This window comes from Arthrobacter sp. KNU-44, from assembly GCF_051843155.1.
In the GTDB taxonomy this organism is placed as follows: Bacteria; Actinomycetota; Actinomycetes; order Actinomycetales; family Micrococcaceae; genus Arthrobacter.
Genome location: NZ_JBPXNG010000002.1, coordinates 2,773,991 through 2,888,687 on the forward strand (window position 1 = coordinate 2,773,991; position 114,697 = coordinate 2,888,687).

Below are 114,697 nucleotides of genomic sequence, written 5' to 3' on the forward strand. Positions count from 1 at the left end.
CGCGGGCCAGCTTGGAAGCGTGCCCTGAGGGGGTTGCGCCGGTCCCTGACAAGACGCGCTCCGCACTCTCAAACAGGGCTTCATCGCCGTGGACCAGCTCTATTTCCCATTCCCGCCATTTCCTCTCCATCTGCACTGGGTGCAAGGTCTCGGCTGTCACGTGGTCATCCGCGAAGTCGGCAAGGGTGACGTCCTCGCTTCCGTGCAGCCGGTGCACAGTGCGGCGGGTATGGATCCGCGCCACGGGCCTGAGTTCATCGCCGCGGGTGAACACGAGGACCTTCTCTGCCAGTTCCTCTGGAACGGACTCAGGCTGCCCCAGCGGCGCCTGTATCTCCACGCGTGTGCCCCGGTCTGCCGGTAGTTTCAGATGCCAGCCTGAATCGGTGCCGCCGGTTCGGCGCCGCAAGGTGATGCGGTGTTTGGCAAGGATGAGGCCGTCCGTGTCGAAGTAGACGGCCTCGAGTTGATGATCTGCTGGGTCAGCGACTTGATCGACGCCGGCAATGTCCCCGAACGCGGGAAGGGGTGTTTCCAAGTCAGCGTCATACTTGCGTTCTGTTTCCACGGATTCCTGGGTCGACATGTCGTTTCCCGTCCTTCTCGTAGCTTGACCGCACCTATAGGCATCCTCCCACCAGGCCTCCGGCAGGGAAAGACCGGGCCAAGGTATCTCCAGCGGCTCCCTTGCGGGCGCGGGGATGTGGGGAAGAATGTGGGCATGACTTCGACGCCGAGCCTTGGTCCGTTTGTTGATGATTTCTCCGGGGATGCCTCGTGAACTCGTTCGTGCTGGTGCCCGGAGCAGGTGGCTCAGCCTGGTATTGGAGCCGCGTCGTCCCCCTCTTGCAGGAGGCAGGCCATGATGCCGTAGCCGTTGATCTGCCGGGAGACGACGAAAGTGCGGGCCTGCCCGAGTACGCATGCTTGGTTGGGGCGGCAATCAGTGGCCGAACCGACGTCGTGCTTGTTGCGCAATCGCTTGGCGGTTTCACGGCGCCCATGGTGGGCACCCGGCCCGGCGTCGCGGAGATCGTGTTCGTCAACGCGATGATTCCCAACCCGGGTGAGACCCCTGGTGCATGGTGGGACAACACGGGCTGGGAGGACGCACGCAAGAGCGCTGCCGCGGCCGGCGGCTACAGCGAAGAGTTCGATGTGAACGAGTACTTCCTTCATGACGTTCCGCCGGAGGTGGCGGCCGAGGGGGAACCGCACCAGCGGCCCGAGGCGAACGCAGTCTTCGCGTCGCGCTGCGAATTCATGGAGTGGCCTGCCGTGCCCATCAGAGTGCTCAGCGGCGAGGGGGACCGGTTCTTCCCGCTTGGGTTCCAACGCAGGGTAGCCCGCGATCGCCTCGGGCTTGAACCGGATGTCCTCCCCGGCGGGCATCTCCTTGGGCTGTCGAATCCGGCTGGGGTTGCGGACTACCTCTTGGGTCGATGAACTTTTGCGATCCCGGGCGTCCGATTCCCTAGACCGGAATCGGCCCAGGCCCTAAGATCACTCTGACGGCACCAGCCCTGCGCTGATCGATGTCCGTCGCGGTCTCACCCTTAAGCGTGAGCGCCGGGTCCGTTCCGCGACTCTTGGGTCTTCGAACGGGCCCGGTCGACCTCCGCCTAACCACCTATCTGGAGGAGGCCTTCCTATGAGTGAAGCCAACAAGGACCTGGTGCGGCGCCACTTCGAGGAAATCTGGAACCAGAGGCAACTGGACGTTTGTGGCCAGATCATGGCCGATTCATACATCGAACACGCCCGGGCTCCCTTCGGGACTACAGAGCCGGGCGCCGTCGTCGGACCCCAAGCGATGCGCGAAACCGTGCAGTGGCTACTTGCCCAGTTTCCCGACATCACCATGACGATCGAGGCGATTGCCGCGGACGGCGACACGGTGGCCGTCCGCGTCTTGTCGGAAGGCACCAACCTCGGGCGCCTTAATGGGCGCGGTCCTGCCACCGGCAAACGCATGTCCGCGCGTCAATCGCACTGGTTCAGGATCGAGGACGGCAAGCTCGCTGAGCATTGGGCCACTCGTGATGACCTCACGGCGATGCTTCAGCTTGGGGTCATCAAGCAGCCCGGTCCGCCGAAAATCGTGGCGATGATCCGGCGACTGGCAGGCCGCGGAATCGGAACATGACCCCAGCGCCCTCGCCGCCCCGACTCAATTCCCGATAGTTAGAGAGTAATTACTCGTAGATGGTGACTGCGGCCCGCCAACGGAGGATGCTTGATTGTTGGGAGGGAAAATCATGACACGAGATGTGACTCATTTCGAGCGCCTTTCGGCGTGGACCGAAAACGACATGAAGCCAGCCGTCGGCAAGCTGCTGCGCGGTGATGGTTTGCCTGCCGATACCCGGGAAAGCAACCATCCCTCGCCCTTGGATTTCCAGATCCCTGACGAACTGGACCGCGCCTTGGAGTCGGCTTCGCAAACGCTCAGTCTCACGCCCAGCGAGATCTTGCGCGAGGCACTGTCCGAATGGCTGGGGAGCCACGGACAGCCAGCCACGGGCCACCATCCGTTCGGGAAGCACAGCGCGCTGTAGAGCCTAATGAGGCGCTGAATGCCGGGCGCTGCGCTGAATGCCTGACGCAGCCGGAATTCCCTGGGCGACAGGTATTTGGCGCGTCGCAAAGGAGGCGGCGTCCTAGGCGAGGGTCGGGAATGTAAACCGGCTCTTCGTGGTTGGTGGGGAATTGAGTTCGTGTCGTTGAAGACAAAGGGGCCCGTGGCCCTGCTGGGATGAGTGTGTCTAAGCATTCAACCTGGAACAGGACCACGAGCCTTGAACGAGCCTACCGGGGCAGCAGCCGACGCTGCCACCAGCATCTTCAACCTGCCCGACTACCGTGTCATCTCCACCGGCCTGAGTCCCGACGGCGGCCGCCGGGTCATTGTCGAAACCGACCAGCCACCGGGCTGCCCCACCTGCGGGGTGGTAGCGTCACGGCGGAAGGAACGCCGCTTCCAGCGGATCCGGGACATTCCTGTCGCCGGCCCCGTGGAGGTCCTCTGGTCCAAGTACCGCTGGTACTGCGAAGAACCGGCGTGCGAGAGGCTCTCGTTCTTTGAGTCCACCGCCCAGGTCCCGCGGCGTGCCCGCTCGACCGGCCGGCTCCGTGACCAGCTCGTGGATGCTGTCATCCGTTCGGGCCGGGCCGTCTCCGAGACTGCTGCCGCGTTCGCGGTGTCCTGGTGGATGGTCCGGGCCGCGCTCAACGAAGCGTGCTTCCTCACCCTTCCGGATGTGGACCGGCTGAGCCCGAGAATGCTGGGCATCGATGAGCACCGGTTCCGGTCCGTGCGCTACTTCCAGGACCCCGAATCAAAGGTCTGGACGCGGTTCGAGCCGTGGATGACCACCATTGTCGATCTGGACACCGGTCAGGTGCTGGGCGTCGTGGATGGACGGGACCACAAGGGCGTCGGGGAGTGGCTCTTCGCCCGGCCCCTGGCATGGCGTCTGGCCGTGCAGGTCGTGGCGATCGACCCTTCGGCGGCGTTCCGAAAGGCGTTGCGGATGTGGCTTCCCCGGACCGCTGTCGCCGTCGATCACTTCCACCTGATCTCCCTGGCCAACCAGGCCGTGACCGAGACACGGCAGAACCTCTCCCAACAGGTCAAGGGCCGCCGCGGAAGGACCGTCGACAAGGCCTGGGCGCACCGGATGCTTCTCCTGCGCGCTGGCGATACCCTCACGGAGAAGGCAGCCCACCGGCTAGCAGAAGTGTTCGCCGCCGACGATCCGACCGGCACGCTCCAGGCTGTCTGGAAGGTCAAGGAACAGCTCAGGGTATTGCTGCGCACCGGCTCCCTTCAGGACGCCGCGACGGCGAAGAACGCACTCGAGGAACTGGTCAAGGCAGCCGCACGACCGGAAACGAACAGGCTCTACCGCACCGTCTGCCGGTGGTGGAAAGAGATCGAGGTGCTGATCATTACCGGGGCCACGACAGGCAAGGTCGAAGCCAACAACACCGCCATAAAGAACATCAAACGCACCGCCCGCGGTTACCGCAACCCGGCCAACTACAAATCGGTTATTCTCTTGAGAAGTGCCGTCCGGACGGCGGCATGACACTCATCCCGGGAATCCCTTTCCCCACCAACCACCAAGAGCCTGTAAACCGGCTTTAGCCGCCGCAGTACTTGCTGTAATTGGTGCCCGCGTTCTGGTAATCGTTCTTCATGGCATCGAGCTTCGCGGTATCCGGTTTGTCCTTCGAGGACTCGTCCAGGTAGTCCACAAGCGTCTTCAGGGTGGGCTTCAGCTCATCCGAGGACACGGCTTCGATCGGGCGGAGCTGGTTGGCTACGCGGATGGTTCCCGTTTTGTCCGTGGTGTTCGTGGGGTTCGAGATGACGGTCTTGACCCGGCTGCAGGTGTCCGCGGTGCTCAGCTGCTGCGGTGCCGAGCAGGCTGAAGCGGAGAGGAGGAGCCCGGCCGCGAGCAGGGTTGTGGTGATTTTCTTCATGGTTCCCTCAGTAGTTGCTGACGTTTGATTGTAAGCAGACGGGGCGTGGCGCCCAATGCAGGCATAGGCAGCGGAACGGTCCTTTTCGTACAGCCCAGGCTTGGATGAGTACAAGGGAGGGGTCCCACGGCCGTCCGGCCGTGGAACCCCTCCAGTGTTCGAAGCGCGCTGGATCAGCGCTGCGGGAGGGTTTTGGTCCCCTCGATCTGAACGGCCTGCAGCTTGTTCGGATCCAGGCCAAGGGTCTTCAGGATGGTCGGCGCAATCTGCGTCGTCTCGACCGCCGTGGTCACGGTCCGGGCGTGTTCGTCATTGGCCCCGGAGATCACGAGCGGCACATCGCGGTCGTCCGCGCTGGCTCCGCCGTGTTCGGCGATCTTGGACTTGCCGCCGGTGTAAACAACGCCGGTCTGGGCGATCCCCAGGATGTCCGGGTAGCGTGCATCGCTGGTTTGGGTGCCGAAGTAGTTTGCAACTTCGCTGCCCGCATAGACCTTGCTCAACCCCGAGGTCGTCACGGTCTTGGCAGCTCCGTTGATGTCGTTCCCGGCGGCACTGTGCGTTGCGAGGTAGTCCTTGGCAAACTGCGCTGCGGCCTGCGAGTGGTCCGAAAGCCACAGCTGCATGATGTCGTCGTCGGTGGAGAACGCCACGAGGTTTGCGGAGCCGGGGTGGGCCGACTTCCATGCTGCGTTCAGGCCGTCGATGATGGCGCTGTCAGGCACCCTCGTCAGCGTCGAAGCGTCCATCGGCGATTGCCCGTGCTTGGCAGAAAGGATCACCGTGGTGTCCTTTGCATGGCCGGACGTCTCTAGCGCGGACTCGAATTTACCCACGGAAGCGTTGACGAAGTCCAGGGCTTTGCTCAAGAGCGGCCCTGGAACGGTGCCGCCCTGGAGGTAACCGCCAGTGAGGCCGTCCGACGTCGGGAGCTTCTGTGCCGTCGAGACCGTCTGGAAGTTCATCCCGAAGATGCCCGGGACTGCCGCCGTCTGGGTCCCGGAGTGGTCCTTGCCGCCGATTTCGTTGAGCACGGCCTGGACCTTGTAGCCGTCATACTGCTGGGTCGCTGCGTTGTCCTTGGTCCAGTCGTCAGTGAACGGAGCGGGGGCCTTGCTGTTGATCTCAGGGGTGAACAGGTCATCCAGGCCCTTGCCGGAGGGGCCGTTCAGGATCTCGTAGGCCGGGTGCTTGCCCGACCACGCGGTGGTCAGGCCGGCGCTCTTCGCCACCTCGAAAACCGTGTTCACCTTCAAGTACTGGTGAGGGTAGACCGGCTTGCACGTGGCCGGGTCAACGGGGAGCGCGGCCGGGTCGAGGAGTGCACCGGGCTGTCCCGTCATGTTCAGGATGCTCGCCGGAAGCCCGGGCAGGCCCTGGCCGGCGTCGAGGGCGTTCCGGTTCTTGTCGGCGGCTTCGGTGAAGGCCACTTCGGCGCCGGGCGCAGTGTTCTTGCAGTCCGTTGTGCCTGCCGGCAGGAGTGCGCGGTTGAAGGTGTCGTCGTAGTAGACGCCGGTGGTCCCGGGATTTCCACCGGTCAGCTGGCCGACCATGCCAGGGAAGGAATCTGAAGGCACGGGGGTCTGGGCGTGCGTGTAGCTGGTCCCGTGGTTGACCAGCGACGCCAGTGCCGACGTCGGGTGGTTCTTCACGTACAAATCCAGGTCCTTCTGGTGGAGGCCGTCCACCGAAAGCAGCAGGACGTGCTTCGACGTTTCGCCCTGGCCGCCCTGGCCCTTGCTGTCTGATCCTTGCTGGCCCTGGACGTCCTGGCCGCCGCGGGAAGCGTCGTCGGCCATCGCCGGCGCCACCGCGGATCCGGCCATCAGGACGGCCCCCAGGACCGCTGCTGTGGCAAGCCCGTTTTTCTTGGCTATCTTCATCAAAATAAGACCCTTCGCTATTGCGTTCTTATCGATCGAGAATGCGTCCCCGGATGATTCTTGCTGTGGCGAGGGGATCCGTCCCGCCGATTGGGCATCACCGCGGAAACGTTCACGATAGGTTCAATTGCGGGTAGCCCAACTCTTCCGAAACTCACAGGAAATCCGCATACCCCGTGGCGGCCGGGGGTACGCGGCTACATGAGAGGAATTCTGAAACTCAGCGGGTAGGACTCGGCGTGGGCGTTCCCGCCATGGACGGGGGCGGCGCCGGGAAGGCTGCCGCCGGGTACAGTCCGGCGACCTGCGTCATGTAGTTGGCCCATTGCGGGCCAGCCAGCATGTAGCCGTCGATGGCCGTGTAGAACTTGCCGTTGATGGTGACGTTCTGTCCGGGCCGGCTCTGTCCTGCCATGGTGTCGCCGAAGAAAGACGCCGTGGCGAGCCCGGTGGTGAATCCGACCACCCAGGTGGAGCCGTTGCTGTTGTTCGTTCCCGTTTTTGCCGCGGTAGGCAACAGGTCCTGGACCTTCGGTTGAATGTAGATGCCGGACCCCCGTTTTAGGACGTCCTGGAGCACGGAGTCGACGCCGCGGGCAACCTCGGGCTTGATGGCCGGGCGGCATGAAGTGGCTTGGGCGGGCAGCTTCCCGCCGGATGGATCCGTGATGCCCACAATGGCGATCGGCGCGCAGTACGTGCCGTCGTTGGCGAAAGTGGCAAAGGCATCGGCCATCACCAGGGGTGATATTTCGGTGCCGCCGAGGAGATTGCCCAATTGGTGCATGTTCACGGGTGCGTTGTCCACGCCACTGTGGAGACCCACCGCATCCACCACCTTCTGGATGCCGCAGAAGTCCAGTTGGGCTGCCTCGGCAAACGTTGCGGTGTTGATGGAGTTGTAGAGCCCGTAGTTGACGGGCATTTGGCGGTAGTAGCCCTCGTCGTTGTTGCGGAGATCATCAGCCGTGCCAAGGCCGGCGATTTTCTGGGCCGTGCTGTAGCCGCCGAGTACCTTCCCGCAGCTGTCCCTCCAAGGGAATCCGAGTGGATAGACCCTCCGCGACGCGTCCACCACTGTAGTCAAGGACTTGCCCTCGTTGAGCCACTCAGTGAAAGTGAACGGCTTCATGGCGGAACCTGGCTGGAAGCCTCCGGCTCCGTTGAGATCATTGCCGTTGACGTCCACGGAATCAACGTTGAAATTGAGCTGGGTATCGAATTTGCCGGGCGCGGACAGGAAAACCGTGTTCTGTGCCATGGCCAGGATCTTGCCCGTGCCGGGCTGCACCGAGACCAAGGAGGCGCCCCATTTGTCCGGGTTTGCCCCTGCCGTGGCATCGACCTGCTGCTGTGCCACTGCCTGCAGTCGGCTGTCCAAGGTGGTTGCGATCGTCAGCCCGCCGCGGTACAGAAGCTGTTCCCGGTCCGTGACGTTGGCACCGTATACAGGGTCGTTGAGGATGAGGTGGGAGATGTAGTCGCAGAAATACACGGCCATGTCTGCTGCTGCGCAGCCTTGCTTCCCAGGGGTGATGTTGAGCTTGATGGGAGTGGCGACGGCCGCTGCATACGCTGCCTGTTGGATCTTGTGCTGCGCGAGCATGTCGGACAGCACAAGGTTGCGCCGTTGGATGGAGTTGTCCGGATGGACGGAGGGGTCGAAGTAGCTGGGACTGTTGACCAGGCCGGCGAGAAGTGCGGCCTGTGGAAGGCTGAGGTCCTTGGCGGAAACGCTGAAGAAGTGCTGCGCCGCCGCTTCGATGCCGTACGCGTCCCTGTTGAAGAACACGATATTGAGGTAGCCCTCCAGGATCTGGTCCTTCGTGAATTTCTTCTCGAGTTCGACGGCGAGCTTCATCTCCCGCACCTTGTCACCCAGGGTTTTCTGGCCGCTCAACACCACTTGTCCGGTCTGGCCTGCCGCCAAACGGGACTCGTTGAGTACGTTGGTCACGTACTGCTGGGTGAGGGTCGACGCACCCTCGTTGGTGCCCTTGGTGAAATTGGAGGCCAATGCCCTGAGGATCCCCTGGGGATCGATGCCGCCGTGCTCGTAGAAGCGGTTGTCCTCGACGGCTACAATCGCGTCCTTGATGTAGGGCGACATCTGGTCCAGGCTGACCCGGACACGGTTCTCCGCATAAAAGGTGGCGATCGTCTTTCCGTCTGCGCTGAGCACTTTGGTCGACTGCGACGGCGAGTTGACCACCAGGTCACCCGGGAGGTTGTCGAAGTACTGGATCGAACCGCTGACGGCCATCCCGGCCGACGCCACACCGGGGACTACTAGCCCGGCGGCCAAGACGCCACAAACAGCACTCACCAGGAAGAATCCGAAGATCCTTCGCAGGACCCTGGCCAAACCACTTTTCGGGTTGTTTTTCCGAGCCATTTTTCCAGCTATCAACCGTGCGTGTTTTCAGATTACGCCGCCATTCCACCCGTCACATAGGCCCCTAAGTCCGTGGCGACGCGGCACCCGCGGTTATGTTCGTCACTTCGCCCGCGCGCTGACCGTGTCCGGCGTTTTTCCGGATGCATACTGAAGTTATTCGGGTGCGGTGATGGAAGGCAGGTGGCAGCCAGTGGAGACACTGATGGCTGTTGTGAGGAGCGAGTACTTTCCGGCGGGAGCAGTGCTCTTGGGCGTGGTTTTGTTCTGGACGATCGGCTTGCTCGGCGGGTTGTCCTGGTTGAGCGGGGCCCAGCAGCCCTTAGCCATCCTGACGTGGATGATTTTCATCTACGGCGTCGTCGTGCTCTCTCCGCTCGCCGGAATCTGGGCCGCAGTGGACCTTGCCCGCCGGTGGTGGCGGAACCGCCAGGCACGCCGGCAGCAGCTCGGAACGGCCGACGTCGAGTCCCTCTAGCCCACCGCCGCCTGGCGGCGCGGGCCTACGTAGGCGATAGCCTGAGTCTTAGCCCTGCACTTGCTCTGACCGCACGGAACGAGGACTTCCATGATCACACGCGTCGACGTCGACGAAGCTGCCGCCCGGATTGCGGGGAGGATCCGCCGCACCCCCGTTTTCGAAGCGGATGCCGGAACGGTGCCCGGACAATTGTGGTTCAAATGCGAGTTCATGCAGCACACGGGGACGTTCAAGGCGAGGGGTGCCTTCAACCGCGTGCTCGCCGCGCGGGAGCGCGGTGAGCTGAAGGACGATGTTGGAATCGTCGTCGCCTCGGGAGGCAACGCGGGCCTGGCGAATGCCTATGCCGCGGCGCAGCTCGGTGTGCCGGCGACCGTTTTTGTCCCCGAAACCGCACCCGCCGTCAAGGTCAAGAAACTCAAGGCCAGCGGAGCCACGGTGGTCCAGCGCGGAACCGAGTACGCCGAAGCGTTTGAGGCCGCCCTCGACTACGCCGCGGAAACCGGTGCAGTCTATTGCCACGCCTACGATCAAGCCGAAATCGCCGCTGGCGCCGGCACCGTCGGCTCGGAACTCCTGGAACAACTGGGCCGGATAGACACCGTGGTGGTGGCCGTAGGAGGCGGCGGGCTCATGGCGGGAATCGCGGCCGCCGTCGAAGGCCACGCCAGGGTTGTCGGCGTCGAGCCGGACAATGCTCCCACCCTCTATTCGGCCCTCGCTGCGGGCGCACCCGTTGACGTAGCCGTCTCCGGGATCGCCGCAGATTCCCTGGGCGCCCGGCAGATCGGCCGGATCGGCTTCGAGGTGGCCGTCCGCACCGGCGTCCGGACGGTCCTGGTGTCCGACGACGACATCGCCGCGGCGCGCGCCCTGCTCTGGGAGCAGTACCGGATTGTCGTGGAACATGGCGCAGCCGCCGCTTTCGCGGCCGTGAACTCCGGAGCGTATGTTCCGGCAGAAGGGGAACGGGTGGCCGTGATCCTCTGCGGCGCCAACACCGACCCCGCGACGGTCTGAAGCAGCCAGCCGCAGCCCTGCCGCGAGCGCTCCACAGTTGCTAAGCTCGAGCCACAACGCCGGGGCACGCAAAACCGCTTCACGAACGGACAGGTGACACTTGCGATTGATCATCATGGGGCCTCCTGGCTCGGGCAAAGGTACCCAGGCTGAGCACATCGCCGGTCATTTCGGCATACCTGCCATTTCCACGGGAGACATCTTTCGCGCACACGTCGGGGGCAAGACAGAACTCGGAGCCGAAGCCAGCAAGTACATGGACAGCGGCGAGTTCGTCCCGGATCACGTCACGAATGCCATGGTCCGTCAGCGGCTTGGCAACGCCGATGTCCTGGCAGGATTCCTCCTGGACGGATATCCCCGAACGACGGCGCAGATCGAGGCACTGGACGGCATTTTGGCCGGCAACCGGCAGCAGCTCGATGCCGTCGTCGAACTAACGGTCGATGACGACCAGCTCGTCGCGCGGATGCTCCTCAGGGCGCAGGAACAGGGCCGAAGCGATGACACGGCACCGGTGATCCGGCGTCGCCTGGAGCTTTACCGCAACGAGACACAGGCCGTGGTCGAGCGATACTCCGAGCGCGGAATCGTGCTCGCCGTGGATGGTTCCGGCCGGCGGGAAGAGATCACGGCCAAGGCCATAGCCGCCATCGAATCAGCACTAGGGAAGGGACTGTGAACGGTCAACCGTCTACCGGCCAAAGAATCGAAGACTATGCAATGATCGGGGACCTGCACACCGCAGCCCTGGTCAGCACGGCGGGCTCCATAGACTGGCTGTGCCTCCCGCGTTTCGATTCGCCCGCATGCTTCGCCGCGCTCCTGGATTCCCCCCAAGCAGGGCGCTGGCTCCTGGCACCTGAAACCGGGGGAATCTGCACGCGCCGCCAGTACCGGGACGGAACGCTCATCCTGGAAACGGAGTGGGAAACCAAGGAAGGGCACGTCCGGGTCATCGACTTCATGCCGCCGCGCGACGCCGTCGCGGACATCGTGCGCGTGGTGGAAGGGATCCGCGGGACGGTCAAGATGCGCGGAGAACTGATCCTGAGGTTCGACTATGGACACGTGGTGCCCTGGGTGCGCCGCGATAGGCACGGCCTCCGCGCCGTTGCCGGTCCGGACTCCGTCTACCTCAAGACCCCGGCGCCGTTGGTAGGCAAGGACTTCACCACGGTCAGCGAGTTCACGGTGAACGCCGGTGACCACATCCCCTTCGTCCTGACTTGGGCACCCAGCCACGAACGGCGGCCCCGCACCGTCGAGGCAGATATCGCCCTTGACGACACGGCAACATTCTGGACGGATTGGTCCAAGCGTTGCAACGTCCGGGGACCCTACAGGAAAGCCGTTCAGCGTTCCTTGATCACGCTGAAGGCCCTCACCTATGCGCCTACCGGGGGCATCGTTGCCGCCGCCACAACCTCGCTCCCCGAACAGATCGGCGGGCCGCGGAACTGGGACTACCGCTATTGCTGGCTGCGTGATGCCACGTTGACCCTTCAAGCCTTCCTCGCCGCGGGCTACACCGAGGAGGCAAGCGCGTGGCGGGATTGGCTACTTCGCGCAGTGGCCGGTGACCCTGCCGACCTCCAGATCATGTACAGCCTGCACGGTCGCCGGCGATTGCCCGAGACGGAGCTGACGTGGCTTTCCGGATACCAGGGTTCGAAGCCGGTGCGCATCGGGAATGCGGCAGCGGAGCAGCTCCAGCTGGACGTCTGGGGGGAAGTCCTTGATTGCCTGTCCCTGACCCGGGCATCGCTGATGTCTGTTGGCGATGAGTCGTGGGCTATCCAGACCGCCTTGATGCGCCACCTCGAGAGCACCTGGGACAAACCGGACAACGGGCTCTGGGAAGTACGCGGCCCGCGGCGCCACTTCGTGCACTCAAAGGTGATGGCCTGGGTCGCGGCTGACCGCATGGTCCGCGGAATCCGTGAATCCGGGATGCCCGGTCCGCTAGATCGCTGGGAGGCTTTGCGGGACACCATCCATGACGAAGTCATGACCCACGGATTCGACGCGGACCGCAATACTTTCGTCCAGTCCTATGGGAGCAAGGAGCTGGACGCAAGCCTTCTCCTCATCCCCAAAGTGGGCTTCCTGCCGCACGACGATCCGCGCGTGATCGGCACCATTGACGCTATCCAGCGTGAGTTGACGGAAGACGGCTTTGTGCTGCGCTACCGTCCACAAGACAGCGACGACGGACTGCCGGGCGGGGAGGGCGTCTTCCTTGCGTGTTCCTTCTGGATGGTCGACGCCCTCTTGGGCGCGGGGCGCCGGGCAGAGGCGACAGCCCTCTTCGAGAGGCTCCTGGCCCTGCGCAATGACGTGGGCCTCTTGAGCGAAGAATGGGACGCACATGCGGGCCGCCAACTCGGCAATACGCCCCAGGCTTTCAGCCATTTCGGCCTGGTGCTAAGTGCTTTGCAACTTCACCACGGCAAAGCACACCACAGCAATGTCCCGATCGGCGGGGTCCCGACGTCGGGCTCCCCGTCGGAGTCGTCAGAGACGTCGTCGTCGGCCTCAGGGGCCGCTTAGACCTGACGTTCCGGAGCGCTTTGGCCAGCGGAAGATCCGGCCTGCCAAGGCCAGCCCCGCTCCTAGGTTGAGCATTGGCAGGTAGGCCCGCGCCACTGCGGTCCCGACGGCAGGCAGGGAAGCGGCGTCCGGGTAGAGCATGTAGAGCGGCTCGTACCGGGGCTGGAATTTTGCCTTGAATGCCAAGAGGGACCTGAACCCGTACACGGGTTCCAAAGTCGCCCCCAACCAGTCGAGCAAGCGGTCGAGGCTGCCCGGAGGCCGGGATCGTCGCCTTGGGAGCGGCATCTCGGAAGGATCCTCTTCGACCCGGGCCAGGGGCGCTCCGGAGAGGCTCACGAATTCGCATCCTTCATCCTTGAGGCTGAGGGCCGCGGAAGCGATCAGGAATTCGATGCTGGCACGGAAGCCGCCGCTACGGCGACGCATGAAATCGAGGGTCCAGCCCACGATGTGCCCGTTGCGGTATACGGGCAACCAGGACGTGACTGCGTGGACTGTGTGGCGCTGGTCGATTGCAAGCAGGCAGCGCACCTCGGGGTCGTCGAGTTCGTCGAGGCTGCCCAAGGTAAAGCCCATTTCGGGCATGTTCCTGTCTGCCACCCACTCTTCGGAGATTTCCTCGATTTGGACCTGGACCGAGAAAGGAGCCGAGGCGTAACTCGTCCATTCGTAGCGGATGCCCGCCTTCGCGGCATTGTTCAACGCCGTACGGATGTCCTGGAACTTCTTTCCCTTGAAGGAGACCGAATGCAATGGCAGGACCGTCTCCTGGGCTACTTGTGCAGAGCTCCATCCGGAGGAATCCGCGTGGTCGCGCAATTCCTGGGGTACGGAGTAGAAACACGGCGTCCACCCGTTGCCCCTGCAGTAGCGGGCAAATTCTTCGAAGACATTGGTCGTCTCGGATTTGGGTCCCACCGGGCCGCCCAGCGTGAGCGCAACCCCCGTGCTGACGCGGTAAGCAACAAAGGAGCGCCCCGAAGCGGAGAACCAGTACATATTTCCCGGCCAAGTCGTCATCCAGGACAGCGAGCTTCCCTCCCATGTCTTGATGACCTTCCGGGCACGCTCCGTACTGGCGTCGTGCCGGGTGTGGGCCTGGTGGAGGAAGGTCCTGAAGATCAGAACACCCGCGACCGCCCAAAAGACGACCCCGACGCCTTCGTATACGAGAACGGCGGCCGTGCCTTGGGGGAATATGGCCGGGGGCACATCCAGGACGAAGCCCAGCGGAAGGAACCGGTCAGGGACATCCGCCAGTAGATCCGGCAGCCCTGGTACCGGGGAGAATTCCTGCGCGAGCAAGAGCCCTGCGCCGACATAGACGACACTGAGCACAGCCGCTATTGCAAGTACCCGCACAGCGAGGCGTCTGTACGTCCCTTTCGGCGCTTGGACATGAAACAGCCGCCTGGTCGCGAGCAGAATAATGGTCAGCGCGAGGGGCAGAAGCAGCGGCAAGGCCAGGGTGAACGGCTGCGAGGAAGCCGATCCTTCGATTGCGACAATCCCCTCGCTCGCGCCGGTAGCCGAAGCAGTCGGCTGCAAGACTCCGGCCAGAGCAATTCCGGCCAGGACGGAAAGGCCTAACTGGATCAAAAGGGTCCCCACCCAGGCAAAGCGCCGTCCGCGCCGGAGGCCCTCCGCAAGCAACAGCAGGAGGAAGGACGGAAGGATGGCCATGAAGATTCCGCCGGCACCGGCGCGCAACTGCAGCTGCGCGACGGCGCAGTCTTTCGCTTGCGCCGGATCCGAGCACACGCCCTGGAGCGTTTGGGGATCGACGGGCTGGATGTTGGTAAACAGGAAACGCAGGATGGACAACGGTCCTACCGCATGCGGTATGAGGCCGGCGACTACCGGACCGATCGCCGATGCGGCAATGAGCAGCGAGAGCAGCACCCGGCCTTCGTGCCGGGAACTGACCGGGCGCGCAAACCGCGGCCGCCGGCCCATCAGCAGCGGCCCGAGGACCGTGCCCGCACCTGCGGCGCCGAGCCTGACCAAGTCCGCAAACCCTCCGCTGTACAGGGCCAGGAGGAGCAACAAGGCGAAGGCGACAAGCCGGATCCGGCGCCTCCACAAGGTCGCCATGGACGCAGTACCCGCCATGGCGGTACCGATGATGAACGCACTAGGACCCACGAAAAGGTGGCTCCCTATCTCCGCTGTCCAGCTGCCGAGCAACCCCTGGGCCAAGGCAAGGAATCCAAGGGCAATGCCAACGCCCAGAATCTGGGTGGAGACCGCGGCGATTGCGTACGCCCGCCGTCCCATTCGGCGTTCCAACGGAACACCCAGCAGCAGCACCAATGCAGTTTCCAGAACATAGCCCGTCAGGTCCCTGGCCCAGAAGGCGGAGGTCACAGCGGCCCACCAGTGATCAGGTATCGAGCGGGGCGTAAGGGCGAAATTGAGCCGCAATTGCGCATCCGGCCCCGTGGCGAGGCTGGAGGTCAGCGCTCCCAATCCCCAGAAGACGATGACAAAACCCAACGTGAGCTGCGCTGAGCGCAGTCTTCCCGTCCATGATCGCCGCAAGCGGACATCGGGGACAGCTTGGGTTTCCGGCTCGGGCGCCGGTGCGTGCACGGGGTTCCTCTCTGTGCGTCGGAAGGATGGGGCTGCGAAATGAAATTCTTCCACACCGGCCGTCCGGCGAGGATAATTCCCACCCCGCCGTGACCTTCCCCGTCCCGATCCAATAGACTCCGACGTAGGCAGGCTGTCGGCTCGTTCCGCCACCGGTCTGTGAGCAATGGAAAGTTGCTTCTACAACGCCTAAACGAACAGAAAGCAAGCCCGGGACAGGTCGATGGACAAATCTCGCATATTCCGCTCCGCTGCATCCGTGATCGCCGCCGGAGTCCTTTTGGCAGGCTGTTCACAGGCGCCCGCTCAACCGAGCGACTCATCCAGCGGAAGGCAGACAGCGGCACCCGTTGCCCCCTCGGGGAGTCCAGCAGCAGCGGGCCAAGGTCCCAAGAAACCTGATTCCGGTCAGGATCCGTCAAAGCTTCCTGTGGGGTCCTTGTACAAGAACCCCAGCAACAACCGGAACGAAATCATCCTCGCGGACGTCCGGCACACCGCCGTCCTCATTGGGGACTCCCAGGCCCAGCCTGAGGGATCTTGGCCACGGGCAGCCCTGGGCTCCATCGGCTACAAGGTGTACACAGTTGGCCGCGGAGGCACGGGCTTCGTAGCCGCCACGAGCGACACTGGCAACTACATCGACGCGCTGCAACGCGGAGACTGGGTACTCCCCTACGGGACACCACCCCTGATCGTGGTCCAAGGCGGAGGCAACGACGCCGCCCGCAAAGTGAGTGATGAACAGATCACGAGCAATGCCAACAGGCTCATCGCAGCCCTCAGAAAGAGGTATCCGCTGGCGAAGATCGCGATGATAGGAACCCTCGCCAAGGGCGCCGACGCTGGCGGGGGCCGCCGTACGCAGGTTGACACACTGCTGGGCGACATCGCGGCAAAGGCCGGAGCGACATTCTTTAGCGTTGGGGACTGGATCACCAAATATCACGTGGAGGGCGATCTCGTGGACGGTGTGCACTTGAACCCGGCCGGGCACGCCAAGCTCGGCGGTGTCCTGGCCGCGGATATGGCCGCGGCGGGACTCCGCCTGCCCCCGGACACCGCCAACTGACCCGTCCCAAAGGTCATGAACCCTGCGCCAAGATTGAAGCTGGCAGAAGTCCGCGCGGCGGAGAACAATTGATTTATGGTCAGCTATTCAGCCCTTGAACAAGCGTCCAGCAAGAATCCGCATGACTGGGGCCGGGCGATGGCAACGGCGATGGCGAAGCTCCTGGATGCGGCTCGCATTGACGGACGGCATTTTGAACACGAGTTCCTCTATGGCGAGGAACTGCGCATGAGGATCGACGAAAACAACGGCGGAGCCACGGTCAAGCTCACGTGGACGCCAGCGGACCAGGAACCCGAACAAAAGGGAACCGCGGAGTGAGCGCGTCCTTGTCGCTCCGAGCTTGAGCTGAAGCGGGGCTATTCCTTTGCGATGGGCTCTCCGCCGTCATCGGCATGGTCCAACCCAAGCTGGGCCAGCCTTGTCAGCGTTCCGAAGTCCTCGATGAATTTCCCCGGTTCTTCATCCATGCACAGTCCCTAGCAGGATGCGTCGCGACTCAGCAGAGCCCGTTCAAGGCGGCGATGGCCACCTGCAGGAGTTGCCCGAACTCCGGCTGCCCGCTGCCGTCCGTCGACTCGATGTGTTTGTCCGTGTCGGATGGATAGGCGAAGCTCATGGCTATCTGGCGGCTCCCGTCGGTAGTGGTCAACGCGATGCTGGCAAACCAGGTGCTGCCGCCGTAGCCGTAGTAGAAGCCGTTCGTGCATTCGTCATTCCAACGCTGCAGCCCAAGTCCGTGGTTCTCCTGCCACAGGGTTTGCATGTCGCGGAGGGTATCCGCTGTGAGTAGCCTGCCTTGCATGAGCGCTGCATAGAACGTGTTGATATCGCCCACGGTGGAGATGACTCCCTCTGCGGGAGAAGCGACGAGATACTCCGGCTGCGAGGCATTGATGCGCTCGCCGTCGATGAATTCATAGCTCTGGATCATGTCGCGCGCATCCCGGTCCGGCTCGGCCGCCAGTGAGGTGTGGCTCATTCCGAGCGGTACGAAGATATCTGACTTCAGGACATCCCCGATCGGCCGGCCTCGGAGTTTCTGCACGATCGCGGCCAAGGCGAAATAGTTGGCGTCCGAGTAGCGGAAGAGCTGGAAGTTTGCGTGCGCCCACGGTACGGTCCCGGCCATCCGGAGGTAGTCCTCGATGCCGAACCTCGTGTCGATGGCTTGTTTGGTCGGCATGGCCTTCAAGATGGCCTCCGGGGCGCCGGGCAGGCCGGAGCTGTGGTTCAACAGGGAACGCACCGTGACTGGACCCGGCGGATGGACGAGCTGCTCGAATTCCGGGAAGTACTCCGTGACGGGGTCCTCAAGGCCCAGCTTTCCTTCCTGGACCAGCTTGAGCACCGAGACTGCCACCATCGACTGTGTGATGCCGCCGGCCTGGATCCGGTCATTCACGGCAACCGGTTCGCCGGTCTCGACGTCTTGGCTCCCGTAGGCCTGGGACCATTCCCGGCCCCGGACTTTGATCTGGACGACAACGGCCGGCGCGCCCCGGTTGAGCATTTCATGCGCGAAGAAGTCCGCAACAGGGGATTCCGGAAGTGCTGCTTGCGAATCGGACGACGAGCTGCCCGCCGGGGGTTCACTTGTCAGAGGGTAGGTGCAAGCGCCGGATGCCAAGGTCAAAGCCAGGACGACGGCTGCCCGTACTCGCCGGGAAGACCGGGATACGCGGGAAGTCCGAGAGGCCCGCGCAGCCTCCATTGCTGCCTCCTGAAGCTACGATGCAGGGCAACGGCTGGCGGCCTTGCCCCCGTAGTTTCGATCGTCCTCTTCCGAAGCGAGGGGGTCAACGCTGAGAACGCGGTTGCCCCCCAAACCCAACTAACTCGCAGTTGTTGTCGTTATGAGCGCTCATAACGACGTTAACTGCGAGTCAGTTGGGGTAGCCGGGAGGGGAACCCCTAGGTTAGCTTGACCTGACGGTTGACGTCCTTGTAGAGCAGGTAGCGGAACGGGCCCGGGCCGCCGGCGTAGCAGGCCTGCGGGCAGAAGGCGCGCAGCCACATGAAGTCGCCAGCCTCCACTTCGACCCAGTCATTGTTGAGCAGGTACATGCCCTTGCCCTCCAGGACGTACAGGCCGTGTTCCATGACGTGGGTTTCCGGGAACGGGATGACCCCGCCGGGCTGGAACGTCACGATGTTCACGTGCATGTCGTGGGCCAGGTCGTTGGGGTCCGCGAAGCGGGTGGTTGCCCAGACGCCGTTGACGTCCGGCATTTCGCCCGCTTCGACCTCGTCGTCACTCGTGACAAAGGACTTGGCTTCGTAGCCCTCAAGGCGCTCATAGGCCTTGCGGATCCAGTGGAAAGAGACGATCTCATCCGAGACGTTCTCCAAGCCCCAATTGGAACCGGCAGCCAGGTAGGCGTAGCCGCCCTCCTCGAGCTGGTGCAGTTCGCCGTCGAGGGTCAGGTTGACCTTGCCCTTGGTGACGAAGATGACGCCTTCGACGCCTGCCTCGAACTCGGCCTTGGGAGCGCCGCCACCCGGGCCGATCTCAACGATCAACTGGGAGAACGTGGTGGCGAATCCGGAGATCGGGCGGGCGATGATCCAGGAACGCGTGTTGGAGAAACCAGGCAGGTTGCTGGTCACGATATCGGTCAGCACGCCCTTGGGGATGACAGTGTAGGCCTCGGTCACGATCGCGCGTTCGGTGGTGAGGTGGGTCTGCGGCGGCAGGCCGCCCTGGGGATAGTAGTACTTGCCCATCATTGGATCCTTACTTGGAGGTGGTGTGTGCGAGCCGCGGATGCGCCAGTGCAGTCAGCCGGGGGATTTCGACGCCGGCAAGCGCCAGCACTTCTTCGGAACCCACCGCTCCACACTGGACGCCGCGCAGGACGAAGGCGGCCAGGGCGCGGGCGGTGGCGGGTTCGTCCATGACGCCGCCTTCCGTGCGCTCCACATAGTTGCGGAGGCGGGCCGCGGCAGCCGGCAGGCCCTCGCGGTAGAAGGCATACGTTGCCGCGAACCGGCTCGGCAACTGCGCAGCGTGCAGGTCCCAGCCCTGGTAATAGCCGCGTTCAAGGGAGCGGCGGACCAAACGGCCGTGCAGCTTCCACGCGTTTTCCACGTTGTCGCCCAACGGGATGATGTTGGTGGAGCCGTCGGAGAGCCGGATGCCCGTTCCCGCAACGGCCAGTTGCATGACTTCCTTGGCGAAATCCGCCACCGGGTGCTCCATGGATTGGTACTCCGCCGAGATCTGCAACGAAGCGGAGTAGTCGTACGTACCGTAATGCAATGCGCTGATCCGGCCCGGAACTGCGTGTGGAAGCCGGGCCACGGGGGAGGTCCCCTCCGGACCGAGGATCAGTTGCGGCGTCTCTACCTGGACTTCGAAACGGAGCCGGCCCGCTGGAAGGGAGTGGATCTCTTCGAGCCGGGAGACCGCGAAGTCCATTGCCTGAACCTGGGCCACCGTGGTGACTTTCGGCAGGGTCAGGATAAGGCCCTCGGGCAGCTCCCCGGCGGAGGCCAAGGTGGACACGAAAAGGTCCAGGGTCTTCAATCCACGTGCCCGGGTGGGGGCCTCGAGGCACTTGAACCGGATGCCGATGAACGGCGGGGCGGAACCCGCGGAAACGGCTTTGCTGACAGCCTGGGCCGCCGCTACCGCCGCGACGTCCTCGGCGTCGTCGCCGCGGTCGCCGTAGCCGTCCTCGAAGTCGAGGCGCAAGTCCTCGATCGGTTCGCGGTTCAACTTGGCAGCAACACGGGTGGCGACGGCGGCGGCCAGTTTGGGGTCCTGGCCCAGCAGCGTACCGAGCCTTTCGAGACCGCCGTGGGCCTCCGCCGTCGTGATCGCCTGGGCGCCCCATTCAGCGGAGAGCGACGGCGTGAAACGGTCCGCCGGGACATACACCGTGTGCACGGGCTGGCGGGTGCCGTCGTCGCCTGGGTAGTTGCGTTCCAGCAGCTGGTCGGTGGCGGCCAGCTGGGAGTCGATGGCGGCGAAATCGGCCGCAGAGAAAGAAGAAGCGGCCATTCCTACACCAGCTCGTAGGCGGGAGTGGTCAGGAAGTCCGTGTAGTCCTCTGAGAGACAGATGTCCGCGATCAGGCGGCTTGCCGGCTCGTAGAACTTCTCGAAGGACTCGGCGTCAACCTCGCTGCGCAGGCGATCGGTCTCTTCGCCCAGGATCCGGGTGACCAGTTCGCGGGTGACCGTGTTGCCGGTGTCGGCCAGGACGGACTTGTTGCGGATCTGCTGCCACACCTGGGAACGGGAGATCTCCGCGGTGGCTGCGTCTTCCATGAGGTTGTGGATTGCGACCGCGCCGCTGCCGGAAAGCCACACGGCGGTGTACGCGACGGCGACGTAGAGGTTCAATCGGAGCCCTGCCTCGGTCACGTGGCCCCCGGCGGAGGAGATGTCCAGCAGCTGCTCGGCGGTCACGGAGACCTCCGGGCGCTGCCTGTCCAGCTGGTTCGGCTTCTCGCCCAGGACCGAGTCGAACACTTCGCGGCAAGTGGAGACGAGGTCCGGGTGGGCCACCCAGGAACCATCGAAACCGTCGTTGGCTTCGCGGGTCTTGTCAGCGCGGACCTTCTCGAACGCCTGGGCTGTAACCTCGGGCTCGCGGCGGTTCGGGATGACGGCAGCCATGCCGCCCATGGCGAAGGCGCCGCGCTTGTGGCAGGTCTTGACCAGCAGTTCCGTGTAGGCGCGCATGAAAGGGGCCGTCATGACCACGGACGCGCGGTCCGGCAGGATGAAGGACTCGCCGGCGTCGCGGAAGTACTTCACGATGCTGAACAAGTAGTCCCAACGGCCGGCGTTCAGGCCGGACGCGTGGTCCCGAAGTTCGTAGAGGAACTCGTCCATTTCGAACGCGGCCGGGATGGTTTCAATCAGCATGGTGGCGCGGACGCTACCTTGCGGGATGCCGAGGTAGTCCTGGGCGAAGACGAAGATGTCGTTCCACAGGCGGGCCTCGAGGTGGCTTTCCATCTTGGGCAGGTAGTAGTACGGGCCGTGGCCGTTGAGGAGGAGCTGCTTGGCCACGTGGAAGAAGTGCAGGCCGAAGTCCACCAGCGCGCCAACGGTGGGTTCGCCGGCGAGCAGCAGGTGCCGTTCGTCCATGTGCCAGCCGCGGGGGCGGGCGACGACGACTGCGAGCGGCGCGTCCGTCCGAAGCCGGTATTCCTTGCCCTCGGGGGAGGTGTAGCTCAGGGAGCCCTGGGCGGCGTCGCGGAGGTTGAGGATGGCGTCGATGACGTTCGCCCACGTCGGGGTGCTGGCGTCCTCGAGGTCGGCGAGCCATACCTTGGCACCGGAATTCAGGGCGTTGATTGCCATCTTGGCCGGGGAGGCCGGGCCGGTCATCTCGACCCGGCGGTCCTGCAAGGCCTTGGGTGCTTCGGCGACCTTCCAGTCGCCGTCGCGGATGTCCTGCGTTTCGGGCAGGAAGTCGAGGCGGCCGGTGCGGGCCACTTCTTCACGCTTGGCGACGCGGGCCGCCAGGAGCTCGGTGCGGGTGCCCGCGAAACGGCGGTGAAGTTCCTCCACGAAGGCCAACGCCTTGGGAGTCAGGATCTCCTCGGCTCGTTCGATCGGCCGGGGGTCTGTGACTGTGAGAGCCATGGGATGGTCCTTTCCTAGAGAGCGCTAGCGGCCTGCGTTTGCTGCTGCCGCGCGTTTGCTGCGTTTGCTGCGTTCGCAACGGCTGCGGCGACGTCGGCGGCAACGTGGGGGTCGAAGACGCTGGGGATAATGTAGCTCGCATTCAGTTCATCATCCGCGACCCGGTTGGCGATAGCCTCTGCGGCGGCGACGAGCATTTCCGGGATGATGTCCGATGCTCCGGCGTCGAGCAGTCCGCGGAAGAAGCCCGGGAATGCCAGCACGTTGTTGATCTGGTTGGGGAAGTCGCTCCGGCCGGTGGCGACGACGGCGGCGTGCTTGGACGCAATTACCGGGTCGATTTCCGGGGTGGGGTTGGCCATGGCGAACACGATCGCGTCCTCGGCCATCGAGGCGACCTGCTCTTCGCCGATTACGTGGGGAGCGCTGACGCCGATGAACACGTCGGCACCCCTGAGGGCTTCGTGCAGCGTGCCGGAGAATCCGGCTTCGTTGGTGTTCGCGGCAATCCAGGAACGGTGCTCGTCGTCGTACTTTTCGCTCGAGTGGATGGCGCCGGAACGGCCGGCGGCGACGATGTGCTGCGCGCCCTGGGCCTTGAGGAGCTGGATGATCGCCGAGCCGGCAGCGCCGACGCCGGAGACCACGATCTTGACCTCGGACAGCTTCTTGTCCACCACGCGCAATGCGTTGACGAGGGCCGCGAGGGTGACGATCGCCGTTCCGTGCTGGTCGTCGTGGAAGACGGGGATGTCCAGCTCGTCGCGGAGCCGCTTCTCGATTTCGAAGCAGCGCGGGGCTGCGATGTCTTCAAGGTTGATGCCGCCATAGACGGGGGCCATGGCCTTGGCGATCATGATGATTTCTTCTGTGTCCTGGGTGTCCAGGCAGACCGGCCAGGCATCGACGTTGGCGAACTGCTTGAACAGCGCGGCCTTGCCTTCCATGACAGGAAGGGCTGCGGCCGGGCCGATGTTGCCCAGGCCAAGGACGGCCGAACCGTCTGTGAGGACGGCGATGGTGTTGCGCTTGACCGTCAGATTGCGGGCAGCGGCCGGGTCTTCGGCGATGGCGAGGCAGACGCGTGCGACGCCGGGGGTGTAGGCCCGGGAAAGGTCGTCGCGGTTGCGCAGGGCCACCTTCGGGACGACCTCGAGCTTGCCGCCCAGGTGCATGAGGAAGGTGCGGTCCGAGACGTGCTGGACCTTGACGCCGTCGAGCGCGTTGAGGGCGTCTTTGACGCGGTTCGCGTGGTCTTCGTCCGTGGTGTTGCAAGTGACGTCGACAACCAGGGTGTCGTGGTGCGACTCGGTCACATCCAGCGCGGTGACTGCCGCGCCGGCAGCGGCGACGGCTGCGGCCAGCTCGCTCGTGGCAGTGAAGCTCGACGGCGCGGCGACGCGCAGGGTGATCGAATTTCCGGGGCTCGGGTTCGCCATTGAATTTCCTCCTCGTACAAGGCCCGTAACGGGCCTCCGCTCAAACCGAATGTTTTCGTATTATGGATATTATTATCTACGAAGTGGAAACACAAGCCCTAATCGATGGGCAAGCATTCCGGCGTCGTGTGCTGTATCTTGAGTGTTCTAAGCAACTCTTTTCACGATGCGGATAAGAGTTGTCGGATTCCGAGCCATAGGAGACAACGGAATGGCTGAAAAGCCCTCGGGAGGCGTGCAGTCCGTCGAGCGCGTCTTCGAACTGCTGGAACTCATCACCGACGCCGGCGGAGACGTCACGTTGAGCGAACTGTCGTCGTCGACAGACCTGCCGCTCCCCACCATCCACCGCCTGCTGCGTACTTTGGTGTCCCTCGGCTATATCCGGCAACTGCCCAATCGTCGCTACGCGCTGGGCCCCCGGCTCATCCGGCTTGGCGAAGGCGCCAACAAGCAACTCGGAGCCCTGGCCCGTCCCCAGTTGAAGTCCCTCGTGGACCGGCTCGGCGAAACGTCCAACATGGCCGTCCTGGATTCCGACATGGTCATCTACGTTGCCCAGGTTCCGTCGTTGCACTCCATGCGCATGTTCACCGAGGTGGGCCGCCGCGCCCATACGCACGACACCGGCGTCGGGAAGGCCATTCTTGCCCAGCTCGACGACGAGGTGGTCCGCGGGATCGTGGCCCGCACGGGCATGCCGACTCCCACGGCAAAGAGCATCGGGGACATCGACTCCCTCCTCGCTGATCTGAACCGGATCCGTGAACGCGGCTACTCGATCGACGAGGAAGAGCAGGAGATCGGCGTCCGTTGCTTCGCGATGGCCGTCCCCAACGCTCCGACGCCGACCGCCATTTCCGTTTCCGGACCGGTCTCCCGCGTGGACCAGCACTTTGCCGACCGCGCCGTGCCCTTGCTGCGCGAGGCTGCCCTCGCGATCTCGGCCGAGCTGAACCAGAACTAACCTGTCCCGACGCTCGCTCACGTATGTGGGGTTTCGGGCGGACGCTCGCTCACGTATGTGGGTTTTCGGGCGGACGCTCGCTCACGTATGTGGGTTTTCGGGCGGACGCTCGCTCACTAGCGCTCCTTGAACTACCTGCATGAATAAAACTGCTCCCCGGAAATCGGCCTGAATTTCTCAGTCCAACTTCCGGGGAGCAGTTCATCATGTGAGCGACGGTCTCGAAAGCACCCCGTATATGTGAGCGAGGGTCTCGAAAGCACCCCGTATATGTGAGCGAGGGTCGGAGGAGGCTGTCAGTGCTCGGCCGGGGAGTCCGACTTGAGAGGCACTTCCTTGCCCTCGGCGTCGATCAGTTTGCCGTTCTCGAAACGGTCGCCGTTCGCAAGGCACGCAATATCCGATTCGGTGACCACGCGTCCCGTGCCTGCCACGAAGACCGACTGGTTGTCCGAGTTGCCGGCCTTGAGGTGGTTGAAGAGCACGTTCAGCAGGATGGCCATGATGGCGGCCGAGCTGATGCCCGAGTGGAAGATCGTGGAGAACCAGGACGGGAACTGGTCGTAGAACTTCGGGGCGGCGATTGGGATCATGCCGAAGCCGATGGACGCCGCCACGATGATCAGATTCATGTTGTTGCGGTACTCCACCTTCGAGAGCGTCCGGATGCCGCTTGCGGCCACAGTTCCGAAGAGTACGACGCCGGCACCGCCCAGGACGGGCGTCGGAACCGCTGCGACAACGCGCCCGAGGACGGGCAGCACGCCGAGAACAACCAGGATGAGTCCGCCGGCACTGACCACGAAGCGGCTCTTGATGCCGGTGATGGCCACGAGACCGACGTTCTGGGCGAAGGCACTCTGGGTGAAGGAGTTGAAGAGAGGTGAGACGGCGCTTGAGAGCATGTCCGCACGTAGTCCGTTGCCGATGCGCTTGGAGTCGACCTTGGTGCCCACGATTTCGCCAACTGCGATGATGTCCGCCGAGGTCTCGGTCAGGGTGACCAGGATGACGATCAGCATTGAAACGATGGACGCGATTTCAAAGATGGGAGCACCGAACGCGAAGGGCGTGGGGAAAGCTACGATCGGACCCTGGCCGACCTTGGAGAAATCCGCCATGCCCGTGGCGAGGGCAATGACGGTCCCGATAGCCATGGCAAGGAGGATGGACAGGCGGGAGATGGCCGCGTTGCCGATCTTGCTCAGGAGCAGGACGATGCCCATCGTGGCCGCGGCGAGACCGATGTTCGCCATGCTGCCGTAGTTGGGTGCGGCGCTGTTGCCGCCCATGGCCCAGTTCGCTGCGACGGGCATGAGGGTCAGTCCGATCGTGGTGATGACAGTACCCGTGACCACGGGCGGGAAGAACTTGATGATCTTGGAGAAGAGTGGAGTGATCGCCAGGCCGATCAATGACGCCACAATGACGGAACCAAACACGGCTTGGATTCCGCCGCCTCCGTGGACGATCGCGACCATGGTGGAGACGCCGGCGAAGGACACGCCCTGGACCAGCGGCAGTTGCGATCCGAAGAACGGGATGCCGATCGTCTGAAGAATGGTGGCGAGGCCGCCGACAAACAAGCAGGCTGCGATCAGGAGGCCGATGTCCTGCGAGGACATGCCCGCGGCGGCCCCGATGATGAGCGGCGGGGCGATGATGCCGCCGTACATGGTCAAGACGTGTTGGAAGCCGTAGGCGAACGTGCTCCCGATCGAGAGGCGCTGGTCCTCGGGGCGGGCTGGCCCGGACTGTGCGGAGCGGGATTTGTTCTTCGTGTTCATGGCAGACTTTCTTGGTTCATGGCAGACGTCTTTGTCTGGCTAACGTTGTCTGGCTAACAATGTGGTTTTGGGTGTGAGGGATTGCCCAACTGACTCGCATTTGATGTCGTTTTGAGGCTCCAAAACGACAGTTACTGCGAGTCAGTTGGGCGGGTACCCGGGGGCTTAGCAGAAGCCGGCGATGCCGTTCCACGCAGCCGGGGCAGGTGCGGTGTTGTCGCGCTGGACCGTGGCTTCGATCAAGCCGTACGGGCGGTCCGCAGCGAAGAAGACCTCGTTGGGGTTGTCGAGGCCGAACGGGCTGAGGTCAACCAGGAAGTGGTGCTTGTTGGGCATCGAGAACTTGATCTCGTCCACTTCGCTGTGGGCTTCCAGCACCTTCTTGCCCATGTCGAACAGGGTCTGCTGCAGGGCGTGGGAGTAGTTCTCCGTAAAGCCTTCCAAGAGCAGGGCCTTGATGTCCTCGTAGCTCTTGTTGAAATCGGTCCCGGCAGCGTCCAGCCCGGTCTTGTAGCGCCAGCGGGCCGAGACGTCGGTGGCGAGGATGCGGTCCGTGGTCTCGGGCAGCGTGGTGTACCGGTCGCGGGGGTAGCCCACGAAGCCGGACTGCGTGGTCTTGAGGACGGTCAGGTCCTTGAGGCCGGAAATCACGTGCGTCGTGTTGCCTTCACGGACGACGACGGCGGTGCGGACTTCCTGGCCCTTGCGGACAAAGCTGTGGTCATGTTCGGAGCCGTGTGCCTGAATGCGGTCCCAGGTGTAGGCCTCGGCTTCCCAGCGGCCACCCGTAACCCACTCGAAGCCCGAGGTGAAGTGTTCGCTCAGGCGCAGGAGGAAGGCTTCGGGGGAGCCGATGCCGTCGCGGGCAAAGGCGTAGATGGTGTTCTTCTGGGTGTCCGTGGCGACGACGTGTGCGTTGTCGCCTTGGAGGTGCGCAGCCTGGAAGTCGCCACGCAATTGCGAGGTGACGTTAAGGTCTTCGATCTGGTGGCGGTCGGTGTCGCGGGTGACTTTGACGACACGGACTTCTGCCTTGCCGTACTGGTTGTCGCCGAGGACGATGTTGTTGCTCATGGTCATATCCCAACTTCTGTGAGGTGGAACCACTAAGGTCCACCAATGAAATTAAGCGCGTGTTTCGTACGCGTTTCTGGTGGAGCCGACCCAACAAAAAAGAGCCGGCATCCGTTGATGCCAGCTCATTACGACCCTGCCTGCTGCTCCCAGGTTACGTGACCTGCGCCACGAATTGAAGAAAGCGTAGCCCACGATTGCCAGTGGTGTACATCACTTCCGAAGAATCGTTACCTACTTTCTGATTGTGACCGACGGTGGTTGGCGGCAGGGGCATGGTCCCGTGGGCACCCCTTGACGAGGTTCGCGAATCCCCTCTACCATTTCCATATAACAAAAAATGTTTTCCAGTATGTGGAAAATAAGGTGCGGAAGCTAAGTAGGACCCAACGAGAGGCCTGAGCCGCATCGCCACGGAGAACTTGAGCGCATGAAATAGGAGGACAGATGGACTCGCAGGATAAGAACAACGTCGTGGAATTCCCGGCGCCCGGCCAGGAACTGTACCTGCCGTTCGGCGCTACGGATCCTGACTTCTACATTCCGGCCGACTGTGACCGCATGCCCGGGACCTTCTCCCGTTGGCTGCGCGCCCTTCCGGTATTCGGCCGGCAGCGTTCCTAGGGCTCCTGCCCCTGGGGATGAGGGACTCTGCGCAACAGAGCCGAAAAGGCGGGCGGCACCTGGGGAGATGCCGCCCGCCGCTTTGCTCGTGGGACAGAAATTTCGCCCGGCTAACCTACATTGGTAGAGCCTTGGCGATGGTCGAAACGATCATGCTCGCTTTGACGGACACCAGGATCAGGCTCACGGCGGTCAGGCCTATCAGTGCCCAAACAGGCGCGAGTCCGCGCTGCGGGGCGACCTTGTGGACGATCACTGATCGGCCCACCACGTAGACTCCAGCGCCCAGGAAGGCCCATGCCCAGTGGAAGGGGCGGACCACCCCGTCCCTCTGCAGCTTTTGCCAGTCGAGGTAGGACAAGAGAACGCTGACCCCGTAGATGAGCCAGGAAGAGATAACGAGCAGGAAATATGGAACGCTGAACGCACTGGGATCCAGGGTCGGTACGCGCCGAGCGCCGACATACCGCAAGTGGAAGACCGGGTTCCAGAGCATCAGGATAATCAGGGTGATCACCGGCAGCAGCGTGACGAGCCAAATGAACGGATTGTAGACCGGCGTTTGCTTGCTGATTTCCGGGCGCGGCGCGGGCTGGACCGGCCCTGCGTACTGCGGAGAGCCGGCGTATTGCCCTGGGCTCGCGGCCGCTGGGCTCGCGGCCGCGGGCCACGCCGCGCCGTCCTGACCTGCGCCGGGCTGACCCGCGCCGGCCTGACCCGCGCCGGCCTGACCTGCGCCGGCCTGGGTCGGCGGGTTCCAAGCGTTCCCAGTCCAGGCGTTACCGTCCCACCACCGTAGCTGCCCTGAGCCCGAGGGGTCCGGGTACCAACCTGGAGGAGTCGGCGTGTTGTGCTGGGGGACGGTCATGATTTGCCTCCTGATCTACGACCTAATCGAGAGGCTACTCCTAACCCCTGATGATTTTCTGTGCGGCGGCTGAATGTTTGGCAATAAGTTCCGGGATGTCCAGTCCCGGAATCTGCCCGTCCACAACCCGCCACTTGCCGCCCACCATGACGCGGTCGGCGCGGTCCGCCGCGCAGAGCAACAACGCCGCGACGGGATCATGGCTGCCGGAGAAGCGCAGTCCGTCGGGCTTGAACAAGGCAAGGTCTGCCTGCATCCCGGGCGCGATCTGGCCGATGTCCGTCCGGCCCAACACCGCAGCGGATCCCCGCGTCGCCCAGCCGAGCGCACGCTCCACAGGGACGTCCGCGCCGTAGCGCAGCCGCTGCAAATACAGCGCCTGCCGCGCTTCGAGGATCATGTTGGAGGCATCGTTCGACGCCGAACCATCCACTCCCAGCCCTACCGGAACCCCGGCGGCCTCAAGTTCCAGCACCCGTGCGGTGCCGGATCCGAGCCTCATGTTCGACGTCGGGCAGTGCGCGACGGCGGTGCCCGCAGCACCCAGTCGGGCGATCTCGTCGTCGTCGAAATGGATGCCGTGGCCCAGCCAGGTGCGCTTTCCGAGCCAGCCGACGCTGTCCAGATAATCCACGGTGCGTAGCCCGAACATCTCGCGGCAGAAATCTTCCTCGTCGATGGTTTCCGCGAGGTGCGTGTGGAGCCGGACATCCAACCGTTCGGCCATGGCAGCGCTCTCGGCCATGATCTCCCTGGTCACTGAGAACGGTGAGCAAGGGGCCAAAGCGATCTGGATGACCGCACCGTCTCCCCGTTCGTGGTACTTGCCGATCAGCCGTTCGCTGTCCGCGAGGATGACCTCGGGGCGCTGCACAGTGGACCGCGGAGGCAGGCCGCCGTCGTCCTCGCCCAGCGTCATGGACCCTCGGGTGAGCGTGGCGCGCATTCCGAGTTCACGCACGACGCCGACCTCGACGTCGATCGCGTCCTCAAGTCCCGCGGGGAAGAGGTAGTGGTGGTCGGCTGCCGTGGTGCAGCCGGAAAGCAGGAGTTCCGCGAGCGCTACCTTCACGGCAAGCTCGAGGCTGTCCGGCGTCAACCGCGCCCATACGGGATACAGGTTCCGCAGCCAGGGAAACAGGGGAGCGTTGGCCACCGGGCCCCAGGCGCGAGTGAGCGTTTGGTAGAAGTGGTGGTGCGTGTTGATCAGACCGGGAAGCAAGACGTGGCTGCCGGCGTCGAAGGTTTCATGGCATGGCGCGGAAGGGCGCTTTCCTTCGGGGACGAGCTCCGCGATTTTCCCGTCGCTGACCACGATGCCGCCGCCGGCGTCGAGCCGGTTGGCGGTGAACACTGCGAGGGGATTCTTGATCCAGAGCCGGGAAGGGGCTGGATCCGTTGCCGGGGCTGCTGGCTGGAAATCGGATTTGGGGGACACGGGAATCCTTGTCTGGTCGGCGTAGTTGCGTTCCAGCTCAGTGGGTCCTGTCTGCTGATCCAGGTTCCGGAGGTCAACCCTGCCGGTGGCACCCAGCGTAGGTGGCTCGTCGAAATGCGTCAATGTGACCGACGCCCAAGCCTGGCCTCCTGTCCGGCATCAAGCGCGAATTTCACATGTCGAAACTTTTTTTCCAGAAACTATGGCGCGGCTCACATCTCCGGTGCTAATCTCAATTTGCCAAAGGCGGGCACCCGGACTCCGGGAAGCTATCTACCAGGCGAAACCTTCAAAAGCACATGCTGAAGCCTGGTAATCGCAGCACTGGTCTGTCATGTTCAGATGCCTCCCTGGTTACAGGCTTCCTCAGCACTAAGGAAGTCGCACATGAGTACCACCGTCACGGCCGAACATTTCTTGGCCACTTCCATTGAGCTGGCAACAGCCAATGTCCTCAACAGCGGCGGGCCGTTCGGCGCCGTCATTGTCACCGCGGATGGCCGCGCCTTCGAAGGCGTCAACCGGGTCACCGCTACCAACGACCCCACGGCCCACGCCGAGGTCACCGCCATCCGCAATGCCTGCCGCGAGCTCGGCACCTTCGATCTCAGCGGAGCCACCCTCTACACGAGCTGCGAGCCATGCCCTATGTGCCTGGCCTCGGCTCTCTGGGCCCGAATCGGCAACGTAGTGTTCGCAGCAGACCGGCACGACGCAGCCTCTGTCGGCTTCGACGACGCCGTCTTCTACGAATACTTCGAGAACGAGGACCGGGACACCCTCATGCCGGTCACCAAGCTGGAACTGGGCGACCCCCAGGCACCGGCCATCCTGGAACCCTTCAACACCTGGAACACGCTTGACTCCAGGATTGACTACTAGGGCCGGTGGCTGAAATGACCATCCTGGACCCCGCAGAAATGCGAACTGCAACTGAAAAGCAGGCTGCGCCTTCCGGCGCAGGGCAGACAGATGCACGCGAAAAGCACACGGCAACCGGAGTAGCACAGCGGGGCAGCAGCCCCAGGCCCCCGGCGTCGAACTCCTTCCTGGATCGTTTCTTCCAGATCACCAAGCGTGGCTCCACGCTGGCCCGCGAATTCCGCGGCGGCATCGTCACGTTCTTCACGATGGCCTACATCGTTATCCTCAACCCACTGATCCTGGGCGGATTCTCAGCCCAGAACGCACCCACGGATGTGGCTGGCGGATGGTTGTCCGCGGCACAGGTGGGGGCAGTCACCGGCCTGACCGCCGGTGTCATGACGGTCCTCTTCGGCCTGATCGCGAACCTGCCGTTCGGGCTCGCCGCAGGCCTGGGAATCAACTCGTTCCTCGCAGTCGCCGTCATCCACGAAGTCACCTGGCCGGAAGCCATGGGCCTCGTGGTCATCAACGGCATCCTGATTGTCCTGTTCGGCGTCACGGGCGCCCGCACCGCGATCTTCAAGGCTGTCCCCAAGGAACTCAAGGCCGCCATCACCGTTGGCATCGGCCTGTTCATCGCCTTCATCGGCTTCGTCGATTCCGGTTTCGTCCGCGCCACAAAGGGCGGACCTCCGGTACAGCTCGGCAACGATGGTTCCATTACCTCAATACCTACCCTCGTTTTCATTGTCGGTCTGCTGGTTATGGGAATCCTCGTGGCCCGCAAGATCCAGGGCGGCCTCCTGATCGGAATCGTCGCCACCACGGTCCTCGCCGCCGTCGTCGAGGCCGTCATGCACATCGGGCCTGGCAGCGCCGCCAATCCCGGTGGCTGGCACCTCAACACCCCGGTACTGTCCGGCCAGCTCGTGTCCGCCCCGGACTTCAGCCTGGTGGGCCACTTCGACCTCTTCGGTTCGTTCTCGCGGATCGGCGGCCTGGCGGCCACGATGCTGGTGTTCACCCTGGTGTTCACCAACTTCTTCGACGCCATGGGCACCATGACCGGCCTCGCCAAGAGCGCCGGCGTGGCTTACAAGGACGGGACGTTCCCGAAGCTCAAGTCGGCCTTCATCGTCGAAGGCCTGGGCGCGGTAGCTGGCGGCGCGACGTCGGGCTCGTCCAACACCGTGTACATCGACTCCGCTGCCGGCATTGGCGAAGGCGCCCGCACCGGCCTGGCGTCGGTGGTCACCGGGTTGCTGTTCCTGGGCTCGATGTTCCTGACCCCGCTCACCAGCGTGGTTCCGCTCGAGGTCGCAGCCGCGGCCCTGGTGGTAGTGGGTGCCATGATGATGGCGCAGATCCGCGAGATCAAGTTCTCCAAGTTCTCCGTGGCCCTGCCCGCCTTCCTCACCATCGTCACCATGCCGCTGACGTACTCCATCGCCAACGGCATCGGCGTCGGATTCATCTCCTGGGCCGTGATCCACTCGGCATCGGGGAAGGGCAAGAAGGTCCATCCGCTCATGTGGGTGGTGACCGTGGGCTTCCTGATCTACTTTGCCCGCGGGCCGATCAGCGCACTCATGGGATCGTAGCCGGCCGTTGAGACGGCGGTCCGGCCGCAAATCACCGCAATGAATAGGCGTCCGCCGATCGTCCCCAACCGCATAAATCGGACGACGACGGCGGGCGGCGGTGAGGTGCGGCCGCTCCGCTAAGGACCGGGGTGGGAAATGAGAGGCCCGCCCCGGTCCTCTTCACGCAACGGGATGTCCGTTTACCCGAAGCTCTCCTGTACAGACGCAAGGAATGAGAATATGAGGCAAGATCGCACACTGCCCCGGGCGGTTCGCCGGTCCGGGACCTCGGTAAAGGAGGTGTTGCCATGTTGGATTTGATGCCTTCCCTGGGCACGTGGCGGCCCGCGGTCTCCGGGCAGCGATGCGCCGTCGCGACCATTGTGGCCTCGGGAGGCTCCGTGCCCCGGCCGCTCGGCACGTCCATGCTGGTTTCAGAACACGGCGATGTCCTTGGCAGCCTCTCCGGAGGTTGCGTGGAAGGCGCCGTGGTGGAGGCTGCCCTTCAAGCAATGCACGACGGCGGCAGTCGCCTCGAGTCGTTCGGCTACAGCGCCGAGGACGCGTTCGCCGTCGGGCTCACCTGTGGGGGCGAGCTGGAAGTCCACATCCAGCCGACCGGGACCGCCGGCATTGACCCGGCTTTGTTGAATGCCGCTTCCGGTGGCTCTTCCCTGGCACTCATCCGCAGGCTCGACGCGGCGGGAGGCGCCGTCGTCGTTCCTGATCCGGCGGGTTTTTCCGCCGCAGGTTCACGGGAACTTTCGGCCCTTCTCGGCGGGGATGACGCCGTGATCCGCGCGGCCGCGGCCCAGCTCGAACCACTCGTGCATGGCGGCCGGGCAGGGCTGGTGCGTCTCGCCCCGGCCGAAGGTTGCGGGGGCTCCGCGCTGGAAGCCGAAGCCATTACTCTCTTCGTCGAAAGCCGTCTGCCCGCGGCCCGGATGCTGATCTTTGGCGCCAACGACTTCGGCGCGGCCTTGCTCCCCGCCGGGAAACTCCTGGGCTACGAGGTCACTTTGTGCGATGCCCGCCCCGCTTTTTCGAGCCAGCGCCGATTCCTCGCCGCAGACCATCTCGTCAATGGCTGGCCGCACCGCTACCTTGCCGACGAAGCAACCGCCGGCCGGATCGATTCCCGCACCGTCGTGTGCGTGCTGACCCACGATCCCAAATTCGATATTCCCCTGCTGGAAACAGCCCTCGCATTGGATCTCGCTTATGTGGGAGCCATGGGTTCCAGGCGCAGCCACCGGCAGCGGATCGACGGATTGCTCGACTGCGGCATCCCGGCCGAGGCCCTCGAACGCCTGCATTCGCCGATCGGGCTGGATCTTGGTGCCGTCACCCCCGCCGAAGTGGCTGTTTCCATTACCGCCGAAATCCTCGCGTCCCGCGCTCCGCACCCGGCCTCTGCCGGGGGTTCACTCAAAGACCGGACAGGACCGATCCATCACAGCAACACCCCCCAACAAAGCAAGGTGACCCCATGGACATGAACACCATCGAGTCCGTGGTCGCCACCACGGATCCCGGCCAGTGGCGCGAGGGCGATGCTTGGCTCGCCGGCGGTACGGTCCTGTTCTCCTACGGCAGTCCGGCGGGCAGCGAAGAACCGCTGAAACGCCTCCTCGATCTGGGCGAAGCAGGCTGGCCGGCCGTCACCGTGAGCGACGCGGGCATTGAGTTGGCCGCCACCTGCACCGTTGCCGAGCTCTACGCGCTCCCGGTGTCGGACGCCGTGGACGGCCGGAACTGGGCGGGACTGGAACTTTTCCGGCCGTGCTGCGACTCTTTCGTGGCCTCTTTCAAGGTGTGGAACATGTCCACCGTTGGCGGCAATGTTTGCACTTCGCTCCCGGCTGGGCCGATGATTTCGCTGTGCGCCGGCCTGGATGCCAGGGCCACCATCCTCGGCCGGCACGGCAGCAGCCGCACGATTCCAGTGGCCGAGTTCGTCACCGGGGACGGGAAAAACTCACTGGCACCCGGTGAGCTCTTGCGCAGCATCCAGTTGCCGGCGTCGGCCTTGGCAGCGAAGGTGGCCTTTCGCCGGCTCTCGCTCAGCAACCTCGGGCGATCGGGGGTGCTGCTGATCGGAAGGCTCGACGCCGATGGCAGCCTGGTCCTCACCGTCACCGCCGCCACCAAGCGGCCCGTGCAGCTGCGGTTCGCCGCCGCGGAGTTGCCTGACCCTGAGCAGCTGGCCGCCGCCGTCGGGCATTCGATCCCCACGGAGCTCTACCACGACGACATCCACGGGCTCCCGGAATGGCGCCGCGATATGACGTTCCGGCTTGCCGAGGAGATCCGCGCGGAGCTGCTCGACCCGGTTTCAGACGACGCGCCGCACACGGTCTCGGGCGATTTCTGGCCGCCGCAGGCCACTTCGCCACAGCCATCCACCCAACCCGCACAGAAGGAGGCCTGAGCATGGCAATCGAGATCAACGGAACAGCCACCGAGGCCGCTCCCCGCCCGGGCCAGTGCCTTCGGACGTTCCTGCGTGAACAGGGCAACTTCGGCGTCAAGAAAGGGTGCGACGGAGGCGACTGCGGCGCGTGCACTGTCCACGTGGACGGTAAACCCGTGCACAGTTGCATCTACCCGGCCGTCCGCGCCGAGGGGCATTCGGTCACCACCGTCGAGGGGTTGTCGAGCGGGGAAGAGCTGCATCCGGTGCAGGAGCAGTTCCTGGAAAACCAGGGCTTCCAGTGCGGTTTCTGCACGGCGGGCATGATGATGACGGCCGCCACCTTCGACGAGGAACAGAAGGCCAACCTCCCGCGAAACCTCAAGGGAAACCTGTGCCGCTGCACGGGTTACCGCTCCATTGCGGACGCCGTCTGCGGCGGCCACACGCACGCACCCGACGGCGATGCGGCAGCAAGTGCCGGCCCGGAAGCAATAAATACGGGCCGGCTCGGCGACAACGTTCCCGCGCCTGCGGGACGCGCCGTCGTCACCGGTACCGCCCGCTACACCCTCGACGTCCCGCCGGAACAGCTCCCGGGACTGCTGCATCTCAAGTTGCTGCGCTCGCCCCACGCGCATGCCCGGATCGTTTCCATCGATACGACGGCGGCCCTCCAGGTACCCGGCGTCGTCGCGGTCTTCACGCATGAGGACGCGCCGGCCCGGTTGTTCTCAACCGCCCAGCACGAGCTTTACACCGACGACCCCGACGACACCCGTGTCCTCGACAACGTGGTCCGCTTCATCGGCCAGCGGGTTGCCGCGGTCGTCGCCGAATCGGTGGGCGCAGCGGAAGCCGGAGCCCGGGCCATCAAGGTGGAATACGAACTCCTGGACGCTGTGTTCTCGCCGCAGGAGGCGTTGCAGCCCGGTGCGCCCGCGATCCACGGTGAGAAGGACGGGGAAACGGCACGGATTTCCCGCCCGCAAAACAACGTCGTGGCGGAGGTGCATTCCGAGCTGGGGAACGTCGAAGCCGGATTCGCAGCGGCCGACTTCATCCACGAGAACACCTACCAGACCCAGCGGGTACAGCACGTAGCGATGGAAACGCACTGCTCAATCGCGTGGGTGGAGCCCTCCGAGAATCCAGGGGAGGACCGGCTCATGGTGCGTTCCTCAAGCCAGGTCCCGTTCCTGGTCCGGCGCACTCTGGCCCGCGTGTTCGATCTTCCTGAGGACCGCATCCGCGTGGTGGCCGGCCGCGTGGGCGGAGGGTTCGGTGGTAAGCAGGAAGTGCTCACGGAGGACCTCGTGGCCATGGCGGCCCTCAAGCTGCGCCGGCCGGTGCAATTGGAGTTCACCCGCACCGAACAATTCACCGCCACCACCACACGCCACCCCTTCACCATCAAGGTCAAGGCCGGCGCGAGCCGGGACGGCCACTTGACAGCGATGCAGCTGGACGTAGTCACCAACACCGGTGCGTACGGAAACCACGCGCCCGGAGTGATGTTCCACGGTTGCGGCGAGTCCTTGGCCGTCTACAACTGCGCCAACAAGAAAGTGGACGCGCAGGCCGTCTATACCAACACAGTCCCGGCCGGCGCCTTCCGTGGCTACGGCCTGAGCCAGATGATCTTCGCAATCGAATCCGCGGTGGATGAACTCGCCGTCGGAATCGGCATGGACCCCTTGGATTTCCGGCTCAAGAACATGGTCCGGCCAGGTGACGACATGCTCTCCACCAACCCGGAACCGGAAGAGGACGTCTTTTACGGCAGCTACGGCCTGGACCAGTGCGTGGCGTTGGTCCGGGATGCCCTCGAACGGGGCGAGAAACGCTACCGGGATGCCGGCCTCGACAACTTCGGCCCGGGGTGGGTCACGGGCGTCGGTTCCGCGCTGTCCATGATCGACACGGTTCCGCCTCGGGGCCACTTCGCCCACACCAGGCTTAGGCTCCTGCCGGACGGCACGTTCGACGCCGCCGTCGGGACCGCCGAATTCGGCAACGGCACCACCACGGTCCACGCGCAACTCGCGGCGACCGCCCTGTCCACGACGGCGTCCAAGGTGGCTGTGCGCCAGTCCGATACGGACCTCGTGGAGCACGATACCGGGGCATTCGGGTCCGCAGGCACCGTGGTGGCCGGCCAGGCAACTCTGCTCGCGGCGCAGGAACTCGCGCTGCGGATCCGGGCAGTGGCGGCCGTGTTTGCCGGTGTGCCGGAGGCGGACTGCGTGCTCGAAGACGGTGCCGCGCGCTGCGGTGAGCGGGTGGTTCACTTCGCGGAGGTGTACGACGCCGCGCAGCAACAGGGCGTGGAACTCGCCGCCGAAGGGCGTTGGGGCGGAACCCCGCGTTCGGTCGCCTTCAACGTCCACGGATTCCGGGTGGCCGTGAACACCGGCACGGGAGAGCTCCGGATACTGCAGAGCGTCCAGGCGGCCGATGCCGGCGTCGTGGTCAATCCACGGCAATGCCGCGGCCAGGTGGAAGGCGGAATCGCCCAGGCGCTGGGTGTCGCACTGTATGAAGAAGTCCGCGTGAACGACGTCGGCCGGGTCACCACCGACATCCTGCGGCAGTACCACATCCCTTCCTTCGCGGACGTGCCACGCAGCGAGGTCTATTTCGCGAAAACGAACGACCAAATGGGGCCGCTCGGTGCGAAGTCCATGAGCGAGAGCCCGTTCAACCCCGTGGCACCTGCGCTGGCCAACGCCATCCGTAACGCCACCGGGGTGCGGTTCGCGGCGCTCCCCATCGCCCGGGACAAGATCTACCTGGCGCTCAAGGACGCCGACGCCTCTGCCCCCACCTAACTGACTCGCATTTAACGTCGTTTTGAGCCCTTAAAACGACATCTACTGCATGGGCCCACGCCGCCAGGGTTCCCTGGCCGAGCTTGCGAGGCGAGGGTGGCGGTGGGGACAGTTGGGAGGTGGCTAGTCGCTGAGGAGGTGCAGCTTGTCCTTCGTATCGAGGTCGGCTCCGTCGGTGAGGTCACTGCAGTCGACGACGTCCACGAGGCCGGGGTGCGCCTCGAGGAAACGGCGTGCTCCGGCGTCGCCCACGGCGGACTCGGCGACGTCGGCGCGGAGGGTGGCGTCGATAATCAAGGGGTGGCCGCGCCGGAGTTTTATTGTGTTGCCACCCCCGAAGGCGGCTTCCGCGTATCCAGCTGCGGTCACACGGCCCGGTCGGTGCGCGGCAAGCAGCCTGGCGACGACGCCGGGGGTCAACCCCGGCTGGTCCACCAGGGCCACCATGACGTTGTGGCCATGGGTAGCTGCCGCAATACCGGTGCGAAACGAACTGGCCATGCCGGACGCCCACTCCGGGTTGTCCACCACGAGGTACCCGCCGAGCTCTGTCGCACCGCGGACATCCTCGGCCCCCGCCCCGAGTACCACCACCACCTCCAGGCAACCGCCGTCGAGCAATGTTTTGGCGAGTACCTCCACCAAGGTGTGGCCGCGGAAGGGCAGCGCCGCTTTGGGGCCGAGGCCCAGGCGCGTCCCTGCGCCGCCGGCCAACAGCACACCAGTGGTGGGCACGGAGCTGGAATCGTTCATGGGGTTCACCCTATCCATGTGCCCCCGCGAGGTCTCTAGGTTCACCTTGCATTCCAATATAGGTCTACCGAAAAAGGTTGAATATTACCCATGGGTAGGCCTTCTGGCAGGCTCCCCTGGCCGATATTCTCTTATGGACTTCACGAGAGTCGGTGGTCATCGAAGGGGATGCAATGACGCATCCGCGGTGGAAAGAGGGTTTATGTCTGGCATTTTCGAAATCTTGACAGCGGGGGAGCAATCGTTCCGTTTCCGGTTGAAGGCTGATGATGGAACGGTAGTGGCGGTATCGCCCAAGTTCCCGGATATTGCGGCCCTTGTGGCCGGTATCAACGCAGTCAGGGAGAATGCCGCCACAGGATTCGTGGTGGATCGCCGCTCGCTCGGAGCGTCATAGCAAATCGGCGGTAGTGCTCACGGAGCACTACCGCCGATTCTTTTTTACAGCTTTTTAGGAGTCGCCTCCCGAACCGCCGGTGGTTCCGGCAGCCACGTCGAGGAGCTTGTACCGGTCAATGGCGTACGACGGCGCACTAGGGTCAACCTCGCCCCTCGCCGCGAGTAGTTGCAGGGTCTTCACGACGATGGAGTGGGTGTCGTTTTTGAAGAAGCGTCGTGCGGCTTGGCGGGTGTCGGAGAATCCGAATCCGTCGGCGCCGAGGGAGGCGAATTCGTTGGGGATGAATTGGCGGATCTGGTCCGGGACGGCCTTCATGTAGTCGGTGACGGCGATGACCGGTCCGGTGGCGCCGGCGAGTTGCTGGGCGACGAACGGGGTGCGGGGTTCTTCGCCGGGGTTCAGGAAGGCGTGTTCTTCGGCGGCGAGTCCGTCGCGTCGGAGTTCGTTCCAGGAGGTCACGGACCAGACGTCGGCGGAGACTCCCCAGTCCTGGGCGAGGACTTTCTGGGCTTCCAGGGCCCAGGGGACCGAGACGCCGGAGGCCAGGATCTGCGCGCGGGGCCCGTCGGTTTTCGCCGGGGCGAGCAGGTAGATGCCCTTCAGGAGGCCTTCGGTGTCGAGGTTTTCCGGTTCCGCGGGCTGGCTGATCGGTTCGTTGTACACGGTGAGGTAGTACATCACGTTTCTATCGGATGCAGGTCCGGTTCCTTCGCCGCTTGCGGCCGGTCCGTACATGCGTTCGAGTCCGTCGCGGATGATGTGGCCGATTTCGTAGCCGTAGGCGGGGTCGTAGGTGAGGACGGCGGGGTTGGTGGAGGCCAGGATGGGGGAGTGTCCGTCGGCGTGTTGGAGTCCTTCGCCGGTGAGGGTGGTCCGTCCTGCGGTGGCGCCGATGATGAAGCCGCGGGTCATTTGGTCCGCGGCGGCCCAGAAGGCGTCGCCGGTGCGTTGGAAGCCGAACATGGAGTAGAACACGTAGATCGGCACGAGGGGTTCGCCGTGGGTGGCGTAGGCGGTGCCGGCGGCGGTGAAGGCCGCGACGGCGCCGGCTTCGTTGATGCCGGGGTGGATGAGCTGGCCCATGGGGGATTCCTTGTAGGCCAGGACGAGGTCCCGGTCCACGGAGAGGTAGTTCTGGCCGCCCGGGTTGTAGATCTTCGCGGTCGGGAAGAACGCGTCCATGCCGAAGGTCCGCGACTCGTCCGGGACGATGGGGACAATCCGGTGGCCGAATTTCTTGTCGCGGAGCAGGTCTTTGAGCAGACGGACGAAGGCCATGGTGGTGGCGGCCTGCTGCTTGCCGGTTCCCCGCTTGGCAACGTCAAAGGTCTTGGCGTCGGGCAGCTCAATGGCCGCATGGTTGGAACGCCGCTCGGGGACCGAACCCCCCAGCGCAGCTCGGCGCTCGAGGAGATAGGCGATCTCGGGCGCGTCCATGCCTGGGTGGTAGTACGGCGGCCGGTAAGGATCCTCTTCCAATCGGGCGTCGGAAATCGGAATCCTCAAGTAATCCCTGAATTCCTTCAGATCGTCGAGAGTGAGTTTCTTCATTTGGTGGGTCGCGTTGCGGCCCTCGAAGTGGGGTCCGAGTCCGTAGCCCTTGACGGTCTTGGCCAGGATCACGGTGGGTTTGCCCTTGAACTCGACCGCGGCCTTGTACGCGGCGTAGACCTTGCGGTAGTCGTGCCCGCCGCGTTTGAGGTTCCAGATCTGCTCGTCGTCCAGGTCCGCGACCATGTCCTTGGTGGCCGGGGTCTTCCCGAAGAAGTGTTCCCGGACGAACCCGCCGGATTCGGCCTTGTAGGTCTGGTAGTCCCCGTCGACGGTTTCGTTCATGATCTTCACCAGGGACCCGTCGGTGTCCTTGGCCAGGAGGTCATCCCATTCCCGGCCCCAGACGACCTTGATGACGTTCCAGCCCGCGCCGCGGAAGAACGCCTCCAGTTCCTGCATGATCTTCCCGTTGCCGCGGACGGGTCCGTCCAGGCGCTGGAGGTTGCAGTTGATCACGAAGTTCAGGTTGTCCAGGTTCTCGTTCGCGGCGAGCTGGAGCAGGCCGCGGGACTCGGGCTCGTCCATTTCCCCGTCGCCCAGGAACGCCCAGACCTGCTGGTCACTGGTGTCTTTGAGGCCGCGGTCGTGCAGGTAGCGGTTGGACTGGGCCTGGTAGATCGCGTTCATCGGGCCGATGCCCATGGACACGGTCGGGAATTCCCAGAACGAGGGCATCAGGCGCGGGTGCGGGTAGGAGGAGAGGGCGTGGCCTTGTTTGGACTTTTCCTGCCGGAACCCGTCCAGGTCCTCCTCCGAGAGCCGGCCTTCCATGAACGCCCTGGCGTACATGCCCGGGGACGCGTGTCCCTGGAAGAAGACCTGGTCCCCGCCCGAGGCGTGGTCCTTGCCGCGGAAGAAATGGTTGAAGCCGACCTCGTACAAGGTCGCGGCCCCGGCATAGGTGGAGATGTGCCCGCCCACCCCGATGTCGGACCGCTGGGCCCGGTGCACCATCACGGCCGCGTTCCAGCGCATGTACGCCCGGTACCGGCGCTCGAACTCCTCGTTGCCCGGGAACGGTGCTTCCTGGTCCGCCGGGATCGTGTTCACGTAATCGGTGGTCGTCACCATCGGGACCCCCACCGACTGGGACCCTGCCCGCTGAAGCAGGCTGCGCATGATGAACTGCGCCCGCTCCGTGCCCTGCTCCCTGATCAACGCATCCAAAGACTCAACCCACTCGGCAGTCTCTTCCGGATCACGATCAGGCAGCTGGGAAGTCAACCCGCTAAGGATGTGTGAGGTCTCTTCTCCTGCAGCCACGTCCAACCTCTCTTCATTGAATGTCTGGGCGCTTGCACTGTGGTGCGCGCTGAAAACGTGCATAGAAATTTCGTATTGTGAGAATAAAATTCTGTAATTCGAGATTAGCCATGCGTTCGCCAAGCGTCAATCTCGCGTTGCGGAGGCTAGTGCCCGCAAGGCCTCGCGGCCCCACTCTGCCGTTTGTGACCGCCGTCGGGACCGCAGGCCTTGACCAAAGGTGACCTAGCTCATACAGTTATTTCACTATTCAATAACTAGATTCCACGATGCGAAAAAGTTTCAACTCCTCTCACAGCGTCTCGGAAGCCTAGTTGCAGCACCACAAAGAAGTGGAGATCCACGATGCAATCGACTCCCCCAGTCGGCGTCACAGCGGCTCCGGAGCAGACCGTACTGCCAGGCAGTTCGGTCCATCCGTCAGTAGGAAATGAAACCCTGTGCGATGTAGCGTCCGTCGCAGCAGGCCGTGACATCAGCCCCAGCCTCTACAACCTCGACCTCGCCCCCACCAAGAAGGAGGGTAGGCGCTGGACCAGCTACAGCATCTTCACCCTCTGGGCCAACGACGTCCACAGCCTTGGCAACTACGCTTTCGCCATCGGCCTCTTTTCGCTCGGCCTGGGCGGGTGGCAAATCCTCGTGGCCCTGGGCATCGGCGCGGTTTTGTTGTTCACCCTCTTGACCTTCTCCGGATTCATGGGCCAGAAGACCGGCGTCCCCTTCCCGGTGATGAGCCGGATCAGCTTCGGTATCCGGGGCGCCCAGTTGGCCAGCCTGGTCCGAGGCGCAGTGGCCATCGCCTGGTTCGGAATTCAGACCTACCTTGCCTCCGTGGTGCTCCGCGTCATGCTTGTCGCCATGTTCCCTGGGCTCAAGGACATGGACGCCAACTCGATCCTCGGCCTGTCCACCCTTGGCTGGATCGCCTTCGTATCCCTCTGGATTGTCCAGTTGGTCATCGTCAGCTTCGGCATGGAGATGATCCGCAAATACGAGGCCTTCGCCGGCCCCATCATTCTCGCCACCATGCTGGCCATTGCCATCTGGGTCTTCGTGGAGGCCGGGGGCGCCATCCAGTGGTCCGGCATCAAGGGGCTTGAAGGCGGGGAGATGTGGCGCACGATCTTTGCCGGCGGCGCGCTGTGGGTCTCCATCTACGGCACGTTCGTCCTGAACTTCTGCGACTTCACCCGTTCCTCGGTGTCCAAGAAGTCCATTGTCCGCGGCAACTTCTGGGGCATCCCCATCAACATGCTCCTGTTCGGCGCAATCGTGGTCATCATGGCCGGCGGCCAGTACAAGATCAACCGCAAGATCATTGAAAGCCCCTCCGACATCGTGCAGAGCATCCCCAACACGCTCTTCCTCGTCCTGGCCTGCCTTGCCTTGCTGATCCTGACCATCGCAGTGAACCTCATGGCGAACTTCGTGGCACCTGTCTACGCGCTCACCAATCTCTTCCCCAAGCACCTGAACTTCCGCAAGGCAGCCTGGGTCAGCGGTACCATCGGTCTGGTCATCCTGCCGTGGAACCTCTACAACAACCCCTTGGTGATCGTGTACTTCCTGGGCGGACTCGGCGCGCTGCTCGGCCCGCTGTTCGGCGTCGTCATGGCCGACTACTGGCTCCTGCGCCGCGGCAAGGTCAACATCCTTGACCTCTACACGGACCACCCTTCGGGCACCTACTTCTACAAGCGCGGCGTCAACCCCCGGGCGATCGCCGCAATGGTTCCGGCCGCCGTCGTCGCCGTCCTCATTGCGTTCGTTCCGGCTCTCGAGGCCGTGGCACCGTTCGCCTGGTTCTTCGGAGCAGGCATTGGAGCGTTGTGCTACTACGTCTTCGCGGACAAGAAGCAGCAGCACACCGACGTCTCCGGCGAGCCGATCGCCGTCGTCAGCAATCACTAATACTCAACTGACTCGCAGTTAATGTCGTTTTCGCCCGTCAAAACGACAACAACTGCGAGTTAGTTGGGCTACCCAGGAGGAACACATGCGCATCCTCGTCGCAAACGTCAACACCACCCAATCCATGACCGACTCCATCGCGGCCCAGGCCCGAAGCGTCGCGGCTCCCGGCACCGAGATCATCGGCATCACCCCGCGGTTCGGCGCCGATTCCTGCGAAGGGAACTTTGAAAGCTACCTCGCCGCCATCGCAGTGATGGACCGCGTGGTCAACTACCCCGAACCGTTCGACGCCGTCATCCAGGCCGGCTATGGCGAGCACGGCCGCGAGGGACTCCAGGAGCTCCTCGACGTCCCGGTGGTCGACATCACCGAGGCCGCGGCCAGCACCGCGATGTTCCTCGGCCACAAATACTCCGTGGTCACTACTCTTGACCGCGCGGTCCCGCTCATCGAAGACCGCCTCAAGCTCGCCGGCCTCGACGACCGCTGTGCATCCGTCCGCGCGAGCGGCATGGCCGTCCTGGAGCTCGAGGAATACCCGGACCGCGCAGTCGAAGCCATCGTGGAACAGGCCGAACGCGCCGTGCGTGACGACAAAGCCGAGGTCATCGTCCTCGGCTGCGGCGGCATGGCAGGGCTCGACGAACAGATCCGCCAACGCTGCGGCGTTCCGGTGGTGGACGGAGTCGCCGCCGCCGTGACCATCGCCGAGTCGCTCGTCCGCCTGGGACTGTCAACGTCCAAGGTCCGGACCTACGCCACGCCGCGCCCCAAGACCGTCATAGGCTGGCCCCTGACCATAACGGACACGACGACGGCGGATGCTCCCGCCGCGCGCTAGCTCAACAAACAGGAGAACCGCGTGAGCGAAACCATCCCTACCCGGCCCCGGGTCGCCGTCGTCACCGGAGCCGGTTCCGGGATCGGGCGGGCGGTGGCCCGCCTTCTGTTGTCCGAAGGTTACCGCGTTGCCCTCGCCGGACGGCGGGAAGCGCAGCTCCTCGAGACTGCCGACGGCCACCCCGAGGCGCTTGCGGTGCCGTGCGATGTGACAGTGCCCGACGACGTCGCGCGCCTTTTCGCGGCGGCCCGCCAGCGCTGGGGGAGGGTTGATGTCCTGTTCAACAATGCGGGCATCTTCGGCCCTTCCGGAGGCGTGGACGAGATCAGCGTGACCGATTGGAATGCCACCCTGGCGGTGAATGTCACCGGTTCCATGTTGTGCGCGGCCGAGGCCGTGCGCACCATGAAGACGCAGGAGCCACAGGGCGGACGCATCATCAACAACGGCTCCATCTCAGCCCATTCGCCGCGGCCATTGTCCGTCGCGTACACCGTGAGCAAGCACGCCATGAGCGGCCTGACCAAGAGTATAGAGCTTGACGGGCGCCCGTATGGCATTACGTGCGGGCAGATCGATATCGGCAACACCCGCACCGAAATCATGGACACCATCGGCGTGGGCTCGGGGGCGCTCCAGGCAGATGGCAGCAGGCGCGTGGAGCCCATGTTTCCTGTGGAGGATGCTGCACGCGCTGTGCTCATGATGGCCAACATGCCCGCGTCGGCCAATGTTGGTTCCGTGGTGGTGACCGCCGCCGGGATGCCGTTCGTGGGCCGGGGCTAGGTGGCAGCTGCTGGAAGCCCGGCTACTGCTTGAAGCCCGGCGCTGCTAGAAAATCGACCAGCCAGTGCGCGTGGTGAACTCATCGAGTGCGGCAACGCCTGCCAGTGAATTCCCGGATCGTCCCAGGCCGGGGCTCCAGACACAGATGGTGCATTTGTTGGGTACCACGGCCACAATGCCGCCACCCACCCCGCTTTTTCCAGGGAGTCCCACGCGGTACGCGAATTCGCCGGCGGCGTCGTAGGTGCCGCACGTGAGCATCACGGCGTTGATTCTCTTTGTCTGCGAGGGCGACAGAAGAGCCGTGCCGTTCCCGCGCAGCCCGTTGTTGGCCAGGAATCTGCTCGCGAGGGCCAAATCAGTGCAGCTCATTTCAAGCGCGCACTGGTTGATGTATGCCTTGAGGACCGAGTCCACGGGGTTTTCGAGGTTTCCGTAGCTTGCCAGGAAGTGTGCCAGCGAGGCGTTGCGGTGACTGTTCGCGGCCTCTGAAGCGGCCACCTCGGGGTCGGCATCGATAGAGTTGTTGCCGCTTTCCTGCCGGAGCAATTCCCGGACGGGAGACGCCGAGTTGCCCACGATGCTGAGCAGCCTGTCGGTGACAACCAGGGCGCCGGCATTGATGAACGGATTCCGCGGAATTCCGTCTTCGTGTTCGAGCTGCACCAAGGAATTAAACGGATTACCGGAGGGCTCCCGGAACACGCGCTTCCAGATCCGGTCGCCATCCCCGGCCAGCACCAGGGCGAGGGCATAGACCTTCGAAATGCTTTGGATGGAGAAGGGCACATCGGCGTCTCCGGAGGAGAACACGTCGCCGTTGGAGGTTGCCACGGAAATGCCGAATTGCTTGGTATCAACCGCGGCCAGGCTCGGGATGTAGTCTGCAGGCGCTCCTTGGCCGAGCAAGGGCTGAACCGTGCCGACAATGTCGTCAAGGAGATTCTGGAGGTCCATGTTTCTTAGTGCCGTCCTTCGGAGTGGGTCCACAGCCTGAGCTGAACATGCGCGAGCAGCCGTTGCTCTGCGGAGTGGAGGTCGATGCCGGCCACTTCGCAGGCTCGCCGCAGCCGGTAATGGACCGTATTCCGGTGGATGGCCAGTTCTTCCGCGCACCGGTTCACATCACCGAAGAATTCAAGGTACGTCAACAGCGTAGTGGCGAACTCCGGGTACATGTCGCACAGTACGGAGATGCCACCATGCCGAAGGTCGGTCCTCGAAGCCAGAAGCTCCAGCAATTCCTTCGTCAAAACAGTCGTTTCGACGTCTGCGTAGGACGCCACATGGATCGAGGGAGTGCTTTCCAGGACCTTCAATACGCTTCGGACGTGCTCCAGCGTTCCATGCAATGCGTCGAGGCGTTCGACGACGGGACCGACGGCGGCCTGCACCTGGCAATGCAGGTGGACTCTTGCGTCCCGGACAATGACGTTGATGAGGCGGTTGATCGCCGGCGGAGACTTTATGGGGTCAAGGTCAGGAAGAATCATGGCTATTTCCAGGCCAATGGCTCCCACCACGGCACCGGGACGGTAGGCGGCCGCATGGATCGATGCCACGTTGGCCAACTCGCCACGCCGCAGTTGCAAGCCCGCTGTCGTCTCGTCATTGCCTTGGGCGGAAATCAGGACGAGGGCTGCCGGCTTGGATGGATCGATGCCCGCGGACTGCGCCTGGGAGTGGATCTGGGGAGTGCCGCTGAGCAGGCTGGATATCCTGTCTCGCCGTAGTGCCTGGGATTGCTCGTTGCGGTGCCGGACCAGTTCTATGGCCGCGTGCCGTGCCGCTCCAACCATGAGCTTGTCCGTGTTGTGGGCGAGGGGTTCCTTCCCTTCCTGAAGCCAGATGTACCCCAGGATCCTGTTGCCTGCGTGGATACCGATCGCCACCCGTTCCCGGAGACCTTCCGTCGGGTTGGCTTCCATGTGGATGGGAGCCTCGGCCGCTTGCAGGTGCTTGTAGACGCCTGACTCCTTCAACAGTTTTTGGTAACGCTCCGGTCCACGCCGGGCCAGGATGGAGAGCCTGCGGAGTTCATCGACGTCGTTGGAGGCCGGCGAGTACGCCAGGACGCGGTTTGCCGGATCCTCAATGACCACGTGGCCGTTGGCCAGGGTCGCTGTCGTCTGGGCGATCGCAAAAAGATCCCGGTGAATGATCGTTGACGCGTCGGTGGAAAGTGCAGGCTCCTGGATGCGGTTCTTGGCGATGCTTTCCAGCGTTCCCCAGTTCATTGCCGGAGACACTGCGATCAGGCCGATTCCGGTGGGAAACAGCACTTCCCGGACGGCGTCCAGGTCCTCCTCGTTTCCTTTCACCGCGACCGCGGCGGGGTAGTCCGGAATCAGCTTCCGGATGCCGGGCAATGCCGCGCGACCCCGGACTCCGATCAGCAGAACCAAGCTCCCGCGCTGGACCGGCGCCTCGTCCTCGGCGTCCACGATCACCGTTTCTCGAACCGTGCCGTTGTCCGTTCCGGGAGGAACCAACAGTTGCCCGTTGTCGACGCCAATGTCTTCAAGTATGTCGCTGAGCATGGCGCCAATGACATGCTCGGCAGATTCATGGGGTGCCACCCGTATTCACTTCCTCTAAGCGGCTTAGCCGCGCTCACAGCCATGAACACTACTCGCACTCTGGCGGAACGAAGTTGTCATTCGCGCACAACGGGGGTCGGGCGAATTTAGCTGGCCAGACAGTTCCTTCCCTTCCGCCGGAACCTAGAGTTGTTTCCGTCCCCTCCTCTGACGATCCAGCAGTGTAGCTGTGATTCCACGCGTCAGCAGGGGGACAAGTTCTGGAGCATGCAGCCGCACCCGCGGAACCGGAGTCAAAGGAGACCCCTGGAATGAAACGCACATTGAACCCGCCTGCGCCGAGCCCGATCGCCGGGGCTCAGATTGCCGGGCTTGATCCCGCTGATTTGCTGGAAAACGACCGGGAGCTTCTTGGCGACCGTTCGACTGCCGCGCAGGACTTTTCAAGCGAGGACGCCGGTTACCACAAGACCCTCAAACCCCGGCAGATCCAAATGATAGCGATCGGTGGCGCGATCGGAACGGGACTCTTCATGGGGGCGGGTGGCCGATTGAATAGTTCGGGTCCGGCCTTGATCTTCGTGTACGCGCTCTGCGGGTTCTTTGCGTTCCTGATTCTGCGCGCGCTCGGCGAACTGGTTCTCCACAGGCCATCCTCGGGTTCGTTCGTGTCCTATGCCCGGGAGTTCTATGGCGAGAAGCTTGCGTACGCGGCCGGCTGGTTGTACTTCCTCAACTGGGCCATGACCTCGATTGTCGATGTCACCGCCGTGGCGCTTTACGTCAAATTCTGGGGGCAATTCTGGGTGCCGCTGCAAACAATCCCACAATGGCTTATCGCGCTTTGCGCCCTCGTCATTGTCCTGGCCCTCAACCTCGTCTCCGTGAAAATCTTTGGCGAGATGGAATTCTGGTTCGCCATGATCAAGGTGACTGCGCTGGTAGCTTTCCTCGTCGTCGGGGTCTGCTTCATCGTGTTTGGTGGGAAGACCGACATCGGCGTTCCCGGGCTGGGCGTGATCCTGGACCACGGCGGAGCTTTCCCGACCGGTGCCGTAGCGCCCCTGCTCGCGATCAGCGGCGTCGTGTTCGCCTATGCCGCGATTGAACTTGTCGGTACGGCCGCAGGCGAAACTGCCAACCCGGAAAAGGTGATGCCCAAGGCCGTCAACACGGTGGTCTTCCGGATCGCACTCTTCTATGTCGGTTCCGTGGTGCTCCTCTCGCTGCTTTTGCCGTTCACGGCGTACAAAACCGGCGAATCGCCCTTCGTCACCTTCTTCTCCCATCTCGGAGATCCCCATGCCGCGGCTGTTTCGGCATCGGTGATGAACTTCGTTGTCCTGACAGCGGCATTGTCGAGTCTCAATGCCGGCCTCTATTCCACGGGACGGATCCTGAGGTCCATGGCGGTCAATGGCTCCGCGCCACAGTTCACCGCCAGGATGAGCAAATCGGGGGTGCCGTATGGCGGCATCCTGCTGACAGCGGTGATCACTCTTCTTGGCGTCGGCCTGAATGCCCTGGTGCCGTCCCAAGTTTTCGAGATCGTTCTCGAGGTGTCTGCGATCGGGATCATCGGCGGCTGGGCAACCATCATCCTGTGCCACATCAAGCTTCAAACCTGGGTCAGGCTCGGCAAGGCCGTTCGTCCGTCATTCCGACTCTTCGGAGCCCCCTTCACCTCATACCTCACGCTCGCCTTCCTTGCCTTCGTTCTCCTCACGATGGGTTTCTCGGAGACCGGGCGCTGGGTGCTCGCTTCACTGCTGCTCCTGATACCACTGCTCATTGCCGGCTGGTTCGCTTGCCGCAAACGGATCCTGGAGGCAGCTGAGGCCCGACGCGGCCACACGGGCGACCTGCCCGTCGTCGCCGGCTCCTTCTCCCAGGGCGGCCAACGCTCCTGATGCACAACGAATTGATGGAAAGCGGAATTACCTTGCCCGGCATGACGTCGCGAAACAACAGCGCCACCCTGACCCAGCAAACCACCCTGGGTAAGCGAAGCCTGCGGGACATCGGCACGCCCAGCAGCGCGTGGCGGTCGCGCGCCGACGCGTGGGAGTTTCTCGGGTACGCGTTCAAGCAGCTGGCAAAGAGCGGCCCGGGAACGCGGTCGCATTCCGGTCTCCACGATCAGGCCATCCAGGCCCTGCGCCTGCTGAAGGCCGTGGAACTGTATTGGGCGGCGCCGGGGCTGGCCGCGTTGGTGCCGCTACTCGACTGCGTGGATTCGGGTGATTACGACGCCGGACTCGAGATGATCCGCGGAATGTCCCACCTGATGCCTTCCGTCGGTCCGGGACCAGTCAGTCCGGAACCAGGTCATTCCGGGGCGGAGCGCTCCATTTCGGGTGTGCAGGACGAGGGCTCCGCGGAGCAACGGCCAGCGCGGGAGCGGCCACGGTTCGAGGTCCTGTTTGTCGACGACATCACCGAACAGGAAGCCGAAGCGCTGAAAGCGGACATGCTGGCACAGCGGAGGCCGTCGGATGCCTTCACCTATGAACTCATCGTGGTTCCCAGCTACGAGGATGCGCTGGTTGCTTTGGTCCTGAACCCTGCCATCCAGGCCTGCATTCTCCGCCCGGGATTCACCATCGGCAGCAGCCAGCCGCTTGGCCGCGACCTGAGGAAATACGTTGCCGGCCTGGTTGGCCCTGAACTTGCCGGAATGCCACCGCTGGGCAGGTTCCTTAGCCTGGCCGAGCAGATCTCCGAGTTACGCCCCGAACTGGATGTGTACCTGGTAGCCGGTGTCGCCATGGAGAGCCTTGCGGGTTCACTGACGAAGCGGTTCCGGAGGATTTTCCGCAGGCAGGACAATCTCGACCTGCACCTATCGCTGTTGTCGGGCGTCGCTGAGCGGTACAGGACCCCGTTTTTCACTGCGCTGCAGGAATACAGCCGGCGGCCGGCCAGCGTCTTCCACGCCTTGCCGATCTCTCGCGGCGGCTCGGTGGGCAATTCGCCCTGGATCCGCGACATGGTTGATTTCTACGGGATGAATCTTCTCTTGGCCGAGACGTCTGCGACTTCGGGGGGCCTCGACTCGCTGTTGGATCCGCACGGATCGATCAAGGAGGCCCAGGACTTGGCGGCGCGGGCTTTCGGCGCCCAAAAGACTTTCTTCGTCACGAATGGAACGTCAACCGCAAACAAGATCGTTCATCAGTCCATCCTTGCTCCAGGGGATGTGGTCCTCGTCGACCGCAACTGCCACAAATCCCACCATTACGCTTTCGTCCTCGCCGGGGCCCAGGTTTCCTACTTGGATGCCTACCCGCTGGACCAGTACGCGTTCTACGGCGCCGTACCCCTTGCCAGCATCAAGGCCCGGTTGCTGGCCTACCGACGTGCCGGGCGCCTGGATGCGGTCAAAATGATCACGCTGACCAACTGCACCTTCGACGGCATCGTCTATGACGTCGAACGGGTCATGGAAGAATGCCTGGCCATCAAACCCGACCTGGTCTTCCTTTGGGACGAAGCGTGGTTCGCCTTCGCCCGGTCTCACCCCGTCTTCCGACGCAGGACGGCCATGGCAGCGGCGAGGACGCTTGAGGCTTCTTTCGGTGATCCCGACTACGCCTGCAGGCATGCTGAACAAGCGGCATCGCTCTACGATGCGGTGACGGGCGCGCCCGCCGATGATGAAGTCTGGCTGAAGACCCGGCTGATCCCGGATCCAGCGAAAGCGCGACTGCGCGTCTACGCCACGCAGTCCACCCACAAGACCCTCACTTCGTTGCGCCAGGGATCCATGATCCATATCTTCGACCAGGACTTCAGCGAGCATAACCAAGAGGCGTTCCGCGAAGCGTATATGACCCATACTTCGACCTCGCCCAATTACCAGATCCTCGCTTCTCTCGACATCGGGCGCCGCCAGATAGAACTTGAGGGTTTCGGCCTGGTTCAGAAACAGGCGGATCTGGCAACCAGCGTTGCCCAGGCTGTGGCCCGCCACACCTTGCTGAAGAAATACTTCCGGGTCCTCACGTCGAGGGACCTCATTGCGGCGCCCTATCGGGAAACGGGCAGCGCCATGCCGCTCCGGGACGGGCTGGCAGCCCTGGCGGACGCCTGGCGGCACGACGAGTTCGTCGTCGACCCCAGCCGCCTCACGCTGGATATCAGCCGGACAGGGATCGACGGCGACACGTTCCGGCACCGCTATCTCGCCGACAAACACGGGATCCAAGTCAACAAGACATCACGTAACACCGTGCTCTTCATGACCAACATCGGCACCTCCCGCAGCGCCGTCGCCTACCTGATCGAAGTCCTGGTCAAGCTGGCCGAGTCGTTCGAGGAGAAGCGGGCGGCGCGGAAAACGGCAGACGCCGGTCGCGCCGTGGGCCTCACGGGAGCCACTCCGCCCTTGCCGGACTTCAGCAGGTTCGCGGACCGCTACCGGGGCGATCCGCTCAGTCCCGATGGGGACATCCGGGCCGCCTATTTCGAGAGCTACAAGGATGGATCAACCGCGTACCTGGCGGCCGACGAGCTCAAGGCCAGGATCGCGGCGGGCGACGAAGTTGTGTCGGCCGGATTCGTCACGCCCTACCCTCCGGGGTTCCCTATCCTCGTCCCGGGTCAGGTCATCACCAGCCAGACGTTGGCGTTCATGGCTGCATTGGATACACGTGAAATCCACGGCTTCGACTCAGGGCGCGGGTTCCGGATCTTCGCGGACAAGGCGGCTGAGGAGGTGCAACGCTGATTCCCTGGATTCCACATTGTGAAATTTGAATTCCCCCTTGTGGAATGGTGTGATCGGGATTACATTGAATTCATCCCCGAAAATCGGGGCTGTTCCCAAACTGATTGGTTCAGATCAATGAAGTTCCCAGACTCTGCGGCGCTGAAGGCGAGTTCGGCCCCGCGGAAGAAGAAGCCACTGTACAAGTCGCTCTTCTTCCAAATTCTGATCGCCGTCGTCGCAGGTGTACTCATCGGCCATTTCTGGCCGAACATCGGGTCCGCCCTCCGGCCACTGGGCGATGGTTTCATTCAACTCATCAAGATGATCATTGCTCCGCTGATCTTCCTCGTGATCGTGACGGGAATCTCGGCAGTGGGCGACGTCAAGGCGGTCGGAAGGGTCGGGGTCAAGGCACTCCTCTACTTCACCGGTGCCACGCTTTTTGCCCTGGTCTTCGGCCTGATCGTGGGAAACCTGGTCCAGCCCGGCGCCGGACTCCACATCGATCCGAGCACCCTTTCCCAGGATGCGCTGAACGCAAAGACCGGGACTGCGCCGCCCAAGGATGCGGCGTCCTTCCTCCTGGACATCATTCCCACGTCTGTGATCGGCGCTTTCGCCAGCAACAGCCTGCTCCAGGTCCTGTTCTTCTCGGTCTTCTTCGGCGCGGCAATCGTCGTCATCGGACGCGAGCGGTGCCTACCGGTCATCAGCCTCATGGAAACCGTGTTGGAACTGATCTTCAAGATCATGTCCTGGATCATGAAAGTGGCACCCATCGGCGCGTTTGGAGCGATGGCGTTCATCATCGGCCAATACGGCCTCGACACCCTCGGGACGTATGCGCTCCTGATCGCCTCCTGTTACGGGGCGGCCATCGTCTTCATCGGCCTGCTGTTCCTCGTCGCCTGGAGCTTTGCCCGGGTGCCCCTGTGGCAGTTCCTGAAGTACACCCGTGAGGAATTCCTCCTCGCGCTCGGCACCGCATCCACCGAGGCGGTCATGCCCCGGATCATGACCAAGCTGACCAACGCTGGTTGCTCCCGGGCCACCACCGGCCTGGTTGTCCCGACTGGCTACTCCTTCAACCTCGACGGCGCCGCGATCTACCTTTCGATCTCGCTGCTGTTCCTGGCCCAGGCCTTCGGCCACCACCTCGACCTCGGCCAGCAGCTGGCAGCCCTGGGTGTCCTGCTCCTCACGTCCAAAGGCATGGCGGGCGTCCCGGGCTCGTCCTTCCTCGCACTCTCGGCCACCGCCGCGGCACTGGGCATCTTCCCGGTCGCCGGCGTCGCGCTGCTCCTCGGTGCAGACCGCCTCATGGACTCCATGCGCGTCGTCGTCAACCTCCTGGGCAACTGCGTGGCTACGTTCGTCGTCGCGAAATGGGAAGGCCAGTTTGACCGTTCGGTCATGCTCCGCGCCTTCAAGGGCGAGATCACCAACGAGGATTCCGCCATCATGCTCGGAGCCGAAGACGTCTTCGAGGAACAGGAAATCGAGCGCCTCAGCGAAGGACGCGAGCCTTCACCGAAGTTCCGCGGCGGCCCGAACCCCGATGCGATTCCGCAGTTCGAAATGACCAAACCGGGCCAACACCGGAGCCCCTCCGTCAGTCCGGACTAAGGCACCACGCACCATACCGGTTGATCGCCCCACGGCGCCGTGGGGCGATCAACCATTTAAGCGCTCAGAGCAGCGGCAGCAGCTCCGACAAATCGGCGCGCAGGCCCGACGCGGCTACCCGTCCGGCGTCGACGGCGTCGGACCAAGCTAAGCGGCCGGTGACCATCGCCAGCCAGGTGGCGGCGTCGCACTCTATGACGTTGGGAGGGGTGCCGCGCGTATGCCGGGGTCCCTCCACGCACTGGGTGACGCCGAAGGGCGGCACCCTGACTTCAACCGAATTGCCGGGAGCGCGGGCGGTGAGTTCCTCCAGCGAGTAGCGCACCGCGGTGGCCAGCACAGTGCGCGACGGCGGTGTCCCCGGCACCGTTTCCTGCCCGACGGCGGCCTGCCAGGCGGCCAGTGCCGTGCGGCCTTCCGCAAGGTCGATCCGGCGTCGTGCAATTGCCATGGTTCGCCGGTTCCAATCAGTCCAGCAGCGCCGAAACGGCGTGGCCGAGGCGGATCCTGCCAACCGATTGGCCGCCGCCGAGGACGGGCTCCACGACCTTTTCGAGCACGCTCGAGACTCCGGGAATATCGACGGCGCCGGCAACCGCCAGAAGCGTGAGTCCAACCAGGGTGGCTGCGCGGGGATTCCCGTCGAGGATCTTCACTGCGACGGAGGCGCCTGTGGCGGTTGCCAAGACCAGGACGCCTTCCGCTCCGCCTTTGGCAAGCACTTCGAGTTCGTCCATGACGATGGTGTTCGCCTCGCCGCGGCCTTGCACTGCCCACGGGTAGTCCAACATGGACGTGGCAATGGTCGCCGCGCGGGCGTTGGAGCTCTGGTCCCGCGGGGCCTGGGCAAGGCGCGAGTAAGCCCGCGCCAGCCCGGTCAGGGAAAGCGCGGCGACCGGTGCCCCGCAGCCATCAATCCCAAGGTGGGCGATTTTCTCGCCGCTGTATTCCTCGATAACTGTCCGCACTCGGTGCTGCAAGGGATGGTTCGGCTCCAGGTAACTGTGCGTGTCCCAGCCGTTCTCGGTGCAGGCCCAGAGGAACGCAGCGTGCTTGCCTGAACAATTGGAAGCCAATTTGGACTTGCCGTGCTCGGAACGGATCAACCAATTGCGGGCGACTTCGTCCTGTGGCCATACCGAGGGGCACTGCAGCTGTTCTTCACGGACGCCCGCGGCTTTCAGCATGCCTTCCACAACGTCCATGTGATCCAGCGAGCCCACATGGCTGGCACATGCCAAAGCCACCTGGGCGCCGCGCAATGGAACCCCCGACTGCATCGACGCGAGGGCCTGGAAAGGCTTGAGCGCGGAGCGGGCGTAGATGGGCGTCGTGATGTCGCCGAGCCGGGTCACCACGGAGCCGTCACCGGAAAGAACCACTGCGGAACCGATGTGGCGCGATTCGATGAAGCCGCTGCGTTCGATCACTGCCAGTTCGACGGCGGACTCAACGCTAAAGGTTTCATGCGAACTCAAGGGCATGATGCAAGTCTAGGGTGAAGGAACCGGCTTCCCGGGCTACTCCACGGTCACCATGACGGACTGCCATCCCGAGGCGCCGTCAGGCACAGGATCCGCGCGCTTTTCGGTCTGCACTTCACCGGTTCCGTCCGTGGCCCGGACCTTGATGTAGTGGGGACCCGGAGTGGCGTCCCAGTTGAAGGACCACTGCCGCCACGTGACAACAGATGCCTCCGCGGCAAGGGTGGCTTCGACCCATGGGCCGTTGTCTACCTGGACCTCCACCTTCTTGATGCCGCGGGTCTGGGCCCAGGCCGTGCCGCCCAATGCGACACTGCCGGCAGGCACCTTGGCGAAGGACTTGGGAACTTCCAGACGGGCCATGGTCTTGATCGGACCCCGCTCGGACCAACCGCGGGTGGTCCAATAGGCCTTGCTGTCCGCGAATCGGGTGACTTCCAGATCCACCACCCATTTGGTCGCGGAGACGAAGCCGTAAAGACCCGGAACCACCATGCGCACGGGGTAGCCGTGTTCGAGCGGTAGGGGTTCGCCGTTCATACCGATGGCCAGGATGGCATCCCGGCCGTCCTGGAGCACTTCCAAGGGGGTGGAGGCGCTGAAGCCGTCGATCGAGGTGGAGAGGACCATGTCTGCTCCGGGTTTGGGTCGGGCTTGTTTGAGCGCGTCACGGATGGGCATGCCCAGCCATTTGGCGTTGCCGGCCAGGTTTCCGCCTACGGGGTTGGACACACACGTGAGCGAGACGTGGGTTTCGATCAGTTGGGAGTCGAGCAGATCCTGAAAGTTCAGCCGGACCTCCTGCTCCACCAGTCCGTGGATCCGGAGCTCCCAGTCCTGGGCGTTGATCTCAGGCACGCTCAAGGCGGTGTCGATCCTGTAAAAGTCCTTGGACGGGGTGAGCCAGGGGGTGACTCCCGGCGTCGGGGACTGGACGCCCGCGGGAACGGGAGCGGCCGCCCTGGCGGGAGCGGGGAGTTTCAAGGAATCCCTGGCCTTGGCCACATTGCTGCGTGCAGCACTCAGGAACCGGCCGCCGCCGGCTGCGATGGCGGCTGCGGCAACGGTGATACCGGTCGCGGCGAAGAAGGTTCGGCGCGTGGTGGCGGGACGCTCGATGCCTTTGGCCGCGGTGTCGGCAGGGGCGTCAGGGAACGACTTCAGCCGCCAGAGCCGGGCCACCAAAAGGCGGAGAACCACGAGCCCAGCCACCGTGCCGATCAGGCTCGGTATGGAATCCACGGGCTTCACGCTGGCCCGGGTCACCACGGCGGCCACGATCACCGCGCCCATGCCGAGAACACCCAACACGCCCAGTGCCCAATTGCGGAAGGCCACGATGCCCAGCACGCAAGCGAGCACGAAGATGGTCAGGCCCATTCCCACAAACAGCGCGGCCTTGTCGTTTGTGCCGAACGTGGTGACGGCAAAATCCTTCATCCACGGCGGTGTGAAGTCGATGAAGGTTGACCCCAGCGCGATGACAGGAGTAGCCCGGGCCGTAAAGAAGGCGCCGATCAGTTCCGCAACGGAAAGTACGACGGCGGCAGCAGCCACCCCGGCCAGTGCAGCCAATGCGGTGGGTCCCCTGAGCCAGTTCCTGAGCTTCTTCATGCAGGTGGTTCGTAGCCGGAGGCCCCCAAGATGGGTTGGACATGCTCAGCCCTTGGCTTGTGGCCAAGGCTGGGCATGTCCAGTGGTGGAGACAGCTTAGGAGTCCTGCCCCCGCACAAAGTACCCTTGAAGACTGTGAAGGTACTCGTCATTGGCCCCGGCGGCCGCGAACACGCAATTGTCCGCTCCTTGCTCAAGGATCCCAACGTTTCCGAGGTCCATGCGGCTCCGGGAAACGCGGGCATCGCCAAGCTGGTCCCCACGTACGCGATCGACGGGAACGACCCCGGCGCGGTCGCAGCGCTCGCGACAAAGCTGGCGGTTGACCTGGTTGTCGTCGGCCCTGAAGCTCCGCTCGCCGCGGGCGTATCCGACGCCGTCCGCGAAACCGGTATTCCGGTCTTTGGCCCCAGCAAGGCCGCGGCGCAGCTCGAAGCCTCCAAGGCGTTCGCCAAGGAAGTCATGGCCGAGGCCGGCGTGCCCACCGCCATGGCCCGCGTGGCAACAAACGCTGCAGAGGCTGCCGACGCACTGGACACTTTCGGCGCTCCGCATGTCGTCAAGGATGACGGACTGGCCGCCGGCAAGGGCGTCGTGGTCACAAATGACCGCGAGGAAGCACTCGCCCACGCCCAGGCTTGTTTCGACGCTGGCGGAACCGTGGTGATCGAGGAGTTCCTGGACGGGCCCGAGGTCTCCCTGTTCGTGCTGTGCGACGGCCGCACCACGGTGCCGCTGTCCCCGGCTCAGGACTTCAAGCGGATTTTCGACAATGACGAAGGCCCCAACACCGGCGGCATGGGCGCTTACACCCCGCTCGACTGGGCGCCTGAAGGCCTGGTCCAGGAAGTCATCGACCGGGTGGCCCAGCCCACCGTGGACGAGATGGCCAGCCGTGGAACTCCGTTCGTCGGCGTCCTCTACTGTGGCCTGGCCCTGACTTCCCGCGGCACGCGCGTCATCGAATTCAACGTCCGTTTCGGCGATCCCGAAACGCAGGCAGTCCTGGCCCGGCTCAAGACCCCGCTCGGCGCCCTCCTGCTGGCAGCCGCCAAGGGCGAACTGGACCAGGCTGAAGAGCTGCGCTGGTCGAAGGAGTCGGCAGTCGCCGTCGTCGTCGCCGCCGAAAACTACCCGGACACGCCCCGCACGGGGGACCGCATCCGCGGCTTGAACAAGGTGGACGCGCTGGAAGGCGTCCACGTCATCCACGCGGGTACCAAACTGGACGAACAAGGCCGGATCGTCTCGGCCGGCGGCCGCGTGCTGGCCGTTGTGGCGTTGGGCACGGACCTCGTGGAGGCCCGCGAGCGGGCTTACGACGGCGTGGAGCTGGTCCAGCTCGACGGCGGACAGTTCCGTACCGATATCGCCGGCAAGGCAGCCCGCGGCGAGATCCATGTGGTCTCCCCGGCCACCGGCTCCATCCCGAATGTGAAGGCCTGAACCATGCCTGAAAACAACGCAAACGGCCTGCAGACTGAAACCCTCGACCTCCCGGGATGGAAGCATTTCTACTCGGGCAAAGTCCGCGACCTCTACGTTCCGGCGGATGATCTCGAGGGGGCAGCATCCGGCCAGGACCGTGTCTTGGTGGTCGCCAGCGACCGCATCAGCGCCTACGACCATGTCTTGAGCAGTGAGATCCCGGACAAGGGCCGGGTCCTCACCCAACTGAGCCTGTGGTGGTTCGAACAGCTTGGCGTGGAGCACCACGTCCTTGCATCCACGGTCGCCGAGGGTGTGCCCGCAGAAGTTGAGGGCCGGGCGATGATCTGCAAGCGGCTGGAGATGTTCCCCGTGGAATGCATCGCCCGCGGGTATCTCACGGGCTCCGGCCTCGCCGAGTACCGCCAATCAGGCACCGTCTGCGACATTCCCTTGCCCGAGGGCCTCGTTGACGGCTCACGCCTGGCGCACGCCATCTTCACGCCTTCTGCCAAGGCTGAAGTCGGCGAGCACGACGAGAACATCACCTACGACGACGTCGTCGCGATGGTGGGCGACGATATCGCCGCACGCCTGAGCGAACTCACGTTGAAGATCTACACCCGCGCGGAAGAGATCGCCCGGGGCCGCGGAATCATCCTGGCCGACACGAAGGTTGAGTTCGGCATCGACGTCAACACGGGCGTCATCACCTTGGGCGATGAGGTCCTGACGCCGGATTCCTCACGCTTCTGGGATGCGTCCACTTACGAGCCGGGCAAGGCGCAGCCATCGTTCGACAAGCAGTTTGTGCGTGACTGGCTGACCTCCGCGGAATCGGGCTGGGACCGCTCGAGTGACACCCCGCCGCCCGCGCTGCCGGCCGACGTCGTGGACAAGACGCGCGCCCGCTACGTGGAGGCCTACGAAAAGCTCACCGGCCGGACTTTCGTCTGACTTGCAGTTGTTGTCGTTTAGCCGCGGCTAAACGACAACAACTGCTAGGCCCAGGCCGCCAGGGTTCCCTGGCCGTGGGGCCCCGCCGGCGAGGGTACCTGCCTGAGCTTGCGAAGGCTGGGAGCCGGTGGGGACTTGCGAGGCGAGGGGGCGGTGGGGATCAGCTGGGTTCGCGCTAGCTTGCGCGGGAAGACTGCGCGCTCCCGCCATGGCCCGACGCCGCCCGACGTTCCGCCAGCCTGATCTCCAGTACGGAGTCCATGGCCTGCTGGACGCGGTCGGCTGCGCCGGCGGCGGTGAAATCGCGCTGGGCTTCTTCGAGATGGACCAGTGCGTCCGTGTTTTCGCCGGCCGCTTTGAGTGCCTTGCCAAGGAGGAAAGCGACTTCGCCTGCAGTGTGCCGGGCGAGTACATCGCGGTCCGCGTGGATTTCGCGCAGCTTGGTGATGGCGGCCGGGATGTCGCCCGTCAGGTACAGCCAGCGGGCGCGGATAAAGGCAACTTCGAGCTGGTCCGTCTTGTTTCCGCCCACAATCGACAGAGCGAGTTCAGCGCGTTCGATAGCTGAGAGCGTCTCCGGCTCTACGATTCCCGAGGACAGCCGGACGGCCGCCGATGCCTTGTTGAAACGGGCCCACAGCTCAATGTCATTGGCGGGGGAGAGCAGCTTTGCGGCGCGCTCGTGATGCTTGATGCCTTCAACATAGTCGTGGCGCATGAAGGCCACGTTTCCCACCACCCAGGCCACTTCGCCTGCAAGCTGGGACATCGAATGGTCGTCCATCTGGTTGTTCATGGCCTGGCAATATGTCCAGGCTTCGTCCAACCTGCCACTCTCGGCCAATGCACCGATCAGGGCGCGGTGCGCCCCGATGATCAACGTTGAGCCTTTGGGCAGCTGCTCGGATAGCCTTACGGCTTCCTTGGCATGCTCGACGGCGGTGGCCAGCTGCCCTTGTCCGTGGCAGACGGCGGCAAGCATCTGCCGGGCACGGACTCCGAGGCCTGCGGATTCGGTAGCCATGGGATGTTCCAGGAGATGCTGGATGATCTGCTGGCATTCCTTCAATTGCCCCTGCTTCATGAGGCATTCGGCCTGCATGTAGGTCATGTTCCACCAGGCGCTGGTGTTCTTTGCCTCGAGCGCGATTTGGGCGGCGGTTGATGCGTGGCTTGCGGCAAGCGGGTAGTCCCTGAGGTCCCAGGCTTGCCTGGCGTACAGCCCCGCGAGCACGTATTCGGCGTCACTGACGGATACGGGCTGGCTCCAGGCTTCCAAGGCTTTTGGTGCCAGCTCCAGACGGCGGGCGAGTTCTTCAATGACTTCGGCCGTGGGCTCCCGCCGGCCCGTTTCAAGAAGCGAAATGTAGCTGGGCGAGTAAAGGTCCCTGCCCAATTCAGCCTGGGTCAGCCCACGTTCGAGCCGTTCGGCACGGAGCTTTTCTCCGAATCCGTTCCCCACAGGTTCCTCCTAGAGGCTTGTCTTTGCGCTGTCTTTACGCCTAAAGCTTGACAGTCGCTGTGGAAAACATTTTACAATGAATGTCAACAGGGACCGCTAAATTTCCGTAACGAATCCGACTCGCATTGAGGAAAAATTATGTTGAAGAAGATTGCTGCAGCAGTGGCCTTGGCCGGCGCTCTTGCATTCTCCGCCGCGGCGCCAGCCGTGGTTTCGGCAGCCCCTGTGGCAGACACCGTCAGTACGGTGCTCAGCATTGGTAACTGGCCAGATCCGATGAGGATCTCGCAGGCTATTGGTAACTGGCCTGATCCGATGAGTGTGGTTTCGCAGGCTATCGGTAACTGGCCTGATCCGATGAGGGTCTCGCAGGCTATCGGCAACTGGCCCGATCCCGTGTAGCTCGACGGCGGCTCCCGGAGATCCCGGCAGGCGCTGGATAATTCAAATGAAGTGAAGAAATCCCCGGTTGTCTGAAATCGACACACCGGGGATTTCTTTTGCGCCAGGTTCGGGGTGGACCGTGATATACCCCGGGTCATTGTGCCGGGGTTGTTAACAACACTTGTCTCTAAACCTTGGACCGGCGAGGAAAACCGGTCAGGGGAATGTTTCTTCCGGTTTTCCAGGGCTTCCGAAAAGCTCGTTAAATAAAGTAGAAGACCTTCCGAGTGGAAGGTCTTCTACCAATTGGTCGGGATGACAGGATTTGAACCTGCGACCTCTTCGTCCCGAACGAAGCGCGCTACCAAGCTGCGCTACATCCCGATCCGCTGCGAAAGCAACTGTTCAAGAATAGCCGATCACTCCCCGGATGCGAAATCGAAGGAAGCCGCCCCCGGGAACAACAACCTCAGACCAGCGAGTCCTTCCAGGCGCCGTGTAAGCGGGCGAAGCGTCCTCCTCCGCCGATGAGTTCGGCAGGCGTGCCGTCTTCGACGATGCGCCCCTCGTGCACCACCAGTACCCGGTCTGCGGTCTCCACAGTAGAGAGCCGGTGGGCGATGATGATGGCGGTCCGCTCGGAGTCCGTTCCGGACAACAGCCTGCCGAGGCCGGCCTGCACCAGCCGTTCGGAGGGGATATCAAGCGAAGATGTCGCTTCGTCCAGGATGAGTACTGCCGGGGCCGCGATGAATGCCCGGGCAAAGCCGATCAGCTGCCGTTGCCCGGCGGAGACACGGCCGCCGCGTTTGTTGACGTCCGTGTCGTAGCCGTCAGGCAAGGCGGAGATGAAGTCGTGCGCACCGACGGCCTTCGCAGCTTCTTCGATCTCCGCGCGGGTAGCTTCAGGCCGCCCCAAGGCGATGTTGTCCGCTACGGAGCCGCTAAAGAGGAAGGCTTCCTGGGTGACCATCACGACGGCGCGGCGCAGGTCCGCCGTCGAGAGCTCCCGGAGGTCGACGCCGTCGAGGGTCAATGAGCCTTCGGTGACGTCGTAGAAGCGGGCGATCAGCTTGGCGAAGGTCGATTTGCCGGCACCGGTCTGTCCGACGAGCGCTATGGTCTGTCCCGCGGGAATGTGAAGGTCCAGTTTGGGGACCACTACCTTTCCGTTCCCGTAGCCGAACTCGACGCCACGGAAGTCGATTTCTCCGCGGGCATGGGGCAAGGGCACAGGGTTCTTGGGTGGCCGGACCGTCGGGACTTCTTCGAGCAGGCCGGACACCTTCTCGAGCGCGGCCTGGGCGCTCTGGAAGGAGTTGTAGAACATGGCCATCTGGTCCACGGGCTGGAAGAAGCGCTTCGTTGAAAGGATCAGTGCAAGGAGCACACCCACCGCCAGGTCTCCGGAGAGCACCCGGAAGCCGCCGAAGAGCAGGACCACTGCCACGCACACGTTGCCGATGAGGACCAGGCCCGGTTGGAAGACACCGTTGAGGTTGATGGAGCGGACTGTGACTTTGCGGTAGTCCTCGGAGAGTTCGGCATACCGCTGCGCGTTCTCCGGCTCCTTGCGGAATGCCTTGATGGCCCGGATGCCGGTCATGGTTTCCACGAAGTGGACAATCAGCCTCGCGGATGCCACCCGTGATTCGCGGAAGGCGATCTGAGAGTGCTTCTGGTACCAGCGGGCCAGGAAGTACGCGGGCACGCCCGTGGCGAGCATGAGCAGACCGCTGCGCCAGTCGAGGGCAAACACGGTAAATGCCGTGAAAAGCATGAACAGGATCCCGGATGCCAGCGAGCTGACACCCGAATCGAGGAGTTCTCTCAGCGCCTCAAGGTCCGAGGTCTGGCGCGCGATGATCCGGCCGGAGGTGTACTTCTCGTGGAACTCCAAGCTGAGCCGTTGAGTGTGCCGGAAGACCCGCAGCCGCAGGTCCAGAAGCATGGATTGGCTCAGCTTTGCCGTGGAAGTGACGTAGAGGGCCGTCAAAATCGCCGTGGCGACGGCCGCGGTCAGATACAGGACGCCGGCCTGGACCACCGGCATGTTGTTCCCGGCGAGCAGCGAGGGCAGTGCGTGGTCGATGCCGAAAGCGATGATCGCCGGTCCGGCTACCCGGGTGGCCTGCGAGAGCACCACCATTACCAGCGTCAGCCAGAACCGCAACCGCACCGGGCGGATGAGTGACCCCAGTAAGGCGACCGACCGCCGTCGTACTGCTTTGCTGTCGCTGCGGCTCAGGTGTGCGTTGTCTTCATTGGCGGTTCCGAACGTGCTCATCGGCGGCCCTCCCCGGCTTGGTCCATGTGCTGTTCCGAATCCAGCTCGTGTTCCAGCTCGTCGAGTTCGAGGTCGAGGTCCTTCGGACCGGAGTCGAGGCTTGCGATCACGTAGCGGTAGTGGGCGTTGTTGGCCAACAGTTCCGTATGGGTCCCGACGGCGGTGATGCTTCCGTTTTCGAGCAGCGCCACCCGGTCGGCCAGGGCAACGGTAGAGGGTCTGTGTGCGACGATGAGCGTGGTGGTGTCCCGGAGGACTTCGCGGAGCCTGGCTTCGACGAGTTCCTCCGTGTTCACGTCCAGGGCCGATAGCGGATCATCCAACACGAGGACCTTGGGCTTGGCTGCGATAGCCCGGGCGAGCGCGATCCGCTGCCGCTGGCCGCCGGAAAGACTCAGCCCTTCCTCGCCGATGAGGGTCCCGACGCCGTCCGGCAGCGAATACGCGAAGTGCGCCTGCGCGACGTCGAGCGCTTCCTCGAGCGCGTCCTCGGACGTGTCCGGCGCGCCGAGCAGCACGTTGTCCCGGACCGAGCTGGAAAACAGGGTGGTGTCCTCGAAGGCGACCGCTACGACGGTCCTCAGCTGCTCGACGCTAAAGTCGCGGACATCCACGCCGTCAATGGTCACGGATCCTTCGGTGACGTCATAGAGCCGGGGGACCAGCTGGAGCAAGGCGCTCTTTCCGCTGCCCGTAATGCCCACGAGGGCCATGGTTTCGCCGGACCTGATGTCCAGGGTGATGTCGTTCAGGAGCCGGGCGCCGTCGTCGAAACCGAAAGCGGCGCCCTTGAAGCTCAAAGCCCCGCGCAGTTCCTTGGGTGTTCTGGGGTTCGCCGGACTGGTGATGGTGTTGGGCGTGTCCATGACCTCGAAGTGGCGGTCGAGCGCGGTCTTGGCGGTCAATGCCATGGCCAGGAGGGTCCCCGAGAATTCCACCGGTGCTGCCACAACCGCCGCGGTGCCGAAGAACGCGACCAGGGAACCGATGCTTAGCTGGCCCGTGGAGACGAGCAGGACGCCCGCCACGAGCCCGACGCCGAGCGCCAGCTCGGGCAGCAGCGTCACAACGAGGGTGAAGGTGGCTTGGTGCTTGGCCTTGGCGATCTCGGTCTGCCTCAGCTCCTCAGCCTGCTCGTTGAAGTTCTCCAGCGCTTCGCGGCTGCGACCGAAGGCCTTGAGCACGCGGATGCCGTGAACGGACTCCTCCACCGTGGTGGCGAGATCGCCTGCCTGGTCCTGGCTCAGCCGGGTCACGAGGCTGAAGCGGCGGCGGAAACGGAAGGAATAGATCATGATGGGCACCGCGGCGGCCAGGAAGATCAACGCCAGCTGCCAGCTCATTGCGAACATCACCGCGACGCCAATCACCACGGTCAAGGTGGTCACCACCAGCATGATCGCGCCGAAGGCCATCCAACGCCGCAGGAAGTTCAAGTCCGTCATCGCGCGGGACAAGAGCTGCCCTGAACCCCAACGGTCATGGAAGGAAACGGTGAGGTCCTGCAGATGCCCGTAGAGGGACACCCGCATCCTCGATTCCACGGTGGTCGCGGGATTGATGACGAACTGGCGCCGCAGCGCCACAAGCCCGGCTTCTGCGATGCCGAGTGCCAGAACCACGACGGCGGCAACCCAGACAGCGTTGGTAGGGCCGCCAGGGTGGAGGGAGCCGTTGATCAAAACCCGCAGCACCTGCGGGATGGCAAGCGCCATGATGCTGGCCAGCAGAGCGCTGACCAGCCCCATGAAAAGCCGGGGGAGGATCGGCTTAACGTGCGGATAGAGACGTTTGACGGAGGTGAAGAATGAAGTCTGTTTGGCCATGCCCGCTTCTCAACAGCTTTGTCCCCGGCGTACCGCGCCTGTCCGGCGCGATGCACGGAGGTAGTTTCCTATAGCAACTACCCTATGCCATCGTGTAACAGGATTCACAGCGCCATTGCGTTCCGTGATACGAGGTATTCGGAACCGCCCCTCGCCAGGACATGCTCGGTGGTGGGGCTGGCTATTGGCGTGCCGTCAGGGTCAGCAGAACGGCTTCCGGCCTGCACGCGATCCGGACCGGGGCGAAGCGTGAGGTGCCGATGCCGCCCGAGACGTTGACCGGCGTCGTGCGTCCGTTGTTTTCCCAGTCATGCAGCCCTTTGGCACGCCAGGTGGGTAGATCGCAATTGGCAACCAAAGCACCGTAACCGGGGATGCAGATCTGGCCGCCGTGGGTGTGTCCGGCGAGGATGAGGTCCGCGGAGTCGTTCGTGAAATGGTCCAGGACCCGTTGGTAGGGGGCGTGGATGACGGCTACGCGCAGGTGTGGGCGGGAGTCCTGTCCGACGGTGCCGCGCGGCCAGCCGGTGTAGCGTTCACGATTCAGGTGGGGATCGTCCACTCCGGAGAAATCGAAGCGGATTCCGTTGATGGGCAAGGACTGGTTCCTGTTGGTGAGGTCGATCCAGCCCGACATCCCGAATCCCGAACGCAGGCGCGGCCAATCGAGCTCGACTGGATTGTTCTTGACGCGCGACGGGCCGAGGAAATACGTGGCCGGGTTCTTGAACCGCGGGGCGTAATAGTCGTTGGAGCCCGGGACGAAGACGCCCGGGAACTTCAACAGGGGCCGCAATGCATCCAAGAGCGGAACGACGGCGTGGGGGTGGCTGAGATTGTCGCCCGTGTTCACCACGAGGTCAGGTTCAAGGGCCGCGAGCGAACGCAGCCATTCGGCCTTTTTGCGTTGGCTTGGTACGAAATGAATGTCGCTTATGTGCAGCACCCGGAGGGGAGCCGAGCCTTCGGGCAGGATGGGAACGGTCTCCTCCCGGAGCACGAACTGGTTCTTTTCCCAGAGGCCGTAAGCGAGGCCGGCAACGCCCGCAGTTGCGCCCGCACCTGCAGCTACGGCAAAGCCGCGTCCGATGCTTCGGACGCGGCTTGCCAGCGATTCCATGGCGGGCTTGGAGCCGTTAGCCATTCTTGTTTCCGTTGCCATTTCCATTGCCGCTCGGTTGAGTGCTCGGAATTGTGGTGCCCGGGATGGTGTTGCTCGGCGTCGAAGGCTTGTACCCTGGCGGATCGAGCAGGTTCGACGGCGGTGCCGGGAACGGGTTGGTTCCATAAGTGGGAGCAACCTGGGACATGTAGTTGGAGAACTGCGGGCCGGCGATCATGTAACCGTCGATGCTGGGATAGAACTTCCCGTTCACGGTGATATTACGGCCGAAGCGGGTTTGGCCACCCAGCGGATCGCCGAACCAGCTGGCCGTCGCGAGGCCGGAAGTGTAGCCCACAACCCAGGTGGAGCCGTTGCTGTCATTGGTTCCGGTTTTGGCCGCGATCGGGAAACTGGTCTTTGTGGAAATCCTGGGCTGGATCAGCGAACCGGAACCCTGGTTAAGCACCTCTTGCATGGCGTAAGCAACACCGTGGGCAACCTCCGGAGAGACTGCGTCGCGGCAGTTCGGGGACTGGGCGGGAAGCTTTGCGCCTGTCTGGTCCGTCACGGAAGTGACAGCGATGGGCTCGCAGTATTTGCCGTTGTTGGCGAACGTTGCCATGGCACTAGCCATAGTGAGCGGCGCGGTCTGCGTTGAACCGATCAGGTTACCCAGCGTCGTCATGGGAACCTTCGGATTGGCATCCGTGACCGCCCCGGACTTGTCGCGTGCAGGGTTTCCCCCGTGGATGCCCACGGCGTCGACGATCTTCTGGATGCCGCAAAGGTCCAGTTGCGATGCAGAGGCGAACGTCGCGGTGTTGATCGAGTTCATCAGACCGTAAAGGACCGTCATGGAGCGGTAGTGGGTGTCATCGGAGTTCTGGAGGTCGTAACTCCCTGTGACATTGGCGTCGTAGAAGCCATTTTCGGGGGTTGGGCAGGTGTTCCGCCAAGGGAAATTCTGCGGATACTTGCGGACCGTCGCATTGATGGTGGTGTTCATCGATTTGCCTTCATTGAGCCATTCGGCAAATGTGAAGGGCTTCATGGTAGAGCCGGGCTGGAATCCGCCCAAACCGTTAAGGTCGTTACCCTGTGGATCGACCACATCCACATTGAAATTTTGCGTCTGGTCGAACTTCCCCGGTGCGGGCAGCCACACGGTGTTCTGGGCCATGGAAACGATCTTTCCGCTGCCAGGCTGGACCGAGACGATCGTTGCGCCCCACTTATCCGGGTTGGCCCCCGTAGTGGCATCAACCTGGCTTTGGGCAACGCTCTGGGCTTTGGGATCGAGCGTGGTCTGGATAGTCAGGCCACCTCGTGCGACGCGGTTGGCGCGCTCGACCGGGGTGGCGCCGTACGCCGGGTTGTTCAGGAGCAAGTGAAGTACGTAGTCACAGAAATACGGGGCCGTAGCGGCATATGCGCAGCCTTGGCGAGGCTGGGTGACCTTGGTGGTCACCGGCGTCGCGATGGCGGCGTCATAGTCAGCCTTCTTGATCTTTCCCTGGTCCAGCATGAGGCCGAGCACCAGGTCGCGACGCTGTTTCGCGTGGTCCGGGTTCGTCACCGGGTCGTAGTAGGACGGGCTGTTGACCACGCCGGCCAGCAATGCGGCTTGCGGCAAGGTGAGGTCCTTGGCGCTGGTGCTGAAGAACAGCCTCGAGGCGGCCTCGATACCGTAAGCGTCCTTATTGAAGAAGACGATGTTGAGGTAACCCTCAAGGATCTGCTGCTTGGAGAACTTCTTCTCCAGCGCGATGGCCAGCTTCATTTCGCGGAGTTTGTCGCCGACGCCCTTGTTGACGCCGTTGAGCTTGACGTCGGAAGCCTTGTCCTGCGAAACGAGGGACTCGTTGATGACGTTGTTCACGTACTGCTGGGTGATGGTGGAGGCACCCTGCTGCTTTCCGCGCGCTGTGCTGACGATGGCACGCATGATGCCGGTGGCATCGATGCCGCCGTGCTCATAGAAACGGCTGTCCTCAACCGAGACGATCGCGTCCTTGATAAAGGGACTCATCTGGTCGAGCGAGACCCGCGTGCGGTTCTCGGAGTAGATGGAGGCGATCTGGCTGCCATCCGCGGCCAGGATGGTGGTCGCCTGGCTGGGCGGGTTCACCTGAAGTTCCGCGGGCAGCGTGTCAAAGAACTGAATGGACCCACTCGCCGCACTGCCTGAAACGGCGGCCGCGGGAACGAGCAAGCCCGCCACAAGGACACCACAAATAGCGCTCACACCGAGGAATCCGAGGATCTTTCCAAGAGTGGTGGCAGTGTCGAATAGAGGGTTCCTACGAGTCACCATGTTCACCACTTTACCGGCAAGGGCTAGTCTTTCTTTCATGACCAAATGGGAGTACGCGACGATTCCGCTCATCATTCACGCCACAAAGCAGATTCTGGACCAGTGGGGAGAGGACGGCTGGGAGCTCGTCCAGGTTGTCCCCGGACCCGACGGAAACGGACTTGTTGCATACTTGAAGAGGGAGAAGCAGTAACTATGACAACCCCCGCAGAAGCCACCGTTGGCGCGGATTCCACAGCTCCGGCATCCGCCGTCGAGCAGCGCCTTGCCGAACTGGGACTGACCCTGCCGGCTGTCGCAGCTCCGGTGGCCGCGTATGTTCCGGCCATCGTCTCCGGCAACCACGTCTACACCTCCGGACAGCTGCCCTTCATTAACGGCAAACTCGAAGCTACGGGCAAAGTCTCCAGCGGTGAAGAGGGCCTTTCGGAAGAGCCCACAGTGTCTCCGGAAGACGCGCAGATGTATGCAGCCGTCTGTGCCGTCAATGCCTTGGCTGCCGTCAAGAGCGTCATCGGGGACCTCGATCGCATCACGCGCATCGTAAAGGTCGTCGGCTTCGTGGCTTCCGATGCCTCCTTCACCGGCCAGCCCGGTGTAATTAATGGTGCATCCGAGCTCCTCAGGCGTGTCTTCGGCGACAAAGGGCAGCACGCGCGTTCCGCCGTCGGCGTTGCAGTCCTTCCGCTCGACTCTCCCGTCGAGGTCGAGTTGATCGCTGAATTCAGCTAAGGAACCGGTTCACTCAATTGCCACAACTAGCCCGACGCCTGTTTGCGTTACCCCCTGAACTAGAAGGGGCTGCACGGAATTGGCTTGAGCTCGGCGAACGGGCCCCCCGCGCCGCGCGTTTTGCATCATCTGTTGTCCTGCTCCGCGATTCGCCTACCGGCCTGGAGACGTGGATGGGTTACCGTCCCGGTTCCTCGCCGCTGGGCGTTGTCGCGTTTCCCGGCGGATCGCTGGAGCCCACCGACGAGGACGCCCTCGGCTGGCTGGGCCCCTCGCCTCAGCATTGGGCTGAGACGCTAGGGACCGCCGACGTCGGACTTGCCCGCCGCCACGTGGTGGGCGCCATCCGCGAACTGTTCGAGGAAACCGGCGTGCTTCTGGCCGGCCCTGACCTGTCCTCCACAGTGGAGGCGACATCCACTCCCGAGTGGATGAAGGCCCGCGAGGCCGTAGCAGCGCAGGACAAGTCCTTCACGGATGTCCTGGCCAAGCGCGGCCTGTCGCTGCGGACGGACCTGCTCAAGCCGCTCGTCAACTGGCTCAGCCCGGACTTCGCACACCGTCGCTTCAACACCCGCTACTTCGCGGCAACCCTACCGGTTAACCAACAGCCCTCGCTGCTGGCCAGCAAGGGTGTCTGGGGGCGTTGGGTGTGCGTTTCCAAACTTATGGCCGATCGCGAAACCACTGCGCTTGGGGACGAAATCGGCCAGGAAAACACGGTTGGCTTGCCACTGGGCCAATTGCTGGTGCCGGGCTCGGAGATCATCCTCGAAAAGATGGCCGCTGCCCAAGGCTGCATTGCGTACCTCAGCTACAAGCGGAAGCCACACATGTACCAGCCGCGGCTCGTCGAAGAGGATGGCGCACTCATGCTCGAAGTCGAAGCTGCTCGGACGGTTTCAGGGGAGCCGCAGCGGGAGCGCTGACGACACCCAAATCCGCAGGCGACAAGAAAAATGCCTGGCGACTCCGGAATTCCGGTGTCGCCAGGCATTTTCTGTGTCGCTAGAAATTACCGGGAGCGCTGGCGGAGGCGCTGCATGTCCAGGATGACTACTGCGCGGGCCTCCAGGCGGAGCCAACCGCGCTGAACGAACTCGGCAAGGGCCTTGTTGACCGTCTCGCGGGAGGCTCCGACCAGCTGGGCCAGCTCTTCCTGCGTGAGTTCGTGGGCCACCAGCACGCCGTCGGTCGCGGGCCGGCCGAAGCGGTCCGCGAGGTCCAGCAGGGCCTTGGCGACACGGCCCGGGACGTCCGAGAACACGAGGTCGGACAGGGAATCGTTGGTGCGGCGCAGGCGGCGGGCAAGGGCCTGCAGCAATTGTGCCGACACCTCGGGCCGAGTGCGCAGCAGGGCGTTGAGGCTTTCGTTCTTCAGGCCTGCCAGTCGGGTCTCGGAAACGGCCGTGGCCGTCGCGGTGCGCGGGCTGGGGTCGAACAGGGCCATCTCGCCGAAGAGCTCGCCCGGGCCGAGGATCGCCAAGAGGGATTCGCGGCCGTCCGGAGAGGTGCGGCCGAGCTTAACCTTGCCGGACACGATGAAGTAGAGCTGGTCACCCTGATCGCCCTCGCGGAAAACGGACGCTCCGCGAGAAAGGTCCACCTCTGTGAGTTCGTCCGTCAGCAGACGGAAAGCGTCGTCGTCAAGGGTGGCGAAGAGGGGTGCGCGGCGCAATACCTCGATATCCATGAAATCTCCTGAGTAAAAGTTCGGCTGGGGCGCTTCAGCCATTGTTTCAGAATTTTGTCGCCTCTGTGACGTACTTGGCAGCCGAAACGCCCTAAATCACGCGGAAGAGCCCCAAATCCGCGCCTCAATCGACCGGGAATGCCCTGCTGGGCGGCGGCTGCGCGATCTGGACGGCAGCTTGCTTCCAAAGGGGCCCTTCGCAGATGAGCGTGGTTGGGGCCGTCTGGCGCCGGGGGCAGGAGCGTGTCCTGATGCCGCTGCGGCGTGGTGCGGGAGGAGAGAGGTCAGGGCCTCTTTGAATTGGTAGCGACCAAGCTTCCAAATAAAAAAGAGACCCTGATATGCCCAATGCTACTTCCTGCCCGGGCGGTCGCTGGTGCGAGCGGGCCGACGCGCTTCTTGGTGTCGACGGTATCCACGTCTGCTCTGTCACGGCGGCCGGGACCGGCCTGGTTCTGCACGTAGAGACAGCCGAAACTCTTAGCGGTTGTCCGGACTGCGGTGTCGTCGCGGTCGGGCACGGCCGCCGGCAGGTCCGGCTCCATGACACCCCGTGTTTCGGGCGGCCGGTGCGGCTGCTGTGGGCCAAACGTGTCTGGCGCTGCCCGGACCCCGACTGCCCCAGAACCACCTTCACCGAAGAGCATGAGTTGGCCGGGCCCCGGGCAAAACTCACTGCCAGGGCCGTTGCGTGGGCGACCGACGGCCTGCAGCGTTTCGACACCTCGGTCTCCGCCCTGGCCCACCAGCTCGGCGTCTCCTGGCACACGGCCTGGGACGCCATCAAGGCAGAGGCTGCCCGGCGGATCGCAGCGACCGGCAGGCTGGCCGGGGTGAACGCGCTCGGAGTCGATGAGCATGTCTGGTCCCATACCGGCCCGCCCGGATCCGGGATGGTCACGGGAATCGTGGACCACACCCGCGACGCGAACGGTGTGGTGCACGCCAGGTTGCTGGACCTCGTCCCGGGCCGGTCCGGGAAGGCCTACGCCGACTGGCTCAAAGCCCGCGGCGAGGAATTCACCGCCGGCATCAAGACCGCCGCGCTGGATCCGTTCCGCGGCTACGCGAACGCGATCCGCGACGAACTGCCCGAAGCCATCACCGTCCTGGACGCGTTCCACGTCGTGAAACTGGGATCGGCCATGGTCGATGAGGTCCGCCGCCGCGTGCAGCAGGAAACCCTCGGGCACCGCGGCCGCAAGGGCGACCCGCTCTACGGGATCCGCCGGACCCTGCAGATCGGGGCCGAACACCTCACCGACAAACAGGCAGCCCGGCTCGACGCGAAACTCACCCTCGGGGACCCGCACCACGAAGTCACCCTGGCCTGGCAGTGCTACCAGAAGCTCCGGAACATCTACCACGCCAGGCCCGAACGGGGCAGGGAACTCGTCAACGAGGTGATCTCCTCGTTCCCGTCCTGCCCGATCCCCGAGGTCTCACGACTGGGCCGGACACTCAAACAATGGAAGACGGCGATCCTGGCCTACTTCGACACCCACGGCGCCTCCAACGGCCCCACCGAAGCGATCAACGGCGTCATCGAAACCACCCGCAGAATCGCCCGCGGCTTCCGCAACTTCACCAACTACCGACTCAGATGCCTACTCGCCGCCGGAGGCCACCGCCCCTACCGGATCAAACAAACCAACCATGCCTAAATGCGAAGAGCCTCCAAAGGGAAGCTGTCAGTCTGTGCAACTACAATTGGGGCTTACTCGGCTGTGAGGAGCTTTGGTGTTCGGCTTGACCATATTGGACCTGGCGTTGATTTTGACGCTTCTCTCCTACCTGATCTACGGACTGCGCAACGGCTTCTTCGTGACGCTCGGAGGAATCGCAGGCTTCGCAGTTGGAGCCGCGGCTGCCTTTATCGCGGTCCCGCTCGTCGGCGACTGGGTGAAGGACAGTGGCTGGAGGCTGACCGCCATTATCGGCTCGGCCGTGGTGCTCATTGTCCTTGGGCACGGGCTCGGTACCTGGATCGGCCAGAGAGTCCGCAAAGCGGTGCGCATCCAGCCCTTGCACGCCCTTGACCGCGTGCTGGGTGGTTTCGTTAGCTTGGTAGTCGCCGCTTTGGTCATGTCCATGTTGGCGTTCAGCATCGGCTCTCTGGGTGTGCCCTTCGTTTCGCAGCAGCTCGCCGATTCCAAGGTGATCCGCTTCATCGACACCATGACGCCCACGCCCGTCAAGGCCAGCGTGGCGCAACTGCGTTCCACGGTCATGGGCAACGGCATTCCGCAGCTCATCGAGGGCATCGGCCCGGTGGCTCCTGTGCCCGTTCCGAACACCAGCACGGACACCCCCGCACTCAACAATGCGGCCCAATCCGTGCTGAAGATTGCCGGTACCGCCTACCAATGCGGCCAAAACCAGACGGGTTCCGGCTTCGTGGTTTCCCCCGGCCGCGTGGTGACCAACGCGCACGTCGTGGCGGGCGTGTCGCAGCCTGTAGTTGAAATCCCCGACGGCGGTGCGTTGCCTGGTCGAGTGGTCTACTTCGACAGCCAACGCGACCTGGCCGTGGTCGCCGTCGACGGTCTCCCGACGGCGCCGCTCCAATTGAGCGCCGACCTTCCGGCCGGTTCGCCGGCGGCCTTCGCAGGCTACCCCCACGGTGGTCCGTTCCAGTCCAAGCCGGCCGCGGTGGAGGGCATCTCGACCCTGCTGGTCCCGGACATTTATGGCAACAACCCGTCCCCGGAACAGGTCTACAAGCTCGCCGGAGACGTGCAGCCGGGCAACTCGGGCGGTCCGCTGCTGACGACCCAGGGGCAGGTTGCCGGCGTGGTCTTCGCCAAGACCACTTCGGACGTGGCAGTCGGCTATGCCCTCACCATGGACGAGCTCTCGCCAGTGGCCAAGCAAGCACCATCCCTGAGCGATGCGGTGTCGTCGGGCCAGTGCACCAAAAAGTAGCCCTGCTCCGTCCGAGGATCTAGACCGCGGTGGCGAGGTAGTCGATAGCCAGCTTGTAGCCCTGGACTCCTGCGCCCACGATCACTGCGGAGCACACCGGAGACAGGTAGGAGTGGTGCCGGAATTCCTCGCGCTGGTGCACATTGGTGATGTGGACCTCGACAGCGGGAAGCTGCACTGCTGCAAGGGCGTCCCGCAGTGCCACGGAAGTGTGTGTGTAGGCACCAGCGTTGATGACAATCCCGACGGCGGTTCCGCGGGCTCCGTGTATGGCGTCCAGGAGGTCGCCCTCATGGTTGGACTGGACGCAGTCCACTGTGAAGCCGTTGGCCTCGGCGGCTGCCATGGCGAGCTGTTCGACGTCGGCCAACGTGGAAGTGCCGTACTTTTCCGGCTCACGCGTGCCCAGCAGGTTCAGGTTGGGGCCATTGAGGACGAGGATGGTGCCGCGACCGGCTTCGGTGGCGGTGGGAGCTTCAGTCATGACTCCCAATCTATCGGTGCGCCGAGCCGGTCCGGCGTTTCTTACGCTGCCCGGCTGCGCCGCGGCGCCGGACAGCGTAAGAAACACCCCACAGCGTAAGAAACGCCAAACAGCAGCTACACCGCGGTGCAGCTGAGCAGCAGCGCGTGCTCCGGGTTCAGGACCGGCATCGGAAGCCCCACCTCTGTGAGGAATCGGCCGCTCGCCTGGGCCCCGGATGGCAACCATGCCGGCGGCTGCACCTGGGTGAACGTGCGGGCATAGTCGGCATCGCCGGGGGCCGGGAAAATGGCTTGCACCCTGTAGGAACGCTCGGGGTCGAGGCCCGGAATAGCCAGCCGTCCGGGTTGTTCCGCGAACGACGTCCGGGTGCTGACGACGGCGAACAAACCGGCGTCGGCGTCGTCGGACACTACGCCGTGCAGCATCAGCGAGTCGTCCGGGACGTCCGCGCGAACCATCCGCCCGCTGTGGATGAGCCCGCGGTGGTCCTTGTAGAGGCCGATGAAGCGCTTGAGTTCCTCGCGTTCGGCGCCCTGCACCTGGCGGACGTCCCATTCCATGCCGAAATGCCCGAACATCGCAGTGATGGCGCGGAAGGAGAGATCGTGCGTGCGGGCCGTGGTGTGTGAGGTGGTGGGTCCGATGTGCCCGCCGACCAGTTCCGGTGGAACCACGACGCCGGTCCAGCGCTGGATGGTCTGCCTCTCGAGGGCGTCGTTGCAGTCCGATCCCCAGATACGATCGGTCCGCTCAAGGATGCCGAGGTCCACCCGGGCCCCGCCGGAAGAGCAGCTTTCGATCTCGACACCGGGGTGGGCCTTGCGGAGCTCGTCGAAGAGCCGGTAGGCCGCAAGGGTCTGCGCATGCACGGATGCCCGGCCTGCATGGCCATGCTCGCTGAGGTCCCGGTTCTGGTCCCATTTGAGATACTTGATGTTGTTTTCCCCAAGCAGGGCGTCGATCCGTTCGAACACGTACTGCCAGGCCGCGGGGTTGACGAGGTCGATGATGTGCTGGTGGCGCCATTCCAGGGGGAGGCGGCCGCCGTTCTTGTGGGAGAGCGCAGCGGGGCCCACGATCCAGTCGGGGTGCGCCCGGGCAACATCCGAATCCAGGTTGACCATCTCCGGCTCCACCCAGAGCCCGAATTCCATGCCGTGGGAGTTCACGGCCTCGATGAGCGGTGTCAGGCCGGCGGGCCAAAGGGTTTCGTCGACGTACCAATCGCCCAGGCCGGCGTGGTCGTCACGGCGCCCGCGGAACCAGCCGTCGTCGAGCACGAAGCGCTCAACGCCCAGTTCCGCAGCGGACTCCGCGAGCTCGATCAGGGTGTCCAGCTTGTGGTCGAAGTACACGGCCTCCCAGGTGTTCAGGACCACCGGGCGGGGCTTGCCGGCGGGGAGCCCCGTGGAAGCCGCGGGCAGGACGTGGTGCGGGCGGGACCGGAACCAGCTGTAGAAGGCTTCGCTGATGCCGTCCAGGCCGCGGTCCGAGTAGGCGGCAAACAGTGCCGGCGTGGTGTAGCCCTCGCCGGGCTGGAGCACCACTTCGGCCGGGCCCAGGAGCTCGGAGCCGCCGATCATGGTACGGCCATCGGCCACGGTGTCGGCGAATTGTTCGTGGTTGCCGCTCCAGGCCAGGTGGGTGGCCCAGACCTTCCCGTGGCGATTGCCGAATCCGGCGGTACCCGCCGCGAAAAGCAGCGAGGAATCGTGCCCCGTGCGCCCGTGGCGTCCCGTCCGCACCCAGGTCCCTTGCTGGACGGCCCTGCGCTGTGGGTGACGTTCGCGGCACCAGCGCCCGGTGAGGTCGAGGAGTTCGACGGCGTCCGGCCCCACCGGGAGGACGGTGGCCAGTTCGTCGAGCTGGAAGGGGGACGTGCCGTCGTTGACGGCAGTGTGGCGCAGCTCGAGGAGGCCGCCGGGGTGAAGGGTGAGGGTGGACGTCACGGTGATTCCGGCGTCGGGATCCTTCTGGACAATCGCTGCAGAGGCGACCGCGGAATTGCCGTCAGCCTGCACATCCATTACGCGAAGCCGGAGCGAAAAGTCCAGTCCCGGGACGCCGTCGGCGATTCGCTGGCCGCGGAGGCCCGGGCGGCCCTGCCAGGCGGAGGAGCCTTGGGGGAGGAGCGCCGCCGGTACGTTGGCGTCGACGGCGGAGTGCGGGATGGGTTCGCCCAGGATGGCGAGGTCCGGGAGGGCGCTGCCGAGATCGGCACCCCAGTGGATGACCTCGGCCTCTCCGTTATCGAAGCTGACCACCAGGCTTGTGCCGGCGGAACGGAGGTGGAGCGGGTCCATGTGCTGGTTCCCTTTCAGAGAGTGGGGGAGTGCGTTACGAGGGAGTGGAGAGTCCGGGCGCCGCCGTCAAAGGAGTGAAGCGGCGGCGCCCGGACCGGTTTGGCGGGGCTGCGGCGTTGCTGATCAGGATAGCGGGAGCCCTGCCGTTGAAGGGCTCCCGCCGAGGGACTATTTCGAGAAGAGGGCGTTGACCTGGTCGTTGGCAGCCGTGAGGGAGCTTGCCGGTGCCTTGCCCGCGATAACGGCGTCCATGGCCGGCTTCATGATGCCCGATACCTTGGCGGCGTTGTCGGTAATAGGGAGCAGGAAGGTGGACTTGTCCTTCACGTGCTGGGTGAAGGCGGAGACGTCAATGCCCTTTGCCGTGAAGGCGGCGGCGGCCTTGTCGGTGGAGGTCTTGATTGCCGGGAAGACAACGGCCTTGGATGCTACGACGTCCTGGCAGGCCGAGGAGCCGAGGTACTCTACCCACTTGATGGAGGCGTCCTTCTTCTTGGTCCCGGCCCAGATGGAGTCGGCCAAGCCGTTGAACATTGAGGCGTTCTTGCCGTCGACGCCCTTCGGGGTGGGGGCGATGCCCAGGTCGATGCCCTTATAGCCGCTGTATTGGCCGATCATCCAGTCGCCGTTAGCGTTGATGGCGGCCTTGCCGGCGCCGAAGGCGTCAGGTGCGTTGGCCCCAACTGTGGTCTCAAGTTTGGGCATGTAGCCCTTTTGGGCCAGTGAAGCCCACCAGGCGATGGTGTCCTGGACGCGCTTGTCATCGTAGTTGAAGTGCGAGCCCCAGGGGGTCTTGTCCGTGGCGCTCCAGCCCGTGGTGGCTGAGAGGAAGCTCCACTGGGTCTGTCCGGCGTTTTCGGCGTCGGACCCGGGCAGCCCAAGCCCGAACACCGCGACGTTGTTCTTGTCGAAACCGGGCTCGTCGCCGCGCTTGCCGTTCTTGTCAACGGTGAGGTGCGCGATCGCCTTCTCGTAGCTTCCGCCGTCCTGCGGGTTCCAGCTCAGCGAGGCCATCTGCTCGGGCGAGAGGCCGGCGTCGGCTGCCATCTTCTTGTTGTAGAAGAGGCCAACGGTGTCCCAGTCCTTCGGAAGGCCGTAGCGCTTGCCGTCTTGGCCCACCCAGAGGTCCGCGAGTCCAGCGTTGTACTGGGCGAGGTCCACCTTGTCCTTGGACACCGCGTCATCGAGTGCGACGAGCTGTTTGGTCTTGATGAATTCCGGGTACTTGGAAAGGTGGTCGGTGAAGACATCGGGGGCGGTTCCAGAGGCCATCCCGTTGGTGATCTTGCCCCAGTAGTCATCCCAGCCCGTCTGGGTGATCTTGACGGTGACGTCCGGGTTGGCCTTGTGGAAGTCATCTGCGCACTGCTGGTAGGCGGGAAGCTGGTTCGCGTCCCAGAGCCAATAGCTGACCTCGCCCTTGGCAGAGTCGGCGCTGCTGCCTCCTCCGCTCCCGCAGGCGGAGAGGGCGAGCGTGGCCACAGCGGCCGCGGCGACGGCGCCGAGTAGTTTCTTTTTCATGGTAGGACCTTTCGGGTGGGGAGGGTTGGGCGCACGGCATAAGCCGGCCCGTTGGGGACGTGATGGTGGAGGGACTACTTGGTGCCGCTGAAGCCGATCGAGTTGACGATCTTCTTGCCGAAGATCGCGAACAGGATGAGGACGGGAAGGGCGGAGATGAGGGTTGCGGCCATAAGGCCGGACCAATCGGGGGCGCCCTGCGGGGACTGGGATTTGAAGACGCCCAGTCCCACCGTGAGCACCCGCGATTCCTCGGAGGTCCCGACCAGGAGCGGCCAGAAGTATTCGTTCCACTGGCCCATGAAGGTGAGCAGGGCGAGGGTCGCGATGGGGGCGGCCGCGTTGGGCATGACGATCTGGAAGAAGATCCGCCAGTGCTTCGCGCCGTCGAGCATTGCGGCTTCCTCCACCTCGCGGGACATGTTGAGGAAGAACTGGCGCATGAAGAAGATCGCGAACGGGGTCATGAACAGGTAGGGCAGGACCAATCCGAGCATCGAGTTGAGCAGGCCCAGGTTTTTCACGAGGAGGAAGTTCGGCAGGGCCGTGAAGATCGGTGGGACCAGCATGGTGCCGAGGAAAAGCGTGAAGACGCCGTCGCGGCCCTTCCAACGCAGCCGGGCGAAGGCGTAGGCCGCCATTGAACTGAAGAACACGGCACCCGCGGTGGTGATGCTCGAGAAGAGCAGGGAGTTCAACAGGTATTGCCAAAAGTTGATGGAGGCACCGGAGCCGCCCTCGGCGATGGCTTCGGAGGCGGTCTGGAGGCCGAAGACGCGCTTGAAAGCACCAAGGTTGAAATCGGCGGGGAGGAGGCTTGCCGAGTTGGCGGCAAGCGATCCGTTGGTGGAGAAGGCCGTGCGCAGAACCCAATAGAACGGCAGCACGCTCACTGCAATGGCGATGGAAAGCAGCACCCAGGCGCTTGCGCGGCGCCAGTTGAACGGACGACGGTGGGTGCCTGCCTTGAGGGAGGAAACGGTGGTCATGTTGTGTCCTTAGTCCAGGTCCGACTGGTTGCCGCGAAGGAACTTCATCTGGATGAAGGCCACGATCGCGAGGATGAGGAAGAGGATCACGGCGAGGGCCGAGCCATAGCCGAAGTCTTGCTCGTTGAAGGCGCGCTGGTAGATGTAGTACTGCAACACGCGGGTTGCGTTGACGGGGCCGCCCTGGGTGGTGACGGCAACGGTGTCAAAGACCTGGAACGAGCCGATGACGGTCACCACGAGCACCAGGGCGAGAACGGGACGTAGCAGCGGGAGGGTGATCCGCCAGAAGGTGCTGACCGCCTTGGACCCGTCAATGCTGGCTGCTTCGTACACCGTGTTGGGGATGGCTTGCAGGCCTGCGAAAAGTAGAAGCGCGGTGTAACCCATATGCCGCCAGGTGTTGATGAGCGCCTGCGTGGGGATAGCCCATTGCTCGCTGCCGAAGAAGGCCACGCGGGGCAAGCCGAACCACTCGATGAACTGGTTCACGATGCCGATTTGGTAGTCGAGCATCCAGAACCACAGGAGCGCGGCAATGACGTTCGCCATGAGATACGGAAGCAGGAGTGCCCCGCGGATGAGGGTTGACTTGGCGACCCGGTGCATGAGGATTGCGAGTCCGAGGGCCAGGAGCGTCTGGAGCACGATGTTGATGACGACGTATTCCGACGTGACCCCAAGGGCGTTCCAGAAGAGCGGGTCTTTCGCGATCTGTTGGTAGTTCTTGACGCCGATCCATTCCGGGTCTCCGAGGATGCTGTACTCGGTGAAGCTCAGGTAGATGCCGCGGATGGTCGGCACCAGGTAGAAGAACACGAAGCCGACCATCGCCGGGGCGATGAAGAGCAGTGCGATCTTGAGATCCCCGATGCCGCGGAAGCCTGCAGCGGGCTTTCCCCTTTTTCGTGATTTCGGTGATTTCCGCGAGCGGCCGGCACCGGAGAGCTCCGGATCAGGATGTTTGGTGAGCGTGGTCATCTTCGACCCTTCCCTGACTGTGATATGGGTTACAACTGATGGAAATCTACACGAGTAGATCTGAAGGGGTCAAGTTATCTTGTGAACTTTTGTTCGATTATTTTGGATTTATTGCTTTTTGTTGACTCGAGTAGATCCCAGTGATTCACTGGCCTGAGTCCTCGTCGAGCCTCTCCCGGCGCGGCGAGGGCACTCTGAAGCCACCCACACGAATCGAAGGGCTAACAATGACGTTTTCAATGGGAGTAGTAGGCCTCGGCCAGTTCGGCGGCCAATTTGCCCACCTCTTCAAGCTCCACCCCGGGGTTTCCGCGGTCTACGCAGTGGACGAGCTCCCTGAACGCGCGTCCAAAGCTGTTGAACAGCTGGGGCTCGACGGCACTATGGGCAGTTTCGACGAGTTGCTGGCCTCCGACGTCGACGCCGTCGCTATCTTCACGCAGCGCTGGACGCACGGGCCGCTGGTGATCAAGGCACTGCGCGCCGGGAAGCACGTCTATTCGGCCGTTCCCATGGCAATCACCGAGGACCAGATCGCCGGAATCATCGACGCCGTGCGTGAAACCAAGCTTGTCTATGCCATGGGAGAGACCAGCTTCTACAACCCCGCCACCGTCTATGCCCGCAAGCAGCACGCCGCCGGCAAGTTCGGCCGCATCTTCTACACCGAAGGCGACTACGTCCACGACATGGACCTGGGCTTCTACGAGGCCTACCAGTACAGCGGCGGCGAAAACTGGAAAGCAACTGCAAGCTACCCGCCCATGCTGTACCCGACCCACGCCATCGGAGGCGTGCTGGGCGCCATACCGGGCCACGCCGTGAGCGTGAGCTGCATCGGCGTCAAGGACGACCGTGGCGACGGCGTCTTCGACAAGGAAGTCAGCATGTTCGACAATGACTTCTCCAACGCCACTGCGCTGTTCGAAATGAACGACGGCGGCGTGATGCGCACCAACGAGATGCGCCGCGTCGGCTACCCCTCGCACATCCGGGAATCGCGCTTCCGCTTCTTCGGCACGGAGGCAAGCTTTGAACAGCTGGCCACCACCACGCTGTGGCAGGACAAAAAGGGAGTACTCGACGTCTCGGACCAGGTGGAGACGAAGCCCAGCATGTCGCCCGATGACCCCTCGTTGGCGGACGTCGCACCCGAACTTCGCGGTGCGTTCATCTCCGGCCTCGCTCCTGTGCACGACGCCGGCCGGCTCCCGGTTGAATTCGAGGGAGCCCCCACCGGGCACGAAGGAAGCCACCAGTTCCTGGTGGACGACTTCGTCACGGCCGTGAACAAAGGAAGCCTTCCCCCGGTCAACGCCTGGGTGGCGGCGCGCTTCACGCTTCCCGGCGTCGTGGCGCACGAGTCCGCCCTCCGCGGCGGCGAGCGGCTTCCCATTCGCGATTTCGGCGATGCTCCCGAGGCTTTGTAGCTAGCATGATCCAATGACAACTTCGGCAGTGCACACCCCGCGCGGACCGGTGACGCGCAAAGACGTGGCCCGGTACGCCGGGGTGAGCACCGCCGTCGTGAGCTATGTGGTGAACGGCGGCCCCAAGAAGGTGGCGCCGGCAACGGAAGCGAAGGTCCAGGAGGCCATCCGGATCCTGGGGTACCGGCCGAATGCCGCCGCGCGTGCGCTCAAAATGGGGTCCAACCAAACCCTCGGCCTCGTGATTCCCGACTCCAGCAACCCGTTCTGGGCGCTGCTGGGACACGCGGTGGAAGTGGCTGCCGCCGAGCGCGGATATGCCCTGCTGTTGACAAATTCCGACAACAACCTGGACTCCGAACGCCGCCACATTCGCAACCTCGCTGACCGGCAGGTTGATGGAGTGGTCCTGGCCAGCGTCATGTTCGAACCCGATCTATTGGAGCTTTTCGGCACGGAAATCCGATCGGTCCTGCTGAACCATGCCTCGGTGGCCCCTGGTTTCAACAGCGTGGGCGTGGACCTTGAAGCCGGCGCCCGCCTGGCCGTGCAACATTTGATCGGCCACGGACACACCAACATCGGACTCGCCATGGGCATCACGGCCGACAACGAGGCTGACGGGCGCGAGGAGGGTTGGCGGCGGGCACTGGAAGCTGCCGGACTCCCGGTTGGGCCGCTCGCCCGCGGTGGGTTCGACCGCCCCGGGGGCTATGCTGCCGGACAACGCCTCCTGGCCGCGGAAAACCGCCCGACGGCGATCTTCGCCAGCTCCGATATGCAGGCAATCGGACTCCTCCGGGCAATCCGCGAGGCTGGCTTGTCCGTTCCGGACGATATCGCCGTGGCGTCCTTCGACGGTTCGATCGAGGCCGAATACAGCTGGCCGGCCCTGACCACGGTGGAGCAGCCCGTGTGGGAGATGGCAGAGGCCGCAGTGTCCGCGCTGGTGGGCGGGAACCGGAACGAACCTCCGCAGCACAGGGTCTTCCCCACGCAGCTCCGCATCCGGCAATCGTGCGGGTGCCCCTAGCGCGTTCCCAGCCCAACTAGCTCGCATTTGTTGTCGTTCTGAGGGCTCATAACGACAACAAATGCGAGCTAGTTGGGGCGCCCACGCTAGGGTGAGGCGATTCGGAGCTTCCCGACGCCGTCGGCGAGGATGCGCCGGGCATCCTCGCCGAGATGCGAGTCCGTCACGAGCACGTCGGCTTCCTCCAACTGGGCGATCGAGGCGATGCCAACCGTTCCCCACTTGCTGTGGTCCGCCAAGACCACCACGTTGCGGGCCGCACTGATGAAGGCCCTGTTGGTTTCGGCCTCCTGCAGGTTGGGCGTGGTGAATCCCGCGTCGGCATCCATGCCGTGGACGCCCAGGAAAAGGGTGTCCAGGTGCAGTTGCTTCAGCGCGGCAGTGGCGATAGGACCCACCAAGGCGTCCGACGGCGTGCGCTCGCCGCCGGTCACGATGACCGGGAAACCCTGCCGTGAACCTGAGGCGCCGTGGAAGAGATCCGCAATCCTGATGGAGTTCGTCACCACCGTGATCCGCGGCCCCTCCAGGAGTACTTTGGCGAGCTCGTAGGTGGTGGTTCCGGCGCTCAGGCCCACGGCCATGCCCTCATGGACCAGCGTGGCGGCCTCGACGGCGATCGCGTGCTTTTCCTCGATCAGCTGGGTGGACTTGAGTTCGAAGCCGGGCTCGTGGGTCCGGGCATCGCCAGGTATCTTGGCCCCGCCATGGATCCGCTCGACAAGTCCGGACTCCTCGAGCGACTCGATGTCGCGCCGAACGGTCATGGCTGAGACGCCCAGCAGTTGCGCGAGGTCCGAGACACGGACAACGCGTTCACGCTGGACGGCGTCGACTATGGCGGTGTGGCGGGCTGCCTGAAGCATCGGAGCCTTTCTGGAGGACGGCGGGTGGTTAGGCGGGAGTGGCGACGACGGCGACGCCTCCGGCAGTAAGGTTTAGCGTACCTCCGGTGGGTGTCCCGCTCAGGAGCTCGACGCCGTCGAGCGGCACCTCCACACCGTGCGCGCTGTGGTTCATGACGAAGGTCCAGACCTTGGTGCCGTTGCTCCTGCGGACGATTTCCACGTCTTCCGGAGGCCGAACACCCAGGACGGGTTCCACCCCGGCGTCCGAGCAGAGGAGCTGCACCAGTTCGGCGAGCCCCTCGCGGCCCAGACTCGTGGCCACGTAGTAGGCGGCACCGCGTCCGGCGGATCCGGCTCGGCGGGTCACTGCCGGCGAGCCGCCGACGCCGGACCCGACCGTGGCTGCACCGCCGTCGAACGTGGCAAGAACCTCCGCCGCGGTTGCCTTACCCAGCTCGCTCCAGACCGTCCCGGAGCCAAAGCGGCTCAAGCCGACCGCGTCGCCGGATCGCAGGGGGAAGAACTCCTCCATGCTCACGCCGAGAAGTTCGGAGAACGCCCCTGGATAGCCGCCGCCGTTGACAGGGTCCATGCGGATGTGGTCGTTCTGGTCGACGATTCCGGAGAAATAGGTGATCACCAGGGTTCCGCCGGCTTCGACATACTCGTGGAGTTTCGCCGCGCCTTCATCCGTGACCAGGTACAGCATGGGCGCAATCACTAGTTTGTAGCCGGACAGGTCATCGGTGCTTTGCCGGATGTCCGTGGTGACTCCGGCCCGGTAGAGGGCGTCGTGCCAGCGCCGCGTTTCCGGGAGGTTCCGGGCGTCCTCGCTGGGGTGCGAGTCCAGTTCGGTGCCCCAGCGGGCGTCGGTGTCATGGATGATGCAGGCTTCGGCCTGGACCGTTGAGCCGGCCACCTCCGAAATGCTCTCGAGCGCACGGCCCAGCTCCACCACTTCGCGCCACACTTTGCTGTCGCGGCCGGCGTGGGGGACCAGTCCGGAATGGTACTTTTCGGCCCCGGCGCGGGAGGCCCGCCATTGGAAGAACAACACGCCATCGGTTCCGCGGGCCACGTGCTGCAGGGAGTTGCGCAGCATTTCGCCCGGTGCTTTGGCCACATTGCGGGGTTGCCAGTTGACTGCCGAGGTGGAGTGTTCCATCAGGAGCCATGGTTTGCCCTGGGCCCAGCCTCGGGTGAGGTCCGCCGTCATGGCCAGATCCTGGAAGTTCCGTTCGTCGGCGGCGATCAGATAGTGGTCATTGGACACGACGTCCATATGTCCGGACCAGCGCCAATAGTCGACAGGGGCGTTCAGGCCCATGTTGAAGCCCATGAAATTGGTGGTCACCGGGTGCTTCGAATGTGCCCTGATGATGTTTGCCTCTGCGGTGAAGCACTCAAGCAGGGCGTCGGAAGAGAACCTCGCGAAATCCAGTTGCTGCGTTGGGTTCACCCACGTTCCCGAACGGCGCGGCGGCAGGATCTCGGCCCAGTCGTAGTAATGCTGGGACCAGAAGGCCGTTCCCCAGGCGTCGTTGAGCGCGTCAAGGCTCCCATACCTCGCCTGGAGCCATTCCTGGAAGCCACGCTCGGCGTGGGGGCCGAAGTCCGGTTGGTTGTGGCAGCCGTACTCGTTGTGGACATGCCACATCACGACGGCGGGGTGCCCCGCGTAGCGCTCCACGATCGCCGTCGTCAGGGCTGCTGCCGCCCGGCGATAGTCCGGCGAGCACGCCGCGAAGGCCTGCCGCGAACCGTAACTTTGCCGGACGCCGTCGGCATCCACGGGGAGTGAATCGGGGTACTTGCGGCTGAACCACGGCGGGGGAGAAGCACTCGCGTTCGCGAGATCCACGCTGATGCCGTTGCTGTGGAGCAGGTCGAGGATCCTGTCGAGCCAGCCGAATTCGTACCGTCCTTCCTCAGGCTCCAGAAGGGCCCAGCTGAAGATGCCGACACTGACAAGGTTCACCCCGGCTTCCTTCATCAGGGCGACGTCGTGTTTCCAGACCTCTTCGGGCCATTGTTCTGGGTTGTAGTCGCCGCCGAACGCGATCCGGCCGCCCAGCTTGTCCACGATGTAATCCATTGCCATGCGTTTTATCCTTTGCTGGAACCGAGCGTGAGGCCGGCCACGAATTGGCGCTGCAGCACGAGGTAGATGATCAGGGTGGGTATCACGGTGATGGTGGCGCCGGCCGCCAGCAGGTTGTAGTTGCTGAGGAACTCGCCCTGCAGGTTATTGATGGCGGTAGTGATCGGCAGCCGGTTACCGCTTTGGATGAAGAGCAGCGGCCAGAAGAAATCGTTGTAGATGAAGATGACTTCCAGGGTCCCGAGTGCCGCGAGGGCGGGGCGGCACAACGGCAGGATGATATTCCAGTACTGCCGCCAGATCCCGGCACCGTCCACCAGTGCGGCCTCCGTCAGATCGGACGAGAGGGCCTTCATATAGTTGGAGAGCACGAAGGTGCAAAAACCGATCTGGAACGCAGTGTCCACCGCGATCACCGAGATGTAAGTGTTGAGCAGGTTGCCCGAATCGCTGAACGAGTAGGGCAGCGTGACGTGTTTGAACATCTCGAACAACGGGGCTGCCAGGACCTGCGGGGGCAGGAGGTTGCCGGCGGTGAACATGATCAGGAGGGTGACGTTGAACTTCCAGCTCACCCTGGAGACGGCGAATGCCATCATCGAGGCAAAGAACAGGGTCAGGAGCACCGCGGGGACCGTGATGATCACTGAGTTCAGCAGGTACTTCGAGAATCCGCCTTGGGTCCAGGCCGTGATGAAGTTGTCGAAATTAAAAGTGCCGCCAAGGCTGAAGTAGCCGAATTTGTCCGTATCCGCCTTGGGACGCAAAGCCGTGAACAAGGACCAACCGAGCGGAATCAGCCACATGATTGCCATGACGGTCAGGAAGATGTGGGTCCCGTAGTGGCGCTTCCCGGAGGTCCGGGTTTCGCCTGCGGCTGCTGTGCGCGGGATGGGGTTGGCGAGGGTGCTCATGCCTTGCTCTCCTTGCCGAAGGTGCGGATGAGGTAGAAGACGATGGGAATCAGCGAGATGACCAGGAGAATCACCGCGAGGGACGAGCCGACTCCGATCACCTGGCCTTCGCCGATCAGGTTCTGGATCACCAGGGCGCTGATCAATTCAAGGCCGTTGGTCCCTCGGTTGATGACGTACACAATGTCAAAGGCACGCAGCGACTCGATGATCGTGATCACCACGATCACGATGTTCACGGGGCGCATTGCCGGGAAGACGATGCGGAAGAACGTCTGCGCCGCGTTGGCGCCGTCGATCGACGCCGCTTCCTTCAGCGAGGGGTCCACGCCCTTCAGCCCGGCCAAGTACAGGATCATGACGTAGCCCGCGTGTCGCCAGGTAGCTGCAACCATGGCCGCCCAGATGTTGACGTTGGAATTTCCGAACCAGTCCACGGCTTGCGGTGTGCCCGCCGTGCCCAGGAGGTAGTTCAGCAGCCCGCTGTCCCGGTTGTAGAACAGCTGCCAGATGATGCCGATGAGGGCCAGGGACAACATGACGGGTGTGAAGAAGATGCTCTGGTAGATCTTGCTGCCGCGGATCTTCTGGTCCAGGAGCACGGCCAGCAGCAGGCCGAGGGGCGTCGCGATCAGGGCCAGGAAGACGAGCCACAGGACGTTGTGTTGGATGGCCGGCCAGAACGGAGGATAGTCCTGGACCACGTATCGGTAGTTGTCCGCCCCTGCGGCCTTGATGTCCTTCAGGTCCAGGCCGTTCCAGCGGGTGAAGCTCAGCGCAATGGAGAAGAGGGTGGGCAGCCAGACCAGCAGGAGCTGGATCAGGGTGGGCACGCCCACCATGATCGCGAGGATGAATTTGTCGCGGCGGGTGAGGCGGCGGACCCTGCCTGCTTTGCCGGTCCGCCTGCCGGTGCCGGGCTGGCTCTTGCCGGCAATGGTTCGCCCGGCAGCACCGGGCTCGCTGTCCGGTGCTGCCGGTTTCTCGGCGGTAGTACTCATGGGGATTCCTTCAGCTACTGGGCTGCGTAAAGGGTCTTGGCCTGCGCTTCAAGGTTCTTGACGTCCACGGTGCCGTCCTTGATGAAGGACTGGAGCGCGGGGATCATGACGTTGTTGGCCATGGCCGGGAGGGCGTCCCGGTCCAGGAACTGGCTGATGTACTTGGCATTGGCGATGGTGTCCGCGCACTTCTTGTTCAGCGGGGTGAACTTCGAAGTGTCGGCGCCCTTGACGGTGGCGATGTTGGAGCCATCCACGGCTGAGTAGGCATTCTGGCCTTCGGCGGATCCCATGAACGCCAGGAAGTCGTGCGCCGCCTTGTTGTCGCCGCCTTTCTTGGACAAGAGCAGTCCGTCGATGGGGGCTTCGACGGCATCGGTGCCTTCCACTGCGATTTCCGGGAACGGGAAGAAGTCGATGTCCGCCAGTACGGCGGGATCCGTGAATTGCTGGGTCACGAACGAACCCAGCAGGTACATACCGGTCTTCTTGGCTTCGAGGGCCTTGGCCGCGTCCTGCCAGGTCTGGCCGAGGGCATTGGGGTCCTGGAACGGCAGGAGGGCCTTCCAGGTGTCGAAGACATCGCTGACCTTTTTCTGGTCCCAGCTTTCCTTGTGGGCGGTCAGGTCCACGTGGAATTGGTAGCCGTTGAGGCGCATGTTGATGTAGTCGAAGGTGCCCATGGCGGGCCAGCCGTCCTTGTCCGCAAAGCCGATGGGGATGATGCCGTCGGACTTCATTTTGGTGGCCAAGGTCTTCAGCTCATCGAATGTCTTGGGGACTGCGTAGCCTTTCTCGGCCCAGAAGCTCTTCCGGTAGAAGAAGCCCCAAGGGTAGTTGTAGTTGGGGACCAGGTACATCTTGCCGTCCGGCCCGGTGGAGGCCTTCTTCATGGCGTCCGAGAAGTTGCTGCCGATCGTTGCCCACACGTCATCCACGGGAGCCAGGAGGCCCTTGCCCGCGTAGTACTGCATGCGGTAGCCGGCGAACCACGTGAAGGCATCGTCCGGGCTGCCTTGGAGGTAGGAGTTGATCTTGTTCTGGAAGTCGTTGTGCGGGACGACGTTGGTGGCCACCGTGACGCCGGACTTCTTGGTGAAGGCATCGGTGACGGCTTTGTAGGCGGCCTTGGGAACATCGTCCGAAGAGCCCGAGCCGAAGGTCAGGCTGTTCGAAGAGGCCCCGGGAGCCGGTCCGGAGCCACCGGTGCAGGCGGTCAGCAGCGGAATGCCGGCGAGTCCGGCGGCGCCGATACCGAGCGTTTTCAGGATGGTGCGGCGTCCAGGGCCAGCGTTGTGGGCCGACTGGAATGGGTCAAGATTCGCTGCCATGTTCTCTCCCTTGAAAGCGTGGTGCTTGTGAGTTTTCTCACGTAGAACTCGACTATAACCGCTCAAAAGAGAACATGAAAGAACTAAATATAACATTCTTGCGACGGCGGGTTTTAAGACAAAAGCGGCGGTCCTCTTTGCAGAGAACCGCCGCCGTTGCATGGTGGCGTGGAGCCGCGTGGTTTGGGCGTGAGCCTACTTCTTCAGCGACTGCGCGATCTGGGCCATGATGGTGGGGTCGGAGAGGGTGGTGGCGTCGCCGGGTTCGCGGCCTTCGGCGACGTCCTTGAGGAGGCGGCGCATGATCTTGCCCGAGCGTGTCTTGGGGAGTTCGGGGACCACGAGGATGTGCTTGGGTTTGGCGATGGGGCCGATTTCCTTGCCGACGTGGTTGCGCAGTTCGGCGACGGTGGCGTCGCCGTCGTTTACTGCGTCCCCGCGCAGGATCACGAACGCGACGACGGCCTGGCCGGTGGTTTCGTCGGAGGCTCCGACGACGGCGGCCTCCGCGACCCAGGGGTGGGAGACGAGAGCGGATTCGATTTCGGTGGTGGAGAGCCGGTGCCCGGAGATGTTCATGACGTCATCGACCCGGCCCAGGAGCCAGATGTCGCCGTCGTCGTCCTTCTTGGCTCCGTCGCCGGCGAAGTACATGCCCTCGAAGCGGGACCAGTAGGTCTCCTTGAACCGTTCGGGGTCGCCCCAGATGCCGCGCAGCATCGCGGGCCAGGGTTCGCGGACCACGAGGTAGCCGCCGTGCCCGTCGGGGACGGACTGCCCGGCTTCGTCCACGACGTTGATCGCGATGCCCGGCAGCGGGACCTGCGCGGAGCCGGGCTTGGTCGCCGTGACTCCGGGCAGGGGGGCGATCATCTGGGCGCCGGTCTCGGTCTGCCACCAGGTGTCCACGATCGGGGCGGGGTGGGCCTTCTTTTCCCCGTTCTTGCCGGCGTTGGAGCCGATGACGTCCCGGTACCACATCCAGGCCTCGGGGTTGATGGGCTCGCCCACCGAGCCCAGGACCCGGATCGAGGACAGATCAAACTTTGCCGGGATGTCCCGGCCCCATTTCATGAACGTCCGGATCGCCGTGGGGGCGGTGTAGAGGATGGAGACCTTGTACTTTTCCACGATTTCCCACCAGCGGCCCTGGTGCGGGGAGTCCGGGGTGCCTTCGTACATGACCTGGGTGGCGCCGTTGACCAGGGGTGCGTAGGCGACGTAGGAGTGGCCGGTGACCCAGCCGACGTCGGCGGTGCACCAGAACACGTCCGTTTCCGGGTGCAGGTCGAAGACCGCCTTGTGCGTGTAGGCGGTCTGGGTGAGGTAGCCGCCGGTGGTGTGCAGGATGCCCTTGGGCTTGCCCGTGGTCCCGGAGGTGTACAGGATGAACAAAGGGTGTTCGGCATCGTGCCCGACGGCGGTGTGCTCGCCCGAGGCGGCGCCGACGGTGTCCTCCCACCACTGGTCCCGGCCCTCGTGCCAGTCCACGGGCTGGCCGTTGCGCTTGACCACCACGACGTTCCGGACGGTGTGGCCCGCTGCGGAGAGGGCCTGGTCCACGGCCGGTTTGAGCGGGCTGGGCTTGCCGCGCCGGTAGGTGCCGTCCGCGGTGACCACCAGTGTGGCCTGGGCGTCATCGATGCGGGAACGCAGGGCGTCGGCGGAGAACCCGCCGAACACCACCGAGTGCACGGCCCCGATCCGGGCGCAGGCCAGCATCGTGATCACCGCTTCGGGGATCATCGGCAGGTACACGGCCACCCGGTCCCCCTTCGCCACCCCGAGGGACTCGAACGCGTTCGCGCACCTTTTCACCTCGTCGGTGAGCTGGGCGTAGGTGTAGGAGCGGGTATCGCCGGGTTCGCCCTCGAAGTGGATGGCCACCCGGTCCCCGAGCCCGTTCTCCACGTGCCGGTCCAGGGCGTTGTACGCGGCGTTGATTTCCCCGCCGACGAACCACTTCGCGAACGGCGGCTCGGACCAGTCCAGGGCCTGGCTGAAGTCCGTGTCCCAGTCCAGAAGCTCCCGGGCCTGCTTCGCCCAGAACGCGGGACGGTCCGCAGCCGCTTCCGCGTAGACTCCGGCGCCGACTACCGCGTCCGCGGCGAACTCGGCGGTGGGCGCGAACTTCCGGTTCTCATGGAGAAGATTTTCGAGGGCATCGCCGTTGCCTGCCCCGTCGGATCCGGTTGCAGCGGTGGTCGTCGATCCATTGGCGTCCTGGGACATGTGAACCTCATCATTCATCGATCTCTGCCGCGCGGCAGTCCCGCAACGAGGCCGCCCCACCACCAATCGTGCACGGCGTTGGGCTACGGCGCCTCACGGGATTCCGCAAAGAGCTTTTCCGGAACCCACCTTAGCGTTTTGGGCCGACAACAAGTGTCTGCGGTCACAATCCGGACAGCGAGTGGCGGATGATTCGCGCCGAACGGCGCTGAAGGCCTTCGCCTGGCTCCCAACCCGAGGAATATTACGGCGCGGCATCCCTGCCTCCGCGCCCGTGCCAACTAGTGGACTGTCAGACGCGTGGCATAGGCTGAAGAGGTCTCGAGACGCGAAAACTTGCCGCCTGGCCTGGCCCGAAAACGCGGGGTACAGCCTCGGGCGGCAGCGTACCGGGCACCGCCGTACAAAGGAGATTTGCATATGAACCAGACGAGCCAAGGTCCGAAATACGGTGCAATCGCGCCTGGATCGGCCCCCGAAGCAACAGCTGGATCCGGGGCGCCAGAGCCCGGCAGCATGACCTCCCCGAAGTACCAGGCCGTGCTGGGTCCGTTCACTATCCGGGACCTGACCGTTTTCGGCTCCACTCTCCTGATGTTTGTGGGATCCCTCCTGCCGATGTTTGGCGGGCGCTACAACCTGTGGAACCTTGACAATCTATTCTTCCTGGCACTGGGCATCATTCTTCCCCTCGTAGTTGCCGCTTTGTTCGTTGCCCGGCGTCTGCAGCCGGCGAATATCGTGCGAATCGGTTCCCTTTCGACCGACCAGTTCGCTTCCGTCGTGGCGTCGTTCGCCCTGACCCTGTACTTTCTGTCCGCCGCAGGCGCGTTTACCGTTTTCGTGCTCGTCGGACTCATCGGCTCGGTAGGTCTTCTTGCAGCGACGGTCCTGGCTCCCCACTTGCCGCTCCTCCGCGACGATTTCCAGGACCGGGCAGAACAGCCAGCTCACGTTGTGGCTCGGGAATCGGCCATTCCAACCCGAAAGCCGGCCGCGCCGAAGCCCGCCAAGCCTAAGCCAGCACCAGCCACCCCGGCACCCGTAGAAACCCCTGCCGCACCCGTCGCTGCCCCTGAGGCCGTCGCCCCGGAAGCCGCGGCCCCTGAGCCCGCGGCCACCGAGGCGGCCGCCGTCGCGGCAGCCGTGCCCGCCGCCGTCGTACCTGCCGAATCCGCAGAGGCTCCAGTTGCCGACCACGGGCGGGACACGCATGCCCACACCCCTACGCCCGAGGAACCCAAGCACCTGCCAACCGCCACTATGGCTACGCCGATCGTCGCCAGCCCGGATAGGGGAGTCGGGGCAGCCACCCAGCACATCGGCACGGTCGATCAGCCCCGGGTACACGAGCCCATCGGCGCTACGGTTGATCCAGCCACTCGAAAGGACGAGTCCGAGCACGCCTCCGGATACGAGGCATTCTGGTTCGCCGTGGCGCATCCCCGCGTCGTTGTCGACGAGCGCACAGGAATGCCCGCCTTCACCATCGAACCGGGCGCGTGGGTCCTGGCCCTCGAAGACCGCGGCGAAGAATTCCTCGTGCAGGATACTGACGGCAGTGTGGGCATCCTGCGCGATCTCAGCCACATCGAACGCGGCTAACCAGGCCGTCCGTGGACACCGTTGTAGAGACCCCGCTGGCACTGAAGCGGCGCGCGCGCAAAATCAACAAAGCGCTTGCTGAGCTCTATCCCTACGCCCACGCTGAGCTTGATTTCCGGAACCCGTTCGAGCTGGTAGTGGCCACGGTGCTGTCCGCCCAGACCACGGACGTGCTGGTCAACCAAGTCACCAAGATCCTGTTCGCACGGTATCCCGATGCCCGGAGCATGGCCGAGGCTGAGATCGCGGAGCTGGAGGCGATCCTGCAGCCTACGGGCTTCTTCCGTGCCAAGGCGAAGAACGTCCTGGCACTCAGCACGCGCTTGGTGGACGAGTTCGACGGCGAGGTTCCCGGCCGGCTGGAGGATCTCGTGACGCTTCCCGGCGTCGGGCGCAAAACGGCAAATGTGGTGTTGGGCAACGCGTTCGGTGTTCCGGGAATCACTGTTGACACGCATTTCGGCAGGCTGGCGCGCAGGTTCGGCTGGACGAGATCCGAGGATCCGGTGAAGATCGAGTTCGACGTCGCGGAGCTGTTCGAGCCCAGGGACTGGACCATGCTGTCCCACCGCGTGGTTTTCCACGGGCGCAGGGTTTGCCATGCGCGCCGGCCGGCGTGTGGAGCGTGTGCGGTGGCCAACTGGTGCCCAAGTTTCGGCGAAGGCGAAAAGGATCCCGTGAAAGCGGCCAAGTTGCTCAAGTACGAATTGGCGCCGGGCAACGAAGCGCTTCTCGCAAAGCTGCTTGCCGAGACCCATCGCGCGGCTGAGATTCGGATGGAATCGCAAAGGAGACCGGCATGACCGCGCTCGAGGACCTCGTCAGCCTCATCACCAGGATTGATTCCGGCCTGCATCCCGGCCCGGATCCGCGGATTGCCGCTGCAACCGTGGATCCGGACAAGGCGCGAAAAGCGGCCGTACTCATGCTCTTCGGCGTCTTGGACGCCGTTCCCGCCCAATCCGCGAAACCGGTGGCCCCGGCGGATCTGGACGTGCTGCTCCTGGAACGCGCCCACAGCCTGGACGACCATCCGGGACAGGTGGCGTTCCCCGGCGGCAGTATCGACCCCGGGGACGAGTCAGCCGTAGCGGCAGCCCTCAGGGAAGCGGTGGAGGAGACCGGCCTGGACAGTAGCGGCGTGCAGGTGCTCGGCGTCATGCCTGAACTCGGCCTGATCCGCAGCAATTTCGTGGTCACTCCGGTCCTGGCTTGGTGGGCGTCGCCGTCGCCCGTGAGGGTAGTGGACTACGCCGAATCCGCGCAAGTGTTCCGTGTTCCTGTGCGTGACCTCCTGGATCCCGACAACCGATATACCGGGACGCTCACGCGGCTCGGCCGGACCTTCTCGAGCCCGGTCTTCCAAGTCAACGGACTAGTGGTCTGGGGTTTCACCGGGATGGTGCTCAGCGGGCTGTTCGACGCCTTGGGCTGGACTGTTCCGTGGGACACGGAACGCATGCTTGAAATCGAGATCTAGCTGGCACTGTAGGCGTGTCGCCAGCCCCTGCTGAACTGGTCGCCGCTCCCGCTACGCTGCGTGCGGGGTTGTGTTCGAGTGATCCACCACGATGCCCGTGGCGGCATTTTCCCGCACCGCGTTGATGCCGGCCGCCACTGCCTTCAGGTGTTTAAACTGCGGAGACTCCGCAACCAGCGTTCCGTCGGCTGTCACCAGCCGGAATCGGTAGCCGTCTTCGCCGTCTTTGAGAATTTCGAATCGTCCAGCCATCGTTGGTGTTCCCCCTTGGATACTGCCTCGCACAGTTCGCGCGTCCTTGCACTGTGGCGTTCCTCACTTCGGAAGCCATAACTCGAGACTATCGAGAAGAACGGGGACGGCTGAAGTTACTTTGGGGTACATTACTTGCCCGGGTCATGCCCGGTTCGTTTCCGCCTTATGACTCGCTTTCGGCCCGGTTGGGGGCTATGGTTCCGGGCTTCAGAAGATCAGTGCGCGCCTCGGCGCCGGCACCGGATATTCGGCGATCGCCATCCGGAACTCTTCCTCGGCGTTGAGTCTCCGCCGGACTTCCATCGATTCGAGCCTCTGGGCATCTTCCGCGTCAATGGCGGGGTTTTTCGCCAGTTCCTTGATCCATTCGCCGGCCACGACGGCGTCATGTTGTTCGCCCAACAACCGCTGCAGGCCAATCGCCGGCTGGATCACCCCGGAAGCGTGATGGCTGAAGGCATCCGCGACTGCCTCGACCGAGTAGCGGAGGCATTTGACGTCTTTGCGTGCCTGGTGGAGCGCGGCGTTGCGCACCTCCGGGTCACTGCTGCCCGCCTGCTCCGCGAGGCTGTGCTGCAACCGCTCCCACCTTGCCTGGAGGCGCTCCGCGAGGTCCGCCGTCGGGTGCTTGTATTCCCTTGCGGCGGGGACTTCCAAGAGCGCTGCCCTTGCGGCACGTACCGTGCGCTTGCTGCGCTTGTGGCCTCCAAGGGAAGCGGCGAGCCGGGCGCTGGACGCTTCCAGTTCCTCCACGGCCAGGCGCACGGCCTCGGGGCTTTTCCAGGAATTTTTTGTGTCGAGGGATAGACGTATTCTCTGCGCCAGGACATAGGAGTCCCTGGACTCGCCGAGTGAAGTTGCGAGCCAGCTGACTTCCTCGCGGGCAGGCCGGGGGAGTTTCGGGATCATGCCGCGGTAGCAGCTAAGGACTGAACGGAGCCGGCGAAGGGCAAGCCTGGCGTTGTGCACGGCTTCCGGATCGGCCGTTGCGATCAGCGGTAATTGTCCCTCCAACTCGGTCAGTTGGAAGGCGATGTATGCAGCCAGCGGTGCGTGGCCTTTGTGTCCCACGGGCCAATCGTCCTCTGCTGTTGCATCCGGGGCAATAGCCGCGATTACTTCGCTTTGTCGTAAGAATCGACGACGGCGACGCTCACCGGAAATTCCACCGGGACCCGCCCGAACAGCAGCTCCTTCGCGGCGGCCGCGGCCTCTTCGATGGCCTTGATGCAGGCTTCCACCGACTCTGTAGGCGCGTGCACCATGACCTCGTCGTGCAGGAAGAACACGAGTTCCCCGGCAGGCAAGCCGTCGGCACGCGAAGTACGCAGCCGCCGTCGAAGTTCGGCGAGCCAGCACGACGCCCAGTCCGCAGCGGAACCTTGCACCACGAAGTTCCGCGTGAAACGGCCCCGCGAGCGGGCGATGCTGTCCGCGCGCCGCTGTTCTTCCGCCGTCGTGGATTGTTGGCTGCGGATCCAGCGTTCCGACGGCGGCGGGCTGCTGCGGCCCAACCTTGAGGTCACGGTGCGGCCGCCTTCGCCGTCGCGGGCTGCCTGTTCGACGAAGCCGACTGCCCGGGGATAAGTGCGGGTCAGCTGAGGCATGAGTCGTCCGGATTCGCCAGTGGTGGCACCGTAAATCGCGCCGAGCAGGGCGATCTTGGCCTTCGAACGGTCGCCACCGAAGCCCTGCGCGGCGATGCCGGCGTACAAGTCCTTGTCGCGCGCAGCCTCGGCCATCTTCGAGTCCTGCGCCAGTGCCACCAGAACCCGCGGCTCGAGCTGGGAGGCGTCTGCGACGATCAATTTGTGCCCCGGGTCGGCATGCACCGCGCCCCGGATTTGGCGGGGAATCTGCAACGCCCCGCCGCCCCTTGACGCCCAACGGCCGGAAACCACGCCGCCCACCACGTACTCGGGACGGAACCGCCCTTCGCTGACCCACGCGTCCAGCCACGACCAGCCGTTGGCACTGAACAAGCGGGAAAGCTTCTTGTATTCCAAGAGCGGCTCGATGGCCGGATGTTTGGATTCCTTGAGTTCCCACTGGCGGGTGGTCTTTACCTCGATCCCGTTCCGGTGCAGGGCACGCATGAGGTCCTGGGGTGAATCCGGATTCAGTTTCGGAGACTGCAGAATCCCGCGAAGCTCGTTGCAGAGAGCCTCCAGCGTGGCTGGCCGGTGGCCGGCGGGAGGCCGGGGACCGAGGTGGCCTTCCAGGATTTCTTCGTGCAACGCCTCCTGCCACGGCACACCCGTGAACTGCATTTCGGCGGCGATCATCGCGCCGGCGGATTCCGCAGCGAGCAGCAATTTCAGGCGGTGCTGCCGGCCTTCCTCCTTGGAGGCCTGGCCGAGCGCGTGTTGCTGTGCCGCGAACTCGGCCCGGATCTCCTGCAGGCCCGGCTCGGTGCTCCGCGGGACCAGGTCCTCGAACAGCGCGTCCTGATCGGCGGGCGGCGGGGGAGGCTGGAGGACCCGAGGCGGAACCGGCATGTCGTCGTCTTGAGTGAGTTTTTCCGCGCTGCGGGCATAGTCGGTGTGGGCGGTGAATTCGGAATGGACCAGGATGGCGCGGCAGAGTGTGAGGTCATGGCAACGCTCCAGTTCCACCCCGGACTGGAGCATTGCCGGGTACCAATCCTGGGTCCGGTTCCAGACCCAGCGCGGACGGCTCTTCTCCAACGTGCTTACGACGACGGCCAGCTCGGCCTTTCGTACGACGCGCGGCTCCGCCACGGCTACTCCGGCAGCATTGCTTTCCTGAATAGCTGCGCCGTCTGGATGGGCGGCGAGCAGCAGGTACATGCTGACAATTCTGCCTTGTGATTCCGTGGAACCTTGCACTATGCGGACAGCTGCCGTCCGCGATGCCGCTGGCGCTTCCGTCTGGGGTGGTGCCGTCCGTGTCGGTTCCGTCCGCGATACGGGACCCGTCCCCCACAGGGGTTGTTGTCGTTGCTTATCCACATACGCCGATACGGGCCTTCAACGCTCGTGGCGGAACGGAGAGAGTGGCTTCATGAGTGGGCAACATCTCGAGCGGAGCCACAACAGCCTGGGAAACGGGGTCGGGTATCACGGCGTGCGTGGCCCGTCGGCGCTGCAACGTGGCCGCCCGCGGCCCGGAAGATCGGGTCCATCGTCCGGCGCCGAACCGGACCCGGTGTCCTCAGACCCGGTGTCCGGAGAGCCCTGGCTTCCTGCCAATTCCGGAGAAGTCCTTTTGGTGACGGCGAACGTCAGGTTACAAGCCGAAACCGAAAGGATCGCGGCCGCCGTCGGTGTCAGTCTCCGGACAGTCGTCGATTCATCAGCTGCCTTGCCCACGTGGGACACCGCGGGGATGGTGCTTCTTGGCAGCGATGTCCGCGAACTTCCGCCCCGTCGTCGTGCACCTTCCGTCTTGCTGGGCCTCAACGGTGAGGGGGACAGTTTGTGGCAATTGGGAGCGGCGCTGGGGGCCGAACGCGTGGCTGTATTGCCGGAAGCTGCAGCCTGGCTGGCGGAGCACCTCGGCAGGTCCCGTGATCCGGACCCCGGGGGACTCGTGCTCGGGGTGACGGGAGGATGCGGGGGTGCGGGCGCGTCCACGGCTGCCATCTGGCTGGCCCAGGAAGCGGCCGTCCACGGAGTCCGGACGCTGCTGGTTGATGGAGACCCCCGGGGAGGGGGCCTCGAGCTTTACCTGGCCGCTGAAGATGCGCCCGGACTGCGCTGGCCCGATCTTGCAGGTGCCAGCGGCAGCATCGGCACCGGGCAGCTGAGCGACTCACTGCCCATAGCCGGAGGATTCTCCTTCTTATCTTGGCCGGGCAGTCGCGACCGCTCCCCAGACGTGGAGCCCGGAGCCGTCGCGACTGTCCTTGATGCGGCGCGGCGGGGATTTGAACTGGTCATTGTCGACATCGGACGAGGAACAGAGTCGCTTGGCGGCTTCGCCTGGGACTGTGACCGGATCCTTCTCGTGGCACCGGCTCAACTCCGGGCAGCAGTAGCTGCGGCCAGGCTTCTGCGGGAGCTGCCGCCCGTGGACACAGTCCTGGCGGTCCGGGGTGATGGCGGTTCGGCGCTGGACGGACCCCTCATCGCCGAATCGCTGGGACTGCCGCTTCACGGGGTGCTCCCCGAACTCCGTGGTACTGCCGCAGCGGCTGAACTTGGACGCCTTCTGGAATTCGGCAAGCGCAAGGCCGTGCGTCGCTTTGCGGAATCTGTCCTCCAACTGCTCGACGACGGCGCGGCATGAGTACCCCTGCATTCCCAAGCGGGGAGCGCCGACGCAATACCCGGCTCGTAGACGCCGCGCTCCTTGAAACCGTGCGGGAAACCGTCATGGCCGACGCCGGACCGGTCACTCCGTCGCGCGTGGCAGCGGCCGTACACGCCACGGGAAGGCTGCTCGGAACCGCAGGGGCGCTTGCCGCCGTCGAATCGATCAGCGCCGAACTGAGTGGACTTGGACCCCTCCAACAGCTTGCACGCGATGCCTCGGTGACGGACATCTTCGTGAATGGCCCGGACTCGGTGGGGTTCGACCGCGGCAAGGGGCTGGAACGGGCACGGGTGCATTTCGACGGCGAACCTCAGATCCGTGCCTTGGCCTCCCGGCTCGTGGCGGCCGGCGGGCGTCGTTTGGACGACGGTTCGCCGTGCGTCGATGTCCGCCTCGACGGCGGATACCGGGTGCACGCAGTGCTGCCTCCGATTTCCGCCGCTGGAACCTTGTTGTCCGTTCGGATCCGGCGCGAGGAGGTCTTCTCCCTGGACGAGCTGCGTGATGGAGGCATGTTCGGGGCGCCCGTCCAGCAGGTGCTGCAGGCCATCGTAGACCGCAGGTTGAGCTTCCTGATCAGTGGGGCCACCGGTTCCGGGAAGACCACACTACTGTCCACGATGCTCGGCTTGAGCAGCCCGCGTGATCGGCTCGTCCTGATTGAGGACGCTTCGGAGCTGAACCCGGTGCACCCGCACGTCGTCTCCCTCGAGTCCAGGCACGGAAACCTTGAAGGCAGTGGCGCACTCGACCTCGGCGAACTCGTCCGCCAGGCGCTGAGGATGCGGCCGGACCGGTTGATCGTGGGCGAGTGCCGCGGTGCAGAAGTCCGTGAGCTGTTGACGGCACTCAATACCGGCCACACGGGTGGCGGTGGCACAATCCACGCAAACACCGCCTCCGCCGTCCCGGCCAGGCTTGTGGCGTTGGGCGCGCTCGCAGGCTTGAGCCGGGAAGCCGTTCAATTGCAGCTTTCAACGGCATTGGACGCAGTGGTTCATGTCGAGCGGACGCCGGCCGGCAGACGAGTTTCCTGCATTGGATTGTTGGCGGAGGATGCTTCAGGCCAATCGATCGTGCCTGCTGTCGAATTGCGGGCAGGTGCCGCCGTTGCCGGCCCTGCATGGCGTTACCTCGCATCGCGTCTTGAGCTGGATCCCGGGCTCCTGCAGCCTGGGCCCCAGCCCGGGTCAGCAGGACCGATTTCCCGTTCAGATTACCTTGGGGCGCTCGCGTGAGCGGACTCCTGGTCCTTGTCCTGGCGGCCGCTGCGTGGATGGTCCTCCAACCGTCCCGGCGACTTGGCAAACGGGTAGTGCATGCACTGCCGGGTGCTCCCTCGGCTGCGGCAGCGGCGGGGGCCGTGGCCGGGGCTGAGGCGCGCACGCTGCGGAGACGCTCTCGCGCGGACGCATTGCCGCTCACGGTACTCGTACAGCAGATGGCCGCTCTCCTCCGGGGAGGCCGTTCGACGTCGAGGCTCTGGGAGGAACTCTGGATGGTGCATGGAGGCAGGGAACACCGCCTTGGTTCGGGCGACCCGGAGGTCCTCAATGCGCGACGAAAGCTGTCGTCCGGGTCCCTCCAAGTTCTCGCGGCTGCGCGGGCGGCCTCGATGATGGGGACGTCGGTCGCCGGAGCCATCAGGGCGTCGTCAGCGAAGGATCTTCAAGGCGGGAACCCCGTGGAACGCCGAATCTGGGGAGAGCTTGCCGCCTGCTTGGATGTTTCGGAAGCTAGTGGTTGTCCCTTAGCCGAGGTGTTGACCCGGTTCGCCGCCCAGCTTGAGGCCGGGGACGACGCCGGTGATGCGCGGCAAACTGCCTTGGCCGGCCCGAAAGCCACGGTGCGCCTTCTGACGTGGCTGCCGGTGTTCGGCTTGGGGTTGGGCATGATGCTTGGCGTGGACCCGCTGGCGGTCCTGCTGGCCAACGGCGTCGGATTGGCAGCGCTCGCGGCTGGGGGCGTCCTGACCGTCACCGGCAGGATCTGGTCATCCCGATTGGTGCATGCCGCAGCGGGGCGTTGACTGATGGGCTCGACCTTCCCAGCCATCGCGGTGTCCCTGTCGTTGATCTTCGCAGCAATTCTCGGGCTGGGGTATCAGGGAAGAACCTGGCGGCGCACGGCCCTGCAGATGCTTCGCGGCTCACCCGACGGCAACGGCATGCCCGGGAGCAGCGGCCCGCTGAAGAACGCGCGTAGAGGCCAGGCGGTGGGCGCTCACCCGAATCCCGAGAGCCAAGAAGGCTTGCGCAATGTGCCGATGATCCTAGAGTTGGTGGCTGCCATGCTCGACTCAGGGGCGGGGCTCGGACGGGCCCTTGAGTTGATCGCCGGGTGCGCTTACCCGCAGCTTGGCCGCTCCCTGCGGACAGTGGTTGCTGCGCTCGACATCGGAACGGACTGGGAGACGGCATGGCGGAGTCCGGGCCAGCTGTGCGTTGAAGCGCGCAAGCTCAAGGATGCGCTCACCTTCGCTGCCCTGACTGGCGCGCCATCCTCGGCCATCCTTTATGCCCAGGCAGCTCGCCTCCGGCGTGAACAGTTCAGGATGGCGGAAAAGCGCGCTGCCGCGCTCGGAGTGAAACTGGTGATTCCACTGGGTTTGTGTTCCTTGCCTGCCTTCATTTGTCTAGGCGTCGTCCCGGTCCTGCTGGCCATGCTTCCGTCCGGGGGATAGCCGGCAGCCCCACCCGGGTCGGCCTGAGCGTTGCTGCACATGCCAGTTTCCCTCCACAGGAAATGTCAGAAGCGAGTTTTCCACTTAGGAGACTTGGGGCCTTTCGAAGCCCAAATGCCAACGGAAGAGTCGTAGTACGACCGGCAGTCAAGCCGGCGCGAAGAAAGGAACTGAAATGAACGCAACCGTCGATACCGCCACAGCCCCCGTCCAGACTGCCATGGCCCCAGCCCAGGTATCCGTTCCTCGGCCGGAGGCCGAGGTCCTTGAACTGTTCCCAGGCTCGTCGGGAAGGAAGCCCGTTCGGCTGCCAACCCGCCTGCATTCCAACGTTGAAACAGGCCGTGCGGGGCCCTGCGACGATTCTGCCGCTCCGAAACGGTCGAAGATGCGACTCATGGGATCCGAGCTTGGGATGGCAACGGCCGAATATGCCATCGCCACACTTGCCGCAGTGGGCTTCGCCGGACTCTTGGTGGTCATTCTTCGCAGTGAGGAAGTACGTGGCTTCCTCCTCAACCTCATTCGCAGCGCGCTCTCCCTGCCATGACGCACCGGTGGGGTTCAAAGCGCCGTGCTGGGAATCCGATGCGTCAGCGGGCATTGGCTTGGCGGTTCGCCGCGATGCAACCCCGTTCCGCTGAGGGAAGTGTGCGGCAGCGGCCTCCTGCGATCAGGCGACCTCCTCCGGCCGAGAAACCGGATAGCCAGCGGGGGCGCAGCCGGCGAGATGTTTTTCCTGAGAGGAACCACGGTGCCGTCACTGCGGAGTTCGCCGTGGCGCTGCCCGCTGTGCTGCTTCTTTTGGCCTTGTTTCTGGCAGGATCGGCCGCGGGAATTACGCAGCTTCGCTTGGAAGAGGCGGCCAGGGCAGGAGCCAGGGCCCTCGCCCGTGGAGATGGCCACGCGGCCGTTGACGGAATCGTTCGAAGACTGGCGGGCGATGCCGCCTCGGCTGTCGTTGCGGAAGACGGCGAGTGGATCAAGGTCACAGTCTCCGCCCGGGTCGTTGGCCCGTTGGGCTCCCTCATCCCGTGGAGGCTTTCGGCGACGGCATCGGCAAGGGGAGAGGGCCCGCAGTCGTCGGCGGCCACCGTTCCCTTCCTCGCCGCCCGGGACGGCGTTGTGGATTTCAGAGGTGCTGTGCCGCTGCTCGGGCTCGAAGCCGCTGTGGAAGAGGTCGCGGCGTGAGGGCAGGCAGCGCCCGCGCCGGCGATGGCGGGCGTGTTGCGGAATACGGTTCGGGAACCATCCTCGCCGTTGCCCTGGGCCTTGTTGTCATGATCTGCATGGCGGCGGCGTTCATGCTGGCCCAGGCCGTGGCGATGGGGCATCGCGCTGCATCTGCCGCCGATCTCGCGGCCCTCGCAGGAGCCGACGCAGCCCGCGGCCTGACCACGGGAGATCCGTGCGTGGTCGCCAGCGAAACGGCCGCGCGGCAGGGAGCTTCGTTGTTGGCCTGCACGGTGGGCGAAGGCGGGATCGTGGAGATCCGCACTGAGCTGGACCGCGGCGCAGTCTTCGGGACCGCGACCGGCCGCTCTCGCGCCGGGCCGCCGCCCTAGAACAGCCGGGACCGGCGTCTAAGCCGCGTCCCGCAGGAGCACGTTGATCAGCGTGACCGCGGCGTCCTTGTCCAGCGGATTGTTCTTGTTGCCGCATTTGGGCGACTGGACGCAGGAAGGGCAGCCGGTGTCGCACTCGCATGCTTTGATGGCGTCCCTTGTGGCGGTCAACCACACTTTGGCTTTTTCGAAGCCACGCTCGGCAAATCCGGCACCGCCTGGATGGCCGTCGTAGACAAAGATCGTGGGAACTCCGGTGTCGGCGTGGAGCGCTGTTGAGACTCCACCGATATCCCAACGGTCACTCGAAGCGACCAGCGGGAGAAGCCCGATGGCGGCGTGCTCGGCGGCGTGAAGCGCACCCGGGAACTGGGCTTCGACAAGGCCTGCTCCAGTCAGCGAACGGTTGTGAACCACAAACCATACCGCCTTGGTGAAAAGATCCCTGGCCCCGAGTTCCAGCGGTTCTTCCCCCAAAACCTCATTGGAAATCAGTGCCTTGCGCTGGAAGGAGACCACCTGTGTAGTTACCTTCACTTCGCCGAAGTGGACCGCGATATCCCCCCATTCCATGGTCCGGAGAGTCTGTAGGACCTCGATCTGGGTCACGTCCCGCGCTGTGGTGTAGTAGTCCGGGTTGGTTCGACGAACCACTACGCAATGGTCCTCTTCGTTCAGTTCCTCGACCAAGTAACTGTCGCCCTGGTGCACATAGATCGCGCCCGTGTGCGCCTGATAGTGGGTTTGTGGCGAGTCCATGGTGCCCAACAGGGAGCCAGTCTCGGAGTCCACGATGCTTACGGGGCCGCCTCCATCTGCCCGGAGGTTCACCATGGCTGCGGCGCTCTCGGGATGGGTCCAGAACCAGCCCGCGGGCCGTTTCCTCAGGTAACCCTGTTCCACCAGCTGATTCAGCAGGGATTCGGATGTTGGCCCGAACAGCTCAAGTTCGGCCATGCCGATCGGGAGCTCGGCGGCTGCCGCGCACAGGTGGGGCCCGAGCACATAAGGGTTTCCGGGATCGAAGACCGTGGCCTCGACTGACACATCAAAGATCGCCTCCGGATGGTTGACGAGGTACGTGTCCAAGGGATCGTCGCTTGCCACGAAGGCCGCAATGGCGTCTTGGCCTGCACGCCCCGCTCGTCCGATCTGTTGGAACAGGGACGCCCTCGTCCCGGGCCAGCCGGCTACCAGCACTGCGTCGAGTCCGGAAATGTCGATACCCAATTCCAATGCCGACGTGCTGGAGACGCCAAGCAGCTCACCGGAACGCAATGCCTTTTCCAAAGCCCGTCTCTCCTCGGGGAGATAGCCGGAGCGGTACGCCGCAACCCGCTGGGGCAGGCTGGGGTCCACCTCATCGAGGAGCCGTTTGGTGATCGACGAAATTGTTTCCGCGCCGCGCCTGGACTTGATGAAGGCGATGGTACGGACACGGGAGGACACCAGATTGGCCAGCAAGTCCGCGGTCTCGGCCACAGCGGTCCGGCGGGATTTTGCCCCGTTTTCGCCCTTCAACTCGGTCAGGGCAGGTTCCCAAAAAGCCACGGTAGTGGAGCCGTGGGGTGAACAGTCCTCGGAAACTTCGCGGACGGGAGTGCCGATCAGGCGCGCAAAGGATGTGCCGGGGTCCGACGCTGTCGCGGACGCCGCAATGAAGACCGGTTCAGGAAAGGAGGTGCCGGCACCGTAGTAGGCGCAGATTCGCCTGAGCCGCCGCATGAGATTGGCGACATGGGACCCGAACACCCCGCGGTAGCTGTGGGCCTCGTCCACGATGACGTACCGCAACCTACGGAAGAAGCGGGCCCACCACGTGTGGTTGGGCAGGATCCCGAAATGCAGCATGTCGGGGTTGGCGAGGATGAAGTTGGCGTGATCGCGGATCCAGCGGCGCTGGGACTGCTCGGTATCGCCGTCGTACGTTTCCGCCCGGACCGTGGGGAGCTTGAGCGCGCGGATCGCTGCCAGTTGGTCGGCTGCAAGTGCTTTGGTGGGCGAGAGGTACAAGGTGACGGCGCCGTCGTCGTGGATCTTGCCCGGCTCGGACAGCACCCGCAACTCGGAACGATGGATCGCGTCGAGGGCAGGCAGCTGATAGGCAAGCGACTTCCCGGAGGCGGTCCCCGTGGCGATGACGACGTTCTGGCCGGAGTGGGCGAGCTCGGCTGCTTCGATCTGGTGCCGGTACGGTTCGTGGATGCCCAAGGTTCCGTAGGCGGCGACCACATCGGGATGGGTCCAGGCCGGCCATGGCTCATGGATCGCTTGGCGCGCCGGAATAGTGCGGACGTGTCGCAACTGCTCCGGGTCCGGGCTCCTGCCCAGAAGGGAGATCATCGATTCAGTTGCGTTCACTTGAACATTCTGTCACCGCGCCGGAACCGACCGGCGCCGAAGGTCGGCCACGCCTAAGAAAGGTCGGCTACGCCACCGACAGGTCAGTCTCGTCGACCCGCTTGGTGGACATCATGAGCACCTGGCACACGTGCTTCCAGCCAAGGTGCGAATAGAGGTGCTGTCCGTCCAAGGAAGCCAGGAGGAGACCGCTTTCAACGTCGTACTGAAATGCCTGCGCGGCGAGGGCTTTCATGATGAAACTGCCCAGGCCCCGGCGCTGGTAGTTGGGCTCGGTGACGATTTTGTCGAACACTGCCGTCTGCTTGACCACGTATACCTGGCCGCTGGCTGCCACCTCTTCGCCGGCATGGACCACGGCGTAATGGACGCCCTTGCTTTCGGAGGTCGTGAGCTTGAGGTCATCATCCGAGAGCCACGGATCTTCCGCATCCTGTGTCCCCATGTCCACGATCATCATGGTCTGGGAATCGGAGGTGACGTTGAGCCCGTTCTCGCGAGCCAATTGTGTGTAGCGCGCGACGTCGTTCGTGAGGATCGTCAGGATACGAGTGTCCGCCTGGGCGGTCTTGGCAGCCAGCTCGGCGAACTCGGCATCCGACGGGTCATGTGCGAAGAATTCCCAGTCGCCGGTTTTGTCCGCACGCAGGGCTGCCGGGAAGCGGCCTTCCTTTCGCGTTTCGTAGCTCCGGGACCCGGACCAGCCAGCCACCCAGACTTCGAGCAGCTCGGCGATGTCTTCAACCAAGGCGTCGTGACTCATGTAGAGAGACTATGCCAGCGGTCTGGGAATCAACAGGGGCGGTCAGTAACAGCTCCATTAACACTTAGAGCGGCCCAACGACGGCCCGACAGCTTGGTTTGGGGCCACCAAGTACCCTTAAATACGTGGCTTTAAACAGAATTGTGCTCTTCTATGGCTTTACTCCGATCGCGGACCCGGACGCCGTTCGGCTCTGGCAGCGTGCCCTGTGCGAGAAGCTCGGCCTGACCGGGCGCATCCTCATTTCGCGTGACGGCATCAACGCCACAGTTGGCGGGGAGCTGAACAACGTCAAGCAGTACGTGAAGACCACTAAGGAATACAAGGGCTTCCACGGTATCGACTTCAAATGGTCCGAAGGCGGAGCCGACGACTTTCCGAGGCTCAGCGTCAAGGTTCGCGATGAGATCGTGTCCTTCGGCGCCCCCGGCGAACTGAAGGTGGATGAGAACGGCGTTGTCGGCGGCGGCACCCACCTTCAGCCCGAAGAGCTCCACGCGCTCCTTGAGGAAAAGAGGGCGGCCGGGAAGGACGTGAAGTTCTTCGACGGACGCAACGCCTTCGAAGCCCAGATAGGCAAGTTCAAGGACGCGATTGTTCCCGACGTCGCCACGACCCACGACTTCATCAAGGAACTCGACTCGGGAAAATACGACGATCTCAAGGACCAGCCTGTCGTCACCTACTGCACAGGCGGAATCCGTTGCGAAGTCCTTTCCAGCCTCATGGTGAACCGCGGTTTCAAGGAGGTTTACCAACTCGACGGCGGGATTGTCCGCTACGGCGAAACCTATAAGGACCAGGGCCTGTGGGAAGGCTCCTTGTACGTTTTCGACAAGCGCATGCACATGGAATTCAGTGAGGACGCCAAGACCATCGGCCAATGTGTTCGCTGCCAGGCGCCCACCAATAAATTTGAAAATTGCTCCAATCTGAGCTGCCGCAACCTCACACTGTACTGCGCCGAATGTGCCTCGAGCCCGGAAACGTTGCGTTGCCCCGAAGGCTGCGCTGCCTAGCTCCGGTCATCAGATCCGGCTCACCCGGTACGCGAAATTCGCCGGTGCATTGGCGGTCATCGTGATAGCCAGGATGGCGTCCGTCTCCAGCTTCAGGACCTTGACCCGCGTGGTGCCGCACCGCAGCATCACATCGGTGAGGACTTCGCTTCCGTTCCGCACGGTGAATTCGGCGCTGCGGGCACCTCGGCACGCCAGCGTCACTGCGTACGTTCCCCCCGGAAGCTGGGTGGTCTCTTCGTCGCGGGATTCGCCGGCCGACAACACGCCGAAGCTGCTATAGAAGGACAGCCCGTTCACGTCCGGAAGCACGTCCTGCGCCCAAGCCCTCAGCGCGTCGCCCGTGACGGTTTGTCCCAGCCCAGGGTCGCGGGTCAGTACCGGATCCGTGATGGCCGCCGACGGCGGACTGCTTGCCGCCGCACGACCGTCCTCGTAGCTGTATTCGCACGATGCCATCGTGCCGCACGTGAGCACACTGCAAAGCACGACGGCGGGAATCGCCGGCCGCGTCGTCGCTACCTTCAGGGCGCGTGCCCACCCCATAATCCGACTCTACGCCGGGCTGTAGGCCCGAACGAGGGGGCGGGTTACGAAGCCGGTACCAGTTGGTACGCGTAGATCACGGGAGCATCGACGCTGCTTGCGCTGATGCTCAGCGGACCGGTCGAGGGAATCTTGATACGGGACGTTTCGCGGCTGCCATTGCATGCTGCCCCGGCCTCTGTGATCTGCGTACTGCCCGATGAAACGTCGAAGAATGCCTTGCCGCCGCCATCGCAGGCCACGGTCAAGGTGTAGCTACCCGCGGCGACGTTTGCGAAGCTCTTGACCAAGGGGTCGCGGTTCGGGATCTTCCCGGAGTCCTCCAGGACAACCCCGGCCGCCGAGGGCATGGTGGTCGCCTTCCAGGCGGGGACATCGGCGTTGGCGACAGATCCCCCGGAGGAGCACGCCGTCATCGCCAGGGCGGCTGCGCCAATGACCAAAAGTGCGGCGCGACGCCAAGTGGAGGGGTGAAATGCCATGATTCAACGCTACCTGCTCGAACGCCTCCCCGCCGACGCAGGAATCCGGCGAGAGGCGCCCAGCCGCCCCAATAGACTTGAACGGTGACTGATCCCGCAACGCCCGCCATCTTTGGGACCGCCCCCACCACCCTCGACGCTCCGCGCAGCGATCTTCCCGAGCTGCTCACAGCGCTCGCCGACGACCTGCGGAACGTTGGCTACACCGTGGACGGTGTGGCAGGACTTCTGGGAGGGTCCGCTCACGCTGCCCTCGCCCGGGATCAGCTCATCCCTGCACTCATCGTCACCGAACCGGCAGCCTTGACCGGAGACCCGGTGACGGACCGCTCGAAAGCCGCGCTCGCCGTCGTCGTCCGCTTGTGGCTTCTCGCTGTCCCGCAAACCGAAGGCGAGCTCGACGCCGCCCTGCCGCGCGTCCGCACCTCGGGCCTGATGGAGCTTGGCTTGGTGGGGAAGAACGACGGCGGTGCTGTCGCCGCGAAAGTGGATTTGCGGCCGTACGGCTGGGAATGTGACTCCATAGCAGACAACAGCGGGAGCGGCGGTGCCGAGCTGTGGGTTTCCAGCGATCTCGCCGCCCACCAGCAGCCCGGCGTGCTCCGGCATGACCATGTGCTGGGCATCGGGCAGGCCTCCACGACGCTCGTCCAGACCACCATCCGCCGGCACTCGAAACGCGCCCTCGACCTCGGGACGGGCTGCGGGATCCAGACTTTCCACCTCCTGCACCACAGCGAGCACGTCACGGCCACCGACATCTCCGAGAGGGCCCTCGCGTTCACCCGGTTTAACCTGATGCTCAACGCGGAGGCCTTGCACCTTGACCCGGCCGATCTCGAGGCCCGGGTGAGCTTGCGGCTGGGCTCGCTCCTGGAACCCGTCGGGGGTGAGACGTTCGATCTGGTGGTGTCCAATCCGCCTTTCGTCATAACCCCGCGAAGTGCCGGCGAGCACTCTTCGGGTCAGTTCACCTACCGCGACGGCGGCCTGCCCGGCGACGACATCGTCGCCAACCTCGTCCGCACCCTTCCCGATGTCCTCGCGCCCGGCGGCACGGCGCAGATGCTCGGCAACTGGGAGATCCCTGCGGGCAGCGGCTGGAGTGAACGGCCTGCGTCGTGGCTGGCGGGGTCCGGCACGGAGGCCTGGTTCATCCAGCGGGAACAGGTGAGTCCCGAGCTGTACGCGGAGACCTGGTTGCAGGACGCCTCCGAAGGCCGCGACCGTAAGCTCTACCGTGATGCTTACGCGGCCTACCTGGAGGACTTCGCGTCCCGCAACGTGGAGGCAATTGGCTTCGGAATGATCTGGCTCCGGCGACCGCTGGACGAGCGTCCAGGAGCTGCGCCGACCCGTTTCGAAGAAATCACCTACCCCATCGAGCAACCGATCGGCCCACACCTTGCCGCCGCCGTCGAACGCGCTGACTGGCTGGTCACCCACGAGCTCTCCGACGCCCACCTGGTGGTGGCCGAAGACGTGACCGAGGAACGCCACCAGCGGCCCGGCGCCGAACACCCAGGCGTCATCCTGTTGCGCCAAGGCGCGGGACTGCGCCGGACGAATCTACTGAGCACCGAGCTCGCCGGCTTTGTGTCGGCATGTGACGGCGATTTGTCCGTCCGCCAGCTGATCGGTGCCTTGGCCGCACTGCTCGGTGGAGGGGACGACTTCGACGACGACGCATTCCGCGCCGGGCTGCTCTCCGACGTGGAGAACCTTGTCCGCGACGGCTTCCTGCTTCCCGCGGCATAGGACAATTGCGGACGCACCGGCGGATAAACTGTTCCGGTGAATGAAGACAACGGGGTACCCACCGGGCTGGCATCCCCGAAGCGCCGGAAACGGCCCGAGAAGACGGTGGAGATCACCGACCCCAAAGCGATCCGTGCGCTTGCGCATGCCGCCCGGCTTGAGGTGATCTCGGAGCTGTATTCCACGCAGCTGAGCCGCACGGCCACGGAGCTCGCCGCGCAGACAGGGCTCACGCCGAGCGCCATGAGCTACCACCTGCGGGCCCTCCAGAAATGGGGGATTGTGACGGCTGCAGACAACGAGGGCGATGCGCGCGAACGCCGTTGGAAGGCCGCGGGTTCGGACTTCACTATCAAATCCGGCGGCAACGCTCCGAGCCCGGAGATCGCCGTCGTCGAACTCGAACTGGACGCCTTCCGGCGTCGGGCCACCGCGTTTACCCGGGCCCGGGGTGAGCGGCGCCAGCGCGGAGAGGCCGCGAACGAGGCAGCCGCCATGGTGCTGTCCAGCGACCTGCTGTACTTGACTCCGGATCAGCGAACGGATCTCAAGGCCAAATTCCAGAACCTCATCAGGTCATATGAACTCGAAGATCCTACGCGGATTCCCGAAGGAGCGGTGCGAATCGCTACGATGTGGTCGATGATTCCGGACGACCGGACGCCGTCTTCAAGCTAGTCCCCACCGGCTCCCAACCTTCGCAAGCTCAGGTCGGGGCCCTCGCCGGCGTGGGTCCAGAGCACTGTTCCTCCACAGCACTTGTGCACATGGAAACGCACGATTCTGCAAAATATGGTGAACTAGGCCAATATGGGCACGAGCCCAAGCAATTCATTTTTCTGTAGGAGAACCGTGCCCAGCAAGGCAAAAACCGGCAAGAAACTCGTGATCGTGGAGTCTCCGGCCAAGAGCAAGACCATCGCCAAGTACCTGGGCGAAGGCTTCATTGTCGAGGCCTCGATCGGTCACATCCGCGACCTCCCACAGCCCTCGGACCTCCCTGCAGAACTGAAGAAGACCTCGGTTGGCAAGTTCGCCGTCGACATCGAAAACGACTTCAAACCGTATTACGTCGTGTCTCCGGACAAGAAGAAAAAAGTCGCCGAACTTAAGGCCCAGCTGAAAGACGCTGACGCGCTCTATCTCGCAACCGATGGGGACCGCGAGGGCGAGGCCATCGCGTGGCACCTCCTGGAGGTCCTGAAACCCAAGGTTCCCGTCTACCGCATGACCTTCGGTGAAATCACCAAAGAAGCCATCCACCGCGCCATGGACAACCTGCGCGACGTCGACAGCGCCCTCGTGGACGCCCAGGAAACGCGCCGTATCCTGGACCGCCTATACGGTTACGAAATCTCCCCGGTGTTGTGGCGCAAGGTTGCCCGTGGCCTGTCGGCCGGCCGTGTGCAGTCCGTGGTAACCCGCATGGTGGTCGACCGCGAACGCGAACGCATGGCCTTCAAGTCCGCATCCTACTGGGACCTGACAGGCCAGTTCGGTACCGGATCCGCGACGTTCAAAGCGAAGCTTGCTGCCGTCGACGGCGCGAAGGTAGCCAGCGGCCGTGACTTCAACGACGACGGTGTCCTCACCTCCGCGAACGCGGTGCACCTCAACGAGGAACTCGCGACGTCGTTGGTCGCCGGACTCGAGAATGCGGACTTCCGCGTCCGTTCGGTCGACACCAAGCCGTACACCCGCCGTCCCGCGGCGCCGTTCACGACGTCGACCCTTCAGCAGGAGGCCGGCCGCAAGCTGCGCTTCACCTCCAAGAGCACCATGCAGATCGCCCAGCGCCTGTATGAAAACGGCTACATCACTTATATGCGTACGGACTCGTCCGCATTGAGCGACGAAGCCCTTACGGCCGCACGCCGCCAGGCCGCCGAATTGTATGGTCCCGAGTACGTGCCCCAGTCTCCCCGCGTCTACGCCAACAAGGCCGCCAACGCGCAGGAAGCCCACGAAGCCATCCGCCCCGCGGGTGACTCTTTCCGCACCCCGGCCCAGGTGGCCAACCATCTGACCGGCGACGCCTTCCGCCTCTACGAACTCATCTGGAAGCGCACCATTGCCTCCCAGATGGGCGACGCCAAGGGCTCCACCGCCACCATCCGCCTCGGCGCAGTGGCTGGCGATGGTCGCGACGCCGAATTCTCGGCCTCCGGAACGGTCATCACCTTCCCGGGCTTCCTCGCGGCCTACGAAGAAGGCAAGGACGAGAGCCGCGGCGACGACGATTCCGACGAAGCACGGCGCCTGCCCAACGTGGCCAAGGACGATTCCCTCACCGCTTCGGACATCGTTGCCGTTGGCCACGAGACCTCGCCGCCGCCGCGGTACACGGAAGCGTCGCTTACGGCAGAACTGGAAAAGCGCGGCATCGGTCGTCCGTCCACCTACGCGTCCACGATCTCCACCATCCAGGACCGCGGCTACGTCCGGAAGCAAGGGTCTGCGCTGGTTCCCAGCTGGATCGCCTTCTCCGTGATCCGCCTGCTGGAGCAGCATTTCACCGACTACGTGGACTACGAATTCACGGCGGACATGGAAGGCGACCTGGACAAGATCGCCAACGGCCAGGCCGTCGGTGCTGCTTGGCTCAAGCACTTCTACTACGGTGAAGACGCCGATCCCGGTCTCCTGAGCATCGTCAACAACCTCGGTGAAATTGATGCCCGCGAGATCAACTCGGTGCCGATCGCCGAAGGCATTACGCTGCGCGTCGGCAAGTTCGGCCCGTACCTGGAAAGCTCGATCCCCACTATCGATCCCAAGACCGGCGAGGTCGTGGAGTCGGCGCGTGCCAACGTCCCCGAGGACCTCGCACCGGACGAGCTCACTGCGGCCAAGGCCGTGGAGCTCATGGAAACGGCTGCCCCGGAGGAACGTGTCCTGGGTGCAGACCCGCACACCGGGCACACCGTGGTTGCGAAGAATGGCCGCTACGGCGCTTATGTCACCGAGATCATCCCCGAGATGACGGAAGAGCAGCTGGCAAACCAGCCGGTGGAGTACTACAAAAACGGCAAACCCAAGCCGGCGAAGAAGCCCGTCAAGGCCAAGCCCCGTACGGGTTCGCTCTTCAAGTCGATGTCCGTTGACTCGGTGACGCTCGATGAAGCCATTCAGCTCATGAGCCTGCCCCGCGTCCTCGGCGCGGACGCCGAAGGCAACCCCATCACGGTGCAGAACGGCCGCTTTGGGCCATACCTGAAGAAGGGCACGGACTCGCGTTCCATCGGATCCGAGGAAGAGATCTTCACGATCACCCTGGACCAGGCACTGGAGATCTACTCCCAGCCGAAGCAGCGTGGTGCGCGTGCAGCCGTACCGCCCCTGGCCGAGTTCGGTCCGGACCCTGTTTCGGAGAAGAACATCGTGGTGAAGGAAGGCCGTTTCGGCCCGTACATCACCGACGGCGTCACCAACATCACGGTTCCGCGCGCCACGTCCTTGGAGGAGCTGACCAGGGAGCAGGCCATCGAGCTGCTTGCCGAGAAGCGCGCCAAGGGCCCGGTCAAGCGGACCACCACGACGGCCCGCAAGGCGCCTGCGAAGAGGGCTGCTGCCAAGAAGTAGCTGCGGAGCAGCTCCGAACGGGAGCTATCCTCCCCACCGTCTCCCTAGCCTCGCAAGTCCCCACCGGCTCCCAGCCTTCGCAAGCTCAGGCAGGGACCCTCGCCGGTGGGGCCCCACGGCCAGGGAACCCTGACGCTGTGGGCCCATGCGTGATGGTTATGGAATTGCTTCGGGCAGGGGAACCGTGATCGAGTGGAACCATGACAGATCAGCCTGCAGCACCGGAATCCCTGCCCTTGAACGACCTTGAATCCAAGCTCGCAAAGTCCGGGCAACCTGACGCGAACCCGGTGGACGTCATCCTGGCCTTCCTGAACAACGAGGTCTACATCCTGAGCACCGACTCCTTGGATAAGCCTGAGGCCGCCGTGGAGCCGCTTGTCCTCGCCAACTCAGAGGGCCAGCCTGTCCTCGCCGTGTTCAGCCACCCGAGCCGGGTGGAATCCCACTTCCTCGAGGCCGCGCCAAACGTCCTGGGCACCCACGGTTCTGCGATTCTTGACAGCATCGGCGACGAGCTTGGCCTCGTGATCAACCCCGGCAGCGAGCACGGCTTCGAGATGGG

Annotated in this window: 94 protein-coding genes and 1 tRNA gene (2 of these 95 cut by a window edge); 49 read left to right on the plus strand and 46 right to left on the minus strand. The window is 64.0% G+C overall.

What is annotated here, in order from left to right; all coding sequences use genetic code 11:
* Positions 1-586, minus strand: partial view of a CYTH and CHAD domain-containing protein gene (locus ACSVHC_RS14035; RefSeq protein WP_439181029.1) — the 5' end (the start) only. The gene continues 920 nt to the left of window position 1, outside the view; the window shows 586 of its 1,506 coding nt (coding positions 1-586); it begins with the start codon at positions 584-586; its stop codon lies beyond the left edge, outside the window.
* Positions 587-777: 191 nt separating this feature from the next.
* On the opposite strand from ACSVHC_RS14035, the gene ACSVHC_RS14040 reads away from it, so the two are divergent.
* The 4 genes from ACSVHC_RS14040 (at position 778) to ACSVHC_RS14055 (ending at position 4,091) form a co-directional block, all read left to right on the plus strand.
* Positions 778-1,446 carry an alpha/beta fold hydrolase gene (locus ACSVHC_RS14040; RefSeq protein WP_437771459.1) on the plus strand — a complete coding sequence of 223 codons (669 nt, stop codon included), beginning with the start codon at positions 778-780 and terminating at the stop codon, positions 1,444-1,446.
* 205 nt (positions 1,447-1,651) lie between these two features.
* Complete coding sequence (locus ACSVHC_RS14045) at positions 1,652-2,146, plus strand: ester cyclase (protein ID WP_437771458.1); 495 nt, start codon at positions 1,652-1,654, stop codon at positions 2,144-2,146.
* 112 nt (positions 2,147-2,258) lie between these two features.
* Entirely contained in the window at positions 2,259-2,558 is a 300-nt protein-coding gene (locus tag ACSVHC_RS14050; RefSeq protein ID WP_437771457.1) for a ribbon-helix-helix domain-containing protein, read from the plus strand.
* Positions 2,559-2,798: 240 nt separating this feature from the next.
* Positions 2,799-4,091, plus strand: coding sequence for an ISL3 family transposase (locus ACSVHC_RS14055; RefSeq protein ID WP_439180982.1), 1,293 nt, complete (start codon positions 2,799-2,801; stop codon positions 4,089-4,091).
* Positions 4,092-4,146: 55 nt separating this feature from the next.
* Here the strand turns inward: ACSVHC_RS14055 and ACSVHC_RS14060 are convergent, their stop codons facing one another.
* From ACSVHC_RS14060 to ACSVHC_RS14070, 3 genes are all read right to left on the minus strand, one after another.
* Positions 4,147-4,488 (minus strand): hypothetical protein, encoded by a 342-nt coding sequence (locus ACSVHC_RS14060; RefSeq protein ID WP_437771456.1) that lies wholly within the window; start codon positions 4,486-4,488, stop codon positions 4,147-4,149.
* A gap of 173 nt (positions 4,489-4,661) precedes the next feature.
* On the minus strand, positions 4,662-6,371 hold the full coding sequence (locus ACSVHC_RS14065) for an alkaline phosphatase family protein (RefSeq protein WP_439181030.1): 1,710 nt from the start codon (positions 6,369-6,371) through the stop codon (positions 4,662-4,664).
* A 220-nt stretch (positions 6,372-6,591) separates the two neighbouring features.
* Positions 6,592-8,766, minus strand: a complete 2,175-nt coding sequence (locus ACSVHC_RS14070; protein WP_439181031.1) for a transglycosylase domain-containing protein — start codon at positions 8,764-8,766, stop codon at positions 6,592-6,594.
* A gap of 205 nt (positions 8,767-8,971) precedes the next feature.
* Between ACSVHC_RS14070 and ACSVHC_RS14075 the strand changes: the two genes are divergently transcribed.
* The 4 genes from ACSVHC_RS14075 to ACSVHC_RS14090 all read left to right on the plus strand — a co-directional run bounded on the left by ACSVHC_RS14075 (position 8,972) and on the right by ACSVHC_RS14090 (position 12,820).
* The gene (locus ACSVHC_RS14075) at positions 8,972-9,244 is read left to right on the plus strand and encodes a hypothetical protein (protein WP_437771453.1); all 273 of its coding nucleotides are present in this window, start codon (positions 8,972-8,974) and stop codon (positions 9,242-9,244) included.
* 90 nt (positions 9,245-9,334) lie between these two features.
* A complete protein-coding gene (locus tag ACSVHC_RS14080) occupies positions 9,335-10,267 on the plus strand; it encodes a threonine/serine dehydratase (protein ID WP_437771452.1) in 933 nt (310 codons plus the stop codon).
* A gap of 106 nt (positions 10,268-10,373) precedes the next feature.
* A complete protein-coding gene (locus ACSVHC_RS14085; protein ID WP_439181390.1) occupies positions 10,374-10,949 on the plus strand; it encodes an adenylate kinase in 576 nt (191 codons plus the stop codon).
* Positions 10,950-10,990: 41 nt separating this feature from the next.
* Positions 10,991-12,820: a glycoside hydrolase family 15 protein gene (locus ACSVHC_RS14090; RefSeq protein WP_437774089.1), complete on the plus strand. Its 1,830-nt coding sequence runs from the start codon at positions 10,991-10,993 to the stop codon at positions 12,818-12,820.
* On the opposite strand, the gene ACSVHC_RS14095 is transcribed toward ACSVHC_RS14090, so the two are convergent.
* Positions 12,806-15,415, minus strand: a complete 2,610-nt coding sequence (locus ACSVHC_RS14095) for a bifunctional lysylphosphatidylglycerol flippase/synthetase MprF (RefSeq protein ID WP_437771450.1) — start codon at positions 15,413-15,415, stop codon at positions 12,806-12,808. The two genes, ACSVHC_RS14090 and ACSVHC_RS14095, sit on opposite strands and share 15 nt — an antisense overlap.
* Before the next feature lie 439 nt (positions 15,416-15,854).
* Between ACSVHC_RS14095 and ACSVHC_RS14100 the strand changes: the two genes are divergently transcribed.
* Together ACSVHC_RS14100 and ACSVHC_RS14105 are read left to right on the plus strand one after the other, a co-directional pair.
* Positions 15,855-16,487 (plus strand): SGNH/GDSL hydrolase family protein, encoded by a 633-nt coding sequence (locus tag ACSVHC_RS14100; RefSeq protein ID WP_439181032.1) that lies wholly within the window; start codon positions 15,855-15,857, stop codon positions 16,485-16,487.
* Positions 16,488-16,562: 75 nt separating this feature from the next.
* A complete protein-coding gene (locus ACSVHC_RS14105; RefSeq protein ID WP_437771448.1) occupies positions 16,563-16,808 on the plus strand; it encodes a hypothetical protein in 246 nt (81 codons plus the stop codon).
* Between the two features lie 178 nt (positions 16,809-16,986).
* Here the strand turns inward: ACSVHC_RS14105 and ACSVHC_RS14110 are convergent, their stop codons facing one another.
* The 5 genes from ACSVHC_RS14110 to ACSVHC_RS14130 form a co-directional block, all read right to left on the minus strand.
* Positions 16,987-18,201, minus strand: coding sequence for a serine hydrolase domain-containing protein (locus tag ACSVHC_RS14110; RefSeq protein WP_437771447.1), 1,215 nt, complete (start codon positions 18,199-18,201; stop codon positions 16,987-16,989).
* A gap of 200 nt (positions 18,202-18,401) precedes the next feature.
* Positions 18,402-19,214 carry a bifunctional allantoicase/(S)-ureidoglycine aminohydrolase gene (locus tag ACSVHC_RS14115; protein WP_437771446.1) on the minus strand — a complete coding sequence of 271 codons (813 nt, stop codon included), beginning with the start codon at positions 19,212-19,214 and terminating at the stop codon, positions 18,402-18,404.
* 10 nt (positions 19,215-19,224) lie between these two features.
* A complete protein-coding gene (locus ACSVHC_RS14120) occupies positions 19,225-20,493 on the minus strand; it encodes a DUF6986 family protein (RefSeq protein ID WP_439181033.1) in 1,269 nt (422 codons plus the stop codon).
* 2 nt (positions 20,494-20,495) lie between these two features.
* A complete protein-coding gene (gene aceB, locus ACSVHC_RS14125) occupies positions 20,496-22,091 on the minus strand; it encodes a malate synthase A (RefSeq protein ID WP_439181034.1) in 1,596 nt (531 codons plus the stop codon).
* Positions 22,092-22,105: 14 nt separating this feature from the next.
* A complete protein-coding gene (locus ACSVHC_RS14130; RefSeq protein ID WP_437771443.1) occupies positions 22,106-23,530 on the minus strand; it encodes an NAD-dependent malic enzyme in 1,425 nt (474 codons plus the stop codon).
* A gap of 211 nt (positions 23,531-23,741) precedes the next feature.
* Here ACSVHC_RS14130 and ACSVHC_RS14135 point away from each other — a divergent pair, with 211 nt between their 5' ends.
* Entirely contained in the window at positions 23,742-24,497 is a 756-nt protein-coding gene (locus ACSVHC_RS14135; protein WP_059389461.1) for an IclR family transcriptional regulator, read from the plus strand.
* A gap of 296 nt (positions 24,498-24,793) precedes the next feature.
* Here the strand turns inward: ACSVHC_RS14135 and ACSVHC_RS14140 are convergent, their stop codons facing one another.
* Positions 24,794-26,284: a nucleobase:cation symporter-2 family protein gene (locus ACSVHC_RS14140; RefSeq protein ID WP_437771442.1), complete on the minus strand. Its 1,491-nt coding sequence runs from the start codon at positions 26,282-26,284 to the stop codon at positions 24,794-24,796.
* A 165-nt stretch (positions 26,285-26,449) separates the two neighbouring features.
* On the minus strand, positions 26,450-27,364 hold the full coding sequence (pucL, locus tag ACSVHC_RS14145) for a factor-independent urate hydroxylase (protein WP_437771441.1): 915 nt from the start codon (positions 27,362-27,364) through the stop codon (positions 26,450-26,452).
* A 441-nt stretch (positions 27,365-27,805) separates the two neighbouring features.
* On the opposite strand from pucL, the gene ACSVHC_RS14150 reads away from it, so the two are divergent.
* Entirely contained in the window at positions 27,806-27,982 is a 177-nt protein-coding gene (locus ACSVHC_RS14150) for a hypothetical protein (RefSeq protein WP_269995742.1), read from the plus strand.
* Between the two features lie 115 nt (positions 27,983-28,097).
* On the opposite strand, the gene ACSVHC_RS14155 is transcribed toward ACSVHC_RS14150, so the two are convergent.
* The gene (locus tag ACSVHC_RS14155; protein ID WP_437771440.1) at positions 28,098-28,850 is read right to left on the minus strand and encodes a DUF2510 domain-containing protein; all 753 of its coding nucleotides are present in this window, start codon (positions 28,848-28,850) and stop codon (positions 28,098-28,100) included.
* 40 nt (positions 28,851-28,890) lie between these two features.
* The gene (locus tag ACSVHC_RS14160; RefSeq protein WP_437771439.1) at positions 28,891-30,288 is read right to left on the minus strand and encodes an 8-oxoguanine deaminase; all 1,398 of its coding nucleotides are present in this window, start codon (positions 30,286-30,288) and stop codon (positions 28,891-28,893) included.
* Between the two features lie 387 nt (positions 30,289-30,675).
* Here ACSVHC_RS14160 and ACSVHC_RS14165 point away from each other — a divergent pair, with 387 nt between their 5' ends.
* The 5 genes from ACSVHC_RS14165 to ACSVHC_RS14185 all read left to right on the plus strand — a co-directional run bounded on the left by ACSVHC_RS14165 (position 30,676) and on the right by ACSVHC_RS14185 (position 37,982).
* Positions 30,676-31,170: a nucleoside deaminase gene (locus ACSVHC_RS14165; protein ID WP_284989955.1), complete on the plus strand. Its 495-nt coding sequence runs from the start codon at positions 30,676-30,678 to the stop codon at positions 31,168-31,170.
* Positions 31,171-31,184: 14 nt separating this feature from the next.
* Positions 31,185-32,756 (plus strand): NCS2 family permease, encoded by a 1,572-nt coding sequence (locus ACSVHC_RS14170; RefSeq protein ID WP_437774088.1) that lies wholly within the window; start codon positions 31,185-31,187, stop codon positions 32,754-32,756.
* A gap of 290 nt (positions 32,757-33,046) precedes the next feature.
* On the plus strand, positions 33,047-34,237 hold the full coding sequence (locus ACSVHC_RS14175) for an XdhC family protein (RefSeq protein ID WP_437771438.1): 1,191 nt from the start codon (positions 33,047-33,049) through the stop codon (positions 34,235-34,237).
* Entirely contained in the window at positions 34,228-35,169 is a 942-nt protein-coding gene (locus ACSVHC_RS14180) for an FAD binding domain-containing protein (RefSeq protein WP_437771437.1), read from the plus strand. Before ACSVHC_RS14175 ends, ACSVHC_RS14180 begins: the two co-directional genes overlap by 10 nt.
* Positions 35,170-35,171: 2 nt before the next feature.
* Complete coding sequence (locus tag ACSVHC_RS14185) at positions 35,172-37,982, plus strand: molybdopterin-dependent oxidoreductase (RefSeq protein ID WP_439181035.1); 2,811 nt, start codon at positions 35,172-35,174, stop codon at positions 37,980-37,982.
* Positions 37,983-38,105: 123 nt separating this feature from the next.
* On the opposite strand, the gene nboR is transcribed toward ACSVHC_RS14185, so the two are convergent.
* Entirely contained in the window at positions 38,106-38,735 is a 630-nt protein-coding gene (nboR, locus tag ACSVHC_RS14190) for a nicotine blue oxidoreductase (protein WP_437771435.1), read from the minus strand.
* A gap of 202 nt (positions 38,736-38,937) precedes the next feature.
* On the opposite strand from nboR, the gene ACSVHC_RS14195 reads away from it, so the two are divergent.
* Entirely contained in the window at positions 38,938-39,132 is a 195-nt protein-coding gene (locus tag ACSVHC_RS14195; protein WP_437771434.1) for a YegP family protein, read from the plus strand.
* 54 nt (positions 39,133-39,186) lie between these two features.
* Here the strand turns inward: ACSVHC_RS14195 and aceE are convergent, their stop codons facing one another.
* Positions 39,187-41,952, minus strand: a complete 2,766-nt coding sequence (aceE, locus tag ACSVHC_RS14200) for a pyruvate dehydrogenase (acetyl-transferring), homodimeric type (RefSeq protein ID WP_437771433.1) — start codon at positions 41,950-41,952, stop codon at positions 39,187-39,189.
* A 345-nt stretch (positions 41,953-42,297) separates the two neighbouring features.
* Here aceE and ACSVHC_RS14205 point away from each other — a divergent pair, with 345 nt between their 5' ends.
* The 3 genes from ACSVHC_RS14205 (at position 42,298) to ACSVHC_RS14215 (ending at position 45,496) form a co-directional block, all read left to right on the plus strand.
* Entirely contained in the window at positions 42,298-43,866 is a 1,569-nt protein-coding gene (locus tag ACSVHC_RS14205) for an NCS1 family nucleobase:cation symporter-1 (RefSeq protein ID WP_437771432.1), read from the plus strand.
* Between the two features lie 85 nt (positions 43,867-43,951).
* On the plus strand, positions 43,952-44,710 hold the full coding sequence (locus ACSVHC_RS14210) for an aspartate/glutamate racemase family protein (RefSeq protein ID WP_439181036.1): 759 nt from the start codon (positions 43,952-43,954) through the stop codon (positions 44,708-44,710).
* A 21-nt stretch (positions 44,711-44,731) separates the two neighbouring features.
* Complete coding sequence (locus ACSVHC_RS14215; protein ID WP_437771430.1) at positions 44,732-45,496, plus strand: SDR family oxidoreductase; 765 nt, start codon at positions 44,732-44,734, stop codon at positions 45,494-45,496.
* A 45-nt stretch (positions 45,497-45,541) separates the two neighbouring features.
* Here the strand turns inward: ACSVHC_RS14215 and ACSVHC_RS14220 are convergent, their stop codons facing one another.
* Both ACSVHC_RS14220 and ACSVHC_RS14225 read right to left on the minus strand, forming a co-directional pair.
* A complete protein-coding gene (locus ACSVHC_RS14220; RefSeq protein WP_437771429.1) occupies positions 45,542-46,453 on the minus strand; it encodes a glutaminase in 912 nt (303 codons plus the stop codon).
* A gap of 5 nt (positions 46,454-46,458) precedes the next feature.
* On the minus strand, positions 46,459-48,075 hold the full coding sequence (locus tag ACSVHC_RS14225) for a PucR family transcriptional regulator (protein ID WP_437771428.1): 1,617 nt from the start codon (positions 48,073-48,075) through the stop codon (positions 46,459-46,461).
* Positions 48,076-48,347: 272 nt separating this feature from the next.
* Here ACSVHC_RS14225 and ACSVHC_RS14230 point away from each other — a divergent pair, with 272 nt between their 5' ends.
* From ACSVHC_RS14230 to ACSVHC_RS14240, 3 genes are all read left to right on the plus strand, one after another.
* Positions 48,348-49,946: an amino acid permease gene (locus tag ACSVHC_RS14230; protein ID WP_437771427.1), complete on the plus strand. Its 1,599-nt coding sequence runs from the start codon at positions 48,348-48,350 to the stop codon at positions 49,944-49,946.
* A 14-nt stretch (positions 49,947-49,960) separates the two neighbouring features.
* Positions 49,961-52,765 carry an aminotransferase class I/II-fold pyridoxal phosphate-dependent enzyme gene (locus ACSVHC_RS14235; protein ID WP_437771426.1) on the plus strand — a complete coding sequence of 935 codons (2,805 nt, stop codon included), beginning with the start codon at positions 49,961-49,963 and terminating at the stop codon, positions 52,763-52,765.
* A 117-nt stretch (positions 52,766-52,882) separates the two neighbouring features.
* Positions 52,883-54,373, plus strand: coding sequence for a cation:dicarboxylate symporter family transporter (locus ACSVHC_RS14240; protein ID WP_437771425.1), 1,491 nt, complete (start codon positions 52,883-52,885; stop codon positions 54,371-54,373).
* Between the two features lie 64 nt (positions 54,374-54,437).
* On the opposite strand, the gene ACSVHC_RS14245 is transcribed toward ACSVHC_RS14240, so the two are convergent.
* Genes ACSVHC_RS14245 through ACSVHC_RS14255 form a run of 3 tightly spaced genes read right to left on the minus strand, consistent with a single transcriptional unit; the run spans position 54,438 to position 57,471 of the window.
* Positions 54,438-54,824: a sterol carrier family protein gene (locus tag ACSVHC_RS14245; protein WP_439181037.1), complete on the minus strand. Its 387-nt coding sequence runs from the start codon at positions 54,822-54,824 to the stop codon at positions 54,438-54,440.
* 16 nt (positions 54,825-54,840) lie between these two features.
* Positions 54,841-55,857 carry an asparaginase gene (locus ACSVHC_RS14250; protein ID WP_437771423.1) on the minus strand — a complete coding sequence of 339 codons (1,017 nt, stop codon included), beginning with the start codon at positions 55,855-55,857 and terminating at the stop codon, positions 54,841-54,843.
* Positions 55,858-55,893: 36 nt separating this feature from the next.
* The gene (locus ACSVHC_RS14255) at positions 55,894-57,471 is read right to left on the minus strand and encodes a molybdopterin-dependent oxidoreductase (RefSeq protein WP_439181038.1); all 1,578 of its coding nucleotides are present in this window, start codon (positions 57,469-57,471) and stop codon (positions 55,894-55,896) included.
* Between the two features lie 135 nt (positions 57,472-57,606).
* Between ACSVHC_RS14255 and purD the strand changes: the two genes are divergently transcribed.
* Together purD and ACSVHC_RS14265 are read left to right on the plus strand one after the other, a co-directional pair.
* The gene (purD, locus tag ACSVHC_RS14260; protein WP_437774087.1) at positions 57,607-58,917 is read left to right on the plus strand and encodes a phosphoribosylamine--glycine ligase; all 1,311 of its coding nucleotides are present in this window, start codon (positions 57,607-57,609) and stop codon (positions 58,915-58,917) included.
* 3 nt (positions 58,918-58,920) lie between these two features.
* Entirely contained in the window at positions 58,921-59,856 is a 936-nt protein-coding gene (locus ACSVHC_RS14265; RefSeq protein ID WP_437771421.1) for a phosphoribosylaminoimidazolesuccinocarboxamide synthase, read from the plus strand.
* 175 nt (positions 59,857-60,031) lie between these two features.
* On the opposite strand, the gene ACSVHC_RS14270 is transcribed toward ACSVHC_RS14265, so the two are convergent.
* Entirely contained in the window at positions 60,032-61,318 is a 1,287-nt protein-coding gene (locus tag ACSVHC_RS14270) for a helix-turn-helix domain-containing protein (protein WP_078107616.1), read from the minus strand.
* A 138-nt stretch (positions 61,319-61,456) separates the two neighbouring features.
* Here ACSVHC_RS14270 and ACSVHC_RS14275 point away from each other — a divergent pair, with 138 nt between their 5' ends.
* Positions 61,457-61,720 carry a hypothetical protein gene (locus tag ACSVHC_RS14275; RefSeq protein ID WP_437771420.1) on the plus strand — a complete coding sequence of 88 codons (264 nt, stop codon included), beginning with the start codon at positions 61,457-61,459 and terminating at the stop codon, positions 61,718-61,720.
* 289 nt (positions 61,721-62,009) lie between these two features.
* Here ACSVHC_RS14275 and ACSVHC_RS14280 read toward each other — a convergent pair.
* The 5 genes from ACSVHC_RS14280 to ACSVHC_RS14300 all read right to left on the minus strand — a co-directional run bounded on the left by ACSVHC_RS14280 (position 62,010) and on the right by ACSVHC_RS14300 (position 69,273).
* A tRNA-Pro gene (locus tag ACSVHC_RS14280) sits at positions 62,010-62,086 on the minus strand.
* An 85-nt stretch (positions 62,087-62,171) separates the two neighbouring features.
* Positions 62,172-63,989, minus strand: a complete 1,818-nt coding sequence (locus ACSVHC_RS14285) for an ABC transporter ATP-binding protein (RefSeq protein WP_437771419.1) — start codon at positions 63,987-63,989, stop codon at positions 62,172-62,174.
* Complete coding sequence (locus ACSVHC_RS14290; protein WP_439181039.1) at positions 63,986-65,815, minus strand: ABC transporter ATP-binding protein; 1,830 nt, start codon at positions 65,813-65,815, stop codon at positions 63,986-63,988. Before ACSVHC_RS14290 ends, ACSVHC_RS14285 begins: the two co-directional genes overlap by 4 nt.
* A 181-nt stretch (positions 65,816-65,996) precedes the next feature.
* A complete protein-coding gene (locus tag ACSVHC_RS14295) occupies positions 65,997-66,959 on the minus strand; it encodes a metallophosphoesterase (protein WP_437771417.1) in 963 nt (320 codons plus the stop codon).
* Complete coding sequence (locus ACSVHC_RS14300) at positions 66,952-69,273, minus strand: transglycosylase domain-containing protein (protein WP_437771416.1); 2,322 nt, start codon at positions 69,271-69,273, stop codon at positions 66,952-66,954. The genes ACSVHC_RS14295 and ACSVHC_RS14300 overlap by 8 nt, the downstream gene beginning before the upstream one ends.
* On the opposite strand from ACSVHC_RS14300, the gene ACSVHC_RS14305 reads away from it, so the two are divergent.
* From ACSVHC_RS14305 to ACSVHC_RS14315, 3 genes are read left to right on the plus strand one after another with little or no spacing between them, the layout of a single operon-like run.
* Positions 69,272-69,427 carry a DUF4177 domain-containing protein gene (locus ACSVHC_RS14305; protein ID WP_009359196.1) on the plus strand — a complete coding sequence of 52 codons (156 nt, stop codon included), beginning with the start codon at positions 69,272-69,274 and terminating at the stop codon, positions 69,425-69,427. The genes ACSVHC_RS14300 and ACSVHC_RS14305 overlap by 2 nt on opposite strands.
* A gap of 2 nt (positions 69,428-69,429) precedes the next feature.
* Entirely contained in the window at positions 69,430-69,966 is a 537-nt protein-coding gene (locus ACSVHC_RS14310; RefSeq protein ID WP_439181040.1) for a RidA family protein, read from the plus strand.
* A 17-nt stretch (positions 69,967-69,983) separates the two neighbouring features.
* Positions 69,984-70,895, plus strand: a complete 912-nt coding sequence (locus ACSVHC_RS14315) for an NUDIX hydrolase (protein ID WP_437771415.1) — start codon at positions 69,984-69,986, stop codon at positions 70,893-70,895.
* A gap of 86 nt (positions 70,896-70,981) precedes the next feature.
* On the opposite strand, the gene ACSVHC_RS14320 is transcribed toward ACSVHC_RS14315, so the two are convergent.
* Positions 70,982-71,659, minus strand: coding sequence for a Crp/Fnr family transcriptional regulator (locus tag ACSVHC_RS14320; protein ID WP_011775987.1), 678 nt, complete (start codon positions 71,657-71,659; stop codon positions 70,982-70,984).
* Positions 71,660-72,000: 341 nt separating this feature from the next.
* Here ACSVHC_RS14320 and ACSVHC_RS14325 point away from each other — a divergent pair, with 341 nt between their 5' ends.
* Both ACSVHC_RS14325 and ACSVHC_RS14330 read left to right on the plus strand, forming a co-directional pair.
* Complete coding sequence (locus ACSVHC_RS14325) at positions 72,001-73,323, plus strand: ISL3 family transposase (RefSeq protein ID WP_439180634.1); 1,323 nt, start codon at positions 72,001-72,003, stop codon at positions 73,321-73,323.
* 76 nt (positions 73,324-73,399) lie between these two features.
* On the plus strand, positions 73,400-74,584 hold the full coding sequence (locus ACSVHC_RS14330; RefSeq protein WP_437771414.1) for a MarP family serine protease: 1,185 nt from the start codon (positions 73,400-73,402) through the stop codon (positions 74,582-74,584).
* Between the two features lie 19 nt (positions 74,585-74,603).
* Here ACSVHC_RS14330 and aroQ read toward each other — a convergent pair whose 3' ends face one another.
* The 5 genes from aroQ to ACSVHC_RS14355 form a co-directional block, all read right to left on the minus strand.
* Complete coding sequence (gene aroQ / locus ACSVHC_RS14335; RefSeq protein WP_059389485.1) at positions 74,604-75,068, minus strand: type II 3-dehydroquinate dehydratase; 465 nt, start codon at positions 75,066-75,068, stop codon at positions 74,604-74,606.
* 116 nt (positions 75,069-75,184) lie between these two features.
* The gene (locus ACSVHC_RS14340) at positions 75,185-77,374 is read right to left on the minus strand and encodes an alpha-galactosidase (protein WP_437771413.1); all 2,190 of its coding nucleotides are present in this window, start codon (positions 77,372-77,374) and stop codon (positions 75,185-75,187) included.
* A 168-nt stretch (positions 77,375-77,542) separates the two neighbouring features.
* The gene (locus tag ACSVHC_RS14345) at positions 77,543-78,895 is read right to left on the minus strand and encodes an ABC transporter substrate-binding protein (RefSeq protein WP_437771412.1); all 1,353 of its coding nucleotides are present in this window, start codon (positions 78,893-78,895) and stop codon (positions 77,543-77,545) included.
* A gap of 74 nt (positions 78,896-78,969) precedes the next feature.
* Entirely contained in the window at positions 78,970-79,884 is a 915-nt protein-coding gene (locus ACSVHC_RS14350; RefSeq protein ID WP_437771411.1) for a carbohydrate ABC transporter permease, read from the minus strand.
* 9 nt (positions 79,885-79,893) lie between these two features.
* A complete protein-coding gene (locus ACSVHC_RS14355) occupies positions 79,894-80,865 on the minus strand; it encodes a carbohydrate ABC transporter permease (RefSeq protein ID WP_437771410.1) in 972 nt (323 codons plus the stop codon).
* Between the two features lie 227 nt (positions 80,866-81,092).
* Between ACSVHC_RS14355 and ACSVHC_RS14360 the strand changes: the two genes are divergently transcribed.
* Both ACSVHC_RS14360 and ACSVHC_RS14365 read left to right on the plus strand, forming a co-directional pair.
* A complete protein-coding gene (locus tag ACSVHC_RS14360; RefSeq protein WP_437771409.1) occupies positions 81,093-82,295 on the plus strand; it encodes a Gfo/Idh/MocA family protein in 1,203 nt (400 codons plus the stop codon).
* 13 nt (positions 82,296-82,308) lie between these two features.
* Positions 82,309-83,328: a LacI family DNA-binding transcriptional regulator gene (locus ACSVHC_RS14365; RefSeq protein ID WP_437771408.1), complete on the plus strand. Its 1,020-nt coding sequence runs from the start codon at positions 82,309-82,311 to the stop codon at positions 83,326-83,328.
* A gap of 86 nt (positions 83,329-83,414) precedes the next feature.
* Here the strand turns inward: ACSVHC_RS14365 and ACSVHC_RS14370 are convergent, their stop codons facing one another.
* From ACSVHC_RS14370 to acs, 6 genes are all read right to left on the minus strand, one after another.
* Entirely contained in the window at positions 83,415-84,194 is a 780-nt protein-coding gene (locus ACSVHC_RS14370) for a DeoR/GlpR family DNA-binding transcription regulator (RefSeq protein WP_437771407.1), read from the minus strand.
* Between the two features lie 28 nt (positions 84,195-84,222).
* Complete coding sequence (locus ACSVHC_RS14375) at positions 84,223-86,277, minus strand: beta-galactosidase (RefSeq protein WP_437771406.1); 2,055 nt, start codon at positions 86,275-86,277, stop codon at positions 84,223-84,225.
* 5 nt (positions 86,278-86,282) lie between these two features.
* Complete coding sequence (locus ACSVHC_RS14380; protein WP_437771405.1) at positions 86,283-87,191, minus strand: carbohydrate ABC transporter permease; 909 nt, start codon at positions 87,189-87,191, stop codon at positions 86,283-86,285.
* Positions 87,188-88,192 carry a carbohydrate ABC transporter permease gene (locus ACSVHC_RS14385; protein WP_437771404.1) on the minus strand — a complete coding sequence of 335 codons (1,005 nt, stop codon included), beginning with the start codon at positions 88,190-88,192 and terminating at the stop codon, positions 87,188-87,190. Before ACSVHC_RS14385 ends, ACSVHC_RS14380 begins: the two co-directional genes overlap by 4 nt.
* 14 nt (positions 88,193-88,206) lie before the next feature.
* Positions 88,207-89,523 carry an ABC transporter substrate-binding protein gene (locus tag ACSVHC_RS14390; RefSeq protein WP_437771403.1) on the minus strand — a complete coding sequence of 439 codons (1,317 nt, stop codon included), beginning with the start codon at positions 89,521-89,523 and terminating at the stop codon, positions 88,207-88,209.
* A gap of 195 nt (positions 89,524-89,718) precedes the next feature.
* Positions 89,719-91,755, minus strand: a complete 2,037-nt coding sequence (acs, locus tag ACSVHC_RS14395) for an acetate--CoA ligase (RefSeq protein ID WP_439181041.1) — start codon at positions 91,753-91,755, stop codon at positions 89,719-89,721.
* A gap of 420 nt (positions 91,756-92,175) precedes the next feature.
* Between acs and ACSVHC_RS14400 the strand changes: the two genes are divergently transcribed.
* From ACSVHC_RS14400 to ACSVHC_RS14410, 3 genes are read left to right on the plus strand one after another with little or no spacing between them, the layout of a single operon-like run.
* Positions 92,176-93,360 carry an MFS transporter gene (locus ACSVHC_RS14400; protein ID WP_437771401.1) on the plus strand — a complete coding sequence of 395 codons (1,185 nt, stop codon included), beginning with the start codon at positions 92,176-92,178 and terminating at the stop codon, positions 93,358-93,360.
* A gap of 11 nt (positions 93,361-93,371) precedes the next feature.
* A complete protein-coding gene (gene nth / locus ACSVHC_RS14405; RefSeq protein ID WP_437771400.1) occupies positions 93,372-94,163 on the plus strand; it encodes an endonuclease III in 792 nt (263 codons plus the stop codon).
* Positions 94,160-94,840, plus strand: coding sequence for an NUDIX hydrolase (locus ACSVHC_RS14410; RefSeq protein WP_437771399.1), 681 nt, complete (start codon positions 94,160-94,162; stop codon positions 94,838-94,840). Before nth ends, ACSVHC_RS14410 begins: the two co-directional genes overlap by 4 nt.
* A 51-nt stretch (positions 94,841-94,891) precedes the next feature.
* Here the strand turns inward: ACSVHC_RS14410 and ACSVHC_RS14415 are convergent, their stop codons facing one another.
* The 3 genes from ACSVHC_RS14415 to ACSVHC_RS14425 form a co-directional block, all read right to left on the minus strand.
* Positions 94,892-95,092 carry a YegP family protein gene (locus ACSVHC_RS14415; RefSeq protein ID WP_437771398.1) on the minus strand — a complete coding sequence of 67 codons (201 nt, stop codon included), beginning with the start codon at positions 95,090-95,092 and terminating at the stop codon, positions 94,892-94,894.
* Positions 95,093-95,302: 210 nt separating this feature from the next.
* Positions 95,303-96,166 carry a CHAD domain-containing protein gene (locus ACSVHC_RS14420; protein WP_437771397.1) on the minus strand — a complete coding sequence of 288 codons (864 nt, stop codon included), beginning with the start codon at positions 96,164-96,166 and terminating at the stop codon, positions 95,303-95,305.
* Positions 96,167-96,210: 44 nt separating this feature from the next.
* Positions 96,211-97,905 carry a bifunctional 3'-5' exonuclease/DNA polymerase gene (locus ACSVHC_RS14425; RefSeq protein ID WP_437771396.1) on the minus strand — a complete coding sequence of 565 codons (1,695 nt, stop codon included), beginning with the start codon at positions 97,903-97,905 and terminating at the stop codon, positions 96,211-96,213.
* A 214-nt stretch (positions 97,906-98,119) separates the two neighbouring features.
* On the opposite strand from ACSVHC_RS14425, the gene ssd reads away from it, so the two are divergent.
* The 7 genes from ssd to ACSVHC_RS14460 all read left to right on the plus strand — a co-directional run bounded on the left by ssd (position 98,120) and on the right by ACSVHC_RS14460 (position 103,621).
* Positions 98,120-99,346: a septum site-determining protein Ssd gene (ssd, locus tag ACSVHC_RS14430; protein WP_439181042.1), complete on the plus strand. Its 1,227-nt coding sequence runs from the start codon at positions 98,120-98,122 to the stop codon at positions 99,344-99,346.
* Positions 99,343-100,611, plus strand: a complete 1,269-nt coding sequence (locus tag ACSVHC_RS14435; protein WP_439181043.1) for a TadA family conjugal transfer-associated ATPase — start codon at positions 99,343-99,345, stop codon at positions 100,609-100,611. The genes ssd and ACSVHC_RS14435 overlap by 4 nt, the downstream gene beginning before the upstream one ends.
* A complete protein-coding gene (locus tag ACSVHC_RS14440) occupies positions 100,608-101,402 on the plus strand; it encodes a type II secretion system F family protein (RefSeq protein WP_437771393.1) in 795 nt (264 codons plus the stop codon). The genes ACSVHC_RS14435 and ACSVHC_RS14440 overlap by 4 nt, the downstream gene beginning before the upstream one ends.
* Before the next feature lie 3 nt (positions 101,403-101,405).
* Entirely contained in the window at positions 101,406-102,056 is a 651-nt protein-coding gene (locus ACSVHC_RS14445) for a type II secretion system F family protein (RefSeq protein ID WP_437771392.1), read from the plus strand.
* A 175-nt stretch (positions 102,057-102,231) separates the two neighbouring features.
* A complete protein-coding gene (locus ACSVHC_RS14450; RefSeq protein ID WP_439181044.1) occupies positions 102,232-102,606 on the plus strand; it encodes a DUF4244 domain-containing protein in 375 nt (124 codons plus the stop codon).
* A 74-nt stretch (positions 102,607-102,680) separates the two neighbouring features.
* Positions 102,681-103,247, plus strand: coding sequence for a TadE family type IV pilus minor pilin (locus ACSVHC_RS14455; protein ID WP_439181392.1), 567 nt, complete (start codon positions 102,681-102,683; stop codon positions 103,245-103,247).
* Entirely contained in the window at positions 103,244-103,621 is a 378-nt protein-coding gene (locus ACSVHC_RS14460; protein ID WP_437771342.1) for an Rv3654c family TadE-like protein, read from the plus strand. Before ACSVHC_RS14455 ends, ACSVHC_RS14460 begins: the two co-directional genes overlap by 4 nt.
* An 18-nt stretch (positions 103,622-103,639) precedes the next feature.
* Here the strand turns inward: ACSVHC_RS14460 and ACSVHC_RS14465 are convergent, their stop codons facing one another.
* Positions 103,640-105,964 carry a DEAD/DEAH box helicase gene (locus ACSVHC_RS14465; RefSeq protein ID WP_437774086.1) on the minus strand — a complete coding sequence of 775 codons (2,325 nt, stop codon included), beginning with the start codon at positions 105,962-105,964 and terminating at the stop codon, positions 103,640-103,642.
* A gap of 85 nt (positions 105,965-106,049) precedes the next feature.
* On the minus strand, positions 106,050-106,745 hold the full coding sequence (locus ACSVHC_RS14470) for a GNAT family N-acetyltransferase (protein WP_437771341.1): 696 nt from the start codon (positions 106,743-106,745) through the stop codon (positions 106,050-106,052).
* Positions 106,746-106,870: 125 nt separating this feature from the next.
* Here ACSVHC_RS14470 and trhO point away from each other — a divergent pair, with 125 nt between their 5' ends.
* On the plus strand, positions 106,871-107,764 hold the full coding sequence (trhO, locus tag ACSVHC_RS14475) for an oxygen-dependent tRNA uridine(34) hydroxylase TrhO (protein ID WP_437771340.1): 894 nt from the start codon (positions 106,871-106,873) through the stop codon (positions 107,762-107,764).
* 9 nt (positions 107,765-107,773) lie between these two features.
* On the opposite strand, the gene ACSVHC_RS14480 is transcribed toward trhO, so the two are convergent.
* Together ACSVHC_RS14480 and ACSVHC_RS14485 are read right to left on the minus strand one after the other, a co-directional pair.
* Positions 107,774-108,310 (minus strand): hypothetical protein, encoded by a 537-nt coding sequence (locus ACSVHC_RS14480; protein ID WP_437771339.1) that lies wholly within the window; start codon positions 108,308-108,310, stop codon positions 107,774-107,776.
* A 44-nt stretch (positions 108,311-108,354) separates the two neighbouring features.
* Positions 108,355-108,792: a hypothetical protein gene (locus ACSVHC_RS14485; protein WP_437771338.1), complete on the minus strand. Its 438-nt coding sequence runs from the start codon at positions 108,790-108,792 to the stop codon at positions 108,355-108,357.
* An 84-nt stretch (positions 108,793-108,876) separates the two neighbouring features.
* On the opposite strand from ACSVHC_RS14485, the gene ACSVHC_RS14490 reads away from it, so the two are divergent.
* The 4 genes from ACSVHC_RS14490 to ACSVHC_RS14505 form a co-directional block, all read left to right on the plus strand.
* Positions 108,877-110,550: a DUF7059 domain-containing protein gene (locus ACSVHC_RS14490; protein WP_437771337.1), complete on the plus strand. Its 1,674-nt coding sequence runs from the start codon at positions 108,877-108,879 to the stop codon at positions 110,548-110,550.
* 36 nt (positions 110,551-110,586) lie between these two features.
* On the plus strand, positions 110,587-111,228 hold the full coding sequence (locus tag ACSVHC_RS14495; RefSeq protein WP_345449015.1) for an ArsR/SmtB family transcription factor: 642 nt from the start codon (positions 110,587-110,589) through the stop codon (positions 111,226-111,228).
* Between the two features lie 174 nt (positions 111,229-111,402).
* Positions 111,403-114,132 (plus strand): type I DNA topoisomerase, encoded by a 2,730-nt coding sequence (gene topA / locus ACSVHC_RS14500; RefSeq protein WP_437771336.1) that lies wholly within the window; start codon positions 111,403-111,405, stop codon positions 114,130-114,132.
* A 200-nt stretch (positions 114,133-114,332) separates the two neighbouring features.
* Positions 114,333-114,697, plus strand: partial view of an SseB family protein gene (locus ACSVHC_RS14505; protein ID WP_437771335.1) — the 5' portion only. The gene runs 142 nt beyond the window's last position; the window shows 365 of its 507 coding nt (coding positions 1-365); the start codon lies at positions 114,333-114,335; the stop codon falls past the right edge of the window.

Excerpts from the sequence above, each read along its gene's own strand:
- ACSVHC_RS14390 (WP_437771403.1), bottom strand. The coding sequence starts at position 89,523 with ATGGCAGCGAATCTTGACCCATTCCAGTCGGCCCACAACGCTGGCCCT.
- ACSVHC_RS14320 (WP_011775987.1), bottom strand. The coding sequence starts at position 71,659 with ATGGATATCGAGGTATTGCGCCGCGCACCCCTCTTCGCCACCCTTGAC.
- ACSVHC_RS14070 (WP_439181031.1), bottom strand. The coding sequence starts at position 8,766 with ATGGCTCGGAAAAACAACCCGAAAAGTGGTTTGGCCAGGGTCCTGCGA.
- ACSVHC_RS14290 (WP_439181039.1), bottom strand. The coding sequence starts at position 65,815 with ATGGCCAAACAGACTTCATTCTTCACCTCCGTCAAACGTCTCTATCCG.
- ACSVHC_RS14130 (WP_437771443.1), bottom strand. The coding sequence starts at position 23,530 with ATGGCGAACCCGAGCCCCGGAAATTCGATCACCCTGCGCGTCGCCGCG.
- ACSVHC_RS14380 (WP_437771405.1), bottom strand. The coding sequence starts at position 87,191 with ATGAGCACCCTCGCCAACCCCATCCCGCGCACAGCAGCCGCAGGCGAA.
- ACSVHC_RS14230 (WP_437771427.1), top strand. The coding sequence starts at position 48,348 with ATGAAACGCACATTGAACCCGCCTGCGCCGAGCCCGATCGCCGGGGCT.
- ACSVHC_RS14060 (WP_437771456.1), bottom strand. The coding sequence starts at position 4,488 with ATGAAGAAAATCACCACAACCCTGCTCGCGGCCGGGCTCCTCCTCTCC.
- ACSVHC_RS14450 (WP_439181044.1), top strand. The coding sequence starts at position 102,232 with ATGAACGCAACCGTCGATACCGCCACAGCCCCCGTCCAGACTGCCATG.
- ACSVHC_RS14195 (WP_437771434.1), top strand. The coding sequence starts at position 38,938 with ATGTCTGGCATTTTCGAAATCTTGACAGCGGGGGAGCAATCGTTCCGT.
- ACSVHC_RS14465 (WP_437774086.1), bottom strand. The coding sequence starts at position 105,964 with ATGATCTCCCTTCTGGGCAGGAGCCCGGACCCGGAGCAGTTGCGACAC.
- ACSVHC_RS14250 (WP_437771423.1), bottom strand. The coding sequence starts at position 55,857 with ATGCCCTTGAGTTCGCATGAAACCTTTAGCGTTGAGTCCGCCGTCGAA.
- ACSVHC_RS14210 (WP_439181036.1), top strand. The coding sequence starts at position 43,952 with ATGCGCATCCTCGTCGCAAACGTCAACACCACCCAATCCATGACCGAC.
- ACSVHC_RS14155 (WP_437771440.1), bottom strand. The coding sequence starts at position 28,850 with ATGACCGTCCCCCAGCACAACACGCCGACTCCTCCAGGTTGGTACCCG.
- aroQ (WP_059389485.1), bottom strand. The coding sequence starts at position 75,068 with ATGACTGAAGCTCCCACCGCCACCGAAGCCGGTCGCGGCACCATCCTC.
- ACSVHC_RS14110 (WP_437771447.1), bottom strand. The coding sequence starts at position 18,201 with ATGGAGGCTGCGCGGGCCTCTCGGACTTCCCGCGTATCCCGGTCTTCC.
- acs (WP_439181041.1), bottom strand. The coding sequence starts at position 91,755 with ATGTCCCAGGACGCCAATGGATCGACGACCACCGCTGCAACCGGATCC.
- ACSVHC_RS14415 (WP_437771398.1), bottom strand. The coding sequence starts at position 95,092 with ATGGCTGGACGATTCGAAATTCTCAAAGACGGCGAAGACGGCTACCGA.
- ACSVHC_RS14365 (WP_437771408.1), top strand. The coding sequence starts at position 82,309 with ATGACAACTTCGGCAGTGCACACCCCGCGCGGACCGGTGACGCGCAAA.
- ACSVHC_RS14265 (WP_437771421.1), top strand. The coding sequence starts at position 58,921 with ATGCCTGAAAACAACGCAAACGGCCTGCAGACTGAAACCCTCGACCTC.
- ACSVHC_RS14340 (WP_437771413.1), bottom strand. The coding sequence starts at position 77,374 with ATGGACCCGCTCCACCTCCGTTCCGCCGGCACAAGCCTGGTGGTCAGC.
- ACSVHC_RS14165 (WP_284989955.1), top strand. The coding sequence starts at position 30,676 with ATGAGTACCACCGTCACGGCCGAACATTTCTTGGCCACTTCCATTGAG.
- ACSVHC_RS14325 (WP_439180634.1), top strand. The coding sequence starts at position 72,001 with ATGCCCAATGCTACTTCCTGCCCGGGCGGTCGCTGGTGCGAGCGGGCC.
- ACSVHC_RS14470 (WP_437771341.1), bottom strand. The coding sequence starts at position 106,745 with ATGAGTCACGACGCCTTGGTTGAAGACATCGCCGAGCTGCTCGAAGTC.
- ACSVHC_RS14120 (WP_439181033.1), bottom strand. The coding sequence starts at position 20,493 with ATGGCCGCTTCTTCTTTCTCTGCGGCCGATTTCGCCGCCATCGACTCC.
- ACSVHC_RS14150 (WP_269995742.1), top strand. The coding sequence starts at position 27,806 with ATGGACTCGCAGGATAAGAACAACGTCGTGGAATTCCCGGCGCCCGGC.
- ACSVHC_RS14355 (WP_437771410.1), bottom strand. The coding sequence starts at position 80,865 with ATGACCACGCTCACCAAACATCCTGATCCGGAGCTCTCCGGTGCCGGC.
- ACSVHC_RS14245 (WP_439181037.1), bottom strand. The coding sequence starts at position 54,824 with ATGGCAATTGCACGACGCCGGATCGACCTTGCGGAAGGCCGCACGGCA.
- ACSVHC_RS14310 (WP_439181040.1), top strand. The coding sequence starts at position 69,430 with ATGACAACCCCCGCAGAAGCCACCGTTGGCGCGGATTCCACAGCTCCG.
- ACSVHC_RS14140 (WP_437771442.1), bottom strand. The coding sequence starts at position 26,284 with ATGAACACGAAGAACAAATCCCGCTCCGCACAGTCCGGGCCAGCCCGC.
- ACSVHC_RS14240 (WP_437771425.1), top strand. The coding sequence starts at position 52,883 with ATGAAGTTCCCAGACTCTGCGGCGCTGAAGGCGAGTTCGGCCCCGCGG.
- ACSVHC_RS14360 (WP_437771409.1), top strand. The coding sequence starts at position 81,093 with ATGACGTTTTCAATGGGAGTAGTAGGCCTCGGCCAGTTCGGCGGCCAA.
- ACSVHC_RS14115 (WP_437771446.1), bottom strand. The coding sequence starts at position 19,214 with ATGGGCAAGTACTACTATCCCCAGGGCGGCCTGCCGCCGCAGACCCAC.
- ACSVHC_RS14090 (WP_437774089.1), top strand. The coding sequence starts at position 10,991 with ATGATCGGGGACCTGCACACCGCAGCCCTGGTCAGCACGGCGGGCTCC.
- aceB (WP_439181034.1), bottom strand. The coding sequence starts at position 22,091 with ATGGCTCTCACAGTCACAGACCCCCGGCCGATCGAACGAGCCGAGGAG.
- ACSVHC_RS14045 (WP_437771458.1), top strand. The coding sequence starts at position 1,652 with ATGAGTGAAGCCAACAAGGACCTGGTGCGGCGCCACTTCGAGGAAATC.
- ACSVHC_RS14105 (WP_437771448.1), top strand. The coding sequence starts at position 16,563 with ATGGTCAGCTATTCAGCCCTTGAACAAGCGTCCAGCAAGAATCCGCAT.
- ACSVHC_RS14185 (WP_439181035.1), top strand. The coding sequence starts at position 35,172 with ATGGCAATCGAGATCAACGGAACAGCCACCGAGGCCGCTCCCCGCCCG.
- ACSVHC_RS14435 (WP_439181043.1), top strand. The coding sequence starts at position 99,343 with ATGAGTACCCCTGCATTCCCAAGCGGGGAGCGCCGACGCAATACCCGG.
- ACSVHC_RS14400 (WP_437771401.1), top strand. The coding sequence starts at position 92,176 with ATGAACCAGACGAGCCAAGGTCCGAAATACGGTGCAATCGCGCCTGGA.
- ACSVHC_RS14170 (WP_437774088.1), top strand. The coding sequence starts at position 31,185 with ATGACCATCCTGGACCCCGCAGAAATGCGAACTGCAACTGAAAAGCAG.
- ACSVHC_RS14350 (WP_437771411.1), bottom strand. The coding sequence starts at position 79,884 with ATGACCACCGTTTCCTCCCTCAAGGCAGGCACCCACCGTCGTCCGTTC.
- ACSVHC_RS14175 (WP_437771438.1), top strand. The coding sequence starts at position 33,047 with ATGTTGGATTTGATGCCTTCCCTGGGCACGTGGCGGCCCGCGGTCTCC.
- ACSVHC_RS14220 (WP_437771429.1), bottom strand. The coding sequence starts at position 46,453 with ATGGACCTCCAGAATCTCCTTGACGACATTGTCGGCACGGTTCAGCCC.
- ACSVHC_RS14385 (WP_437771404.1), bottom strand. The coding sequence starts at position 88,192 with ATGAGTACTACCGCCGAGAAACCGGCAGCACCGGACAGCGAGCCCGGT.
- ACSVHC_RS14180 (WP_437771437.1), top strand. The coding sequence starts at position 34,228 with ATGGACATGAACACCATCGAGTCCGTGGTCGCCACCACGGATCCCGGC.
- ACSVHC_RS14235 (WP_437771426.1), top strand. The coding sequence starts at position 49,961 with ATGGAAAGCGGAATTACCTTGCCCGGCATGACGTCGCGAAACAACAGC.
- ACSVHC_RS14455 (WP_439181392.1), top strand. The coding sequence starts at position 102,681 with ATGCAACCCCGTTCCGCTGAGGGAAGTGTGCGGCAGCGGCCTCCTGCG.
- ACSVHC_RS14080 (WP_437771452.1), top strand. The coding sequence starts at position 9,335 with ATGATCACACGCGTCGACGTCGACGAAGCTGCCGCCCGGATTGCGGGG.
- ACSVHC_RS14255 (WP_439181038.1), bottom strand. The coding sequence starts at position 57,471 with ATGAAGAAGCTCAGGAACTGGCTCAGGGGACCCACCGCATTGGCTGCA.
- nboR (WP_437771435.1), bottom strand. The coding sequence starts at position 38,735 with ATGAACGATTCCAGCTCCGTGCCCACCACTGGTGTGCTGTTGGCCGGC.
- ACSVHC_RS14345 (WP_437771412.1), bottom strand. The coding sequence starts at position 78,895 with ATGAAAAAGAAACTACTCGGCGCCGTCGCCGCGGCCGCTGTGGCCACG.
- ACSVHC_RS14300 (WP_437771416.1), bottom strand. The coding sequence starts at position 69,273 with ATGAAAGAAAGACTAGCCCTTGCCGGTAAAGTGGTGAACATGGTGACT.
- ACSVHC_RS14305 (WP_009359196.1), top strand. The coding sequence starts at position 69,272 with ATGACCAAATGGGAGTACGCGACGATTCCGCTCATCATTCACGCCACA.
- ACSVHC_RS14205 (WP_437771432.1), top strand. The coding sequence starts at position 42,298 with ATGCAATCGACTCCCCCAGTCGGCGTCACAGCGGCTCCGGAGCAGACC.
- ssd (WP_439181042.1), top strand. The coding sequence starts at position 98,120 with ATGAGTGGGCAACATCTCGAGCGGAGCCACAACAGCCTGGGAAACGGG.
- ACSVHC_RS14375 (WP_437771406.1), bottom strand. The coding sequence starts at position 86,277 with ATGGCAATGGATTACATCGTGGACAAGCTGGGCGGCCGGATCGCGTTC.
- pucL (WP_437771441.1), bottom strand. The coding sequence starts at position 27,364 with ATGACCATGAGCAACAACATCGTCCTCGGCGACAACCAGTACGGCAAG.
- ACSVHC_RS14275 (WP_437771420.1), top strand. The coding sequence starts at position 61,457 with ATGTTGAAGAAGATTGCTGCAGCAGTGGCCTTGGCCGGCGCTCTTGCA.
- ACSVHC_RS14135 (WP_059389461.1), top strand. The coding sequence starts at position 23,742 with ATGGCTGAAAAGCCCTCGGGAGGCGTGCAGTCCGTCGAGCGCGTCTTC.
- ACSVHC_RS14075 (WP_437771453.1), top strand. The coding sequence starts at position 8,972 with ATGGCTGTTGTGAGGAGCGAGTACTTTCCGGCGGGAGCAGTGCTCTTG.
- ACSVHC_RS14295 (WP_437771417.1), bottom strand. The coding sequence starts at position 66,959 with ATGGCTAACGGCTCCAAGCCCGCCATGGAATCGCTGGCAAGCCGCGTC.
- ACSVHC_RS14445 (WP_437771392.1), top strand. The coding sequence starts at position 101,406 with ATGGGCTCGACCTTCCCAGCCATCGCGGTGTCCCTGTCGTTGATCTTC.
- ACSVHC_RS14480 (WP_437771339.1), bottom strand. The coding sequence starts at position 108,310 with ATGGGGTGGGCACGCGCCCTGAAGGTAGCGACGACGCGGCCGGCGATT.
- ACSVHC_RS14050 (WP_437771457.1), top strand. The coding sequence starts at position 2,259 with ATGACACGAGATGTGACTCATTTCGAGCGCCTTTCGGCGTGGACCGAA.
- ACSVHC_RS14285 (WP_437771419.1), bottom strand. The coding sequence starts at position 63,989 with ATGAGCACGTTCGGAACCGCCAATGAAGACAACGCACACCTGAGCCGC.
- ACSVHC_RS14485 (WP_437771338.1), bottom strand. The coding sequence starts at position 108,792 with ATGGCATTTCACCCCTCCACTTGGCGTCGCGCCGCACTTTTGGTCATT.
- ACSVHC_RS14425 (WP_437771396.1), bottom strand. The coding sequence starts at position 97,905 with ATGTACCTGCTGCTCGCCGCCCATCCAGACGGCGCAGCTATTCAGGAA.
- ACSVHC_RS14410 (WP_437771399.1), top strand. The coding sequence starts at position 94,160 with ATGACCGCGCTCGAGGACCTCGTCAGCCTCATCACCAGGATTGATTCC.
- ACSVHC_RS14065 (WP_439181030.1), bottom strand. The coding sequence starts at position 6,371 with ATGAAGATAGCCAAGAAAAACGGGCTTGCCACAGCAGCGGTCCTGGGG.
- ACSVHC_RS14370 (WP_437771407.1), bottom strand. The coding sequence starts at position 84,194 with ATGCTTCAGGCAGCCCGCCACACCGCCATAGTCGACGCCGTCCAGCGT.